The sequence below is a fragment of the Pseudacidovorax sp. 1753 genome, from assembly GCF_040544975.1.
Taxonomy (GTDB): domain Bacteria; phylum Pseudomonadota; class Gammaproteobacteria; order Burkholderiales; family Burkholderiaceae_C; genus Xenophilus.
This window is the reverse complement of the sequence record NZ_JBEPKY010000024.1, coordinates 1-99,936: the sequence shown is the minus strand read 5'-3', so window position 1 is coordinate 99,936 and position 99,936 is coordinate 1. Positions and strand designations below refer to the sequence as shown.

The following is a 99,936-nucleotide window of genomic DNA, read 5'->3' as shown; positions in this document are numbered from 1 at the left end:
TGACCTCAAGCGCTCGAACCGCCCGGTGCGGACCCGCATGCCGGGTGGTGTGGGAGGGGCTCCGTCGACAATGACGGACCCCTATCCCGATTTGGGCGCGGCCGCACAGTGCCCATGGGCGGGTTGAGGCCCGCATCCTCGCGCGGGCCGATCCCCGCGATGCCACCGGCGCCGGTCTGATGGCCCCGCGACAGCAGCGATTGCTGGCGGCACCCACAATGAGCGCCCCGTCGCCCGCTGCCATCCGCTGCGGCGCTTTCATCCCTCTTCCGGAGACGTCCATGCCCGAGATCCTCCCCGCCACCGCCATGCAACTGCGCTCGCTCGTCCAGGCCGACGGCACGCTGCGGATCAGCCTGGAAGAGGTGCCCGTACCGCAACCTGGCGCCGACGAGGTGCTGATCCGCGTGCAGGCGACGCCCATCAATCCCTCCGACATCGGCCTGTTGCTCGGCCCTGCGGACCTTTCGACCGTGCAGGTCTCGGGCAGCGCGGAGCGCCCCGTGGTGATTGCGCGCATCCCGGAGCGCGCCATGCCCGCCGTGGCCGCCCGCGTGGGCCAGAGCCTGCCGGTGGGCAACGAAGGCGCCGGCCTGGTGGTGGCCGCAGGTTCCTCGCCGGCCGCGCAGGCGCTGCTGGGCCGCACCGTGGCCCTGATCGGCGGCGCCATGTATGCGCAGTACCGCACCATGCCTGCGGCCCAGTGCCTGCTGCTGCCCGAGGATGCAACGGCGGCGGATGGCGCCTCCTGCTTCGTCAACCCGCTCACCTCGCTGGGCATGGTCGAGACCATGAAGCGCGAGGGCCACACGGCACTGGTGCACACGGCGGCCGCCAGCAACCTGGGCCAGATGCTCAACCGCATCTGCCTGAAGGACGGCATCGGCCTGGTGAACATCGTGCGCAAGCCCGAGCAGGCGGCGCTGCTTCACGGCCAGGGGGCCGTGCATGTGTGCGACAGCAGCGCGCCGGACTTCATGGCCCAGCTCACCGAGGCGCTGGTAGCCACCGGCGCGACCATCGGCTTCGACGCCACCGGCGGCGGCACGCTGGCCGGCCAGATCCTGCAGTGCATGGAGGCGTCCATTGCGCGCCGAACGCCCAGCGAATACAGCCGCTACGGCTCGTCGGTGCACAAGCAGGTCTATCTGTACGGTGGCCTGGACACGCGGCCCACCGAGATCCACCGCAGCTTCGGCATGGCCTGGGGCGTGGGCGGCTGGCTGCTCTTTCCCTTCCTGCAGAAGATTGGCGAGCCGGCGGCGCAGGCGCTGCGTGCGCGCGTCGCGGCCGAGCTCAAGACGACCTTTGCGAGCCACTACGCGCGGACCGTGTCGCTGGCGGGCGCACTGAGTGCCGATGCCATCGCCTTCTACGGCGCGCGCAACACGGGCGCGAAGGTGCTGATCGATCCGTCGCGCTGAACTGAAAAGCACCCCCATGCCGCTTCGCGGCTCCGCCTCTCTCGCGCCTTCGGCTTGGAGGGGGCGCACCCCGCGTCCTGGCGAAGCCAGTTCCGCGGGTGCACTGGCATGGCCTGCTCCGCGGCCGCATGATTCGAATCGGTGCGCCTGTGGAGCCCCTTGGCAGCTGTCAGAGCGGCTCCAGTCCGACCTTCTTCATCATGGCCTGCGTCGAGCGCATCTCGCGCTTGAAGCCATCGACATAGGCGCTGCCTTCCTGGATGTCCACCTGGCCGCCTTGCTCCTGCAGCTGGGCGATCACGCGCTGCTGCTTGAGCGCCTGCACGAAGGCGGCCTGGATGCGCTCGACCACCGCATCGGGCGTGCCGGCCGGCACCGAGATACCACCCCACGAGATCAGCTCGACGCCGGGCACGCCGGCCTCTGCCAGCGTCGGCACCTGCGGCAGCACGGCGTTGCGGCGCGGACCGGTCACCGCCAGCGCACGCAGTCGACCCGCCTGGATCTGCGGATAGGCCACGGCCAGGATGGGCGCGCCGAACACCACCTGGTTGCCGAGCACCGCGGTGCACAGCTCCGACGCGCCCTTGTAGGGCACGTGCAGCGCGTTGCCCTTGACGGAGTCTAGGAACATCTCCACGCCGAGGTGCGACGGCGTGCCCACGCCGCCCGAGGCGTACTCCACCTTGCCGGGCCGGGCGCGGATCTGCCGGACGAGGTCGTCCACGCTGCGGATGTCCGAGTCGGCGTTCACGATCAGCACCACGTCGGCGCTGGTCAGCCGCATGATGTGGCGGAAGTCCTTGAGCGCGTCGAAGCCCGGGCTCTTGTACATGAACATGTTGGCCGCCATGGGCGCGGCCGAGTAGATCCAGGTGTAGCCATCGGCCGGCGCGCGGGCCACCAGCTTGGCCCCGATGTTGCCGCCCGCGCCACCGCGGTTCTCGATGACCACGCTCTGGCCCAGCATCGGGCCGACTGCCTCGGCCAGGATGCGTGCGGTGTTGTCCGGGCCCGTGCCGGCCAGGTAGGGCAGCACCCATTTGATGGGCCGGCTGGGGTAGGGCTCGGCGGCACGGGCGAGGGGTGCAGCCAGGGGCGCGAGGGCGGCGGCGAGGCCAGCCCCCACCAGGCGGCGGCGGTTGATGTCGGTCATCTTGCTTGTCTCCTTTTTGATTCTTGAGAGGGCGGGCGTCCACGGCGCCGGCCAGTGCCGGGCGTCAGCCGGCGTTGTCGGGCGCGAGCAGCTCCTTGGCGATGGTGTTCTTCTGAATCTCGCTGGTGCCGGTGAGCACGCGATACATGCGCAGCATGCGGAACAGGAACTCCACGCGCCGACCCTGCACGATGCCTTCGCCGCCATGCACCTGCACCGCTTTGTCGGCCACACGGAAGGCGGTCTCCGAGCAGAAGAGCTTGGCCATCGAGGCCTCGGCCCGCGCATCGCCGCCGGCATCGAGCTGACGGGCGGTGGCGATCATCAGCGCGCGCGCCGCGGCCAGTTCGGTGGCGGCCTCCGCCAGCATGTGCTGGATGGCCTGGAACTGCGCGATGGCACGGCCGAACTGTCGGCGCTGCAGCGCGTAGTCGCGCGCATCGCGCAGCGCCACCTGGGCCAGGCCCACCATCGCCGGGCAATGCAGCAGTCGGTTGACCGTGATGCGACCCAGCGCCAGCGCCAGGCCGCGGCCGGGCTCGCCGATGCGCTGGCCGGCCGGCACGCGGCAGCCCTCGAGCACGATGTCGCCGGTGCTGCTCTGGCCGGCCATCGTCTTGTAGTTGGACTCCACCCGCACGCCCGGCGCACGCAGGTCGACGAAGAAGGCCGTCACCTCGCGCTGCTCGCTGCCTTCAGGTGCGGTCGAGGCCATCAGCACGGCCGCATCGGCGAAGGGCGAACCCGAGATGAAGCGCTTGCGGCCGGTGAGGACGTAGTCGTCGCCATCCCGAACCGCGCGGGTCTGCACCGCGCCGGCGTCGGAGCCGGCTTCGGCCTCGGTGAGGGCGAAGCAGATTGCCAGCTCGGCCTGTGCCACGGGCAGGATGAACTGGGCCATCTGCTGCGGCGTGGCATGGCGCACCAGTGCGCCCACGCGCGGCGGGCCGCTCAGCTCGCCCAGCACGTGCGGCGCGAAGGGCGAGCCGGTGGCGTAGATGGCCTCCTTGACCAGCACGTGGTCCAGCACCGACAGGCCCAGGCCGCCCAGCTGCTCCGGCAGCGTGAGGCCGTAGAAGCCCAGCGTGTGCGAGCGGCGCCAGACCTGGCGCAGCAGGGCGCGGTCGGGGCTGTGCTCATGGTCGAGCTGGTGTTCGCACGCCAGGTCGGCCAACTCACCATTCATGAAGTGCTGAATGCGTGAGATCAGTTCGGCGGCGCGCTCGCTGCCTTCGAAGGGGCCGCGGAAGAGAGGGGCGGAGGTCGTTGCGTTCGTCATGGCATCGCCCTCGTTCAATTGACCATCCGCGACTGGCCCTGCCAGTACGGCGCCTGCACCGCGCGGCGCATCACCTTGCCGTTGGGGTTGCGCGGCAGCGCCGCCACGAACTCGATGTGCCGCGGCCGCTTGAAGCCGGCCAGTTGCGCGCTGCAGAAGGCGTCGATCAGCGCCGCGTCCGCTTGGCGGCCGGGCTTGAGCACCACATGCGCCGCCACCGCCTCACCCCATTTGTCGTCGGGGATGGCAAAGACGCAGGCGTCCTGCACCGCCTCGTGCTGGTACAGCACGGCCTCGACCTCGGAGGGATAGACGTTGAAGCCGCCGCTGATGACCATGTCCTTCTTGCGGTCGACGATGTAGACGAAGCCGTCCTCGTCCATGCGGGCCAAGTCGCCGGTGTGGTAGCGGCCGTTCTTGAGCACCTCGGCCGTCAGCTCGGCCGCGCGCCAGTAGCCGGCGAACACGTCGTCGCCACCGACCACGATCTCGCCGATCTCGCCCATGGCCACGGGTTCGCCCGCGTCGTCCAGGATCTGCACGTCGCACTCCAGGAAGGGCCGGCCGCAGGAGGCCAGGCGCTCGGGGCGGGCGGCGCGGGCATGCAGGTGGTCCTCGGTGCTGAGGGCGCAGACGCCGGAGGTGGTCTCGCCCGCGCCGTAGCCCTGCGACAGCACGGGGCCGAACACGTCCATCGCGCGCAGGATGCGTGCCGGCGCCATCGGCGCCGCGCCATAGCCCAGCCGCTGCAGGTCGGGCAACGGCCGGTACTGGCCCTCCAGCTCGGCCAGCAGCATGTTGATCATGGTCGGCACCATGAACGTGTGGGTGATGCGCTCGGCCTTCATGTCGGCGAGAAAGCGCGCGGGCTCGAAGCCGTTGAAGATGCGGATCGTCACACCGCTGCACAGCGCGGGCACGATCTGCATGCCCGAGGCATGGGTGATCGGGCCGACCAGCCCGAGCGAATGGCCGCTGCGCATGCCTTCGCTGCGGATGAGGAACTTGCGCAGCTGTGCCAGCCGGTTGCCGAAGGTCTGCATGGCGGCCTTGAGCACGCCCGAGCTGCCGGAGGTGTAGTGCAGCACGGCCAGTTCGTCGGCGTGCACCGGCACCGCCTCGAAGCGGTCGCTGGCGCGGGCCAGCAGGCCTTCGTAGCCTTCGTCGCCGGGCGCGTCCAGCAGCACCAGCCGCGGCGTGCCGCGCAGGTGGGGGCGGATGGCCTCGGCCCGTTCGCTGGTGGTGACGATCAGCGTGGCCTCGCTGTTGGCCGCGACCTCGCCAACCTCGGCCGGCGACAGGCGTGCGTTGAATGGCGCCTTGACCAGAGCGGCCTTGTAGCAGGCCAGCTCCAGCTCGACGATCTCGGGGCAGTTGGGCAGGTAGATGCCGACGCGGTCGCCGCGCACCAGGCCCAGGCCCAGGCCGAGCAAGGCGTTGGCGAGGCGGCATGCGCGCTGCTCCAGCTCGGCATAGGTCAGGCTGCGATCGGCGCTGCGGACCGCGACCTGCCGCGCATGGGCGCGGGCGCTGCGGGCGACGAGGGTGGCCACGTTCGTCACCGGACGGACGACGGGCGTGGAAGGGCTGGCGTTGTTGATGGCTGTCTCCTGGAATCTCGACCGGCTGCCGCGCGGACTGCGTGCGCGTCCCGCGGCGGTGTCGGTCACTGTTCCAGAAGGCCGGTCATCGCGGAAATACCGTTTGCTGATGCCGGGGCATCAATGCAAGTGATGGCCTCCCGCCGCAGGCAGGCGGGCGCGCGTCGCCGTTCAGGGCCGGTCGCGATGCAGCCACTCGGCTTCCCAGGCGCCTTGGTCGATCAGCCGGCGCGACTGGCTGAGCAGGGCCTCCATCACCGCCTGGGTGGCGGCATCCCGCACCCGTCCGGCAGGCAGGGCGAGGCTGTAGGTCCGCACCAGTTCGGGCTGCACTACGCGGGCGACGACCCAGTCGGCGCGGGCCGGCGGCGCATCGTGCAGCGCGCAGGCCGGCGTGAAGGTGAAGCCTGCGCCATGCAGGTAGAGCGAGCGGATCACGCGTGCGGAGTCGTGCTCGTGGACGATGTGCAGCGCGGTGCCCCGCGCGGCCGCGGCTTCTTCCACGCTGCGGCGGATCGAGAAGCGGCGCGACTGCAGCACCAGCGGCAGGCGGGCGGCATGGTCGAAGTCCAGCGTGGGGCGGCCGGGCGGCGTGGCCGCCTCGCGCCGGCCCTTGGGTGTGGACGGCTGCAGCAGAGCCCGAACGCCGCCATCGGCGTCCTGTCCGCAGACGAACATGGCCTCGCGCGCCAGCGGCCGGCATTCCAGCCCGTCGACGGCCGGCGTGTCCACCAGGACGCCCAGGTCGGCGCGCCGGTCCAGCATGGCCTTCTTCACCATCAGGCTCAGGTCGTCCAGCACGAAGACGCGCACCCGCGGCGCCGTCTCGCGCAGGGCCATCAGCACCGGGCCCATCAGCAGCGAGGCGAGCAGGAAGGGCAGGGCGATCGTCACCGAGCCCTCCGGCCCCTGGGGCAGTTGCCGGATGCGGTCGCGCATGGCGTCGGCGTCCGACAGCAGGCGCCGGGCGTCCTCGTAGAGCTGCAGGCCGGCGGAGGTGGGCGTGACACCGGCATGCGAGCGCTCCAGCAGTTGCGTGTCGAGCTCCGCCTCCAGCTTCTTGATCTGCGCCGTCAGGGCGGGCTGTGCGATGTAGAGCGAGGCGGCTGCGCGGGAGAGGCTGCCCGCTTCGAGCACGGCGATGAAGTAGCGGAGGCTGCGCAGGTCCATGGGTGGCGCGCAGCATAGCCGCGCACTCGGCGCGGTGTCAGTCCCAGGCGGGCGCCAGGTTCTCCGGGTTGGCCAGGCGCTCGTTGCGGTCCAGCGCGGCGATCGCGGCCATGTCCTCCGACGTGAGCTTCAGGTCCTTGGCCTTCAGGTTGGACGCCAGGTTCTCGCGTTGGGTGGACGACGGAATGACCGAGAAGCCCTGCGTCAACGCCCAGGCCAGCGCCACCTGGGCAGGCGTTGCGCCGTGCCGCTGGGCGATCTCGGCCAGCGCCGGCTCCTTCAGGACCTTGCCATAGGCGAGCGTCATGTACGAGGTGAGGTGCACGCCCTGCATGCGCGCGTAGTTCACCAGCTTGTGGTTTTGCAGGTAGGGGCTGATCTCCACCTGGTTGGTGGCGATGGCGCCCTTGCCGGCCAGTTCGATGGCCTGCTGCACAAGCGCGATGGTGAAGTTGGAGACGCCGAACTGCGCCGTCAGGCCCTGGTTCTGCGCCTCGGCCAGCGCTTCCAGCGTCTCGCGCAGCGGCACGGCGCGGCCGGGCGACGGCCAGTGGATCAGCGTCAGGTCGACCTGCTCGGTCCGCAGCTTCTGCAGGCTGTCCTTGAGGCTGGGGATCAGCACGTCGGCCCCCAGCTTGTCGACCCAGACCTTGGTGGTCAGGAAGAGCTGCGAACGGGGCACGCCCGATTCGGCGATGGCCTGGCCGATCTCGGCCTCGTTGCCGTAGATCTGAGCCGTGTCGATGGCCCGGTATCCCACGTCCAGCGCGTTGCGCACGGAATCGATGACGGTCTGGCCCTTGAGGCGGAAGGTGCCCAGACCAAAGGCGGGAATGGAGGCGGGGATGCTCATGATGGGATGTCCTCGTGACGGGTGTGAAGGGTTGGATCAAGCCTAGCCGGCGCTGCAATTCGCTGCTGGCGGCCGACGACGGCGCCGCGCGTCAGCAGGCGACGCAGTCGTCGCCGGTCTTGCGGGCGTTTGAGCGGCCTTGTGCGTCGCGGCGGTCCAGGCGGCCGGCCCAGGTGGTGAGCGCCCAGGCGCCCAGCACCACCAGCGCGCCGATCCAGGCGGTGTGCACCAGGCCCATCCGCTCGACGACCAGGCCGCCCAACCCCGCGCCACCGGCGATGCCCAGGTTGAAGGCCGCGATGTTCAGGCCCGAGGCCACGTCCGCGCCCTTGGGGCTGAAGCGCTGCGCCTGCTGCACCACGTAGACCTGCAGGCCCGGCACGTTGCCGAAGGCCACCGCACCCCAGGCCAGCACCGTGGCGACCATCAGCAGCGGATGCGGTGCGGTCAGGCTCAGCACGCCCAGCACCGCGGCCAGGCCCAGGAAGATGCGCTGCAGCGCCGGCACCGGACCCAGGCGGTCGGCCAGCCGGCCGCCCCAGAGGTTGCCCACGGCCACCGAGAGGCCGTAGGCCAGCATCACGCCGCTCACGGCGTTGGCCGAGAAGCCCGTCACCTGCTGCAGCAGTGGCGCCAGGAAGGTGAAGGCGATGAATGAGCCGCCATAGCCCACCGCCGTCATCGCATAGACCAGCAGCAGCCGCGGCTGGGCCAGCACGGCCAGTTGCTCGCGCAGGGCGGCCGGCGGGCTGTGCGGCACGTCGCGTGGCACGAAGACCGCGCTGCCCAGCGCCGCGACCACGCCCAGCCCGGCGACGGCCAGGAAGGTGGCGCGCCAGCCCAGGTGCTGGCCGATCAGCGTGCCCAGCGGCACGCCCGTCACCAGCGCCACGGTGAGGCCGGTGAACATGAGGGCGATGGCGCTGGCCGCCTTTTCCTTCGGCACCACGCTGGCCGCGATGATCGAGCCGATGGAGAAGAAGACGCCGTGCGCCAGGCCGGTGAGCACCCGCGCCACGATCAGCGACTCGTAGCCCGGCGCACGCCAGGCCACCAGGTTGCCGAGCGTGAACAGCACCATCAGTCCCAGCAGCAGCGCCTTGCGCGGAAGCCGGCCGGTCAGCGCGGTGAGCAGCGGCGCGCCGACGGCGACGCCCAGGGCATAGAGGCTCACCAGCAGGCCGGCCGAGGGCAGCGACACCCCCAGGTCGGCGGCAATGGTGGGGATGAGGCCGACGATCACGAACTCGGTCGTGCCGATGGCGAAGGCGCTGAGCGTCAGCGCGAACAGGGCAATGGGCATGGAAGGCACCTCGCGGCCGGGGCCGAACAAGCAGTCGAACAGGTCGAACACGTTGGAAGGCCGCCAGTCTCCTGCGATCCGCTCTTGCGAAAAACCCGTCTATAAACCAAACACTTTTGATCTGGAATCAAGAATGAAGACGACGCTGGACGAGATGCACACCCTGGCCGCCGTGGTCGACACCGGCGCCCTGTCGCGGGCGGCCGATCAGCTGGGCATGACCGTCTCGGCCGTCAGCCGCACGCTGGCGCGGCTGGAGCAGAAGCTCGGCACCACGCTGATGCGCCGCACCACCCGCCGGCTGGAACTGACGGAGGAAGGCGCCGCCTTCCTGGCGCGCGCACGCGCCATCCTGGCCAGCGTCGATGCCGCCGAAGAGGACATGGCCGCACGCCGCGAGCGCCCCGCCGGCCGGCTGCGGGTGGACGCCGCCTCGCCCTTCATGCTGCATGTGGTGGTGCCGCTGGTCGCGGGCTACCGGGCGCGCTACCCGGAGGTCACGCTGGAATTGCACAGCCACGACGGTTTGATCGACCTGCTCGAACACCGCGTGGACGTGGCCATCCGCATCGGCCGCCTGCGCGACTCCACGCTGCATGCGCGGCCGCTGGGCAGCAGCGCGCTGCGGCTGCTGGCGTCGCCGGACTATCTGGCCGCGGCCGGCACGCCGCGCCGCGTGGCCGAGCTCGCGCGACACACGCTGCTGGGCTTCACGACGCCCAGCAGCCTCAACGAATGGCCGGTGGCCGATGCCGAAGGCCATCCGCTGCGCATCGAGCCCGCCCTCGCGGCCTCCAGCGGTGAGACGCTGCGGCAATTGGCGCTGGAGGGGGCGGGCATCGCCTGCCTGGCCGACTTCCTGACCGCGCGCGACATCGCCGAAGGCCGGCTGGTGCCAGTGCTTCCGCGGCTCACGCGCGACGTACGGCAGGCCGTGCAGGCGGTGTACTACCGCAACACGCCGCTCACGGCGCGGATCGCGTCCTTCATCGACCACTTGGCTGCCCACTGGCCGGATGCGCCGGTGGCTGCGGGAAGGGCATCGAGGCAACGCTGAAGGCAACGGCGCTTGTGCATGCCGGCCCGGGGGCACGCGGGCATACCCCAAGGTGCGGCTCCTCGGCGCACAAATACATTACGCTCGAAATGCAAAATGTGAATGCAGGCCAGCCGCAGTGGCCGCCCTCCGCGGCGTTTGTGCGACTGTCCCATCCGAAGGCGCTCCCATGACCGCATCCTCACGCCCCGGCCGCCGCTCCCATGCCGAGCGCAGCGCGCAGACGCGCCAGCACCTCATCAGCACAGCCATCGACCTGATCGGGCAGCAGGGCTTCGGGCAGATGTCCATCCACGCGCTGGCCCGCAGCGCGGGGCTCACCTCTGGCGCGGTGCAGCACCACTTCGAATCCAAGGCCGTGCTGATGATGCAGGTGCTCGACGAGCTGCTGCGCAGCCACATCGACGCCGGCGAGTTCTGGCCGCCCGCCGCGCTGGGCGCGCAGGAGCGCGCCGCGCGCTTCCTGCAGACGCTCCATACCTTGGTCTATGCCCAGCCGCGCTTCCTGGTGGCCTGGAACATCTACCTGGGCTCGCGCGGCCAGCCCGAGGTGCTGGACCACATTGCCCGGCAGCGCGATGCGCTCGATGCGCAGCTGTCGCAGGGCTTCTTCGCCACCTTTCCGGAGTTGGCGGCGCAGCCTGACCGCGAGGCGCTGCTGGGCCTCGTGTTCTCGACGCTGCGCGGGCTGGGCCTGCTGCAGCTCTTCGAGGGCCACGGCCGCACGCAGCCTTCTGCCTCCGCCTCGGCCCAGCTCGCGTTGCTGGCGGAACTGATCGCGGCGCGGTGCGCGGCACCGGCCGTCGAGCCACCTTCGCGCAGGGCCAAGCCCGCCCGCCGTCGCGCGCCCCCCGGTTGATCCCTCGACGCCGTACGCCCGCTGCTTTCCCCGATCCCTCACAAGACCTCAGGAGACACCATGACGATTTCCCTTCGCCGGCGGCTTGCCGCCCTGGCGGGCCTCGGCTCGCTCTTCGTTGCCGCAGCGGCCAGCGCGCAGACGCCCGCCTACCCGACCAAGCCCATCCAACTGATCGCCCAGCAGCCGCCGGGCAGCGGGTCCGATGCCATGACGCGGGTCTGGGCCGACTGCGCGGCGCAGGCGCTGGGCCAGCCCGTCGTGGTGCAGAACCGGCCGGGCGCCAACGGCATCCTGGCCGTCAGCGCGCTCAAGGGCCAGGCGGCCGACGGGTACACGTTGATGAGCATCGGCATGTCGCAGATGAGCATCACGCCCTACACCTATCGCCAGCATCCCTACGACCCGGCGACCGACTTCGACGGCGTGGCCGTGCTGGGCACCTCGCCCCTGGTGCTGACGGTGCCCGCCGGCGAGGGCGTGGCGCGGCTGGCGGATCTGCAGAAGCTGGCGGCGTCCACGCCCGGCGGGCTGAACTTCGGCTCGCCCGGCAAGGGCAGCCCCGCGCACCTGCTCACCACGGCCCTGCTCGACAAGCTGGGCGTGGCCGGCACCCATGTGCCCTTCGTGGGCGAGGGCGCAGGCATGGCGGCGCTGATGGGCCATCAGATCCAGGCCATGACGCTGGTCGGTGGCACCGCGGCTCCCCAGGTTAAGGCCGGCAAGCTGGTGGCGCTGGCGGTCTTCGACAACCAGCGCTCCGCGCTGATGCCGGACGTCCCCACCATCGCCGAGCTGCTGCCCGCCGCTGCCGACCTGGCTCGGCCCTCGTGGATCGCCATCGTGGCCAAGGCCGGCACGCCGCCGCAACTGCTGGCGCGGCTCAATGCGGTCAGCGAGGGCTGCCGCAGCAATGCCCAGTACCTCCAGCGACTGGAGACGATGAGCGTGACGCTCACGGCCTCCAAGCCGGCCGATGTGCGCGCCTGGGCTGCGCGCGACGCCGCGGTGTGGCGGCCGCTCATCGACAAGCTGGGCCTGGCCACCGAATGAGCGAAGGACCGCGTCGCAAGACTGGCACGAGGCCCGAGCGCCCTGCGCAATGGCGAGCGTGACTGAAGCGCGCGGCGCGCCCGAAGTGCAGCTCTCGCACGGCGGTCGCCTTCGTGGCCGGCGGGAGGCCGGGCTTCGCGTCTTCAAGGGCATCCGCTACGCGCTGCCGCCCTTCGGCACGCGTCGCTTCGCGCCACCCGTTGCCGCTGCGCCGTGGCAGGGCGTGCGCGAGGCGCTCGACTTCGGCCCCGCCTTTCCCCACTGGCCGCGCCATGCCGCGCCCGACGCCGATCCGGTGGGCGGCGAGGATGCACTGTCGCTCAACGTCTGGGCGCCCGACGCGCCGGCCGACGCGCGCCTGCCCGTCATGGTCTGGGTGCACGGTGGCGGCTTCGTGCGCGGCAGCGCGTCCGAGCCGCTGTACGACGGCGCGGCCTTCGCGCGGCAGGGCGTGGTGTTCGTCTCCATCCAGTACCGGCTGGGCGTCGACGGCTTCGCGCACCTGCCGGATGCGCCGCCCAACCGGGGCCTGCTCGACCAGCTGACGGCCCTGCGCTGGGTGCAGGACCACATCGGCGCCTGGGGCGGCGATGCCGGGCGGGTCACCGTCTTCGGCCAATCGGCGGGGGCGGGGGCCATTGCCTGCCTGATGGGCCTGCCCGAGGCCCGCGGGCTGTTCCAGCGCGTCATCCTGCAAAGTCCCAGCATGGCCTGCCAGACGGTGGAAGAGGCCCAGGCCGCCCTTGCAGCCATTTGCGAGCTGGCCGGCGTGGCGTCCGATCGGGCGGCCCTGGCCCCGGCGCCGCTGGCCCCGCTGCTGCGCGCAGTGCAGCGGCTGACGCAGGATGCCGGCCTGCGCCGCACGATGGGGCTGGCGAGTCGCCATCTCTTTCCGCTGCGGCCGGTGCTCGACGGTCGGATGCTGGTGGCGCCGCCCCTGCAGGCCTTGCAGACGGCGTGGCAGCAACCCTCGCCCTTGCAACTGCTGGTGGGCCACAACGCCGACGAGATGCGGCTGTACCACGTGCCCGGCGGCGGCCTGGCGCGCATCACCGAGGCCGATGTGGAGGACTTCGCCCGCAGCGCCGGCGTGGCGCTTCCCGTGGCGCAGGCAAGCACCTCCGGCGAGCGCCTGTGCGCCCTGCAGTCCGACTACCACTACGCCGCGCCCGCGGCGGCGCTCGCACACCTGGCGGCCACGCGCGCAGCCTCGGCCCATCGCTACCGCTTCGTCTGGCCGTCGCCCGGCTTCGACGGGCACCTGGGCGCGGCGCACGGCGTCGAGTTGCCCTTCGTGTTCGGCAACGTCGACAACGCGGCGGCGCGCGAGCTGGCGGGCACCTCGCCCCCGCGTGCGTTGTCGCAGCAGATGCAGCAGGCCTGGGTGCGCTTTGCGAAGACCGGCGATCCGGGCTGGGCCGCGCACAGGCCGGAGCTGCCTTGCGTGAAGCTCTTCGGCGCGCGCGAGGCCGTGGCGGCGCCCTGAGCGACGGCGTTCGAGCGACGGCGTCGGCAAGCTTCCGGCACTTTCGTCGAGGCCAGCCGTCAGCCAGGGCGCCGCACAATGCGCCGCCGCGTCTTGCGGGCGTGGCGCTTCGCGATCCCCGGAGACAACGCCATGCAGGACTACTACGCCGCCCGCGCCGCGGAATACGACCGCATCTACGCCAAGCCCGAACGGCAGGCCGACCTTCGGGAGATGGAAGCCTGGCTGCCCGGCGTGCTCGCCGGCCGCCACGTTCTGGAGGTGGCCTGCGGCACGGGCTACTGGACGCAGTTCTACGCAGCGGCGACGGCCGGGGTGGTGGCGCTCGATGGCGCGGTGGAGACGCTGCGCATCGCCGAGCGCCGGTTGCCCGATGCCCCTGTGCGCTGGTTGCAGGGCGACGCCTATGCGCTGCCGGTGGCGGCGCACGCCTTCGATGCTGCCTTCGCCGGCTTCTGGTGGTCGCACATTCCGCTGGACCGCATCGACGCCTTCCTGCAGGGGCTGCACCGCGTGCTGAAGCCCGGCGCGCAGGTGGTGTTCATCGACAACCTTTTCGTTCCCGGCAGCAGCACGCCCATCGCCGAGCAGGACTGTGGCGGCAACACCTGGCAGCTGCGGCGACTGGCCGATGGCTCCGTGCATCGCGTGCTCAAGAACTTTCCCAGCCGCGACGCGTTGCTGTCGGCCGTAGCGCCCTACGCACGCATCAGTGAATACCGCGTGTGGCAGCACTTCTGGGCGCTGTCCTATTCGCTGCGCGCGTGACGCCCGGGCGGCCTGCCTGACCTTTGGTCAGCTTGCTGTCAGACACGAGTGAAAAGGCGATGAATTCACGAAAAAGGCGTCGAAATTAAGGGTTAATACCATGTAATTTGGGAGACTTTTTGGCGTTGCAGACTCGCGTTCAGCCCAGGCCTCCTGGGCGCTTCCAACCGCTTCCGTCAAGAGAAGCAAAACGCTTCATCTGGAGTTCAACGCATGAAAAAGAGTCTCGCGGCACTGGCCGCCATGGTGGTGTGTGGCGCCGCGTCCGCGCAGTCGACGGTCACCCTGTTCGGTGTGCTCGACGCCGCCGTCAGCCATACCAGCAACAAGGGCGAGCTGGTCCTGACCAACCCCACGCTGGCCACGCTGGTCAACCCTTCGCTCGCCCTGCTGCCGCAGTCGGTCGAGGCCAGCCGCACCGAGCTGCGCAATTCGGGCCTGAGCTCCAGCCGCCTGGGCTTCCGGGGCGTCGAGGACCTGGGCAACGGCCTGAGCGCCAGCTTCTGGCTCGAAGGTGCCCTCAACAACGACGACGGCACCGGCGCTGCCAGTGGCGCGCTGAACTTCCAGCGCCGCTCCACCGTGAGCCTGGCCGGCAGCTTCGGTGAAGTGCGCCTGGGTCGCGACAACTCGCCGGCCAAGGTCAACGACGACACCTTCGATCCCTTCGGCGCCACCGGCGTCGGCGGCTCGCTGATCGCCTCGGCCTACAGCCACGGCCGCGTCAGCAATGCGTTGCAGTACTACCTGCCTGCCGGCCTGGCTGGCGTGTATGGCAACGTGATGTATGGCATGTCCGAGCGCGCCAGCATCTCTCCCCTGGGCCTGAACCAGCGCGACTCCGACGAAGGCCGCTACGCCGGCGCCCGCGTCGGCTACGCCAACGGCCCGCTGGACGTGGCCCTGGCCTATGGCCAGCTCGACAACGTGGACGGCGCCAACAAGGGCAAGGACACGATCAGCGCGCTGACCGACCGCCGCTTCAAGGACAAGATCTTCAGCCTCGGCGCCACCTGGGACTTCGGCGTCGCCAAGCTCTTTGGCGAGTATTCGCGCCGCGAGCTGGACCGCGAACTGCTGGCCCGCGACTACGTGGCCGGCGTGCTGACCGTGCGCCCCACGGTGAAGACGCAGGGCTACCTTCTGGGCGTGAGCGTGCCCGTGGGCGCCGGCATCATCCGCGCGTCGTATGCCAACGTGCGCTACGACAACGACAGCGTGGCGCTGTTCCAGCCCGAAAAGCGCGAAGCCAACAAGTTCGCCCTGGGTTACCAGCACAACCTGTCCAAGCGCACCGCCCTGTACGCCACCGTCTCGCGCGTGACGAACAAGAACGGCGCCAACGTCACGGTCGGCGGCCCCGCCTTCGTGGCGCCCACCATCCCGGCCGGCCTGACCGGCGTGGGCTACCAGGCCAAGAGCTCGACCGGCTACGAGTTCGGCGTGCGTCACTCCTTCTGAGCCTGACGCAAGCCGCCCCGGGTGCCGCGGTCTGCTGGCGCATTCGACCGCGACGCCCGGGGGGCGGGCCGCAGGGCCTGCCACCATCCTTCACGGCGGCCTGCCTGCCGATGAGGGGTGTCTCCCGCCGGGCATGGGCTGTTGTCCACGCCCGCGCCGCAAGACTCCAAGGACCTCCTGCAGGTTCACTTCAGCCCGCCTGCGTGCGGGCCTTTTTCATCGCCGGGGCGCCACGGTGAAGCCTACGGTGATCTCGCCATCGGCCCACTGCGCGAACACCTGCCCGCCATGCATGGCCGCCACCGCGCGCACGATGGACAGGCCCAGCCCGTGGTTCTCGCCGCTGTTGGGCCGGGAGCTGTCGCCGCGGTAGAAGCGGTCGAACAGCCGTGCGAGCGCCTCGGGCGCCAGGGGCGCGCTGGGGTTGCTCACGCTGACGCGCGCGCCACCGGCCAGCGGCTCGATGCGTACGCCGATCACGTCGCCGCCCGAAGAGTGCTGGATGGCGTTGTGCAGCAGGTTGCTCAGCGCGCGGCGGAAGAGGGCGGTCTCGATGGGTGCGATGGCGTCGCCCTGCACGTCCACGCGCAGGCCGGCCTCGTCCAGCAGCACGTCGAAGAACTCCACCGTTTTGGCCACTTCCAGCGCCAGCGGCGCGTCGACCAGGCGCCGGGCGCGCTCGCCCTGTTCGGCGCGGGCCAGGAAGAGCATGTCGGCCACGATGGAGCGCAGCCGCTCCAGCTCCTCCAGGTTGGACTGCAGCACCTCGCGCAGCGCGGCGGCGTCGCGCTCGCGTGCCAGCGTCACCTGCGTCTGGCCGATCAGGTTGGCCAGCGGCGTGCGCAACTCGTGGGCCACGTCGGCGTTGAAGGTCTCCAGCTGGCGGTAGGCGCCGTCCAGCCGGTCCAGCGCGGCGTTGAAGGACTGGCCCATGTCCGTCAGCTCGATGGGCAGGGCGGGCAACTGCAGCCGCTGGCCGCGGTTGTCCGGGCCGATGCCCTGGGCCTCGGCCGACAGGCGCTGCAGCGGGCGCAGGCCGACACGAGCGACCCAATAGCCCATCAGTGCAGCCACGCCCGCGCCGGTCAGCGCCAGCAGGGCCATGGCGGCCTCGAAGGTGTGCAGGGTCTGGCGCGGCGCGGCACCGCTCACGCCGGCGATGAGCTGAACCTCGGGCCGCACGTCGTTGGCCGGCAGCCGTGCCGACATCAGCGCCATGGGCCGGCCGTTGGGGCCGAGGGGCAGCTCGACCACCCCGTCCTCCTCGTGCAGCGCATCCGCCATGGCCTGGGCGCCGTCGGCCCAGCGGAAGCCGGGCGCCTCGCTCCACATCCAGTAGCGCACCTCGCCGTTGCGGCTTTCGAGCGCGGAGATCTTCTCGCGGACACGCAGGCCCAGTTGCGACGAGCGGCCATGCTCCAGCATGTAGCGCACATCCTCCAGGCGGCTCTGCACCTCTTCGCGCTCGTGGCGCCGCAGCTCGTGCCGCAACACCTGCAACAGCGCCACACCCAGCAGCGCGAAGATGAACACCGCCACGGCGGTGAACATCAGCGCCAGACGCAGGGCGATGGAGCCGCGGCGCATGCCCTCAGTCGTCGTCGCCGCCGGCAGTGCCCGGCGCGCGCTCTTCCAGCACATAGCCCATGCCGCGCACCGTGTGCAGCAGCGCTTGGGCGAAGGGCAGGTCGATCTTGCCGCGCAGGCGCTTGATGGCCACCTCGACCACATTGGTGTTGCTGTCGAAGTTCATGTCCCACACCTGCTCGGCGATGGCGGTCTTGGACAGGATGTCGCCCTGGCGCCGGGCCAGCAGGGTAAGCAGCGCGAATTCCTTGGCCGTGAGGTCGATGCGCTGGCCGGCGCGCAGGGCGCGGCGGCTGATCAGGTCGATCTGCAGATCGCCCACGCGCAGCAGCGTGGGCTCCTGCGCGCGGCCGCGGCGCGTGAGGGCCTGCAGCCGGGCCTGCAGCTCGATGAAGGAGAAGGGCTTGACCAGGTAGTCGTCCGCGCCGCCCTGCAGGCCCCGCACCCGGTCTTCCACGCCGTCGCGGGCGGTGAGCATGATGACGGGCGTGCCCTTGACGGCACGCAGCGAGCGCAGCACCTCGAAGCCGTCCAGGCCCGGGAGCATGGCGTCGAGCACGATCACGTCGAAGTCGTGGTGCAGCGCCAGGTGCTGGCCGTCGATGCCGTCGTAGGCGACGTCCACCGTGCAGCCCTGCTCGGTCAGGCCCTGGCTGAGGTAGTCGGCCGTCTTGCGCTCGTCCTCGACGATCAGCACCCGCATCATGGCTGGGCGGCCTCCAGCCGCGGCGTGGCGGCGCGTGCGGCCCGCGTGGCCTTGCGGCGCATGTACCAGTGGTGGGCGCGGTCGAGGTAGAGGTAGACCACCGGCGTGGTGAAGAGCGTGAGCACCTGCGACAGCAGCAGCCCGCCCACCATGGCATAGCCCAGCGGCCGGCGCAGCTCGGAGCCGGCGCCGTGGCCCAGCATCAGCGGCAGGCCCGAGAGCAGGGCGCACATGGTGGTCATCATGATGGGGCGGAAGCGCAGCACGCAGGCCTCGAAGATGGCGTCGCGCGGGCTCATGCCGCGGTCGCGCTCGGCATGCAGGGCGAAGTCCACCATCATGATGCCGTTCTTCTTGACGATGCCGATGAGCAGGATGATGCCGATGAGTGCGATCACGCTCAGATCGTAGCCGCCCGCCATCAGGATCAGCAGCGCCCCCACGCCGGCCGAGGGCAGGGTGGAGAGGATGGTGAGCGGGTGGATGTAGCTCTCGTACAGCAGGCCCAGCACGATGTACACCGCGATCAGCGCCGCCAGGATCAGGTAGGGCTGCGTGCGCAGCGATGCGCTGAAGGCCTGCGCCGTGCCCTGGAAGCTGCCGGTGAGCGTGGGCGGCACGCCCATCTCGGCCTGCGCCTGCTGGATCTGCTCGACCGCCTGGCCGAGCGCGAAGCCGGGCTTGAGGTTGAAGGAGATGGTCGCCGCCGGGAACTGGCCCTGGTGGTTCACGGCCAGGTAGCTGGTGCGGGTGGTGTCCAGCTTCACGAAGGTGGACAGCGGGATCTGCTGGCCGTTGATGGGCGAGGTGATGAACAGCCGGTCGAACAGGCTTGGATCCTGCTGCAGTGCAGGCGTCACTTCCAGCACCACGTTGTAGCTGTTGAGCTGGGTGAAGTACTGCGCCACCTGGCGCTGGCCGATGGCGTCGTACAGGGTGGCGTCGATCAGTGCCGGCGTGATGCCATAGCTGGAGGCGCGCTGGCGGTCGATGGTCAGGCTTGCCATGGGCGCGGCGTTCTGCTGGTCGGAGCTCACGTCGGTCAGGGCGGGCAGCTGCTGCAGCCGCTGGGTGATGCGCTGCGTCCAGGTGTCGAGCTCGCCCAGGTCGGTGTCGGTGAGCGTGTACTGGTACTGCGTGCGCGCCAGCCGGCCGCCGACGTTGATGTCCTGCCCGGCCTGCATGTAGAGCGTGATGCCGGGCACGCGCGCCAGCTTGGGCCGAAGGCGGCCGATGATCTCATCGGCGGTCTCGGTGCGGCCGTCTTCCTTGGGCTTGAGGCCGATGAAGAAGTTGCCCGAGTTGAAGGTGCTGGCGCCGGCCTGCAGGCCGAAGGCGGTGACGTCCGGGTCCTGCCGCACGATGTCGGCCAGGGCCAGCATGCGCCCGTGCATGGCCTCGGACGAGGAATCCTGCCCTGCCACCGCGGTGCCGAAGATGTAGCCCGTGTCCTGCTGCGGGAAGAAGCCCTTGGGAATCACGATGAACAGCGCCACGGTGGCGGCCACCGTCGCGATGAAGCTCAGCAGCGTGATGAAGGGATGGCGCAGCACCACTTCCAGCGCACGGCGGTAGCCGCCGATCATGGCCTCGAAGCCGCGCTCGAACAGGTCGAAGAGCTTGCCGTGCCTGGGTGCCGCGTGGGCGCCGTCGCCATGCGGGTTCTTCAGGAACTTGGCGCACAGCATGGGCGTCAGCGTGAGCGAGACCACCACCGACACCGCGATGGTCAGCGTCACCGTCACCGCGAATTCGCGGAAGAGGCGCCCCACGATGCCGCCCATCAGCAGCAGCGGGATGAACACCGCCACCAGCGAGACCGAGATCGACACGATGGTGAAGCCGATCTCCTGCGCGCCCTGCAGCGCCGCCTGCATCGGCGGCATGCCGTCCTCGATGTGGCGGTAGATGTTCTCCAGCATCACGATGGCGTCGTCCACCACGAAGCCCACCGCGATGGTCAGCGCCATGAGCGAGAGGTTGTCCAGCGAATAGCCCAGCACGTACATGACGGCCGCCGTGCCCAGCAGGGCCAGCGGCACGGTCACGCTGGGGATCAGCGTGACGGTCATGCTGCGCAGGAAGACGAAGATCACCGCCACCACCAGCGCCACCGACAGCACGAGGGTGAACTCCACGTCCTTGACCGAGGCGCGGATGGTCTGGGTGCGGTCGATGATGGTGCTGACCGTCACGCTGGGCGGGATCGAGGCCTTGAGCTTGGGCAGCGCCGCGAAGATGCGGTCCACCGTGTCGATCACGTTGGCGCCCGGCATCTTGGTGATGGCCAGCGAGATGGCCTGGCCCGGCTCGATGTGGCTGCCCTCGGGCTCGGCCTTGCCGGGGAAGGCCCAGGCGGCGATCTTGGCGTTCTCGGGCCCGTCCACGGCCACACCCACGTCACGTACGCGGATGGGCGCGCCATTGCGGTAGGCCAGCACCATGTCGTTCCACGGCGCGGCCTTGAGCAGCTGGTCGTTGGTGTAGACGTTCATGGCCTGCGAAGCGCCGTCCAGCGTGCCGGTGGGCGCACTCACGGTGGTGTTGGCGATCACGCCGCGGATGTCCTCCAGGCTCAGGCCCAGGCCGCGGATCTTGGCCGGGTCGACCTGGATGCGCACGGCCGGCTTCTGCTGGCCGAACACGTTGACCAGGCCCACGCCCTCGATGCGCGAGATCTGCTGCGCCAGGATGTTCTCGGCGTAGTCGTCCACCTGCGTCATCGGCAGCACCTGCGACTGCACCGCCAGGATCAGCACCGGCGCGTCGGCCGGGTTGATCTTGCGGAAGCTCGGCGGGCTGGGCAGGTTCTTGGGCAACTGCCCGGTCGCCGAGTTGATGGCGGTCTGCACGTCCAGCGCGGCGCCGTCGATGTTGCGGTCCAGGTCGAACTGCAGCGTGATCTGCGTCAGGCCCAGCGAGCTGGTCGAGGTCATCTGCGACAGGCCGGGGATCAGCGAGAACTGCCGCTCCAGCGGCTGTGCCACGTTCGAGGCCATGGTCTCCGGACTGGCGCCCGGCAGGCGGCCGGTGACCTGCAGCGTCGGGAAGTCCACCTGCGGCAGTGGTGCCACGGGCAGCATCGGCCAGGCCACCAGGCCGATGAGCAGCAGCGCCACGGCCAGCAGCGAGGTGCCGATGGGCCGGCGGATGAAGGCGGCGGAAATGCTCACGAGGCGGCTCCCTGGCCGCCCTTGGCGGTTTCTGCGGCCTTGGCGCCGGCCGGCTTGTCGGCGCCCTTGGCGTCGCCGCCTTCCTTGGCTTCGCGCACGGCGGTGCCAGGGGCCAGGCGGAACTGGCCGTCGGTCACCACGCGGTCACCCGCATTCAGGCCCTTGGTCACGACGGTCGTGTCGCCCTCGCTGCTGCCCACCTCGATGGCCTGCACGCGGGCCTTGCCCTCGGCATCGACCACGTAGGTGAACAGGCCGTTGGGCCCGCGCTGCACGGCGGCGACCGGCACGGTCAGCGCATTGCGCTGCTGGCCCAGCACGAGGCGCGCATCCACCGACTGGCCGGGCCACAGCTTGTGGTCGGGGTTGGCGAAGCGGCCCTTCATGGCGATGGTGCCGGTGGTGACGTCGATCTGGTTGTTCAGCAGCGTGAGCTCGCCGGTGGCCAGCACCTCATGGGTAGCGCGGTCGATGGCCTGCACCTGCAGCGGCGCCGGTCCGTGCAGGGCCGTGTTGATGGCCTGGAAGGCGCTTTCGGGCAGGGTGAACTGCACGGCGATGGGATCGATCTGGTTGATGACCAGCAGACCGGCCGCGTCGGTGGCGTGGACGATGTTGCCGGGGTCCACCAGCCGGGCGCCGATGCGGCCCGACAGCGGCGCGGCGAGCGTGGCGTAGCTCAGCTGCACCTGCGCGGCCGAGACGGCGGCGGTGTCGCTCTGCACGGTAGCGGTGAGCTGGCGCACCAGGGCGGCCTGGGTGTCCAGCTGCTGGCGGGTGGCGGCGTCCTGCTGCTGCAGCTCCGTATAGCGCTGCAGGTCGGCGCGGGCATTGGTCAGCTGCGCGTTGTCGCGCGCCAGCGTGCCCTGGGCCTGGGCCAGGGCCGCCTGCAGGGCGCGGGCATCGAGCCGCGCCAGCACCTGGCCGGCCTTCACGTCCTGGCCTTCCTTGAAGTTGACGGCCTCCAACTGGCCGTCCACCCGGGTGCGGACGGTGACCGAGGCCATGGGCAGCACGCTGCCCATGCCGGTCATGGCCAGGGGCACGTCCCTGCGCTGGACCGTGGCCAGGCGCACCGGCACGGCGGGTGGGGCCTTGGCGGGCTCGGCGGCGTGCGCGTCACGGTGCAGGCCGGGATGCCAGGCGGCGATCAGCAGGGCGACGGTGGCGACCGCCGCGCCGACCGTGCGGCCGCGGCGGGAGACGAGGGGGGTGCGATGGGGCAGGGACATGGCGTTCGACGGAAAGACGGGTCAGCGCGTGGCGGGGCTGGCGGAGGCAGCGATTTCGGCGGAGGGGGCGGACGCCGCCGTGGGCGTCGCGGCAGGCGTGCCGGCAGGCGCGGCGTCGGCGGCGTCGCTGGCGTGGGGGATGGCGGGCAACTGGCCCCTGCCCCAACCGCCGCCCAGCGCCTTGACCAGCGCGACGCTGGCGGCGTACTGCCGGCCTTCGAGCTGCAGCGCGCTGCGCTCGGCCGTCAGCGCCAGCGCCTGGGTGGTGACGACGGTGGTGTAGTTGGCGGTGCCGGCGCGGTACTGGCTCAGCACCACACGCAGGGAGTCGCGGGCGGCCGTCACGGCGCGGTTCTGGGCCTCGCGCTCGCGGGCCAGCTCGCGCAGGGCGGCCAGGTTGTCCTCCACGTCCTGGAAGGCGGCCAGCACCGTCTGCCGGTAGCCGGCGGCGGCACCGTCGAAGGCGGCGCGCGCCTGGGCCACCTTGGCGCTGCGGGCGCCGCCGTCGTAGATCGACGCGGCCAGCGCGAAGCCCAGCGCCCACACCTTGTCGGGCGTGCGGGCCCAGGCCGTGAGGCCGGCGCCCGAGAAGCCCCCGCTGGCGCTGAGCGTGAAGTCGGGGTAGTAGGCAGCCGTCGCCACGCCGATCTGCGCATTGGCGGCCGCCACGCGGCGCTCGGCGCCCGCGATGTCGGGGCGGCGCTCCAGCAGCTGCGAGGGCAGGCCGGGCGGCGTCACCGGCAGGGCGAGAGGGGAGGCCGCCTCCTCGGTCAGCGGCGGCAGCGAGAACTCGCCGGGTGTCCTGCCCAGCAGCACCGCCAGGGCGTGCTCCAGCTGGCGGCGGGTCAGGTCGATGTCGATGGCCTGGGCCTCGGCCGAGGCCAGGTTGCTTTCGGCCAGCGCCACGTCCGAGCGCAATGCGGTGCCGGCGCGGTACTGCGCCTGCGCCAGCCGCAGCGAATCGCGGTAGCCCGCCACGGTGCGCACGTAGAGCGCCTTCTGGCGGTCGTCCAGGCGCAGTTGGATGTAGTCGTTGACCACGGCCGCCTGCAGCGTGAGCCGGGCCGCGGCCAGGTCGGCGGCGCTGGCCTGGGCGCTGTCGGCCGCCGCTTCGGCGCCGCGGCGCACCTTGCCGAAGAAGTCCGGCTCCCAGGCCGCCTGCAGCGACCAGGCATGGGTGTCGCCCAGCACCGAGGTGCCGCTGCTCTTGCTGCGCCCGCGCCCGCCCGAGGCGCTGGCGCCCACGGTCGGGAAGAAGCCGGCTGAGGCGCCGTCGACCAGCGCCTGCGCCTGGCGGTAGGTGGCCGAGGCCTGGGCCAGCGTGGGGCTGGCCGTCATGGCCTGGGCGACCAGCGCGTCCAGTTGCGGATCGCCGAACTGGCTCCACCATGGCGAGTCGGCATCGGCCGCCTTCGGCGCCGCGGGGCGCCAGGGGCCGTCTTCCTTGAAGGCGCCCTGGCTGGCGCCACTGGGCACGGGCGGCGGCTGGTAGTCGGGACCGACGGCGCAGCCCGCCATCAGCAGGGCGGCGCACAGGGCGGTCAGCGGGAGCTTGGGCGAGCGCCGCCGTGCAAGGGCAGGGCGCTCGCGGCGCGGGAAGCGGTCGTGGGCGAGGGAAGGCATGGGCAGCATGGCAGACACGGCCGCCACTGTGGGCGCCGGGGGCCGACGCCTCGCTGACGGCAAGATGACAAAGCTGTCAGGTGGCGCGGCCGGAGCCGACGCACCCCCGGTGTAGACTGCGCGGTTTTTCGATCCGGCAACCCCCATGGCGCTCACCACCGTGCGCACGGGCCTGACCGGTGCGGCGCTTGTGCGACTGCTGGCCGGCCTTGCCGGTCCGCGGGCGCAGGTCCGGGATTCCAGAGACGCCTTCGCCGACCGCCTGAGCCACTGGCTCGGCTGGACGGACGCCATCTCGCTGTCAGCGGCCCTCGAACGGCCGTTGCCGGCCCCGAGCGCTGCCGGCGCCCCTTCCACCACCGACGATCCCTGGCCGCAGGAGCAGGCCGAGGTCGAGCGCGTGCGCGCCGTGCTGGCTCACGGCCATGCCAAGGAGGCCGCCGCCGCCGGCCGCTCCACCTTCGAGCAGGGCATCGGCTTTTCGCCCTACCGGCAGCGCTATCTGGCACGCCAGCAGGCGATGGAGATGGCGATCGGCCTGCTGCGCGAGCGCCTGCGCGCCGTGGTGGCGGCCCGCTCGCCCGAGCTGGCGCGGCTGGCCGCCGTGGATGCCGTCATGGCCCAGACCCTGGGCCCGCATGAGGACCGGCTCATGGCCGGCGTGGCGCCGATGCTCGAAAAGCACTTCCGCCGCCTCGCCGAGGCGCATGGGCCCAAGGACGAAAGCTGGCAGGAACCCTTCCGCCAGGACCTGCACACCGTGCTGATGGCCGAGCTGGAGCTGCGCCTGCAGCCCGCGCTGGCCCTGCTCGAAGCCCTCCGGCCGCCGGGCGCCGCTGCGCCCGCCGTGGCCACACCAGGAAACAAGGACGCATGAAGAGACTGTTTGCCAAGGCCCTGCTCTGGGCCGTATTCGCGGCCGGACTGGCCGCCGTGCTGTGGGTCGGCGCCGGCTACCTGGGCCGCCAGCCGCTCGCGCTGGCGGTGATGGTGCTGATCGGGGTGTTCTATCTGGTGGGTGGCGTGGAGCTGCTGCGCTTCGACCGCGCGACCCGCGCACTGGCCCGCGCGCTCGACAGTCTCGGCGGCGCCCCGGCCGATGCCCGCCATGCCTGGCTGGTCCCGGTCGAGCCGGCGCTGCAGGGCGCTGTGCGCCAGCGCATCGAAGGCGGCCGCGTCGCCTTGCCCGGCCCTGCGCTCGCGCCCTACATCACCGGCCTGCTGGTGCTGCTGGGCATGCTGGGCACCTTCATGGGCATGGTCGTCACGCTGGACGGCACCGGCGCCGCACTCACCGGCGCCACCGAGCTGCAGGGCATCCGCGACGCGCTGTCGGCCCCGGTGCGCGGCCTGGGCCTGGCCTTCGGCACCTCGGTGGCCGGCGTGGCCGCCTCGGCGGCGCTGGGCCTGATGTCCGCCCTGGCCCGCCGCGAGCGGGTGCAGGTGGGCCAGCAACTGGACGCCGCCATCGCCGGCCCGCTGCGCGCCTTCTCGGCCACGCACCACCGCGAGGCCTCGCTCAAGCTGATGGAGCAGCAGGCCGGCCTGCTGCCCACGCTGGTCGAGCGGCTGCAGGCCAGCATGGAGGCGCTGGAGCGCCAGCAGCAGGCCCTGAACGAGCGGCTCACCGCCGACCAGGCCCGCTTCCACACGCAGGCCGAATCGGCCTATGCGGCGCTGGCCGCCTCGGTCGAGCGCAGCCTGAAGGAGAGCGTGGCCGAGGGTGCGCGGCTGAGCGGCGCCGCCATCCAGTCCGCCATCGAGGCCACGCTGGCCGGCCTGGCCCAGGAAAGCGGCCGCCTGCAGACCGCCATGGCCGAGCAGGTGCGCCGCCAGCTCGACGGCGTGGCCGAGCGCTTCGGCCAGGCCACCACCGAGGTCGCCGGCCTGTGGCGCAGCGCCCTGGCCGAACAGCAGGCCGCGCAGGCCACGGGCAGCCGCGCCTTCGACGAGGCGCTGGCCCGGTTCACCGGCCATGCCCAGCAGCGCGAGGCGGCCCTGGACGAGGCGCTGACCCGCTTCACCCAGCACACGCAGCAGCACAGTCTGGCGCTGGCCGATGACCTGGCGGCCCACCTGGACCGCCAGTCCGAAACCCTCGGCCAGCGATGGGCCGAGACCTTGTCGCAGCAGGCCGTCGGTGCCGAGCAGATGGCCGTGCGCCACGAGGCCGCCCTGCAGCGCGCCGCCGAAGGCTTCGTCGGCCAGGCCGCCGCCCTGCGCGAAGGCGTCGCAGCCGCCCACACCGAGCTGCAGACCCGCCTTGCCGCCCACGACGACACCCGCCTGGCCGCCTGGACCGGTGCGCTGCGCAGCCTGGCCGAGGAACTGCGCCAGCAGTGGCAGCAGGCCGGGGCCCAGGCCACCGGCGAATGGCAGTCCGTCGGCGAGACCCTGTCGCGCAGCGTGCGCGACATCACCGCCGGTGCCGAAGCCCAGGCCCAGCGCCTGCTGGCCGATCTGGACCGCCGCGCCGCCGCCGACGAAAGCCGTCTGGCCGACTGGCGCGCCGCGCTCGAGACCACCGCCACCGCCCTGCGCGAGGAATGGCGTGCTGCCGGCGCCGAATCCGCCGGCCAGTGGCAGCAGTTGGGCGACGCCCTGCGCCACACCGCCGCCGAGGTGGGGGGCCATGCCGAGGCGCAGGCCCGCCGCACCCTGGCCGAGATGGAACGCCGCGCCGCGCTGGACGACGGCCGCCTCCAGCAATGGACGGCCGCCCTGGAGACCATGGCGGCCAACCTGCGCGAGCAGTGGCAGCAGACCGGCAGTGCCGCCGCCGACCAGTGGCTGCAGGCCGGCCGCGCCGCCTCCGCCGAACTGGAGCGTGCCAGCGGCCAGATCGCCGGTCAGCTCGAACGCGCCAGCACCGGCGCCGCCGAGGCCCTGGCCCTGGCCAGCAGCCAGGCCGCCGGCCAGTTGCAGCAGGCCACCGGACAGGTGGCCGAAGGCCTGCAGCGCGCCACCGGCGAGGCCGTGGGCCAATGGCAGCAGGTGGGCGAGCAGCTGCGCCAGGCCGCCATCGACATCGGCAGCACCGCCCAGGCCCAGGCCGAGCGCACCTTGGCGCAGATCGAGCAGCGCGCCGCGCAGGAGGCCGAGCGTCAGGCGGCCTGGACCGGCGCCCTCGAAACCACCGTCGCCACCCTGCGCACGCAGTGGGAGGCGGCCGGCGAGCACGCCACCGGCCAGTTGCGCGAAGCCGGCGCCGCCCTGGCCCGCACCGCCACCGACATGAGCACGCAGATGGAGGCGCAGGCCCGGCGCACCCTGGCCGAGATCGGCCAACTGGTGCAGGCCGCCGCCGAAGCACCCCGCGCCGCGGCCGAGGTCATGGGCGAGCTGCGCGAGCGCATCAGCGACAGCATGGCCCGCGACCAGGCCACGCTGGAGGAACGCGAGCGCCTGATGCAGACCCTGGGCACGCTGCTGGAGGCGCTCAACCGCCAGGCCACCGAGCAGCGCGGCGCCATCGATGCGCTGGTGGACACCACCGCCGGCCTGATGGAGCGCGCCAGCGGCCAGTTCGGCGAGACCCTGCAGGCGCAGGTCGAGCGCTTCGGCCAGGCGCTGGACGCCCAGGCCGCGCGCCTGGACGAGGCCGGCACGCAGCTGGGCGCCAGCGCGGTCGAAGTGGCCAGCCTGGGCGAGGCCTTCGGCGGCGCCGTGCAGCTCTTCGGCCAGGCCAACGGCGAGCTGCTGACGCAGCTCAAGGGCATCGAGACGGCGCTGACCAAGTCCCTGGCCCGCAGCGACGAGCAGCTGGACTACTACGTGGCCCAGGCCCGCGAGGTGATCGAGCTGAGCATCGGCGCGCAGAAGCAGATCATCGACGATCTGCAGCACCTGGCCGCCCAGCGCGGGGTGGAGGCCGCCGCGTGACCGGCGCCGCGCGAGAGTCGCGTTGGAACTCCTTCCCCCTCTGGGGGAAGGCAGGGATGGGGGCCAGCATGACGCAGGCGCTGATCGAGGCGCCGCAGGCCCCCACCCCAGCCCTCCCCCAGGGGGGGAGGGAGCAAGGCGCATCCGGCGCCCCAGCCCTCCCCAAGGGGGGGAGGGAGCAAGGCGCATCCGGCGGAGCAGTTCCATGGCAGCCTTGAACGACGACCTCGTCGACGGCGGCGCCGAGCCGGCGGTGCCGGTCTGGGCCGTCTTCGGCGACCTGATGGCCGGCGTGCTGGGCGCCTTCGCGCTCATCCTCGTCGCGGCGCTGGGCATGCAGATGGAGCTGGCCGATCGCCTCAAGGCCGAGGTGCAGCAGCGCGAGCAGGCCGCCCGCCGGCTGCAGACGCTGGAACAGGCCCTGGCGGGCCCGCTGGCCGCCGGCCGCGTGACGCTAGCGGATGGGCGCATCGGCATCAGCGGCAGCGTGCTCTTCGCCTTCGCATCGGACGAGCTGCAGCCCGAAGGCCGCCAGCTGCTCAAGACCCTGGCCGGGCCGCTGGGCCGCTACCTGCGCGAGCGCGGCGAGATCCTGATGGTCAGCGGCTTCACCGATGACCGGCAGGTGCGCGGCGACAGCCGCCGCTTCGCCGACAACTGGGAGCTCTCGGCCCAGCGCGCGCTGACCGTGACACGCGCGTTGATCGAGGAGGGCATTCCCGCCGATGCCGTGTTCGCCGCCGCCTTCGGCGCGCAGCAGGCGGTCGCCTCCAATGCCGACGCCGATGGCCGCGCCCGCAACCGCCGCGTCGAGATGGCGCCGATGCCCCGCCCGGCCCGCACCGAGGCCGGCAAGGCCGCGGTCAAGCCCTGATGACTGCGGTGAACGCACTGCAGGCGCGCCTCGCCGCCTGGCGCGATGCCGGGGCGGACCGGGCCGATCCCGCCGCATTCCTCGCGATGGAAGCGCTGGCGCGGCGCACCGTCGGGCAGCCGCAGCGGATCCAGCACCTGCTCATGCCCCGGTTGGAGGCAGCCCTCGATCGCTATGCCGCCGGCCTGGCTGCGCGGCCGGGTCAGGCCAGCGAAGCGCCGGCGACGGCGACGCGCGGCGCCCTCGGCCAGCTGGCCGATGCCCTGGCGCAGCGTGGCCGCAGCGCCCCCGAGGATGGGCCACCGCTGCTGGCGACGGCCGAGGGGCAATCCCGGCCGCCGGAGCTCAAGGCGCTGCGGCGCTTCCGCGGCACCTGGTCGCGCCTGTCGGCCCAGCAGCGGCTGCGCGAGGCCACCGCGCAGGTGCCGGCGCAGGCGGGGCCGCTCAACTCGCACCACCTGGTCCACCGGGCGCTGGCGCTGATGCAGCAGCTGTCGCCGGGCTACCTGGAGCATTTCGTCGGCCACGTGGATGCGTTGCTGTCCATCGAGCAGCTGCAGTCGCCGCCTCCGCCGCCGCCCGTCAAGGGCGAGTTGCGCGCCGCGACGCCGCGCCGCAAGTCGGCGCGGGGCCGTTGAATGTGCTGCGGCCCGGCCGGCGGCCCTGCGGCCTGCCGGCAGCACAGGGGCATTCGGCAAGGCTGCATTCACAGTTCGCGACAATGCTTCGGGCCATCGCGGCGATGGCCGTCCCCCGCGCCGGTCGCCCGGCCTGACTGAAGCACAGCGCAGATGAATTCCCCCCTTCCTGTCGACGGCGGCGCCATGGGCGCGGCGGTGCGGGCCCACGACTGGGCCGCGACGCCGCTCGGGCCCGCGGAGCAATGGCCGGGCGCGCTGCGCAACGCGCTGGGGCTCATGCTCAATTCGCCCGAGAGCATGTACCTGGTCTGGGGCGATGCGCTGACCTTCTTCTTCAACGACGCCTACCGGCCGATCCTGGGGCCGCGGCTGGATGGCGCGCTGGGCCAGTCGCTGCCCGTGCTGTGGTCCGACGCCTGGGAGGCCGTGCGTGGCCCGCTGGAGCAGGCGCTGGCCGGCCAGGCCAGCCGCTTCGTCGATGTGCCGATCACCATGGCGCGCTATGGCCGCGAGGAGCAGACCTGGTGGTCGTACTCGTACTCGCCCATCTACGACGGCGACTTGGTGCGCGGCGTGTTCTGCTTCACCACCGAGACCACGGCCCGTGTGCTGGCCCAGCAGCAACTGGCGGCCGAGGCCGAGCAGCAGCGACGCATCCTCGACGAGCTGCCCGGCTTCGTCTGGACGGCCGACCGGGCCGGGCTGGTGCGCTACGTCAGCCCGCGCTGGACGGCCTTCAGCGGCCAGCCGCGCGAGCGCTTCCTGGACGAAGGCTGGGGCGACTTCGTGCATCCGGACGACCTGCCGGCGCTGGCCGGCGCCTGGCAGCGCGCGGTGAAGGCCCGCATGCCCTACGAGGCGGAGTTCCGCATGCGCAGCCCCCGCGAGGGCTACCGCTGGTGGCTGTCACGCGCGCACCCCGTGGCGGGAGAGGCCGACAGCGCCATGGCCTGGGTGGGCATCTGCACCGAGATGGACGCCATCATCGACGCGCGCGAGATGCTGAGCCGCTCCCGCGACGCCCTGCAGGACGCCGTGAGCGAACGCACCCGCGAGCTGGAGGCCGCCGAGGAGGCGCTGCACCAGGCCCGCAAGATGGAAGCCATCGGCCAGCTCACCGGCGGCCTGGCCCACGACTTCAACAACATGCTGGCGGCCGTCTCCGGCGCGCTGGAGCTGATGGACATTCGGCTGCGGCAGAACCAGCCCGAGCACCTGGCCCGCTACATCCGCACGGCGCAGGACGCCACGCGCCGCGCAGCCGCGCTCACGCACCGGCTGCTGGCCTTCTCGCGCCGGCAGACGCTGGCGCCGCGGCCCACGCAGGTGGACGAGCTGGCGGCCGGCATGGTCGAGCTCATCCAGCGCACTGTGGGCCCGCAGGTGCACATCGTCACGCATGCCGAGCCGGCCCCCTGGCCGGCGCTGGTCGATCCGTCTCAACTGGAGAACGCGCTGCTCAACCTGTGCATCAATGCCCGCGACGCCATGCCCGACGGCGGGCAGGTGCTGATCGAGACGCTCAATGTCCACATGGCCGGCGCCGCCGCCCGCGCCCACGACCTGCCCGAGGGCGACTACCTGCTGTTGCGCGTGACCGACAACGGCGTGGGCATGCCGGCGAACGTGCTGGGCAAGGCCTTCGATCCCTTCTTCACCACCAAGCCGCTGGGACAGGGCACGGGGCTGGGGCTGTCGATGATCTACGGCTTCGCGCGCCAGTCTGGCGGGCAGGTGCGCATCGCATCCGAGGTGGGGCAGGGCACGGTGGTGTCGATCCACCTGCCCCGCGCGCTCGAGGGCGCGGTACCCGCGGCATCGAACGGCATGCAGGCCGAGCCCGACATGGCGGCGCAGGCCGACTGGCCCGTGCTGGTGGTGGAGGACGAGGAGGCCGTGCGCCAGATCGTCGCCGAGACGCTGCGCGACCTGGGCTGCCGGGTGCTGGAGGCCGCCGACTCGTTGGCCGGCATGGCGATGCTGCGCGATTCGCCCGAGGTGCGCCTGCTGATCACCGACGTGGGCCTGCCGGGTGGCATGAACGGGCGGCAACTGGCCGACGCGGCGCGCAGCCTGCGACCGGCGTTGCCGGTGCTCTTCATCACTGGCTATGCGGAAAACGCGCTGCTCAGGGACGGCCAGCTGGAGCCGGGCATGGCGGTGCTGACCAAGCCCTTTTCGGTGCACCAGCTCACCAGCGAGCTGCGGCGCCTGCAGCAGGCCTGGCCCATCACACCGGCAGCGGACCCCGCGGCATGAGGAAGTCGCGCGAGAGCTGACCCGGCCGCGTCACGCCGAGCATGGCGAGGTTGCGGTCCACTTCGGCCGACAGCAGCTGAATGGCATGGGCCACCCCCGCTTCGCCCGCCACGGCGGCCGCGAAGTTGAAGGGCCGGCCCACCCACACGAAGCGCGCGCCCAGGGCCAGGGCCTTGAGCACGTCGCTGCCGCGGCGGATGCCGCCATCCATCATCACCGCCATGTCGCCCGCCACTTCCATCACGGCCGGCAGCGTGCGCAGGGCCGAGACGGCGCCGTCGAGCTGCCGCCCGCCGTGGTTGGAGAGCACGATGCCGTCGGCCCCGTGCTGGCGTGCCAGCGCAGCGTCCTGGGGCGACACCAGCCCCTTGACCACCAGCGGTCCGCGCCAGCGGCGGCGGATGCGGGCGATGTGCGACCAGTCGAAATGGTCGCGCTTGGAGAAGTCGCGCTCCACGTTGCGGGAGATGACCGGCGCGCCGCGCTCGGCAAAGGAATTCTCGAAGTGCGGCATGCCGTCGGCCAGCGTGCGCAGCAGCGTGCCCAGCGTCCAGCATGGGTGGGTGAACCCGTCCCAGGCCAGGCGCAGGCTGGGGCGTAGCGGGGTGGAGAAGCCGGCGCGGATGTTGTTCTCGCGGTTGCCGGCCACGGGCACGTCGGCGGTGATCACCAGCGTCTCGAAGCCGGCGCGCTCCACGCGGTCGAGCAGGGCGTCGATGCGCTCGGGCTGGCCCGGCAGGTAGGCCTGGAACCAGCTGCCGGGGCCGGCTGCGATGACCTTTTCCATGGGCGTGAGCGAGCTGCCGCTCAGTACGTAGGGGATGCCGGCGCGTGCGGCGGCGCTCGCCATGAGCTCGTCGCCGCGGTAGGCCGAGAGCGCGGCGATGCCCATCGGCGCGATGCCGAAGGGCGCGGCGTAGCGGCGGCCGAAGAGCTCCGTGCCCAGGTCGCGCTGCGACACGTTGGCCAGCACGCGCGGCACGAAGCCCCATTCGGCGAAGGCGCGGCGGTTGTCGTCCAGGCTGCTGTTGGTCTCGGCGGCGCCGGCCACGTAGCCATAGATGGCGCGCGGCAGGCGGCGCGCGGCCAGGCGCTGGAAGTCGTCGAGGGCCAGCACCTCGGCCAGCGGGCCGCGCGCGGCGCCGCCGCTGAAGGCGCGCCAGGGGTCATGGGCGGGGGCGGGCGGTGGGGCGGGGCCGGCGTCGGCGGCGGGTGTCGAGGGCTGGGTCATGGGCAGAGAGTGAAGCTGTCGGCCTGCGCCGGATCGGCGGGCGGGCGATGAGGTGGGACTTTAGGCAGTCCTGCGCGTGAGTGAAAGCGAATAATCCGGCGCAGTCCATTCCACTGAAATCGAACAAGTGACGCTCAAGCAACTGGAAGCCTTCTACTGGGCCGCGACCTGCGCCAGCTTTGCGCTGGCGGCCGAGCGGCTGCACCTGAGCGTGTCATCGCTCTCCAAGCGGCTGGCCGAATTGGAGTCGGCCCTGGGCGCGCCGCTGTTCGACCGCGCGGGCCATCGCGCCCGGCTCACCGAGGCCGGCCAGCGCCTGCTGCCGCTGGCGGCCGACCTGCTGCAGCGTGCCGAGCAGGCCCGGATGGCCGTGGGGCCCGGCGCGGCGCTGGGCGGTACCGCGCACCTGGGCACGGGCGAACTCGCGTCCATGACCTGGCTGGCGCGCGCCGTGGCCTGGCTGCGCGCGCGGCATCCGGCGCTGGAGCTGCGCATCGAGGTGGACATCGGCGCGCACCTGGCGCGGCGTGTCGAGCAGGCCGAGCTGGACGCCGCCGTGATCTTGGGCGCCGCCTCGCGGCCGACCTTGAGCGCCGTGCCCCTCGGGCAGGCGGCCTTCGTGTGGTGCGCCTCGGCCGCGCTGGCGGCAGGCATCGAGCGGCTGGATGCCGAGTCCTGGTCGCGCCACACGCTGGTCGCGCTGCCGCGCGGCTCGGGCGTCACGCAGTTGCAGGACGGCTGGATGGCCCGCGCCGGTGCCCGTCCGCGCGCGGTGCTGAGTTGCAGCCAATGGGGCGCGGTCGCCAGCCTGCTGGCGGCGGGGCAGGGCATCGGCATGCTGCCGCGCGGGCTGGCCGACGGACTGGTGCAGCGCGGCGTGCTCTGCCGCCTGGCCGCCACGGAGCCGCTGGCGACGCTGGACTACGGCTTCCACTTCCGCCACGACGATCCGCGGCCCCTGGTGGCGGCGCTGCGGGAGGCCTGCCTGGAGACGGCGGACTTCGACGTGCCCGGGCCCTTCTTCTGAGAATCTCAGGGGCAGAACAGCTCGGCCAGCAGGTCGATCATGCGGCCGGCCCTGGGATCGTCGATGCGGTAGTACACCGTCTGGCCCTCGCGCCGGCTGGCGACCAGGCCGTCCTCGCGCAGGCGGGCCAGGTGCTGCGACAGCGCCGACTGGCCGAGGCCCACCTCCGCCTGCAGCGCGCCCACCGACAGCTCGCCGTGCTTGCCCAGCAGGCACAGCACCAGCAGACGGGATTCGTTGCCCAGCGCACGCAGGAAGGCGGCGGCCTGCTGGGCGCCTTCCTGGAGCAGGGCGTGCTCGGGGTTGATGTGGGTCATGGATGGTGCAAACGCGCTGGCCGGCGTTGGTTGAATATTAGGTCTTCCTAATATGATGGCCTTGTGCTTGGTCGAGTGTCGCGGCTTCGTGGCCGGCCCTGCCGAGCAGGAATCCGCCATGACCGACTACCGACAGATCACCCACGACATCTCCGCGCAACTCGTGCCCTTGCGGCAGACCGTGCCCGGCGTGATGAAGGGCTTCGCCGACATGGGCAAGGCCGCCATGGCCGAGGGCGCGCTCAGTGCCAAGACCAAGGAGCTGATCGCGCTGGCCGCGGGCGTCGCGGCCCACTGCGAGGGCTGCATCGGCTTCCACACCAAGGCGCTGGCCCGGCTGGGCGCGACCGAGGCCGAGGTGCACGAGGCGCTGGGCGTGGCCATCTACATGGGCGGCGGGCCGTCCGCGGTGTACGCCGCCAGTGCCGTGGAAGCCTTCCGCCAGTTCTCTGCGGCGTCCGCCTGAGTGGCGGCGCCCTTGTCCATCTCACTCATCGAGGAGCACTCATGACCCCCAATGTCGGAACCCTGGACCGCGTGCTGCGGATCGTGGCAGGCCTCGTGCTCATCGGCCTGGCACTGGCCGGTGTGATCGGTGCCTGGGGCTGGATCGGCCTGGTGCCGCTGGCCACGGGGCTGCTGCGCTTCTGCCCGGCCTACACGCTGCTCGGCCTGCGCACCTGTCCGGCCAATTCGTCGCGCTGAGGGCGGCCGGCGCGCGCTCGGCGCGCTGACGCCGGCGCGTCCGGCCCGGCCGGGGTCGCTTCCTAGAATGGTTCGTTGCCCTCATCCAGGAGACGTTCCATGACAGAAGACAGCATCGAGTTCAACTCGCGCGACGGCATCCGCATCCAGGCCTGGCGCTGGTCGCCCGAGGGCGCGCCGCGCGGCATCGTCCAGGTCCAGCATGGGCTGGGCGAGCACGGCGGGCGCTACCGCCGCTTCGGCGAGGCGCTGGCCACCGCGGGCTACCTGGTCTATGCGCCCGATGGCCGCGGATCGGGCCGCACGGCGCAGGGCCGATATGGCCATTGGGGCCGCGACGGCTGGCCGGGCTGGGTGGACGACCTGCTGCAACTCAACCACCGCATCCGCCAGGACCATCCCGGCCTGCCGCTGGCGCTCATCGGCCACAGCATGGGCTCCTTCGCCACGCAGCAGTTCCTGCTCGACCATTCGCGGGACGTGGAGGCGGCGGTCCTGCTGGGCTCGACCGAAGTCTCCGGCATCGTGGCCATGATGACCGCGCCGGGGCCCGTGGACCTGAGTTCGCTGAACCAGGGCTTCGAGCACCGCACCGGCTTCGAATGGCTGAGCCGCGATGCGGCCGAGGTGGACCGCTACTGCGCCGACCCGGCCTGTGGCTTCGTTCCGGAGCCCTTCACCGGCATCGAGACGCTGGCCCGCGCCGCGGACCCGGCGGTGCTGGCCGGTATCCGGTCCGATCTGCCGATCCTGATCCTCTCGGGCGATGCCGATCCCATCGCGGGCGGCGGGGCGGCCCTTGAAGTGGTGGCGCAGCGCTACCGCGATGCGGGTGTCAAGGATGTGGAACTGACGCTGTATCCGCAGGCCCGGCACGAGTTGCTGAACGAGACGAACCGCGATGAGGTGACGGCGCGGATCGTGGGCTTCCTGGATCGGACGATCGGGGGGTAGGGTGGGTTGAAGGCCCTGGAGCCCAGGTTTCTTCAGGTCTTGGGCCTTTTTGGCGTTTGGGGCCTTGCTTGTCGCTGGGGTGCGCGCCGTCGCCGGGCCCAGGGCGCGCGGGCTCATACGGGGTCGGTCGGCCCTGTGGGCCGACTCCGCTGCGGTGCTCGGATGAACGGGCCGCGGCAGAACTCGCTACGCGCTTCGCGCTGCGCTCAAACAACTGCCGCGAGTCAGTTCACGAAGCAGGCCTGTCCTCCGGCAGGCCTGCAGCCCGTCCACCCTGCGCTCCTCGCCGACCCCGAAATCGCCCGCGCGCCCTGGGCCCGGCGCCGACGCGTGGAGGCGGACGTTGGGCGTCCAAGGGGCCGGAGTTGTGCGGAATGCAACCACGGTGGCGCACTGCCCCCATCCCTGCCTTCCCCCAGCGGGGGAAGGAGTCCAGCCAGGAACGCAAGTGAGCCTGCTTCGGTGCAGGGTGAAGGCACAGGCACAGGCACAGGCACAGGCACAGGCACAGGCACAGGGTGCAGGTCCAGGTCGAAGTGCGGGGTGCGGGGTGCAGGTGCGGGACGTAGTGCCGGCCGATCACCCCCAGTGCAGGCCCTGGTGCCGGTGAGGGCGTGGCGGCGCGCCTGTGGGGTGCCGAGGAGCGCAGGGCGGACGGGCTGCGGGCCTGCCGGAGGACAGGCCCGCTTCGTGAACTGACTCGCGGCAGTTGTCTGAGCGCAGCGCGAAGCGCGTAGCGAGTTCTGCCGCGGCCCGTCTGTCCGAGCACCGGAGGGGAGTCGGCGCGCAGCGCTGACCGCCCCACTTGAAGCGCCGCCACGCCCTCACCGGCGCCAGGGCCGGACCATCGCGCACACACTTCGAAGCCCAAAGCCCAAAGCCCAAAGCCAACAAACACCGCGCACAACAGCGCCGAGATCGCCCGTCACGGGTGCCGACAGTGGCCGCTCCGTATCAACCCAGTCCTAGGCCGATTCGTCCTGCAGCTCGCTCACCGGCACGCAGCTGCAGAACAGGTTGCGGTCGCCGTAAACGTTGTCCACGCGCCCGACCGGCGGCCAGTACTTGGCCTGCTTGAGCGTGGCCAGCGGGAAGGCCGCCACCTCGCGGGAGTAGGGATGCGCCCAGTCGGTCGCCACCAGCGTGGCTGCCGTGTGCGGCGCGTTCTTCAGCGGGTTGTCCTCGCGCGGCCATACGCCTTCCTCGATGCGACGGATCTCACCGCGGATGGCGATCATGGCCTCGATGAAGCGGTCCAGCTCGGCCAGCGGCTCGCTCTCGGTGGGCTCCACCATCAGCGTGTTGGCCACCGGGAAGCTCAGCGTCGGCGCATGGAAGCCGTAGTCGATCAGGCGCTTGGCCACGTCCTCGGCCATCACGCCGCTGCTCTCCTTCAGGCCGCGCAGGTCCAGGATGCATTCGTGGGCCACATGGCCGTTGGCGCTGGCGTAGAGCGTGGGGTAGTGGTCGGCGAGGCGTGCGCTGATGTAGTTGGCGTTGAGGATGGCCGTTTCGGTGGCCTGCTTCAGCCCCTCGGCGCCCATCATGCGGATGTACATCCAGCTGATCGGCAGCACGGCGGCGTTGCCGAAGGGCGCGGCGGACACCGCCCCCACCGTCGCCGGCTTGCCGCCCGTCGCATGGCCGGGGAGGAAGGGCACCAGGTCCTCCACCACGCACACCGGACCCACGCCGGGGCCGCCGCCACCGTGGGGAATGCAGAAGGTCTTGTGCAGGTTCAGGTGGCTCACGTCCCCGCCGAAGTCGCCGGGCGCCGCCACGCCCACCAGCGCGTTCATGTTGGCGCCGTCCACGTACACGCGGCCGCCGTGGGCATGCACGATCTCGCACAGCTCCTTCACTCGCGTCTCGAACACGCCATGCGTGCTGGGGTAGGTGATCATGATGCAGGCCAGCTTGTCGCCGTGCTTCTCGCAGGCGCGCTTCAGGTCGTCGATGTCGACGTTGCCGTTGGCGTCGCAGGCCGTCACCACCACCTGCATGCCCGCCATCTGCGCGCTGGCCGGGTTGGTGCCGTGCGCGGAGGAGGGGATCAGGCAGATGTTGCGGTGGCTGTCGCCGCGGCTCTCGTGCCAGGCCTTGATGGCCAGCAGGCCGGCGTACTCGCCCTGGCTGCCGGCATTGGGCTGCAGGCTGATGCCGGCATAGCCCGTCGCCTGGCACAGCCAGTCGCGCAGTTGCGCGTCGAGTTCGGCATAGCCGGCCAGTTGCCCGGCGGGCGCAAAGGGATGCACATCGGCGAACTCGGGCCAGGTGATCGGGATCATCTCGCTCGTCGCGTTCAGCTTCATGGTGCAGCTGCCCAGCGGGATCATGCTGCGGTCCAGCGCGAGGTCCTTGTCGGAGAGGCTGCGGATGTAGCGCAGCATGGCCGTCTCGCTGAGGTGCGTGTTGAAGACCGGGTGCGTCAGGAAGGCACTGGTGCGCCGCAGGCTGGCGGGAATCAGCGAGGGCAGCTCGGCTTCGAAGTCCTCCACGCGCGGCAGCGCCTGGCCGTCGGCGGCGAAGGCCTGCCAGATCAGCGCCAGGTCGGCGCGGGTCGTGGTTTCGTCCAGGGCGATGCAGAGGTATTCGCCGAAGTACACGCGCAGGTTGAGGCCCAGCGACAGGGCCTTCGCCAGGATCGCCTGGGTCTGGTCCTTGGTGTGCAGCGACAACGTGTCGAAGCTGGGCACCTCGCGCAGCGGCGCGCCCAGTTGCTTCAGACCCGCGGCCAGGATGGCGGTATAGGCGGCCACGCGGCGTGCAATGCGCGTCAGCCCGGCGGGGCCGTGGTAGACGGCATACATGCTGGCCACGACGGCCGGCAGCACCTGCGCCGTGCAGATGTTGGAGGTGGCCTTCTCGCGGCGGATGTGCTGCTCGCGCGTCTGCAGGGCCAGGCGGTAGGCGGGCGCGCCGTGGCTGTCCACGCTCACGCCCACCAGCCGGCCGGGCAGCGAGCGCTTGAACTCGTCGCGGCAGGCCATGAAGGCCGCGTGCGGGCCGCCGGCGCCCATGGGCATGCCGAAGCGCTGGGTGCTGCCGACCACGATGTCGGCGCCCCATTCGCCGGGCGGCGCGATCAGCGTCAGGGCCAGCAGGTCGGTGGCGACGATCAGCGCGGCCTGCTTGCCGTGGATCAGCTCGGCGTCGGCGCGCAGGTCGTCGATGCGGCCGCTGGTGGCGGGGTACTGCGCCAGCACGGCGAAGTAGTCGCCGGCTAGCAGATCGTTCCATTGCTGCAGTGAGTTGGCCAGCACCACCTCGATGCCCAGCGGCGCAGCGCGGGTCTGGATCACCTCGATGGTCTGCGGATGCGCGTCGCCGGCAACGACGAAGCGGCTGCTCTTGCTCTTGACGCTGCGCTTGGCCAGGGTCATGGCCTCGGCGGCGGCGGTGGCCTCGTCCAGCATCGAGGCATTGGCGATGGCCATGCCGGTCAGGTCGGTGACCATGGTCTGGAAGTTGACCAGCGCCTCCATGCGGCCCTGGCTGATCTCGGCCTGGTAGGGCGTGTAGGCGGTGTACCAGGCGGGGTTCTCCAGCACGTTGCGCAGGATGACGCCCGGAGTGTGCGTGCCGTGGTAGCCCTGGCCGATGAAGCTCTTCACGCGCTGGTTCTTCGATGCGATGGCCTTCAACTCGGCCAGCGCCACGGCCTCGGTCACCGCCGGCGGCAGCTGCATCGGCTGGCTCCGGCGGATCGAGGGCGGCACGATGCTCTCGATGAGCTGCGCGCGCGAGCTTTCTCCCACGGTGGCCAGCATGCGCGCCTCGGCTTCGGCGTCGGGGCCGATATGGCGGGCGATGAATTCGGTGGGGTTCTCGAGGTCGCGCAGGGAGGGGGCGGAAGAGCTCATGGCAGCAGGCCGGCGGGGTGAAGGGAAGAAGAGAAAAAAGAGGGGCTCTCGCACAGCGGGAGCTCTGGGCCGTGGGAAATGGAAGCGCGGAGGGTGAAGGAGAGGCCGTGGCCCTCACCCCGACCCTCTCCCAGAGGGAGAGGGAGTGATGCCAGCGCGTCCACGCGAACGCGCCGGCGGGGGCCTCAGGCGCCTTCGGTGAACTTGGCGTAGCCCGGCTCGTCCATCAGCTGGTCGAACTCGGCCATGTCCTTGTCCTGCAGCAGCACCTTGAAGAACCAGCCAGCCCCCATCGGGTCGCTGTTGGCCAGAGACGGGTCGGCACGCAGTGCCTCGTTCACCTCAACCACCTCGCCGGTGACCGGCATGTAGATGTCGGCGGCCGCCTTGACGGACTCGACCACGCCGGCCACTTCGCCGTGCTTGAAGGTCTTGCCCACCTCGGGCAGGTCGACGAAGACCACGTCACCGAGCGCTTCCTGCGCATGCACGGTGATGCCGACGGTGGCGGCTTCGTGGTCGGCGATCTCGATCCACTCGTGGTCCTTGGAGTAGTGAATGGTCATGCGGGGCTCCTGAAAGAAGAAGAGGGGGATTGAATGAAAAGGTCGAGCGACGAGTATCAGCGCAGGGCGGGGCGGCTGCGTGTACGCCCCGGGCGCAGGCGCGTCGGCATTTGTCTGACGGCACGGACGCGGTGCGGCATGTCGGAACGCAGGCGGAGAGGGGCGCGCGCAGCGGCTCAGCCGCGGTAATAGCGCGCCGGCACGAAGGGCATGGGAACGACCTCCATGGGCACCGGCTTGCCGCGCACCAGGGCGTCGATGCGGGTGCCGACAGCGGCGTGGGCCGCATCGACGTACGCCATGGCGATGGGCCGGTCGACCGTTGGCGCCAGCAGGCCGCTGGTCACCTCGCCGATGGCTGCGCCGCCGGGCACATGCAGGGCCGTGTGCTCGCGCACCGGCACGCGCTCCAGCGCCACCAGGCCGACGCGGCGGCGGGCGACCGGGGCGCTGCCGTCCAGCTGGGCCAGCACCTTGTCCGCGCCCGGGAAGCCGCCTGCGCGTTCGCCGCCCGTGCGGCGCACTTTCTGGATGGCCCAGGTGAGCGCGGCCTCGACGGGCGTGGTCGTGGTGTCGATGTCGTTGCCGTAGAGGCACAGGCCGGCCTCCAGCCGCAGCGAGTTGCGGGCTCCCAGGCCGATGGGCGCCACCTCGGGCTGGGCCAGCAGCAGGCGGGCCAGCCGCTCGGCATCGGCGGCGGCGACGGAGATCTCGAAGCCGTCCTCGCCGGTGTAGCCGCTGCGGGTGGCGAAGGCCGGGATGCCGCCGATGGCCATGGCGCCGCCGGTCATGAACACATGGCGCTCGCTGCCGGGCGCCAGTCGGGCCATCACGGCCGCGGCCTGCGGGCCCTGAAGCGCCAGCAGCGCGTGGTCGGGCAGGGGTTCAACGGTGCAGCGCTGGCCGATGCGGGCCTGGATGTGGGCGATGTCGGCCGCCTTGCAGGCGCCGTTGACGATCACGAAGAAGGAATCGTCGCCCTCGTTGAAGAACATCAGGTCGTCGAGGATGCCGCCCGCCTCGTCCAGCAGCAGGCCGTAGCGCTGCTTGCCGGGTGCCAGGCCGATGACGTCCACCGGCATCAGCGTCTCCAGCGCGGCGGCCGCCTCGGGGCCCGAGACGCGCAACTGCCCCATGTGCGAGATGTCGAACAGGCCGGCGGCGGTGCGCGTGTGGCGGTGCTCGGCGATCAGGCCTGCGGGGTACTGCACCGGCATCGAATAGCCGGCAAAGGGCACCATGCGGGCGCCCAGTTCGACATGCAGGCCGCGCAGCGGGGTGTCAAGAAGGGGTGTGGCAGGAGAGGGGGCAGCAGCGGACATGGGCATCTCACGGGGTGTACAGCGCCACGACGGCTGTCGTGGTCCACCCCGGCTGTCCGCTTTACCTGAGAGATTCACCCCGCGATGGGGGCTTGCTCCTTCGGTGGACGTGCGGCCTGGGCCGCGACGCCTCTCTCCAGCAGGGAAACGCCCCGAACCCGGGGCGTGCCGCCAGTCCTTTTGCCTGAGCGTTCGGAACTCGTCGAGTCCTGCGCCTTCGGCGGCCCCGTCGCGCGGGGCTCTCTCCTGACGAAGCGCGCAGTGTAAGGGACAAGGCGCGCGTCGCGGACGCTATTTGAAGCCGCTCAGCGCCCGTACACCAAGTCACGCAGGCCCAGCGACAGCGCCGGCACGTAGGTGATGACCATCAGGCAGGCCAGCACCACCAGGATGAACGGGATCAGCCGCGTCACGATCTTGTCGAGCGAGATGCGCGCCACGGTGCAGGCGGCGAACAGGTTGACGCCGAAGGGCGGGGTGATCATGCCCAGCGCCAGGTTCACCACCATGATCAGCCCGAAGTGGACCGGATCGATGCCGAAGTGCTGGGCCACCGGCGCCAGGATGGGCGCCAGCACGATGATCGCGGCGCTGGTCTCGATGAACATGCCGATCACGAACAGCGCCGCGTTGACGCCCAGCAGGAACATGGTGGGCGACTGCAGCACCGCCTCCAGCCAGTGGCCGATGGCCTCGGGCACGCCGGCGCGGGTGATCAGGAAGGCAAACAGCCCTGCGTTCGCGATGATGAACATGATCACCGCCGACGACAGCACCGACTTGCGCAGGATGGCGTAGAGGTCCGGCAAGCGGATCTCGCGGTAGATCACCATGCCGACGACCAGCGCGTAGAACACGGCCACGGCCGAGGCTTCGGTGGGCGTGAACACGCCGCCATAGATGCCGCCCAGGATGATCACCGGCATCAGCAGTGCCCAGCCGGCCTGCCACAGCGCGCGGCCGAAAGGCATGCGCCCCTCGCCGTCGTTCTTGCCCCAGCCCTTCCACTTGCAGTAGACCCACACGAAGAGCATCAGCGCACCGCTGATCAGCAGGCCCGGACCGAAGCCGGCGATGAACAGCTCGCCGATGGACACCTCGGCGCTCACGCCGTACAGGATCATGGGGATCGACGGCGGAATGATCACGCCCAGTTCGGCGCTCGTCGCCTGCAGCGCCGCCGCGTAGTTGGTCGGATAGCCATGCTTGATGAGCGCCGGGATCAGGATGGCGCCGATGGCGAAGGTGGTGGCCACCGACGAGCCGGACACTGCCGCGAAGATCATGCAGGTCAGCACGCAGGTCATGGGCAGGCCGCCCTGGACGCCGCCTACGATGCTCTTGGCGAACTCCACCAGCCGCCGCGAGATGCCACCGGTCTCCATCAGGTTGCCCGCCAGGATGAAGAACGGAATGGCGGCCAGCGGAAACTTGTTGATCGAGTTGAAGATCTCCTTGGCGGAGATCAGCATGTTGGCGCCGTTGACCTGGATGCCGACGATGGACGCCAGTCCGATGGACACCGCCACCGACACCGACAGCGCGAAGCACAGCACCATCGTGCCGACCATGAGGGGCGTCATTGCGCGGTCTCCAGTTCGAGGCGCTTGGGGTCGAGGTAGTTGCCCACGATGCCGAAGATCGAGAACGCGGCGCCGACGGGCAGCGCCAGGTAGGCCCACACCATCGACAGGCTTTCGAGCCCCGCCATCGACTGCACCCGGCCGCGCATCGCATAGTCGAAGCCCCACCACAGGATGACGCTGATCAGGGCCAGGGCCGCCAGGCTCACGGCCGCGTCGAGCAGGCGGCGCACGCGCGGCGGGCTCCAGCGATAGAGCACGTCCACGCTCACCATCGCCCCCTGGCGGAAGGCCATGGGAATGCCGAGGAACACCACCCAGATCAGGCTGATGCGGATCAGGATCTCGCTCCATTCGGCCGGTTGCTCCAGCACGAAGCGGGTGACGATCTGGAACATGCCGAGCGACGCTGCCACGACCAGCATCAGGCAGGCCAGCGCCATGGACAGCGCAGTGGTCCGGCGTTCGAAGGCCAGGAACTTGTCTTTCATCTCACAGGCGTTTCTTGGGAACGAAAAAGCCCGCCGGCAAGGCGGGCCGAGGGTGCAGGGCCGTTGCCGGCCACTTCAGGGCTGAAAGTTGCGGATGCGGTCCAGGTTGGCCTTGCCGAAGTCCTTCTCGAACTGGGCCTGGGCCGGTGCCAGCGCCGCCACGAACCTCGCCTTGTCGAGGTTGTCGATCACCGTCATGCCCTTGGCACGCAGGTCGGCCACGCCCCGGGCGTCGTCCTCGTCCACGCGGGCGCGGTTGGCCTTGGCGGCCTCCTTGGCGGCGTCCAGGAAGGCCTGCTGGTCGGCCGGCGTGAGCTTGTCGAACACGCCCTTGTTCATCACGAAGATGCAGGGCGAGTACACATGGCCCGTGAGCGACAGGTGCTTCTGCACCTGGTCGAACTTGGCCGAGATGATCACGGGCAGCGGATTCTCCTGACCGTCCACGGTGCCCTGCTGCAGGGCGGTGAAGACCTCGGGAAAGGCCATCGGCGTGGTGATGATGCCGAAGGTCTTGTACGCGGCGATGTGGACCGGGTTCTCCATGGTGCGCATCTTCAGGCCCTTGAGGTCCTCCGGCGCCTTCACGTCGCGCTTGCTGTTGGTCATGTGCCGGAAGCCGTTCTCGGCCCAGGCCAGCGCCTTGAAGCCTTTGGCATCGAACTTCTTGAGCAGGTCCTGTCCGATGGGGCCGTCGAGCACGGCGCGGGCATGGGCCTTGTCGCGGAACAGGAAGGGCACGTCCAGGATCTTGGTCTCGGGCACGAAGTTGGGCACCGGGCCGGTGGAGGAGAAGGCCAGCTCCTGCGTGCCCAGTTGCACGGCCTCGATGGATTCGCGTTCGCCGCCCAGGGCGCCGTTGTAGAAGGTCTGGACCTTGTAGCGCCCGTTGGTGCGCTTCTCGACTTCCTTGGCGAAGGTGTCGATGGCCACGCCCTGGTGTGAGTTCTGCGCCACCGAGATGCTGATCTTCATGGTGGTCTGCGCCAGCGCGGCGCAGGCCATGCCGAGGCCCAGTGCAAGGCCGGCGGCCAGGCGGGTGAGTTTCATGGGGGAGTCTCCTGATTCGCTGCAGCAAGGCGGCTGGATTGCCCAGCGCCTGAAGGGATCCTGACTATGCCCCGCAGCCCCCGCCCAGCGAGTCGGGACTTTCACGGACGGAGCGTCCGCGGACACCGCGTCGCCCGGTCGTGCAGGCGACAGGCCGCTCCCGGGGGCTGACCGAGGGCTGACGCCATCCGCACGCCGGGCGCGCCGCGCGCCCATACTGTCCGACGCGCCCGCAGCAGCAAGCGCGCGGCCGCGCATCCGAAGGCAAGAGGAGACAACGCATGGAAGACATCGCACGGCGCACCGTGTCCAAGCTGAGCTGGCGGCTGCTGCCGCTGCTCATGGTCAGCTACTTCATCGCCTACCTGGACCGGGTCAACCTGGGCTTCGCGGGCGCCTCGATGTCCAAGGATCTGGGCTTCACCAGCACCGTGTTCGGCAATGCCGCCGGCATCTTCTTCGTTGCCTACTTCCTGCTCGAGGTGCCGAGCAACCTGGCACTGGAGCGCTTCGGCGCGCGCCGCTGGATCGCCCGCATCATGCTCAGCTGGGGCGTGCTGTCGGCCATCCAGGCCGGCGTGGGCGGCGCCACCAGCTTCAACCTCGTGCGCTTCCTGCTGGGCGCGGCCGAGGCGGGCTTCTTCCCCGGCGTCATCTTCTACCTGACGCTCTGGTTCCCGGCGGCGTACCGGGCGCGCATCGTGGGCTGGTTCATGTTCGCGGTGCCCATCTCCACCGTCATCGGCTCGCCCATCTCGGGCTACATCCTGAACATGGAAGGCGCGATGGGCCTGCACGGCTGGCAGTGGCTGTTCATCCTGGAGGCGCTGCCGGCGCTGGTGCTGGCCGGCGTGGTGCTGGCCTACCTGCCCGACGGCCCGGCGGACGCCAAGTGGCTCACGAGCGAGGAGCGCCAGTGGCTCACGACCACGCTGGCCGCCGAGCGCCGCAACCGCGAGGCGCTGCATGCCATCTCCTGGACGCAGTCGCTGCGCAACTGGCGCGTCATCGCCATGGGCTTCATCTACATGGGCATCACGGTGCCGCTGTACGGCCTGGGCTTCTTCCTGCCGCAGATCATCAAGGGCTTCGGCGGCCTGGGCAATGTGGAGGTGGGCTTCGTCAACGCCTTCCCCTACCTGGTGGGCGCCATCGCCATGCTGTTCTGGTCGCGCGCCTCGGACGCGCGGCGCGAGCGCAAGGCCTTCCTGCTGATTCCGTTGGCCTGCATCTTCGTCGGGCTGGTGGCCGCGGCCAACATCGCGGCGCCGGTGCCCAAGATGGCGGCGGTGACGCTGGCCGCTTTCGGCATCTTCAGCGCGCTGCCGGTGTTCTGGACCTTTCCCACTGCCATCCTCAGCGGCGTGGCCGCGGCGGCGGGCATCGCCTGGATCAATGCCATCGGCAACCTGGGCGGCTACATCGGCCCGACGATCTTCGGCATGCTGCGCGACCGCATGGGCAACGACGTGTTCGCGGTCATGTTCCTGGCGCTGCTGTCGGTGCTGGCCTTCGTGCTGGTGCTGCTGGTCGGCCACGACGCGCGGGCCGAGCAGGCGCAGCAGGTGCCGGCGCGCGCCTGAGCTTCGCAGGCGCAGGCAGTGGCGGTCTGCCGCGCGGGCCGTGAACCCGCCAAAAAGAAGAAGGGCGCCGATGGCGCCCTTGCTGCTTACATGCCCGTGTAGTTCGGGCCGCCGCCGCCCTCGGGCGTGACCCACACGATGTTCTGCGTCGGATCCTTGATGTCGCAGGTCTTGCAGTGCACGCAGTTCTGCGCGTTGATCTGCAGCCGCTCCTTGCCGCCGCCCGTTGCCTCGTCCGGCACGAACTCGTACACGCCCGCCGGGCAGTAGCGGCTCTCGGGGCCGGCGTACTGGGGCAGGTTGATGCGCGTGGGCACCGTCGGATCCTTCAGCGTCAGGTGCGCCGGCTGGTTCTCTTCGTGGTTGGTATTGCTGATGAACACCGAGCTCAGGCGGTCGAAGGTGAGCTTGCCGTCGGGCTTGGGGTACGCGATCTTCTTGCACTCGGCCGCCGGCTTCAGACGGGCATGGTCGGCCTCGGTGCGGTGGATGGTCCAGGGGATGTGACCGCGCAGCACGAACTGCTCGATGCCGGTCATCACCGTGCCCACCGTCAGGCCCTTCTTGAACCACTGCTTGAAGTTGCGGGCCTTGTAGAGCTCGGTGTGCAGCCAGCTCTTCTCGAAGGCCTCGGGGTAGGACGACAGTTCGTCGAACTGGCGGCCGGCCTGCACGGCGTCGAAGGCCGCGTCGGCAGCCAGCATGCCGGTCTTGATGGCGGCATGGCTGCCCTTGATGCGGCTGGCGTTGAGGTAGCCGGCCTCGCAGCCGATCAGCGCGCCGCCCGGGAACACCGTCTTGGGCAGCGACAGCAGGCCGCCGGCCGTGATGGCGCGCGCGCCGTACGAGATGCGCTTGGCGGGCTTCAGGCCCTGGTCCTGGCCTTCGAGGTACCAGCGGATGTTGGGATGCGTCTTGAAGCGCTGGAACTCCTCGAAGGGGCTCAGGTGCGGGTTCTGGTAGTCCAGGCCCACCACGTAGCCGATGATCAGCTGGTTGTTCTCAGCGTGGTAGACGAAGGAGCCGCCATAGGTGTCGTTGGGCAGCGGCCAACCGGCCGTGTGGATCGCCAGGCCGGGCTCGTGGCGGGCGGGGTCGATCTCCCACAATTCCTTGATGCCGATGCCGTAGCTCTGCGGATCGCGACCGTCGTCGAGCTTGAAGCGGTTGATCAGCTGCCGGCCCAGGTGGCCGCGCGCGCCTTCGGCAAACAGCGTGTACTTGGCATGCAGCTCCATGCCGAGCTGGAAGTTCTCGGTCGGCTCGCCGTCCTTGCCGATGCCCAGATTGCCGGTGGCCACGCCCTTGACCGAGCCGTCCTCGTTGTAGAGCACCTCGGCGGCAGGGAAGCCCGGGAAGATCTCCACGCCCAGCTCCTCGGCCTGCGTCGCGAGCCAGCGCACCACGTTGCCCAGGCTGACGATGTAGTTGCCCTCGTTGTGGAAGTTGGGCGGCAGCATGAAGTTGGGCACGCGCGTCGCACCCGTCTCGCTCATCAGCAGGAAGGTGTCGGCCGTGACCGGCTGGTTCAGCGGTGCGCCCTTGGCCTGCCAGTCGGGGATCAGCTCGGTGAGTGCCCGCGGGTCCATGATGGCGCCCGACAGGATGTGCGCGCCGGGCTCCGAGCCCTTCTCCAGCACCACGACCGAGATCTCCTTTTCGTTGAGCGCCGCAAGCTGCTTCAGGCGGATGGCGGCCGAGAGGCCGGCGGGGCCGCCGCCGACGACGACGACGTCGTACTCCATGGCTTCGCGCGGGCCGAACTGGGCGAGGATCTCTTCTTGTGTCATCGGGTGGGATCGGAGAATGGGTTCGAGGGGGCGCGGCCATGGGGCTGGCACGCCTGTGAAGCACTGCGCATTCTAGAGGTCAGGCCCTGGTCACATAGGCGACGCCAGCCCGGGGAGATACCGCTCCTGATGGGCCCGCGGACGGGCCTACGATGCCATGCCATGCGCATCGAGATTCCCGAACAGAAGAAGTTGGTCTACGAGATGGCAATCCCCATCCGCTGGGGCGACATGGACGCCATGGGCCATCTCAATAACGGCAGCTATTTCCGCTACATGGAGACGGCACGCATCGACTGGATGCGCGCCATCGGCTTCCAGCCCGACCCGAAGGGCGAGGGCATGGTGATCGTCAATGCCTTCTGCAACTTCTACCGCCAGATCGAGTATCCCGGCGACGTGCTGCTGCGCATGTACGTGAGCGATCCGGCGCGCACCACCTTCGAGAGCTGGGCCACCATGGCCCGCGCCGAGGCGCCCGAGGTGATCTGCGCCGCGGGTGGCGCCACGACCATCTGGGTGGACTTTCCGGCGCAGAAGGCCAAGCCCCTGCCGGACTGGCTGCGCGCCCTGGTCGGCGGCTGAGTTCAGCCGGGCATCGACAGCCGCGCCTCGAAGCCGCTGGCGCGGCCGGGGGGCGGCGACAGGAGCTGCAGCTCGGCCCCCTGGTGCTCGGCGATCGTGGTGACGATGGACAGGCCCAGGCCGTAGCCGGTGCGGTCGTCGGTCTGCCGGACGTGGCGCTCGCGCAGGGCCTGCAGCTTGTCGGGTGCCACGCCCGGGCCGCTGTCGCGCACCAGCACCGTGCGGGGTGCGACCACCTCCAGTTCGACCGCGCCCTCGGGGGCGTAGCGCAGCGCGTTCTCGATCAGGTTGCGCAGGGCGATGGCCAGGGCATCCACGTCACCCTGGACGGGGGACATCGTCTCCTCGGGCACATGCAGGGTGAGCCGTTCGGCGGCGCGGGCGTCCTGCCAGAACTCCTCGGCCACCGCGCCGGCGAGCTTGACCAGGTCGACCGGCCGCCGCGCCAGCGCAGCCCCCGATTCGGCGCGCGAGAGCTGCAGCAGCTTCTCGGCCCGGTGGCTCAGCTGCCGCAGCGAATCGAGCGCAGCCTGTACGTCCTGGCGCGAGAGGCCGTGGTCCAGCGCGGTCTGCAGGCGCAGGCGGGCCGCCGCCAACGGCGTGCGCAGCTCGTGCGCCGCATTGGCGGCCAGCGCGCGCTCCACGTTCAGCGCCTGGGCCAGCCGCTCCAGCAGGTGGTTGACGTCGTCGCACACCGAACGCAGCTCGTGCGGCAGGCCCGCCAGCTCGATGGGCCGCAGGTCGGTGCTGCTGCGGCTGGCGATCTCGTCCGCCAGCGTCTGCAACGGCCGCAGTTCGCGTCGGGCGATGCGCCAGAGCACCAGCCCCAGCAGTGGCAGGGCGGTGATCAGCGGGACCATCAGGCCAAACAGCGTGCGGTCCACCGCCTCGCGCCGTTCGGAGATCGGGTCGGCCACCTGCAGGAAGAGGTCGCGCGTGGGATGCCGGACGGTGTAGATGCGCCAGTCCGGCGTGTCGGCAAAGCCCGGCGCGAGCGGCACGTCGAAGTAGTCGGGCCGTGCGTTGGACGAATGCAGCAGCAGTCGCGTGCCGCCGTCGACCATCTGGTAGACCACTTCGTCCTGGATGAACAGCGGCGCGGGCGCCACCAGCGGCTGCTCGGGCTTCTTGCCGCCGGAGAGGCTGTCGTACTGCTCCACGGCGATGTCGAACATGCGGTGCGACACCTCGACCAGTTCGTTGTCGAAGTTGAAGCTGATCTCGCGGTCCACATACCAGACGACGGCCAGCACGCACAGAAGCCAGATGGCGCCGACGGAGAGGATCAGCGTGCGCGTGAGGCGGGCCGCGAGGGAAGCCCGCTCCGGCCTCGCGTCGGCGTCGGACTGGCCGTCGGTACGCGCGCCCTTCTGGACCGCGGCCCCGCCGGAGGCGACGGGCCGTCCGGCCTCGTCGATGGGACGGGCGCTCACGGGCCCGGCTCCGGACTGGCGTCGGGGGCATCGTCCCCAGGAGCCAGCCGGTAGCCGAGGCCACGCAAGGTCTGGATGTGCGACCGGCCCAGCTTGCGGCGCAGCCGGCTGACGAAGACCTCCAGGGTGTTGCTGTCGGTGTCGTCGTCGAAGCCGTACAGCGCATCGAGCAGGGTCTCGCGGCTGTGGATGCGGTCGGGGCGGCTGGCCATCACGCGCAGCAGTGCCCATTCCTTCTGCGTGAGCGTGACCGGCGCGCCGTGCACGCGGACCTGGTCGTTGCCCAGGTCGATCTCGAGCGAACCCAGGCGGACGGTGGCCGACTCGACGCTGCTGCGCCGGCGCTCCACGGCGCGCAGCCGGGCCAGCAGCTCGGCGGGGTCGTAGGGCTTGATCAGGTAGTCGTCCGCGCCGGCATCCAGGCCCCGGATGCGGTCGCTGACCTGGTCGCGGGCCGTCAGCACGATGACGATGGGCCGCTCGGGCAGGGTGCGCAGGCCGGGCATGAGCATCAACCCGTCGCCGTCGCCCAGGTGCAGGTCGAGCAGCACCGCGGCATAGCGCGCGCTGGCCAGCGCCGCGCGCGCGCCCGCCAAGCTGGGCACCGCATCGACGATGAAGGCCTTCGCACGCAGGTAACTGCAGACGGCGTCGGCGAGGTTGAGGTCGTCTTCGACGAGAAGGATGCGCATGGGGCGGAGTCTAGTGCGGGGCACCGTCCGGGGCCGGCGCCAGCCGCCGAGGTGGGCCGCTTCAGGCTGCATTCACGGCCCGGGCTTAGGCTGCGCGCCGCCCATGGATGCGTCTTCCCGTTCCGTTTCCCCCCTCTGGCCGACACTGGCCGTCACCGCGGCCCTCGTCGGCTGGGACCTGGGGGGCGGCGACCTGTGGCTGGCCAGCCTGCCGGGCACGCCCTTCGGTTTTCCGCTGCGCAGCAACTGGGCACTGGCCAGCCTGATGCACGAAGGGGGCAAGGCGCTCAGCTGGGTTCTGGTGCTGGGGATGCTGGCTGCCGTGTGGCTGCCAATGGGCCCCTGGCGCCGGCTGTCGCGCCCCGAGCGCTGGCAGCTGCTGCTGTCGGTGCTGGCGGCGGTTGGCGCCGTCACCCTGCTCAAGAAGTTCAGCCTGACCAGTTGCCCGTGGGACCTGCGTGTCTTCGGTGGCGTGGCCGAGCATGTCTCGCACTGGCGCTGGGGCGTGGCCGATGGCGGGCCGGGGCACTGCTTTCCGGCGGGCCATGCCTCGGCGGCCTTCGGCTTCGTCGGCGGCTGGTTCGTGTGGCGGCGGCATTCGGCGGCATTCGCCCGGGGATGGCTCATGGCGGTCGTCGTGGCCGGGCTGGTGCTGGGCGTCGGCCAGCAGCTGCGCGGCGCGCACTTTCTGAGCCACACGCTGTGGAGCGGCTGGGCATGCTGGATGGCCGGTTGGGCGGTGGACATGGCCATGACGGGCCGGCGCCGGCGCGCAACTGACGCCAAACTGAACGCAGCCTGAAGAAGAGGTTCAGGGTGACTTCAGTGCCGACACCTACGCTGTCGGCATGCCGTTGATCTCTCCCGCGCCGCGTCTGGGCGCGTATTCCGCGCCCGACTTTGCGGGTCCCCGCGGCTGGCTGTTGCGCGCACGCTCGCCGCGCACGATCGTCCTGGTGCTCACCGCCTACCTGCTGCTGGCCGCGAACTGGCCGCTGTGGATGGAACTCGCCGAACTCGGCCGCGCCCCCAGCCTCTACATGCCCAACATCGTCGGCATGGCCTGGCTGCTGGGCGGCGGTCTGGTGGCGCTGCTGTCGCTCACGGCCTGGTCGCGCTTCATGAAGCCGCTATGGATGCTGCTGGTGGTCGTGGCTGCGGTGGTGCAGCACTACATGGCCACCTACCGGATGGTGATGGACCCGTCCATGGCGCTCAACGTGCTGCAGACCGATCCGGGCGAGGCGCGCGATCTGCTCAGCCTGACGATGGCGCTGCGTGTGCTGGTCGTGGCGGTGCCCGCGATCTGGTGGCTGTGGTGCGTGCCGGTGATCCCGCAGCGGCCGCTGCGTGCGCTTTGGCGCAATGCGGTGCTGTTTGCGGCCGCGGTCGCCGTCACCGTGGGCGGCGGCATGGTCATGTCGCGTCAAATCGCGCCGCTCATGCGCAACCAGCCCCATCTGCGCTACATGATGAATCCGCTGGCCAGCGTGTATTCCTTCGGCATGGCGGCCACGCGCCCCTTGCTGCATCGCAGCCGCAAGCTGGTGCCGATTTCCGGTGGTGCGGCGCTGGGCGCCAGCTATGCGGGGCAGAGCCGGCCGCGCCTGCTGCTGCTGGTGGTCGGCGAGACGGCCCGGGCCGACCACTTCGGCCTCAACGGCTATGCGCGCGACACCACCCCTGCGCTCAAGGCCCGCAACGTGGTGAGCTTCCACGACATGCGTTCCTGCGGCACCAACACCGCCGCGTCGGTGCCCTGCATGTTCTCGCACCTGGGCAAGCAGGACTACGAAGGCCGCAAGCAGGACTACGAGAACCTGCTCGACGTGGTGCAGGCCGCCGGGCTGGCCGTGCTCTGGATCGACAACCAGTCGGGCTGCAAGGGCGTGTGCGAGCGCGTGCCCCATGTCGAGGCCAACGACGCCAAGGAGATTGCGGCCAACCCCACGCTGTGCAGCGGCGACGAATGCCTGGACGACGTGATGCTCAAGGGCCTGGACGCGCGCATCGCCGCCTTGCCGCCCGAGCGCGTGGCGCGCGGCGTGGTGCTGGTGATGCACCAGATCGGCAGCCATGGCCCGGCCTACTTCCGCCGCTCACCGCCGGACGGCAAGCCTTTCCAGCCCGAATGCCGCACCGTGACGCTGTCCGACTGCGCGCACAGCGAGCTGATCAACGCCTACGACAACTCGATCGCACACACGGATCGGTTCCTGGGTGACGCCATCGACTGGCTCAAGGCCCGCCGCAACCGCTTCGACACGGGCATGCTCTACCTCAGCGACCATGGCGAATCGCTGGGCGAGTACGGCCTTTTCCTACACGGTGTGCCCTATGCCTTTGCGCCGGACGTGCAGAAGCACGTGCCCTTCGTGGCCTGGCTCGATGGCGGGCTCGGCGGGCGCACCGGCGTGCGAGACGCCTGCCTGCGCAAGTCGGTGGACATGCCGTTGACGCACGACAACCTGTACCACACCGTCATGGGGCTGGTAGACGTCAAGAGCCCCACCTACAAGCCGACGCTGGATGCCTTCGAAGGGTGCCGGCAGGCGGCCGGCTGATCCCTCCGTGGCAGCCGGTCCGGGCGTTCCGACCCGAACCTTCTTCACTCCCGATGCGCGCGAACAGCGGAAGCCGGCATGGCCTGGGCCGCGGACAGCGCCTCGTGACACAGCAGCAGGAGTTCGAAGGCCCGCCGTGCCGCAGCCGCGGCTGCATCCAGCCGGGCGTCGCTGTGCAGTGCGGTCCGGAGCTCGGCAATGAAGAGTTTCCACCTCGGACCCGTGTCGGCCCCGCTCCCACGCAGATAGTTCAGCGCCAGCGGCGCCATCGCAGGTCCCAGCCGCTTGCGCAGCACCTGGCCACCCAGCCGGGAGCCTTCCAGCACATACGCCAGTCCCCAGTCTGAACCTTCGGCCTGGAACAGGGGTTCCCGCGCAGCCGCCAGATCGATGCGTGGCGCACGCTGGCCCAGCAGGTCCTGGGCCTCGGCCAGCTCTGCATCCAGGGCGCCTCGCTCCTCCTCCAGGCGCGGCAAATCGGCGCCGGACCGCTGAAGCAGGTCGACCCAGCCGCGCAGCAATGCAAGGTGCCGGAGGTAGTCGACCGGACCGGCGCCCTCGCGTGCGATGGGCAGCCCCGTATCGAGCCGGGCATGCAGTGACGAGGTCGCTTCGCGCAGGCGCTGCAGGGGATCGGTGGCCGCAGCCGTGGGGGAATGGGCCGAGGCGGCGGAGGGCGCAGAGATCATGGAGGACGCGAGCGGGTGTGGCCAGCCATCATAGGCAGGCGGCCTCCGTCATCCTTGCTGCGGGGGCTTGTCGGCCGGCTTCTCGCGCGGCACCCGGCCCATCAGGAAGAACTCCGGATTCGGCTGCATGCCGCTGAAGCTGGCCAGCCGGTTCGACAGGCCGAAGAAGGCGGTGATGGCGGCGATGTCCCAGATGTCCTCGTCGTCGAAGCCGTGGGCATGCAGGGCGGCGAAGTCGGCCTCGTCGACCTCGTGCGACCGCTCGCACACCTTCATCGCAAAGGCCAGCATGGCGCGCTGGCGCTCGGAGATGTCGGCCTTGCGCCAGTTGACGGCCACCTGGTCGGCCACGAGCGGCTTCTTCTCGTAGATGCGAAGCAGCGCACCGTGCGCCACCACGCAGTAGAGGCACTGGTTGGCCGCGCTGGTGGTGGTGACGATCATCTCGCGGTCGCCTTTGCTGAGTGCGCTGGTGCGGCCCACGCTCTCGGGCTCCATCAGCGCATCGTGGTAGGCGAAGAAGGCGCGCCACTCGGCGGGGCGGCGGGCCAGCGCCAGGAAGACGTTGGGCACGAAGCCCGCCTTTTCCTGCACGGCCAGGATGCGGGCGCGGATGTCCTCGGGGATCTGGTCGAGTTCGGCAAGCGGGTAGCGTTGGCTCATGGCGGATGTCTCCTGTCTCGTTGGAGCTGTGTGGTCCAGCGTTCGATCATAGGCAGCGGAGACTGGGGCCGCGGTCGCGCGGATTGCGCCCGGGCGCAGGGCCTGCGGCGTTGGCTATGGCTGCGATGAGGACGTTCGAATTCACAGCGCAGGACCTGCTGCCTAGCATTGACGTCCATGAACACCGCCATCACCGCTCCCCGTCGCCTCCTCGGTCTCGTCATCAACGCCGGCGGCCTCGCCGTCGGCATCGCGCATGGCCTGAGCCTGCTGCGCTGACGCGCCAGGCGAAGCCCGGCGTCAGTCGATGCGCGGCGGGCGGTCGTCGTCGAGCACCGCGTCGTCGCTTTCGTCCTTGAGCTGAACGCCGGTCAGGCCACGTCGCAGCGCCTCGCGCACCAGCCAGCCGAGCTTGAAGGCGGCCGCCTCGTAGCCCAGGCCCTCCGGACGTACGTTCGAGATGCAGTTGCGCTGCGCGTCATGTCGCCCGCGTTGTGGTTCGTGGGTGAGGTAGATGCCCAGGCTGTCCGGGCTGGAGAGGCCAGGCCGCTCGCCGATCAGGATCGCGCCGAGGCGCGCGCCCAGGGCCTCGCCCACCTCGTCGGCCAGTGCGACGCGCGCCTGCGTCGCCACGACGACGGGCGCGATGCGCAGGTCGGTCGGCAACTGCGCGCGAAGGGCGGCCAGCAGCGGCCGCGCATGGCGCTCGATGGCCAACGACGACAGGCCGTCGCCCACCATCAGGCAGAGATCGCAGCCTCGTTCCGGACGCCCGCGCAGGGCCTCGGCGTCGGCCGGGTCCAGGCTGCGGCCCAGGTCGGGCCGGCGCAGGTAGGTGGCCCGGTCGGGCGCCTGGCTGCGGGCACGCAGGACGGACCAGCCGTCTTCTTCGAGCGACCGGGCGAGCGCGTCGGCGTCCAGCGCCGCATGGATGGCATCGCGCGCCATGGCATGCGCCCAGCCGAAGCGCAGCGTCTCGTCGGTGGGCATGCCGCTGCCGGCGCGGCCGAGGGCCAGCCGGGCGGGCGTGGCGGCGCGCCAGGCCTGCCAGGGGTCGGGCGTCACGGGCGGGGCAGATCGGTCTTCTGCTGGAGTAACCCGGGTAGAGGCTTGGGTCGGTTCGTTCGATGCGGTGCTCATGCGGCGGCTCCCAGAAGGCGCAGCCGCTGCATGCCCTGCTGCAGCATCGGTGCAGGCCCTGGCACCAAGCGGCCATCGGCACCGGTGATGCCCATGTGCTGAAGCCAAGCCTCGAACTCGGGTGCGCGCTTCAAGCCCAGGGTGTCGCGCAGGAACAGAGCGTCGTGGAAGGACGTGCTCTGGTAGTTGAGCATCACGTCGTCCGCCCCCGGCACGCCGATCAGGAAGGTGAGGCCGGCCGTGGCCAGCAGCACCAGCAGCGTGTCCATGTCGTCCTGGTCGGCCTCCGCATGGTTGGTGTAGCAGACGTCGCAGCCGATGGGCAGGCCCAGCAGCTTGCCGCAGAAGTGGTCTTCCAGGCCGGCGCGGATGATCTGCTTGCCGTCGAACAGGTACTCTGGCCCGATGAAGCCCACGACGGTGTTGACCAGCAGCGGTCGGTAGCGGCGCGCCAGCGCATAGGCCCGCGCCTCGCAGGTCTGCTGGTCGACCCCATGGTGCGCGTTGGCCGAGAGCGCGCTGCCCTGGCCGGTCTCGAAGTACATGACGTTGTCGCCCAGCGTGCCGCGGCCCAATGCGCGGGCGGCCTCGCAGGCCTCGTCCAGCAGTTCGGGCGTGACGCCGAAGGAGAGGTTGGCCTTCTCGGTGCCGGCGATGGACTGGAAGACCAGGTCCACCGGCGCGGCCCGTTCCATGAGCTTCATCGTGTTGGTCACATGGGTGAGCACGCAGCTCTGGGTGGGAATGGCAAAGCGCTCGATGACCTCGGCCAGCATGTGCTGCAGCCGCTCGAGCACCGGCAGACTGTCGGAGACAGGGTTGACGCCGATCACCGCATCGCCTGCGCCGTAGAGCAGTCCGTCCAGCGTGGAGGCGGCGATGCCGCGCAGGTCATCGGTCGGATGGTTGGGCTGCAGCCGGACGGCCAGATGGCCGGGAAGACCGAGGGTGTTGCGGAAGCGGCTGGTGACCCGGCACTTGCGCGCGACGGCGATCAGGTCCTGGTTGCGCATCAGCTTGGAGACGGCGGCCACCATCTCCGGCGTCAGCCCCGGCGCCAGCGCGGTCAGCGCCGCGGCGTCCGCCGCATCGGACAGCAGCCAGTTGCGGAAATCGCCCACGGTGCGATGCGCGACCGGTGCGAAGGCGGCGGCGTCATGGCCGTCGAGGATCAACCGCGTGATGTTGTCCTCTTCGTAGGGCACCAATGCCTCGCTGAGGAACTGCCTGAGCGGCGTGTCGGCCAGCACATGCCGTGCCGCCATGCGTTGCTGCGCGGTCGCGGCGCCGACCCCGGCCAGGTAGTCGCCCGAGCGCGCCGGGCTGGCGCAGGCCATCACTTGGCGGAGATCGTCGAAGTCGAAGACCTGATGCTGGATCGTCGTGCGGTAGCGCATGGGCGGTGTCGGTGGGCGAGGGGCCGGCCGTGGCGGGAGACCGACGCATGATCGCGCCTGCCGCCCGGCTGCCGGGTAGGACAAGCGATGCAGGTTCCGGGCCCGCGCTCGGCCTGACCTGCTGCGGCGGGGGCGCAGAGAGCGTCAGGGGCGCGGCTTATGATCCGCCGCTTTTCCACCTCGGGAGAGCCCATGACCATCGTTTCGCGTGCCCTCGGCGCCGCTGCCGCCACCCTTCTCTTCGCCTGTGGCGCTGTCCACGCCCAGAGCGCCGCCGTCACCACGCCCAGCGGCCTGGTCTACCAGAGCGTCAAGGAGGGCACCGGCCCCAGCCCCTCGGCGACCGACACAGTGCGGGTGCACTACCGCGGCACCTTCCCGGACAGCGGCAAGGAATTCGACAGCTCCTATGCCCGCAACCAGCCGGCCGAGTTCCCGCTCAACCGCGTAATTCCGTGCTGGACCGAGGGCCTGCAGAAGATGAAGGTGGGCGGCAAGGCCAAGCTGGTGTGCCCGCCGGCCATCGCCTACGGCAGCCGCGGCGCGGGTGGGGTGATCCCACCCAATGCCACGCTGAACTTCGAGGTCGAATTGCTGGGTATCCAGGGCCGCTGAGCCCCGGCGGCCCGCCGCCGTTCAGGTTCAGCGGCGGCCTGCGCGGCCCACCGCAAGCCGCAGCAGCGCCAGCAGGATCAACGCCGCGGCGCCCAATGCCGCGGCCGCCATGATCCAGAACGCCAGCGGCGAATGTTGCGCCGGCCTGGGCCCGAGGCCGTGGTAGGCCAGCCAGTAGCCGCCGCCCAGCCCCACGCCCCACAGCAGGGCGCAGTACACGAGCAGCGGCGCGACCGTGATGCGGAAGCAGCGCAGCACGAAGATGCACAGCGTCTGGGTCGCGTCGGCCAGGTGGTAGGCGGCGCAGGCCGCGAGCAGGCCCGCCGCCAGATGGGCCACGGCCGCCTCGCGCGTGTAGAACTGGACGATGGTGCCGCGCAAAGCCAGCAGCGAGCCGGCCACCATCAACGCGGCCAGCACCGCCATGCCCAGACCCTGCCAGCAGGCGCGCCGCGCCTGGTCCGGCCGGCCGGCGCCCATCCAGTAGCCGACCCGGGCGCTGGTGGCCAGGCCCAGCGACAGCGGAACCATGTAGGCCACCGCGGTGAGGTTCGATGCGATCTGGTGTGCCGCCGTGGCCGTGCTGCCCAGGCGGGCGATGAACAGGGCCATGAAGGTGAAGGAGCTCACCTCCACCATCACCGACAGCCCCGCCGGCACCCCCAGCCGGGCAAAGGCGCCCAGTTGCGGCCAGTCCGGCCGCTCGGGCCGGCGCCAGAGGCGATAGGGTTGGTATTCGGGGCGGTGGCGCAGCATCAGCACCGCAACGGCCAGCATCAGCCAGTTGACGGTCAGCGTGCCGAGTGCGCAGCCCATCAGGCCGAGTGCGGGCACGCCCAGGCCGCCGAAGGTCAGCCAGATCGACAGCGGCACCTTGACCGCCAGCGCGCCGACCTGCAGCCAGGTGACGAAACTCGGCCGGCCGATGGACTGGTTCAGGGTGGCGTAGATGCGAAACAGCAGCGCCGCCGGCAGGGCCGCGGCCAGCACGGCCAGGTACTGGCCGACCGCGCCCCGCATGGCGGGCGGCACCTCGGTCCAGGCCAGCAGCGGGCCGGGCGACAGCAGCAGCGTCGCGCCGACCGCCGTGGTGGCCGCGCACAGGTACAGCGCCTGCCGCACCGAGCGGCCCATGGCCTCGCGCCGGCCGGCCCCGTGCAGCTCGGCCCAGACCGGCAGCAGCGCCTGCAGTGTGCCGGTCAGCGCCACGAACACGCTGATGAAGATGGCCGCACCGATGGACAGCGCCGCCAGCGCATCCTGGTCGAAGCGGCCGGCGACCACGGTGTCGGTGACGCCGAAGGCCATGGTCGCCATCTGGCCGACCAGCACCGTGCCGGCGTGGCGGGCGATGAGGCGCCGCTCGCTCACTGCGGTGCCTGTCGGCGGAACAGCAGCAGGTCGTCGCTGGGGCTGGTGGGCCGGCGGAAGGTGCCTTCGAAATGCCAGTCGGCCATGCGGACCCGGTTGGGCAGGCTGAACAGGTAGTCCGGATGCACCAGCAGCCAGGTGCACCGGCTGCCGTCGGCCAGCGGTTGCAGCGCCATGCGGCCGTGGTAGCGCAGCGCGGCGATCTGGGCGCGGTTGAGGCCGAGTTCGTCCACGCAGCCGGGCTGCGCGCCCATGCGTTGCGAGAGGGCGCGCACCTGGGGCTCGTAGCTGCGGGCGTAGTCGAGCAGCGGCAGCCACAGGGTCATCAGCAGCAGCCAGCACAGCGCGGCGCCGCCGGCGGGCAGGGCCATCGTCTTCCAGAGCGCGGCGCGGTGTCGCCCGGTGCGCCAGCGCACCAGCCAGGCCCAGGCGATGGTGGCGGCCAGCGCCAGACCGAAGCCGATCCAGGAGAAATCGGGCACGAAGCCCGGCGCCAGCCGGTACACATTGGCGGCGGGTTTGGCCGGCACGCCGGTGTGCAGCGAGATCCAGTACACCCAGATGAACAGCGCCACGCCGCTGAAGAAGAGCAGGGTGAACCAGTCGATCAGCGCCGAGACGCTGCGCCGGAAGGTGGGCAGCGCGAAGGCCGCCAGCGTGGCGAAGGCGGGCAGACCGATCAGCAGGGAGCGTTCGCCGAAGTCCGTGAAGATGGTCGAGAACGAGGCCGCCAGCATGAAGCCCAGGGGCAGCGCCACGTGCCGGGCCGTCAGTTGCCGGCGCCAGCGCCACAGCGTCCAGATCGCCAACGGCCAGGCCGGCCAGGTGAACCAGAGGAAGAGCTTGAGCAGGCCGCGCGCCTCGGCGATGAGGCGCTCGTTGGGGTCGCTGCCGGGCAGGGAGAGGTTCCAGTGGAACTGGCCCAGGGCAGCCGCCACGGCTGCCCCGATCAGTGCCAGGGCGGCCAGGCCGAAGACGCCGGTGCGGTCGTACACCGGACTGGCGTCGCCGTCGGGCTCGCGCTGGCCGAGCAGCCATTCGCGGCAGGCCAGCACCGCGCAGCCACCGCTCAGGATCAGGCCCATGGAGGGCGCACCGCTGAGCGACAGCCCCAGCGTGCCGATGCCGAAGGCGGTGAGGGGCGCTGCGCGCCGATAGGGCAGCGCCGCGGCGCCATAGAACAGCAGCGAGGCAAAGAAGAGCTGTGCCAGCGCCGGCGTGGTTTCATGGCCCAGTTGGGCCAGACCCAGGCTGGCGATCAGTGCGAGCAGCCCGCCATCGGCCACCGCGCGCGCATAGTCCGTCGGCCGGGCCTCCCCGCCGAAGGCAAAGGCCACCGGCTGGGCCCGCGGCGTCCGTGCCAGGTAGTACACGGCATACCAGGTGGCGGTGAAGGTGCACCACAGCATCAGCGCGAACACGATGCGCACCGCCAGGTCGGGCGGCAGCCACGAGGGTGAGAGCTGGATCGCCCAGGCCCCGATCCAGTAGGGCAGCAGGGCCGGAATCTCCGGCCGCAGGCCCAGCAGCAGCGGGTCGAGCCAGCGTGCCAGGCCGCCGCCCTCGGCCAGCGCCGCCATGTAGCCGAAGGAGGCGACATCCGCACTCTTCCACGGCCCCCGGCCCAGCAGGCCGGGCATCAGGTAGGCGGCACACAGCAGCAACAGCGCCGCCCGGGGCAGGCGGCGCACGGCGTTCTGGGCAACGATGGCGGGATTGGGGGGGCTCAATGCGCGGGGCTCACGGTCTGGCGGGCGGGCGTGCGGCCCGGATCATCGGGCGGCGCATGGGGGAAAAAACAAAGGGCAGCACGGAGATCCGGGCTGCCCTCGGTGCACCGCACGGGGCGGTGCTGTGTGCAAAGACGGCTTACTTGGAGGACAGCGCGGTCTTGCCGAACTTGTTGCGGAACTTCTCGACGCGGCCGCCCATGTTGTCCACCGACTTCTGGGTGCCGGTGTAGAAGGGGTGCGACTCGCTGGAGGTGTCCAGCTTGTACAGGGGGTATTCCTTGCCTTCGAAGGTCTCGGTCTCGCGCGTGTTCACGCAGGAGCGGGTGACGAACTTGAAGCCGTTGGACAGGTCCAGGAACAGGACTTCGCGGTAGTCGGGATGGATGCCTTCTTTGGCCATGGTGATTCCTTGAGCGTCGATGCGGGAGCCACTGTGCACAACCATCGTGCCAGCACTTGCCGCGAAAAGCCCTCGATTCTAGCGCGGCAGTTCACAGAGCGCCAGTGCAGGGCGCGCTCGGCCGCTCAGGCTTCCACCACGCCGCACCAGTCGACGATGAACTGCGCCATGGCGGCCGTCACGCGCTGCATGCTTTCGAGGGAGACAGCCTCGTCGATGCCGTGGATGTGGCGGGCCACGGGCCCGTAGTTGGTCACTGGGATGTCGCTCATCAGCCGGAAGTGCCGGCCGTCGGTGGTGGCCGTGCAGGCGAGGCGCGCAGGCGGCTGACCGACGATCTTCTCGTGGGCGTCGGCCAGCGTGCGCATGGCGGGCGCCTCCAGGTCGTAGACGCAGCCGGGCGAGCGGTGGCCGCGTGCGTCGATCTCGACCACCAGGGCCGGGTTGAGCGCCTGAGCCTTGGCACGGATGCGCGCGCCGACCTGGGCCTCAACGTCCGCCGGGTCCATGCCGGGGTAGTAGCCGATCCGCAGACCCAGCGTGCAGGTGCAGGGCACGGAAGAATTCCATTCCCCGCCGTCGATCCGGCCCAGGTTGAAGTTGACCGGATGGGCCACGTCGGCGAAGGCGGGGTGGCGGTTCTCGGGACGGTTCCACTCGGCTTCCAGCTCCTTCAGGTCGGCCATGATCGCCATCGCCGCCTCGATGGGGTTGAGCCCCTGGCCCATGTAGGCGACGTGGGCCGGCCGGCCGGTGAGGGTGACGAACAGCCAGCTCACACCGACCTGGGCGCTCATCAGCGTCTCGCCGAAAGGTTCGGGAATGATGACGGCGTCGAAGTCGATCAGCTTCGCCTTGGCCCGGGCGGTCTGCAGCGCATGCAGGGTCGCGAGCGTGCCGTTGCCGGTGTTCTCTTCGTCCAGCACGGCGTTGAAGCCGACAGTGCCGGCCGGGGTGAATCCCAGCGTGCGCAGCAACTGGAGCGCCGCCAGCGCGCAGACGATGCCGCCCTTCATGTCGCCGGCGCCGCGGCCATACAGCCAGCCGTCCTCCACGCGCGGCACGTAGGGGCCGGTGGTCCACAGCGATTCCGGGCCGGTCGGCACCACGTCCAGGTGGCCGTTGAAGAGCACCGAGCGGCCTTTGGAACCCGTGGGTGGCAGATGGCGGGCGAGCAGGTTGTGGCGGCCGCCGTCCGGATCGCAAGGGCAGGAGAACAGTGCCAGGCCCTCGATCTGCCGGCTGTCGAGCACGATGCGCTCGCAGTCCAGGCCCATGTCCTGCATCAGGCGTTCCAGGAAGTCGGCAGCCGGTTGCTCGGCGCCGGAAGGGCTGGGCGCAGCAACAAAGGCGCTGAGCGTGTCGATCATCCAGGGCGTCAGGGCCTGGGCCGCGTCGCGCAGCTGGTCGGGGGTCGGGATGGCAGCCATGGGCGGTTCCTGGTTCAGAGTCGGGCCAGCACGTCGTCCAGCGTCTGCACCAGCAGGTCGGCATGGGCACGCTCGAAGACCAGGGGCGGCCGCAGCTTGAGGATGTGGGCCGCTTCGCCCGTGGCGCTGAGCAGCACGCCGGCCTGCCGCAGGCCGTTGACGACGCGCGCCGCCTCGGCCGTGGCCGGCGTGCGGCGGGCGCGGTCGGTGACCAGTTCGACGCCGATGAACAGGCCCGCGCCGCGCACCTGGCCGATCAGCGCATGTTTCTCGGCCAGTTGTCGCAGGCCGGTCATCAGATGGTCGCCGACCGCCTGCGCGTTGGCCTGCAGCCCACCGTCCTGGAGCACATCGAGCACGGCACTTGCCGCTGCCATCGACACCGGATTGCCGCCGAAGGTGTTGAAGTAGCGGCACTGCCGGCCGAAGGCCGCCATCACCTCGGGCTGAACGGCCAGGCCCGCGACCGGATGCCCATTGCCCATCGGCTTGCCCATCGTGACGATGTCCGGGACCACGCCGTGCCGCTCGAAGCCCCAGAAGGCCTCGCCGGTGCGTCCGAAGCCGGGCTGCACCTCGTCGGCGATGAACACGCCGCCGGCCTCGCGGATCGCGGCCACGGCTTCCTGCAGGAAGCCGCGCGGGCCGGTGAAGATGCCATCGCTGGAGAAGACCGTGTCCACCAGCAGCGCCGCCGGCCGGATTCCGTCGGCCTGCAGTTCGGCGATGGCGCGCCGCACGCCGTCGGCGAAATGGCCGCCCAGCGTTTCGGCGTCCAGGTCGTCGCCATCGGGCGGGGGCACGGTGCGCACCGCCCGGCCCAACTGCACATAGCGGCCCAGCGAGGGCGAGGCCTCGGCCAGGCTGGCGGTGACGCCGTGGTACGCGAAGCTCGTGATGATCACGCCCTCGCCGCCGGTGTGGGTGCGGGCGATGCGCAGGGCAAGGTCGTTGGCCTCGCTGCCGGTGCAGGTGAAGACGGCATGGCCCAGTTCGGCGGGCATCGTCGCCAGCAGGCGCTCGGCATAGTCGAGCACCCCCTCGTGCAGGTAGCGCGTGTGGGTGTTGAGCGTGGCGGCCTGCCGCGCGATGGCCTCGACCACCTGCGGATGCGCATGGCCCACGCAGACGACGTTGTTGTAGGCGTCAAGGTAGCGGCGGCCCTCGGCGTCGAACAGCCACACGCCTTCGCCGCGCACCGGGTGCAGCGGCTCGCCGTAGAACAGTCGGTAGCTGGGGCCGAGCAGTCGGGCGCGGCGTTCGATCAGGTCGGCAGTGGTTGTCGGCATGGGCAGGCGCCTCGGGGTGTGTCAGGGGCAGGCGTGGCGCAGCGCGTCGTCGAGTGCAGTGGCAGGCAGGGCAGCCAGCGCCGCCAGCCGCGCCCAGGAGGCGCCGTTGTTGCGCAGCAGGTACGCCGCATTGGCCGGCTCGCGCGCCGCCCGCCAGCCGCTGATGGCGACCACCATGGCCAGGCGCGTGGCGACCAGGAGCGGCAGCAGCGTCCGCTCTTGCGTCGAAAGCGGCGTGACCGCGTGGTACGCCCCGGCGAAGGCCGCGATGCTCTCGGCGGGCGCCTGCGCATCGAGCTGGTAGGAGGCCGCGACCGCCAGGTCCACGATGCGCGGCGCGGCGACCATGTCGCCGAAGTCCAGGATGCCGACCAGGCGCCCGGGTGCCTGCGGGTCCACCAGCAGGTTGGAGGGGTTGAAGTCGTTGTGGATGGGCTGGCGCGGCAGTGTGCGCAGCACCGGCAGCGCGTCGGCGGCAAAGCGGTCCAGCGCCGCCTGGGCGAACGCGCGGCGGGCGGGGTCGTCCACATGCGCCAGCAGGCTGCGGGTGCCGAGGGCGCGTTGAAGGTCCCAGGGCAGGGGCAGTTCGCCCGCGGGATGGGACAGGCCGGCGAGGGCGGCATCCAGCCGGGCGAGCAGCGCGCCCGCGTGGGCGGCCCGGCCCGGGGCGGGCGGGGCCTTGGGCAGGGGCAGGCCTTGCAGGTAGCTGAAGAGGCGGACGACGCGGGGGGCGTCGCCCAACGTGGTGTCCACCGCAGAGAACGCGCCGCTGCGCATGGGCAGGAGGCGCTGCACCGGCAGATCGGGCGCCGTCGTTGCAAGGTGCAGCAACGCCTTCGTCTGGAAGTCGGCGACGACGGCGCTTTCGACCGGGTGCGACACCTTGAGCATGCAGGGCGCGCCGCCATCCGCAGGCTGGAACAGGAAGTTGGCATCGCGCTCGCCGCCCAGCGGCGTCAGCGTTCCGCTCAGTCCGTAGTGACGCTGGAGCAGGCGCGTGGCCTCGTTCAGATCGACCGGCGCGGGAGGCGCGCACAGAACGGCGGCTTCGGGCAACTGCTCGAAAGCGTCGTCTTCGCTTCCAGTCCGTTCGGGCTGAGCCTGCCGAAGCCGGGTCACATCGGCCGGCGCGCCGTTTCGCCCTTCGACAGGTTCAGGGCGAACGGATCGAGCGCCGTCGGGCGCGCCGGGCGCAGGGCGGACGGGTTGGGAGGTCGGTGGCGCTTGCAGACTCATGCCGCCGCCTCGAAGCCGCCCAGTGCGCTGCGCAGGTTGGGCCCCAGGTCGGGCGACAGGTAGCCGCCTTCCTGCACCAGCACGGTGGGCACGCCCAGCCGGGCGATCTCGCCGGTGATGCGGGCAAAGCCCTCGGTGCTGACGGCCAGCGCCCGGTAGGGATCGTGCTCGTGGGCGTCCAGCCCCAGCGCCACCACGACGGCGCCCGGCGCATAGGCGCGCACCGTGTCGAGGGCATGCCGCAGGGCGACGAGGTAGGCCTCGGTGTCGGTGCCGCGGGCCAGTGGCACATTCAGGTTGAAGCCCAGCCCATCGCCCTCGCCATGCTCGTGCGCATGGCCGGTGAAGAAGGGCGTGCAGAAATGCGGGTCGCCATGCAGCGAGACGGTGAGCACGTCGCGCCGCCGCCAGAAGATGCCCTGGGTGCCGTTGCCGTGGTGCACGTCCACATCGACGATGGCCACGCGGTCGAAGCGCTGGCGCAGGTGCTGCGCGGCGATGGCGGCGTTGTTGAGGTAGGTGAAGCCGTTCGCCCGGTCGGCATAGGCATGGTGGCCGGGCGGGCGGCACAGCGCATAGGCCGCGCGCTCGCCGTCCAGTACCAGTTGGGCCGCATGCGTGGCCGTGTGGGCGGACCACACCGCCGCCTCCCAGGTGTGCTGGCCCACCGAGCAGGCCATGTCGCCCAGGTGGTAGCCCGCCTGGCCGACCAGGCTGTCGGGGTAGGTGAAGGGCTGGCCCGGGAAGGGATGCACGTTGGGGATCACCTCGAAGGAGGGATCGTCCAGCTGCTGCCAGCGCGCCCAGGCCGTCTCCAGGAATCGTAGGTACTGCGGCGTGTGGATGGCAGCGCGCGGGCCCGGGCCATGGTCCTCGGGCGCGATGACCTCATGGCCCTGTTCGCGCGCGGCCTGCAGCAGCAAATGAGCGCGCTCGGGCTGCTCGTTGCTGCGCTTGAATTTGCCGCGCACGATGAACTGCTGCGGATCGTGGCCGACGTGGCGGTCGCTGTAGATGACTTTCATGGGCGGTGGACGTCGGTGCGGTGAGGGTCGAGGGAAAAGCGCGTTCGTTCAGCGCGTGGCCAGCCGCAGCCGCGAGACATGCTCGCGTGCGTCCTCCAGGTGGAAGCGCAGCGCCTGTTCCACGGCCGGCGCGTCGCGGCGGCGCAGGGCGTTGGCGATGGGTTCGTGCGTCTGGGCCAGCGAGGCCGGGTCGCCATAGCTGTCCTCGGTCAGCGCCAGGAACATGCGCACCTCGTTGACCATGTTGGAGAAGAGCTGCTGCAGGTAGTCGTTGCCCGACAGGGCGCAGAGCGCGGCATGGAAGTCCAGGTCCAGCGCCACGCGCTCGGCCTGGCTCAGTGTGGCGGCGCGGGCGACCATGTCGTCCACGCGGCCCGCCATGGCATCGAGCTGCGCGTCGCTGGCGTGGCGGCAGGCCAGCGTGGCGCCCATCACCTCCAGCGTGATGCGCACGGCATAGAGGTCGTCGATCTGCTTGGTGCTGACCGTGCGCACGGTGAAGCCATGGCGAGGGCGCGAGACCAGCAGGCCCAGGCTTTCGAGCCGGCGCGCGGCCTCGCGCACGGGCGCGCGGCTCACGCCCATCTGGCGGGCCAGTTCGGCCTCGACCACGCGGTCGCCGGGGCCGATGCGGCCTTCGAGAATGGCCCGCTGCAGCTCGGCCTGGATCAGCCCGACCAGGTCGGGCGCCTGGATCGAGGCGAAGGCGGGGGCGGATGTGGGCAGGGCGGCGTTCAAGCGGTCTCCGGATGTCGTTGTCGTGGCGTTGCGGCGGATCGTGCCAGATACACCCCGGCCACCGCGATGCAGGCCATGCCCGCCATCGCCAGGCCATCGGGCGGGCGATGGAACCAGAAGGCGCTGATCAGCACCGCCAGCAGCAACTGCACATAGTTGAGCGGCGCCAGCGTCGAGGCCTGGGTGCGCCGGAAGGCCGCCAGCAGCAGCAACTGCGCGCCGCCGCTGGCCAGGCCGCCCGCCAGCAGCACCAGGGCCTGCGGCCAGGGCGGCACCTCGACGTCTTCCGAAAGTGCCGTCAGCACCAGCGTGACGGCCAGGCAGACGAAGGCCGCATGCGCGAACTGCACCGGTGCCGGCACTACCCCCGACAGTCGGCGCGTGAAGATCTGGAACAGCGCATAGCCGGTGGCCGACACGGCCATCAGCAGCGTGCCGGCCAGCGGGAGGTCATGTCCCGGCCGGACGATCAGCAGCATGCCCGCAAAGCCGCCCGCCACGGCCAGCCACTGGGCACGGTGCACCCGCTCGCCCAGCAGGCTGGGCGCCAGCGCCACCATCAGCAGCGGCGCCGTGAAGTAGATGGCGGTGGCCTCGGCCAGTGGCATGGTCACCAGCGCCGTCATGAAGCAGGTGGCCACCAGGGCCAGCATGCTGCTTCGCGCCAGCAGCAGGCCCTGGTGCGGCTGGCGCCAGAAGCGCAACTGGCCGTGGCGCAGCAGCAGCCCCAGGCCCACGGTGCTGATGCAGACGTAGCGCGACAGGTTGACGACCACCGGCGCATGGCTGGCGACCATCTGCTTGGCGAAGGCGTCGTAGAAGGCGAAGAGCAGCAGCGCGCCCAGGAAGAGCAGCACACCCGCCCCCGGCCCGTGGCGCCAGTCGGGCAGCGGCGCGGCCGTGGCGGGCAGGGCGCTCATCGGCAAGACCTTTGCACCGCTTGCGGCTGGGCCTGACGGGCGATCACGGATTCAGCCCGGCCAGCAGCGCCGCCAGCCCCGGGCCGAGCGCTTCGACCATGTAGCCGCCTTCCTGCACGATCACCGTCGGCAGGGCCAGCGCGCGCAGGCGCTCGCCGATGGCGCGGTAGGCGTCGAAGTCCAGGCGCAGCACGCTGATCGGGTCGTCGCGGTAGGTGTCGAAGCCCATGGGCAGCACCAGCGCCTGGGGGGCGAAGCGCTCGATGGCGGCCATCGCCCGGTCCAGCGCCGCGATGAATTCGGCATCGCCGCTGCCATGGGCCAGCGGCAGGTTGAGGTTGAAGCCCTCGCCGGCTCCGGCGCCGCGCTCGTGCGCATAGCCGGTGTAGAAGGGAAAGTAGCCCGCCGGGTCGGCATGGGTGGAGACGGTCAGCACCTCGGCGCTGGCATAGAAGATGTTCTGCGTGCCGTCGCCGTGGTGCGCGTCCACGTCCAGCACGGCCACCTTGCCGAAGCTCTGGCGCAGCGCCTCGGCCGCCACGGCGCTGTTGTTGACGTAGCAGAAGCCGCTGGCGCGGTCGTGGTGCGCATGGTGGCCCGAGGGCCGGCACAGCGCGTAGGCCAGCCTTTCGCCACCCACAACGGCCATCGCCGCCGCATGCGCGGTGTGGGCCGAACGCAGGATGGAGCGCCAGCTGTGCGGCCCCAGCGGCGAGGCGAGGTCGCCGACGTAGTAGCCGGTTTGTGCCAGCAGCGAGGGGCTGGGGCAGGGCGGACGTCGCTCGCCGGGCGCCACGCCGTAGTAGGGCGACAGGTTGGGCAGCACCTCGATGCCGGGCTCCAGGCCCGGGCGGCCGAGCTTCTGCCAGCCTTCGTAGGCGGCGGACAGGTAGTCCAGGTAGTGCGGCGCATGCACGGCCTCCAGCGGCGCACGGCCGGCCTCGGGCGGCGAATACACGGGGATGCCCTGCGCCAGTAGCGTGGCCTGCAGCGCCTCGGCGCGCGCGGGCAGGTCGGCCGGCTTGTGGATGCGGCCGATGCGCATGTACTGCTGCGGCTGGTGCAGCAACTGGTCGGGGCAGAAGAAGGCCTGCATCGTGGTGTCCCGCTCAGAGCGTCTTCTCGAAGCGGTCGAGCGCGCGACCCAGGCGGGCGAACAGCTCGTCCATCTCGGCCGGCGTGATGATGAGCGGCGGGCACAGGGCCACGGTGTCACCCATGGCGCGCACGATCAGGCCTTCTTCCTGGGCGTACTGGGCCACCTGGTAGCCGGCCTTCAGCGCCGGGTCGAAGGGCGTGCGCGCGGCGCGGTCGGCCATCAGCTCCAGCGCGCCAATCAGACCCACGGCGCGCATGTTGCCGACGATGCGGCGCTCGGCCTGCACGGCCAGGCCTTCGGCGAAGCGCGGCGCGAGCTCGCGGGTGCGGGCCAGGATGCCTTCGTCTTCGTAGACCTTGAGCGTCTCCAGCGCCACGGCCGCGGCCACGGGATGGCCCGAGTAGGTGTAGCCATGGCCGAAGGTGCCGATGCGGCCGCTGTTGGTGGCCATGGCCTCGTGGATCTGCTGCGACACCATCACCGCCGAGATCGGCACATAGGCCGAGGACAGCGACTTGGCACAGGTGAGGATGTCCGGCCGCATGCCGAAGGTGGTGGAGCCGAACATCTCGCCCGTGCGGCCGAAGCCGCAGATCACCTCGTCGGCCACCAGCAGCACGTCGTACTTGCGCAGCACGGCCTGGATCTTCTCGAAGTAGGTGGGCGGCGGCACGATCACGCCGCCGGCGCCCATCACCGGCTCGGCGAAGAAGGCGGCGACGGTGTCGGGGCCTTCGTTCAGGATCAGCTGCTCAAGCTCATTGGCGCGGCGGGTGGCGAAGTCCTCGGCCGATTCGCCGAGCCGCGCGTCGCGGTAGTGGTGCGGGCTGCCGGTGCGCAGGATGCGGGCGATGGGCAGGTCGAAGTCCGAATGGTTGGCCGCCAGGCCGCCCAGGCTGGCCGAGGCCACCGTCACGCCGTGGTAGGCGCGGTCGCGGGCGATGATCTTCTTCTTGGCCGGCTTGCCGATGGCGTTGAAGTAGTACCAGATCATCTTCACCGCCGAGTCGTTGGCCTCGGAGCCCGAGTTGGCGAAGAACACGCGCGCCATCGGCACCGGTGCCAGCGCCAGCAGCCGCTCTGCCAGCTGCGCCGCGGCTGGATTGCTGCGGTGGTTGAAGGTGTGGTAGTAGGGCAGGGTCTTCAGCGCATCGATGCCGGCCTGCACCAGCCGCGGATGGCTGAAGCCCAGCGAGGCGCACCACAGGCCGGACATGCCTTCGATGTAGCGGCGGCCGGACTCGTCCTCCACATGGATGCCGTCGCCGCGCGTGATGAGCAGCGGCTCCACCTGGCCGTGGGTGGCGAGGTTGGTGTACGAATGCAGATGGGCCGCGACATCGGCGGCGGCGTTGGGGGTGCGTGCGTTCATGGTCGGTCTCTTCTCGGTTCAGTAGCCGCGTTGGAGGTCCACTGCAACGTCGGCGGCTTGCCCGGCGCGGATGCGCTCCAGGTTCAGGCGGGTCTGCCGGGCGATGACGGCGGGCTGGGTGCGGGTGGCGATGTGGGGCGTGACGAGGATGCGCGGGTCGCGCCAGAAGGGGTGCTCCGGCGGCAACGGTTCCTGCACGAAGGCGTCCAGCGTGGCGGCGCCGAGGTGGCCGGCGTCCAGCGCCGGGATCAGGTCGGCCTCGACCAGGTGGGCGCCGCGGCCCACGTTGATCAGGTGCGCGCCGCGCGGCAGCTGCGCGAAGAGTTCGCGGTTCAGGATGCCCGTGGTCTCGTCGGTGAGCGGCAGCAGGCACACCAGCGTGTCGCAGCCGGCCAGGAACTCGGCCTGCTGCGCCTGTCCGTGGAAGCAGTCCAGGCCCTCCGGTACCTCGCGCGGACTGCGGCTCCAGCCACGCACGTTGTAGCCCAGGGCCATCAGGGCACGGGCGCAGACCAGGCCCAGCGTGCCCAGGCCGGCGATGCCGACACGGTGCGCGCGCGGCGGCTGGATGGGCGCTTCTTCCCAGCGGCCGGCGGCGGCGCTGGCCAGGTAGCGGCCCATGTGGCGCTGGCCGTGGATCACGGCCCAGGTCACATAGGCGGCCATGCCCGAGGCCATGTCGGTATCGACGATGCGGCACACCGGAACGTCGGGCAGGGCGGCATCGGCCGTGAGGTGGTCGATGCCGGCGCCCACGGACTGGATGAGCGCAAGATTGGGCATGCGTGCCATCAGGCCGGCGGGCGGGCACCAGCAGACGGCGGCGTCAATGGCGTCCAGCGGGCCCAGGTCGGCCATGGTCCGCAGTTCGGCATCGGGGAACTCGGCGCGGAAGGCCGGCAGCAAGTAGCCGAGGTCGAGGTTGGCGCTCAGGAAGGCGAGGGTGGTCAACGCGAAGTGTCCTTTTCAGCCGTGAGGCGCGGCACCGCCTCGATCAGCATGCGGGTGTAGGGATGCTGCGGATCGGTCAGCACCTGCGCGGCCGGGCCGTATTCGACGACGGCGCCGCGCTGCATGACGGCGATGTGGTCGCACATCTCGCCGGCCACCCGCAGGTCGTGGGTGATGAAGACCATCGCCAGCTTGAAGCGCTCGCGCACCTCGGCGAAGAGCTGCAGCACCTGCGCCTGCACCGACACGTCCAGCGCCGACACGGGCTCATCAGCCACCAGCAGTTCGGGCTCCATGGCCAGGGCGCGTGCGATGCCGATGCGCTGGCGCTGGCCGCCGCTGAACTCGTGCGGATAGCGCTCCGCCGCCTCGGGGCCCAGGCCCACCAGCCGCAACAGTTCCAGCGCGCGGGCCATGGCTTCGGCCTTGGGGACACCCTGGGCAATCGGGCCTGCCGCCAGCGTGGGGCCGATGCGGTGGCGCGGGTTGAGCGAGGCATACGGGTCCTGGAAGACCATCTGCACCTTGCCCTGCGTCTGCCGGCGCATGGCCGCGCCGGAGAGCAGACTCTTGCCCTTGAACAGGATGCGCCCGCTGTCGAAGGGTTCCAGCCCCACGATGCAGCGCCCGACGGTCGACTTGCCCGAGCCCGATTCGCCCACCAGCCCCAGCGTCTCGCCGCGGCGCAGCTGGAAGCCGATGCCCTTGGCGGCCTCGACCCGGCGACCCTTGCTGAAGAAACCGCCGCCGCTCACATACGTCTTGCGCAGGTCCTGCACCTGCAGCACGTAGTCCTCCTGCGTGCCGGTGGCCGGCTCGCGCAGGCGGCCCTGCGGGATGGCGGCGATGAGCTTGCGGGTGTAGTCGTGCTTCGGGTGCATCAGCACCTCGTGCGCCGGGCCGGATTCGACGGCCACTCCGGTCTGCATCACGACCACGTGGTCGGCGATCTCGGAGACCACGCCGAAGTCGTGCGTGATGAAGAGCAGCGCCGTGCCCTTGCGCTGCTGCAGTTCGCGCATCAGCGTGAGGATCTGCGCCTGCGTGGTCACGTCCAGCGCCGTGGTCGGCTCGTCGGCGATCAGCAGGCGCGGCTCCAGCAGCAGCGCGCAGGCGATCATCACCCGCTGACGCTGGCCGCCCGAAAGCCGGAAGGGATAGCTGTCGGCCAGCAGTTCGGGGTCGGGCAGGCCCACGTCTGCCAGCGCGGCGACGATGCGGCGGCGTTTCTCGGCCGCCGGCAGTGTCATGTGCGAATCGAAGACTTCGGCCAGTTGGTCGCCGATGCGCATCACCGGGTTGAGCGCGGTCATGGGCTCCTGGAACACCATGCCGATGCGCCGGCCGCGCAACTCGCGCATCTGGGCCTCGGTCAGCGTGAGCAGGTCGGTGCCCTCGAAGAGGATGCGACCGGCCACCGGCGCCACATGCGGCCGCGGCAGCAGGCCCATGATGGCGTTGGCGATCATGGACTTGCCCGAGCCCGATTCGCCCACCACGCACAGGGTGCGGCCGGGCAGCAACTCGAAGCTGGCGCCCTTCACGGCGAGGGCACGGTCGCCGCCGGCGGGCAGGCAGATGTCCAGGCCTTCGACGCGCAGCACCGGCTCTTCGGGTTCCATCTCGGGCAGCGGCTTGAGCAGGGCGTTCATCGGGTGCGGCCTCCCAGCCGGGTGTTGAGTCCGTCGTTCAGGCCTTCGCCCACCAGGTTCAGCGCCAGCACGGTCAGCACGATGGCCACGCCGGGAAAGACCGCCATCCACCAGGCCTGGCGCAGCACGGTGCGCGCAGTGCCCACCATGTAGCCCCAGCTCATCTGATTGGGGTCGCCCAGGCCCATGAAGCTCAGGCTGCTCTCCAGCAGGATGGCCGAGGCGATCATCAGCGAGGCCATCACCACGATGGGCGAGGTGGCGTTGGGCAGGATCTGCGTGAGGATGATCCGCGGCGTCGATTGGCCCGCCAGCTGTGCCGCCGCCACGAAGTCGCGCTGGCGCAGCGTGAGAAATTCGCCGCGCACCAGCCGCGCCACCGGCGGCCAGGACACCAGTGCGATGGCCGTGACGATGGAGCCCACCGAGGGCTGGAAGATCGCCACCAGCACCAGTGCGAGTGCAAAGCTCGGCACGGCCTGGAACAGCTCGGTGAAGCGCATCAGCGCCGCATCGATCCAGCCGCCGAAATAGCCGGCCACGGCGCCCAGGCCCACGCCGATCAGCAGCGACACCACGGTGGAGACCACGCCGATCAGCAGCGAGATGCGCGCGCCGCGCACCACGCCCGAGAAGATGTCGCGGCCCATGGTGTCGGTGCCCATCAGGAAGCCGGCCTCCTGCCCGGGCCGCAGGAAGGGCGACTGCACCATGTCCCAGGGGTCGTTGGTGGCCAGCAGCGGGCCGAAGGCCACCATCAGCGCCAGCAATGCCAGCACCACCAGGCCGAAGACCGCGCCCTTGTTGCGGCAGAAGCGCCGCCAGAAACCGGAGTTGTTCATTGCCGTGGGCTCCTCGTCGGCATCACAGCCGGATGCGCGGGTCGACCAGGGTGTAGACCAGGTCGGTGATCAGGTTGAACAGGATGGCCATGGCGGCCGTCACCAGGAAGCAGCCCAGCAGCAGGTTGTAGTCGCGCTGCAGCAGGGCATCGAACATCAGGCGGCCGATGCCGGGCCAGGCGAAGACGGTCTCGGTGAGCACCGCGCCGCCGATCATGCTGCCGGCCTGGATGCCCGCCAGCGTGACCACCGGCAGCAACGCGTTGCGCAGGATGTGCGCGCGCTGGATGCGGCCGGGCTTCACGCCCTTGGCGCGGGCCGTCTTCACGAAATCCATCTGCGCCACTTCAAGCATGGAGGCGCGTGTCATGCGGGCATACACGGCCATGAAGAACAGCGCCAGCGTCAGCGAGGGCAGCACCAGGTGCTGTGCGATGTCCCAGGCCAGAGCCACACCCGACAGGCCGGAGCCCACCGTCATGAAGCCGAAGCCGGGCAGCCAGTTCATCTGCACCGTGAAGAGCAGCACCGCCATCATGGCCAGCCAGTACAGCGGCGTGGCGTAGAACACGAGCGCCACCACCGTGATGGCACTGTCGAGCCAGGAGCCCGCCTTGCGCGCCGCCAGTGCGCCCAGCACCACGCCGAAGATCAGCGACAGCACGAAGGCGCTGCCGGTGAGCAGCAGCGTGGCAGGCAGCCGGTCGGCGATGAGCCTGGCCACCGGCTGCTGCTGCCGGTACGAAAAGCCCAGGTCCAGCCGGACGACATGGCCAAGGTAGGTGGCCAACTGCGTGCTTAAAGGCTGGTCCAGCCCGAACTCGCGGCGCAGTTGGTCGACGAACTGCTGGTCGGAGGCGCCGGCCTCGCCGGCCATCACCGAGACCGGATCACCGGGCGCCGCACGCACCAGCATGAAGTTGACGGTGGCGATCAGCACCAGGGCCACAAGGCCCTGCGCCACCCGGGTGAGCATGAACTGCAGGCGTTTCATGGGTGCGTGCGCGGCGTGATCAGGCGATGGAGGCGCGGCCCAGGCTGTCGTTCAGGCCGATGCCGGAGCTCACCGGGTTCTTGACCTTGCTGCGGTAGAGCGTTGGGAAGTTGATTTCGTGCAGCCAGGCCACGGGCGCTTCCTCCAGCAGCAGCTTCTGCACCTCGAGGTAGAGGGCCTTGCGCTTCTCTGGGTCGGCCGCGACGGCGCCGGCGGCGAAGAGCTCGTCCACCTTGGGGTTGGAGTAACCCTCGACGTTGTTGAAGGGCGAGCCCTTGGCGATGTTGCTGGTGGTGTAGTTGCGCGCGACGCCCAGCGCCGGGTCGCCGTACTGGTAGACGTAGGTGAAGGCCAGGTCGTAATCCCACTCGTTGAGGCGCTGGTTCCAGCCGGCCACATCGGTGGGCGTCATCTCGATCTTGATGCCGGCCTGGCCCAGGTGCTGGCGCACCATCTCGGCCTGGCGCTGCCAGGTCTCGCCGTAGGGCAGCGGCAGCAGGCGCAGGGTCTCGCCCTTGTAGCCGGCCTCATCCAGCAGCTTCCTGGCCTTGGCGATGTCGCGCGGGTACTTTGGCACGTCGTCGCTGTAGAACTTGATGTGGCTGTTGAAGGGGCCCGTGGCCGCCTTCGCATAGCCCTGCCAGGCCACCTTGGCGATGGCGTCGCGGTCGATGGCATGCATCACCGCCTGGCGGAACTTGACCTTGTCCATCGGCGCCTTGCGGTTGTTGATCCACAGCCAGGAATGGGGCGCGAAGAACTCCCAGCCCTTGGTCGTGACCTCCACGCCCGGCAGCTTGGCCAGGCGGGCCACGTCGAAGTACTCCACCGAGCCGCCGGGGGCGATGTCGATCTTTCCGGACTCGAAGGCCGCGGCGCGCGAGGCCGCATCGGGAATGACGTGGAAGTACACGTTCTCCACCTTGGGCACGCCCGGCTGGTGGTACTGCTCGTTGGCCACCAACTGGATGTAGGAGCCCTTGACCCATTCCTTGAACTTGAGCGGACCGGTGCCGATGGGCGTGGCGTTGGCCGGGTTGGTCAGGAAGTCGGTGCCGTCGTAGATGTGCTTCGGGATCATCGGCATGGTGCCGGTCTCGAAGATGCCCATGAAGGGGCCGAAGGGCTGCTTGAGGGTGAACTCCACGGTCAACGGGTCCAGCGCCTTGATGCTCTCGATCTGCTGCAGGCTGGCGCGGAAGCGTGCGTGCGTCTTGCGCAGGAAGACGTCGGCGGAGAACACCACGTCGGCCGAGGTGAAGGGCTCGCCGTCGTGCCACTTCACGTTGGGCTTGAGCTTGAAGGTGTAGACCGTGCCTTCCTTGTTGGCGGTCCACGAGGTGGCCAGCAGGGGCTGCGGATTGAGCTTCTCGTCGTAGCGCAGCAGGCCTTCGTAGATGTTGCCGGCGATCATCTGCGTGGGGCCGTTCTGCACGATGCCCAGCATCAGGCCCGGCGGCTCGGGCTGCACCAGCACGTTGATGGTGCCGCTCTTCTTTTCCTGCGCCAGCAGGTGCAGCGGCACGCCCGCGATGGAGACGCCCAGGCCGGTGGCGCCCAGTTGGATGAGTCGACGACGTTGCATGTCAGGCTTCCTTTCAGTCAGCGCAAGTTGGCGTTAGTGGGGATGGGGTCAGTCGCGGAAGGAGGCGGCGGCCGTGGGCTGCTCCAGCCGCTGCAGCAGGGCGCGCCATTCGCGCGCATCGGGATCGGCGGCGCCGGGCAGGCGGTTGCTGTCGCCGCTTTCGTACTGGCGGGCGGTGAGTTCGCAGACTTCCGCAGGCACGGGGTGGATCGGCTGGCCGCTGGCCTGGATGGCCAGTTGCACGCGGCAGGCGCGCTCCAGGTTGTGCATGAGGATGAAGGCCTCGGCCACCGTGCGGCCCAGCGTCACCAGGCCGTGGTTGCGCAGGATCAGCACGCGGGCCGTGGGGCCCAGGTCGGCGATCAGGCGCTCGCGCTCGCCGTGGTCCAGCGCGATGCCTTCGAAGTCGTGGTAGACGACCCGGTTGTGGAACTGCAGCGCCCACTGGTTGCAGGGCTGCAGCCCGCAGGCGAGCGATGAGACGGCCACGCCGGCCACCGTGTGCGTGTGGAGCACGCACATGGCGTCATGCCGCGCCATGTGCACCGCGCTGTGGATCGTGAAGCCGGCGGGGTTCACGTCGTAGGGCGAGGGCTCCAAGATCCGGCCCTCGGTGTCGATCTTCACCAGCGACGACGCCGTGATGTCCCGGAACAGCATGCCGAACGGGTTGATGAGGAACTGGTCCTCGGCACCCGGTACGCGCGCGGAGATGTGCGTGTAGATGCTGTCCTCCATGCCGTAGTGAGCGACCAGCCGATAGGCGGCGGCCAGGTCCTCGCGCACCTGGCGCTCGGCATCGGAGAAGGTCTTGGGGGTCAGGTCCTGCATCAGCATCACAACGCTCCGTCAATTACTGTCATCTGTCGACAGATGACATTACGCATGATGCGTGCCAGATTGCAGATCCTTGATTTCCCTCAGGGCGGGCGTGAAAAGCCGGCTCCAAAGGTCGTTGGAACGGGTGGCGTGGTGCGCGGGCGCACCGTCAGGAAGCACGCGCACCAATGAAAAACGCCGCGCAGGGCGCGGCGTTTCGGAGGGAGGCGGAGGCCCGGCGGATCAGCCGCCGCGGCGCATCATGTCGAAGAACTCGACGTTGGTCTTGGTGGCCTTCATGCTTTTGAGCACCATCTCCATCGACTCGATCTCGTCCATGTTGTACATGAACTGGCGCAGGATGCGGGTCTTCTGCAGCACCTCGGGCGCCAGCAGCAGCTCTTCGCGGCGGGTGCCCGAGCGGTTGAGCTGGATGGAAGGGAACACGCGCTTCTCGTACAGCCGGCGGTCGAGGTGGATCTCGCAGTTGCCGGTGCCCTTGAACTCTTCGAAGATCACTTCGTCCATGCGGCTGCCGGTGTCGACCAGCGCGGTGCCGATGATGGTGAGCGAGCCGCCTTCCTCGACATTGCGGGCCGCGCCCAGGAAGCGTTTGGGGCGCTGCAGTGCGTTGGCGTCCACACCGCCGGTCAGCACCTTGCCGGAGGAGGGCACGACGTTGTTGTAGGCGCGGGCCAGACGGGTGATGGAATCCAGCAGGATCACCACGTCCTTCTTGAGTTCGACCAGGCGCTTGGCGCGCTCGATCACCATCTCGGCCACGTGCACGTGGCGGGCGGCGGGCTCGTCGAAGGTGGAGGCGATCACCTCGGCCTTGACCGAGCGCTGCATCTCGGTCACTTCTTCCGGCCGCTCGTCGACGAGCAGCACCATCATGTGGATCTCGGGGTAGTTGGCGGCGATGGCGTGCGCGATGTGCTGCATCATCACCGTCTTGCCGCTCTTGGGCGGTGCCACCAGCAGCGCGCGCTGGCCCTTGCCGATGGGGGCGATGATGTCGATCACGCGGCCCGTGATGTTCTCTTCGCTTTTGAAGTTGTCGCGCTCCAGCTTCATCTGCTCCTTGGGGAACAGCGGCGTGAGGTTCTCGAACATCACCTTGTGCTTGTTCGCCTCGGGCGCGCCGTCGTTCACCTTGTCCAGCTTGGTCAGCGCGAAATAGCGCTCGCCGTCCTTGGGAATGCGCACCTCGCCCTCGATCATGTCGCCGGTGTGCAGGTTGAAGCGGCGCACCTGACTGGGGCTGATGTAGATGTCGTCGGTGCTGGCCGTGAAGCTGGTGTCGGGGCTGCGCAGGAAGCCGAAGCCGTCCGGCAGGATCTCCAGCACGCCGTCCGCAAATACCTGCTCGCCGGCCTTCGCCCGCTTCTTGATGATGGCGAACATCAGCTCCTGCTTGCGCATGCGGCCGACGTTTTCGATCTCGAGCGCTTCGGCCTGCTTCAGGAGTTCGGAGACGTGCAGTGCCTTGAGTTCGTTCAGGTGCATGGAATGGCCCCGCGGGCGGAGATGCTTGGTGACGGTGGGAGAGGAGGGGGGCTTGCGTCAGGGCGAGAGAGATGCCCCGGAAGCCTTGGACTCGAACCGTGCCCTTGTGTTGGGGCCGGCGAATGGCAGGAATTATGACAGGAAAAAACAAAGGCCGGCGCAAGGATGCGTCGGCCTTTTCATTTGGGGCAGAAGGCGATCAGGCGAGCTGCTGATCGATGAAGGCGGTGAGCTGTGCCTTGCTCATGGCGCCGACCTTGGTGGCGGCGAGCTGGCCGTTCTTGAACAGCATCAGCGTGGGGATGCCGCGGATGCCGAACTTGGCGGGGATCTCGCGGTTCTCGTCCACGTTCATCTTGGCGATCTGCAGCTTGCCGTCGTAGGTGTTGGACACCTCGTCCAGGATGGGCGCAATCATCTTGCAGGGGCCGCACCATTCGGCCCAGTAGTCGACCAGCACGGGCTTGTCGGACTGCAGGACGTCGGCTTCGAAGGAGGAGTCGGAGATGTGCTTGATGAGTTCGCTGGCCATGATGTCTGCCTTGCTACTTACACGATGAAGAGGATGCTCGCAGGGAGCGGCGAAAGATTGATTTCATTGTGACAGAAAGCCCTGTGCGGCGCGGCAGCCCGCGGCTATGCCGCCGATAGCCGAAACCCTGCGGACGCGACAATACCGCCAATGACCAAGCTATCGAATGTGGCCGTGATCGGCGGTGGCCCGGCCGGCCTGATGGCGGCCGAACGCCTCGTCGCCGCGGGCTGCACCGTCGACCTGTACGACGCCATGCCCTCCGTGGGCCGCAAGTTCCTGCTCGCCGGCCGCGGCGGCCTCAACCTCACCCATTCCGAGCCCTTCGACGCCTTCGCTTCGCGCTATGGCGAGCGCCGCGCGCAGGTCGAGCCCCTGCTGCGACGCTTCGATGCCGATGCGCTGCGTGCCTGGGTGCACGCACTGGGCATCGAGACCTTCGTCGGCACCTCGGGCCGCGTCTTCCCACGCGAGATGAAGGCCGCGCCGCTGCTGCGCGCCTGGCTGCACCGGCTGCGTGCGAGCGGCGTGCGCCTGCACATGCGGCATCGCTGGACGGGCTGGCAGGACGACGGTGCGCTGCGCTTCGACACGCCGCAGGGTGGGACGACGGTGCGTGCGGATGCACTCATCCTGGCCTGCGGCGGCGCCAGCTGGCCGCGGCTGGGCTCGGACGGAGCGTGGTTCGGTCCGCTGGCCGCGCGTGGCGTCACCGCCGCGCCGCTGCGGCCGGCGAACTGCGGCTTCGACGTGGCCTGGACATCCTTCTTCGCCGAGCGCTTCGCGGGCCAGCCGCTCAAGTCGGTGGTGCTCGACGTGCGGGACCGCGACGGCCGCCACTTCCGCCGCAAGGGCGAATTCGTCGTGACGTCCACGGGCGTGGAGGGCAGCCTGGTCTATGCCGCCTCGGCTCTGCTGCGAGACGAGATCGCGGCCGCCGGCCAGGCGGCCGCCACGCTGGACCTTCTGCCCGACTGGACGCCCGAGCGCGTGCTGGCCGCAGTGGCCCATCCGCGTGGCAGCCGCTCCATGGGCAGCCATCTCAAGAGCCGGCTCAACCTCGATGGCGTGCGTTCCGCGCTGCTGCACGAGGTGCTGGACAAGGCGGCCATGCAGGACGCCGCACGCGTGGCCGCGACGCTCAAGGCCTTGCCGCTGACCCTGCTGCGGCCCCGCCCTGTCGACGAGGCGATCAGCACTGCTGGCGGCGTGCGTTTCGACGACCTGGACGAAGGGCTGATGCTGCGCGGGCTGCCCGGCGTCTTCTGCGCCGGCGAGATGCTGGACTGGGAAGCGCCCACCGGCGGCTACCTGCTCAACGCCTGCATGGCCAGCGGCCTCGTGGCGGCGGAAGGCGCCTCGGCCTGGTTGCGGCGCCAGGCCTGACCTGGCCGCTCCACGGCTGTCTCAGATCAGCTGGTTGCGGATGGCGTAGGCCGTCAGCGCCGCATCGTTGTTCAGGTGCAGCTTCTCGCGCACCCGCATGCGGTAGACGTTGACGGTCTTCGGGCTGAGCATGAACTCTCGCGCGATGTCCGCCATGGTCTTGCCCGAGGCGATGCGCACCAGCGTCTCCAATTCGCGGTTCGACAGCAGCTGGTGGGCAGGCGCCTCGGCGTCGGGGCGGGCCACCGTGTCGGCCAGCAACTGGGTGGCCTCGGGGCTCAGGTACTTCTGGCCCTGGCCCACCATGCGCACGGCCGTGACCAGCAGCCGCGGGTCGGACGCCTTCGACAGGAAGCCGTAGGCGCCGGCACGCAGGCATCGCACGGCGTACTGCTGTTCCGGCTCGCCCGAATACACCAGCACCTTGACCGTCGAGCCGGCCTCCACCAGGTCGGCCAGCACATCCAGCCCGCTGCGGCCGGGCAGGGCCAGGGCCAGCAGCAGCACGTCGCACTGGGTGGTGCGCAGCATCCGCTTGAGTTCCTCGGCACTGGCCGCCTCGCCGCTGAGCCGCACGTCCACCGCTTCCGCCAGGAATTCGCGGATGCCGCGGCGCACGACGCCGAAGGGGTCGCAGGTGATGACATGGATCATGAGCGCCCCCGGGAGGTGGGCGACAGCAGGCGCGCGCGGCGCCGGCAGCAGCAGGTCATGGCGGTGGTCGAACGGCGGGAAATGCCGTTTAGATGTTAATTTTGGTTAACCGCCGATGATATTCAGAAGCCGAGGCGCCGGATGTGGCAAGAGTGAGTCCGGTGCCGCCGAGCAGCCGGCGGGAGCGCTGGCCACCACGGTGCCACGCGTCGCCTTCGCCCACCATGGCGAGCCTCCGAGCCTCCGAGCCCCTGAGCCCCCGAGCGTCTGCGCAGCCCGCAGCCCGCAGCCCGCAGCCCGCCGTGCGTGGGCTGCGGCTCCAAGGCGCGGGCCGCCCTCAGCCTCTGGGCCGCGCAAGCAGGCGCCGCCGGGCCTGCTCGATGTTGTGGCGCAAGGCGTACAACTCCTCGGCATAGGACAGGGGCACCGTCACCTTGTTGGCCACGCGGTCGAGTTCGTCCAGCTCGTCGAGCAGCGCGTCCCGTGCGCCGGGGTCGGCCTCCATGCGTGCCTCGATGTCCCGCAGCCGTGCGTACCAGCGGAACACCCGCCGCCGCACGCGGAAGGTGTAGAGCGGCGGCACCACCCGCGACAGCGGCAGCAGCAGCACGATCAGGCCGCCGATCACCAGCCACATGCGCTCCAGCAGGTTGCTGGCCCAGAAGGGCAGCCAGCGTTGCCAGACGGGCGGTGTGCCATTGATGGCGCGATCGCCCTCGGTGCTGACCGGCAGTTCGCTGGCCCGGGTGTTGGGAAACTCCCGTGCCCGGTTGAACCAGCCGGCATGGCCATGCAGGGTCTGCGCCGCCTGCGCGAAGAGTTGACGCAGCGCCGGATGGGTGTCCTCGCGGGTGAGCAGCGAGGTGGTCGTTGCCACCAGCGACACGTCCCTGGACGGTACGTCCGAGGCCAGGTCGACCACCCCGCGCGGCAGCGTCACCGCGGTAAGGAAGGGAAAGATGCGGGTGTAGGCCTCGGCCTGGCCCAGGTCGAGCAAGGCGATGCCGGGCGTGCGCAGCAGCTGCTGCACGCGCGGAGATTCGGGTGCGGAGGCCAGCACGATGGCGTCCAGTCGGCCTGCGATCAGGGCGGCGGCGGCATCGTCGGGTGCCTGCGCGCTGATGCGCATGCGGGCGGTGTCGATGCGATTGGCCGACAGCATCCGGGTCACCAGTTCCGGCACGCCGCTGCCGGCCCGGTCGGTGCCCAGGCGCAGCGGACGCAGGCCGGCCAGCGAGGGCAGCTCGGCCTGGACCTGCCCAGGGGGCCGCCCGGCATCGGCCCGGTGCACGGCCGCGGGCCGGTAGAAGACCCACAGCGGTTCGTAGAAGAGGGCACCCAGCGACAGGATGCCGGCCTCCGGGTCGGCGACCGGATCGGCGACGCCGCCGCGCACGAAGCCGAGGTCGGCCCGGCCTTCGCGCAGCAGGCGCAGGTTCTCCAGGGAGCCCTCGGTGCCGATCAGCTGCACGGTGATGCCGTTGGACCGGAGGGCCGCCGCATAGCGCTCGCCGAAGGTCGCGTAGGCGCTGCCCTGCGGCCCGGTCGCCAGCCGCACGATGCGCGGCGGCTGCGGATCCAGGTAGATGTAGGCCGCGACCAGCACGCCCACGGCGATCAGCGCGAGCGGCCCGGCCGAGAGCAGCAGGTCGCGCAGGCCCAGCAGGGCCAGCATCAGGCTGCGCGAAAGGCGTTTCATCGCGTGCGTCCGTCCTGCCGCTGCGGCCAGTCGCGCGCGGCCGGGATCGACAGCTCGGCCGTGGCGATGGCCCCGGCCGCGAGCACGGCGCGCACCGTGGCCTGCGCCGCCACCTCGGCCGCCATGGTCGAGAGCACCGTCATGCCGGGGGCCTCGTCCTCCAGCGCCACGCGGCCGGTCGCCAGGGCGAACAGGGTGTCGCCGTCGCTCATGGTGTGCACCGGGTTGATGGCGCGGGCCAGGCCGTCGTGGGCGACTGCCGCCAGCCGCTGGGCCTGCACCTTGGTCAGCACGGCGTCGGTGGCGATCACGCCGATGGTGGTGTTGGTGCCGGCCAGCAAGGGCTTGGGCAGCTCGCCGCGCAGCAGGCTGCGGCGGGTGTCGCGCAGGGCGCGGCCATCGTCCGTGCGCGATCCGGCCAGCAGTTCGCCGGTGTCCGGATCCAACACGTCGCCCAGTGCATTGCAGGCGATCAGGGCGCCGACCGTCACGCCGCCCACCTTGACCGAAGCGGTGCCGATGCCGCCCTTCATCGCGTGCTGGGCGCCGAAGAGCTTGCCCACCAGCGCGCCTGCACCGGCGCCCACGTTGCCTTCGGCGGGCGCGGCGGTGGAGGCGGCCTCGCAGGCCGCGTAGCCGCTGGCCGCGTCAGGACGGATGCGGGCGTCGCCCACCGGCAGGTCGAAGAGCACCGCGCCGGGCACGATGGGCAGGCGGCCGAAGCGCACGTCCAGGCCCACGCCGCGCTCCTCCAGCCAGCGCACCACGCCGTCGGCTGCCGCCAGCCCCCAGGCGCTGCCGCCGGCCAGCAGGATGGCGTGCACCTGCTGGACGAAGTTGCCGGGAGAAAGCAGGTCCGTCTCACGGGTGCCGGGGGCGGCGCCGCGCACGTCCACGCCCGCCACGGCGCCCTCGCGCGCCAGGATGACGGTACTGCCGGTGGGGCGACGGCTGTCGGTGTGGTGGCCGACCTCGATGCCGGCGACGTCGGTGATGGCGCCCGAATAGGGCAGGTCGGGAAGGGCAGGGGCTGACATAGGGCGCCGATTATGGGCGGCGCCCCATGGGCGACAGGCCGCCCTCTACGATGCGCGGATGCAATCGACGATGGAAGGGCGCACGGGGCGCCACGTGGTGGTGATCGGTGCCGGGGCGGTGGGTTGTGCGAGCGCCATCGAGGCGCTGCGCCGGGGCTGGCGCGTGACGCTGCTGGAGCCCGGCGAGCCCGGCGGCGAGCAGGCGACGAGTTATGGCAATGCGGGCTGGCTGTCCTCGCATTCGGTGATCCCGCCAGCGCTGCCGGGGGCCTGGCGCAAGGTTCCGGCCTGGCTGCTCGACCCGCTGGGTCCGCTGGCCTTGCGCTGGCGCCATGTGCCCCGCGCCTTGCCCTGGCTGCTGCGCTACCTGGCGTCGGGCTGGACCGAGGAACGCGTGCAGCGCACGGCCGATGCGCTGCGGCTGATGCTCGCGGATTCGCCCGTGCTCCACGCACGGCTGGCGGCCGATGCCGGCGTGCCCGGGTTGATCGAGCATCGGGGCCTGCTGCATGTGTACCGCTCACGGGCCGAGTTCGAATCCGAGGCCCTCGCGTGGCGCGTGCGGGCACGCACCGGCGTGCAGTGGACCGAGTGGGACGCCGCCCGCCTGGCCGCCGAGGAGCCGGACCTGGACCGACGCTACACCCTGGGCATCCACGTGGCCGAGGCCGGGCACTGCCGGCATCCCGGCGCCTACGTCGCGGCCCTGGCGCGCCATGCGCAGGCCACGGGCGCCCGCCTTCTCAAGGCGCCGGCGACGGGGCTGCAGATCGAAGGCGGCCGCCTGCGGGCAGTGCGGACGGCCGCGGGCGACATCGCCTGCGACGCCGCCGTCATCAGCGCGGGCGCGCGTTCCGCGGCGCTGGCCCGGGCGGCCGGCTCGCCGGTGCCGCTGGAGTCGGAGCGGGGCTACCACGTGATGCTGGAAGGCGCGCTGCCGGTGGGCCCGCGCACGCCCATGATGGCCGCGGACGGCAAGCTGATCGTGCATGCCATGGTGCCGGGCCTGCGTGCCGCGGGCCAGGTGGAGATCGCCGGGCTGGCCGCCGGGCCCGACTGGCGCCGGGCGGAGATCCTGCGCCGGCATCTCGTCTCGATGTTCCCGGCCCTGGGCGAGGGCGCGGCGGGCGAGGCGCTTGTCGTGCGGCAATGGCTGGGGCACCGCCCCAGCCTGCCCGACGGGCTGCCCTGCATCGGCCATGCGCGCGCCACGCCGGATGTGGTGCTGGCCTTCGGCCACGGCCATGTGGGCCTGGGCGGATCGGCCAGGACCGGCCAGTGGGTGGCCGAGCTGCTGGGGCGGGCGGAGCGTCCGGCGGCGCTCGCGCCCTTCGATCCGGCGCGTTTCGGCGGCTGATCGCTGCCGCGCGGAAGGGCCGAAGATCAGTTGCTGATCACGCCCAGGTGAAAGAAGCCGGCGGTGGCGGTGTTGCCCCGCGCGCCGATCACCATCTCGAGTTGCGCGGAGCGGGCGACGAAGTAGTAGCGGCCGTCTCCCGTGGAGCTTCCCATCATGCCCTTGGGCCCGACCGAGCCCAGGGTGTTCAGCGTCAGCGCGGTCTGGACGACGCCGGCGGCCGATGCGGATCTCAGGGTGTAGGTGCTCAGGTCGGCCGTGGACTGATCCTGCGTGCCGAGGATGGACCAGCCGAAGGCGTTGTTGAACGACGCCCAGCCACCAGGCTGCTCCGGCAGGCCGACGCTGAATTGCGCCGAGCTCGGATCGGTGGCGCTGGGGCCCGCCACGAGCAGCATCTTCTCGCTGCCAACCCGTGCGACCGACACGCGGCCTTCGTAAACCCCGCTGCTGTTCGTGACACGCCACAGACCGGGCGTCGTCGGATCCGGCGCCAGGGTGGCGGTGACCAGCGACCCCGCCGGGCAGTCGTCCACACGGGTGATGGCCACCTCGTTGCAGCGCACAAAGAGCGTCCCCGAGCCGGCGAACTGGACCTGACTGATGGACGAGTCCTTGGTGGTGCCGCTGTAGTTGACCCGGAAGCGGTTGAAGTTGCCGTCCAGATCCGCCGCCGTCGTGAGGAGCGCACGCGTGGCGACGAAGGGGAAGGGCGCGTAAGCGGCGGGGCTCGCACCCGGCACCAGGAAGGGGAAGCTGCCCACCAGCGTATCGGGCAGCACCTGCAGCCCGGAAATGCGCTGCGCCGTGGTCTCGCGGTTCGAAAGCAGCCCATAGACGGCGCTGCCGCTGGCCGGCTTCACGAGGGTGCCCACATTGCTTGCGCCCGATGTATCGACGAATTCGAGGCTGCCCAGGTCGAAGTCCGCCTTGAGTTGCTGGCGGCTGCCGTTGGACACGTAGGCCATGTACTCGCCATTGCGGCTGTCGCCCGCCCGCACCTTGAGGCGCACCGTGGTCGTCTGGCCCGAGGTGGCGGTGGCCACCAGCGGATAGTCCTCGGTGGCGCCCAGGTTGGCGTTGGCCAGGCGCGCCTGCCATTGCTGGTCACTGCTGCTGGTGCCCACGGCGGTCACCTTGCCGCTGGGCGAGCTGCCGCTCCAGCTCACGGTCTGGTTGGACTTCACCGTGATCACCTGGCCGGGCTTCACCACATAGGCGTCCCCCTCGGCAGCGACGGTCGTCCCGTCGGCCACGACGGCCAGTTGCGGTGCCTGCGGGGCGGCGGCCGGCGGCAGGAAGAAGCCTCCGCCACCGCCGCCGCCTCCACCCCCACAGGCCGCCAGTGCGAGCACGCAGCCCAGCCCGATGGCCCATTTCAGGCCGGCATTTCTCCTTGGATTCCCATTGCGCATGTGAGCGCCCCTCTTTCTTTTCTTGCCTGAGGCAAATTGTCAACAAAGTGTGTCCGCCAGAGGCGGCGGGCGCAGTGTAGGGAGGGTCTCCGGCTCGGGCGTTGCGGCTGTTGTGCCGCAGCTTCATCCATTTGGAGGATAGGCAGGCTCCACGCGCGCGACGCCATCGTCTGATCGGCTTGACGACCGCAGACCGCTGCATTAATCTCCGTTCATTCCATATATGAACATGCGTTTCTCTAAAGAAACAAACGGATTCGCCCGATGAACATGACGCCCGACCCCGAGAGCCTGCGCAGCCTGATGGCCGAGATTCCGCCCACCCTGCTGGCCGGCCGGCGCGTGCTGGTGACGGGCGGTGCGCGTGGGCTGGGCCTGGCCTTTGCCAAGTGCATTGCACAGGCCGGTGGGCGCGTGGTCATCGCGGACATCCTGGCCGAGCTGGCCGCCAGCGAAGCGGCCGCGCTGCGCGGGCAGGGCCACGAGGTGCATGCGCTGGCGCTGGACCTGACCGATCCCGCCTCCGTCACGGCCTGCGCCGACGAGGCTGTGCGACTGCTCGGCGGACTGGACGGCCTGGTCAACAACGGCGCCATCACCAATTCCGGTGGCCGCGATCCGCACGCGCTGGAGATCGAGATGTGGGACCGCGTGATGGACGTCAACGTCCGCGGCACCTGGCTCATGAGCCGCGCCTGCCACGGCGCGCTGGCGGCCAGCGGCCGTGGCGCCATCGTCAACCTGGCCTCCGACACCGCCCTCTGGGGCGCCCAGAACCTGCTGGCCTATGTGGCCAGCAAGGGCGCCGTGGCGGCCATGACCCGCTCGCTGGCGCGTGAATGGGGCGGTGCCAACATCACGGTCAATGCCATCGCGCCCGGCCTCACGCTGGTCGAGGCCACCGAATACGTGCCCAAGGCGCGCCACGACAAGTACCTCGAAGGCCGCGCCCTGCCGCGCGAGCAGCAGGCGGCCGATGTGTGCGGCGCGGTGCTGTTCGCGCTGTCGCCGCTGTCGCGCTTCGTCACCGGCCAGTTGCTGCCCGTCAACGGCGGCTTCGTGCTCAATTGATTTCCGCCTTCCGTCCCGAAACCGTTTGTAGGAGAGCCCCATGACCGATCTGTCCGTCCAGCAGCAACTCGATCCTTCCAAGCCCAGCTGGGAGCGCCCCGAAGGCGCCAGCCTGGAGCAGTGGATGAACACGCGCATCGCGCGCTATTCCACCCGGCAGTACGACTGGGACGCGCTGAAGTTCCAGGCCGACTTCGACCCCAAGTACCGCCGCGCCCAGATGCGCTACGTGGGCACCGGTGGCACCGGTGTCGCCTCGGACAACAACACCGTGCCGGCCGAGCACTTCACCTTCTCGACCATGGTGATCCCGGCCGGCCACGAAGGCCCGTCGCACCTGCACATCGACGTGGAAGAGGTCTTCTTCCTGATCCGCGGCAAGCTCAAGGTGGTGCTGACCACGCCCGAGGGCGAGCGCTACGAGACCGTCATGACCGACCGCGACCTGATCTCGGTGCCGCCCGGCGTGTACCGCGAGGAGATCAACATCGGCGACGAGGACGCGCTGATGTGCGTGATGCTGGGTGCCAAGAAGCCCATCACGCCGACCTACCCGGCCGACCATCCGCTGACCAAGGTCAAGCGCGGCTGATCGCCCGTCGCCCCTGCCATTGGCCGACCCGAGCTTGCCCATGACCGCTGCTGCCGCCCCCGCTCCGCTGCCCGAAGCCGAAGTCGAGGCCCTCGACCGCCGCTTCCCCGTCCGTGAGGTGGCCCTGGCCCAGGGCGGCGTCGTGGCCGTGCGCGAGGCGGGGCAGGGCGCAGGTGGCCTGCCGTTGGTGTGCCTGCACGGCATCGGCTCGGGCTCGGCCTCCTGGCTGGGCGTGGCCGATGCGGTGGGTGGCGGCGCGCGGCTGATCGCCTGGGACGCGCCCGGCTATGGCACCTCCACGCCCGTGGCACGGCCGGCGCCGCGCGCCACCGACTACGCCGCGCGTCTGGCGGGACTGCTGGATGCGCTGGGCATCGCGCGCTGCGTGCTCGTCGGCCATTCGCTCGGCGCGCTGATGGCGGGCGGCGCCGTGCATGCCGGCGCACCATTGGCCGGCCGCATCGCGCGGCTGGTGCTGATGAGCCCGGCCCGTGGCTATGGCGCGGCCGGCCGCGAGGCGCAGGCGCAGAAGGTGCGCAGCGAGCGCCTGGCTACGCTCGACCAACTGGGCATCGTCGGCATGGCCATGCAGCGCAGCGCGCGGCTCGTCTCGGACAACGCCAGCGAGCGTGCCCGCCAATGGGTGCGCTGGAACATGGGCCGGCTCAACGATGCCGGCTACCGCCAGGCCGTCGAACTGCTGACCGGCGACGACCTGCTGGCCTACCTGCCGCCGGCCATGCCCGTGCAGGTGCTCTGCGGCAGCGAGGACGTGGTCACCACGCCCCTGGCCTGCGGCGAGGTGGCCCGGGCCTGTGGCGTCGAACTCGCCCTGCTGCCCGGTGCCGGCCATGCCTGCTACGTGGAGCAGCCGGCGCCCGTCGCGCAGTTGCTGATGGCCGCCGCCCAAGAACAAGACGCGTGAGGAGAGACACACCATGAGCCAGACCGACACCCCTGACGCCCCCAGCGACGACAGCGGCGACCGCTACAACGTTCCCGCGCTGGAGCGCGGCCTGCGCCTGCTGTGCGAGTTCAGCCGCGACACGCCCACGCTCTCCGCCCCGGAGTTGGCCCGCCGCTTCAACCTGCCGCGTTCCACCGTCTTCCGCCTTCTATCCACGCTGGAGAACATGGGCTTCATCGAGAAGACCGAGAGTGGCCGCGACTACCGCCTGGGCCTGGCCGTGCTGCGCCTGGGCTTCGAATACCTGGCGTCGCTGGAGCTGACCGAGCTGGGCCTGCCGGTGCTCACCCGCCTGTCGGAGGACATCGGGCATGCCTGCAACATGGTGGTGCGCGATGGCCGTTCCATCGTCTACGTGGCCAAGACCGCGTCGCCCACGCCCTTCCGCAGCGCGGTCACGGTGGGCACCCGCCTGCCCGCCCATGCCACGGTGCTGGGCCATGTGCTGCTGGCCGACCTGAGCCTGCCGCAACTGCGCGCGCTCTATCCCGAGGACAAGCTCGAGGTCTTCTCGGACAACACGCCGCGCACCGTCAACGCCCTGTTCGACATGGTCCAGACCGTGCGCGACCATGGCTACGTGCTGGGCGAGGGCTTCTTCGAAAGCAACATCTCCACCATCGCTGCGCCGGTGCGCGACCGTGCGGGCCACACCATCGCTGCGCTGGGCGCGACCTTCACCACTGCGCACATCGACGAAGGCCCGGTGGACCAGCTGGTGCAGCGCGTTTGCTCCGCGGCCGATGAGATTTCTGGCCTGCTCGACGGCGCCCACCCGGGCATGACGCGCAAGGTCATCCCCTTGCGCCGCTGAACACGCTTTCTTCCGCCATGAATCCCACGTCTTCCTTCTTCGCCGCGGACGCCCTGGCCGGCCGCACAGCCGTCGTGACCGGTGGCTCCTCAGGCATCGGCTTGGCCACCGTTCAGGTGCTGCTGTCGGCCGGAGCCTCGGTCGCGCTGTGCGGCCGCAATGTGCAGCGGCTGGACAGCGCCGTCGCCGGCCTGCGCGAGCAGTTCCCCAACGCCAAGCTCTTCGCCCGCACCTGCGACGTGCTCGACGCCGACTCGGTCAAGTCCTTCGCCGCCGAGAGCCAGGCCGCGCTGGGCCCGGCCGCCATGCTGATCAACAACGCGGGGCAGGGCCGGGTCTCCACCTTCGCCGACACCGACGACCAGGCCTGGATGGACGAGCTCAAGCTCAAGTTCTTCTCGATCATCCATCCCACCCGCGCCTTCCTGCCGCAGCTGGTGGCCGAGCGCCAGCGCCTGGGCGATGCGGCCATCGCCTGCGCCAACTCATTGCTGGCCCGCCAGCCCGAGCCGCACATGGTGGCCACCTCGGCCGCGCGCGCGGGCATCCTGAATCTCGTGCGCTCGCTGGCCACCGAGTTCGCGCCGCAGGGCGTGCGCGTCAACGGCATCCTGATCGGCCTGGTCGAGTCCGGCCAATGGCGCCGCCGCTTTGAGGCGCGCGAGGACAAGTCGCAGGACTGGGCCACGTGGAGCGCCGAGCTGGCCATCAAGAAGCACATCCCGCTGCGCCGCCTGGGCCTGCCGGTGGAAGCGGCGCGCGCGCTGGCCTTCCTCGTCTCGCCCTTCTCGTCGTACACGAGCGGCAGCCACATCGACGTCTCGGGCGGCCATTCCAGAGCAGCCTGAAACAGCCCCGTCTTCGATTCCGGAATACCCATGACCTCCACCCCCAAAGTCACCGTCGGCACGGTCGTCGCCGCCTTCCTCGAACAGTGCGGGGTCAAGGCCGCCTTCGGCGTGATCTCGATCCACAACATGCCGATCCTGGACGCCTTCGCGCTGCGCGGCCAGACGCGCTTCGTCATGGCCCGCGGCGAGGCCGGTGCCGGCAACATGGCCGATGCCTATGCCCGCTCCACCTCCAGCCTGGGCGTGTGCATCACCAGCACTGGCCCGGCCGCGGGCAACATCGCCGGCAGCCTGGTCGAGGCCCGCAACGCCGGCACACCGCTGCTGCACATCACCGGTCAGATCGAGACCCAGTACCTGGACCAGAACCTGGCCTACATCCACGAGGCACCCGATCAGCTGGCCATGCTGACAGCGGTCTCCAAAGCCGCCTTCCGCGTGCGCAATGCCGAGACCTGCCTGTCCACGCTCAAGGCCGCGGTGCAGGCCGCGCAGACCGCGCCCACCGGCCCGGTGAGCGTGGAGATTCCGATCGACATCCAGCAGTCGCTGATCGAGATGCCGGCCGACCTGTCGCCGCTGCCCATCACCGTGCCGGTGCCGAGCGAGGCCGCCATCGACGCGCTTGCCGAGCAATTGGCCGCCAAACGCCGTCCGCTGCTGTGGCTGGGCGGCGGCGCCCGCCATGCCGGCGCGGCCGTAGCGCGCCTCAAGGCGCTGGGCTTCGGCATCGTCAGCACCGTGCAGGGCCGCGGCATCGTGGCGGAGGACGACCCCGCCTCGCTGGGCGCCTACAACATCCAGAAGCCGGTCGAGGCCTTCTACCAGCGCTGCGATGCCATGCTGGTGGTGGGCTCGCGCCTGCGCAGCAACGAGACGCTGAAGTACGAACTCAAGCTGCCGCGCCCCCTGCTGCGCATCGACGCCGATGCCGCCCAGCAGGGCCGCTGCTATGCCGACGACGGCTTCGTCTGGGGCGATTCCGCGCTGGTGCTCAATGGCCTGGCCGACCGGCTGGAAGCCCGCGGCTGGAAGGCGGACCCGGAACTGCTGGTTGACCTGCGCAAGACCCACGACGAGGTGGTCGCCACGCTGCACGACGGCCTGGGACCCTACACCGCGCTGGTGCAGCAACTGCAGAAGCAGGCCGGCCGCCGGTTCAACTGGGTGCGCGACGTCACGGTTTCCAACAGCACCTGGGGCAACCGCGAGCTGCGCTTCTTCGAGGCCAATGCCGGCGTGCACGCCACGGGCGGTGGCATCGGCATGGGCATGCCCATGGCCATCGGCGCCGCGGTAGGCGCGGCCGTGACGGCCTCTGGCCGCAAGACGCTGGCCCTGGCCGGCGACGGCGGCTTCATCCTCAACCTGGGCGAGCTGGCCACGCTGGTGCAGGAAGAGTGCGATGCGCTCATCGTCCTGATGAACGACCAGCGCTACGGCGTGATCCAGAACATCCAGGACGCCTCCTACGGCGGCCGTCGCTGCTATGTCGAGCTGCACACGCCCGACTATGCGCAGCTGTGCGCCTCGATCCGGCTACCGCATGCCCGCGTGACGGATCTGGCCGAGCTGCCCGGCGTGCTCGACAGCGCGTGGTCGCGCAAGGGCCCCTTCCTGCTCGAGATCGACATGCGCGCCATCGGCGGCTTCAAGACCAACTTCGCTGGCCCGCCGGTGAACAAGATGGACCAGGTGCCCGCGGCACCTGCGGCTTGAAATGGCCCACCCCCAGTCTCCGCGGACTTCGTTCCGCTCCGCCTACCCCCTCAGGGGGGCACATCCAGCGGCCCGGCAAAGCCGGTTCCGCGGATGTCCTCGCATGGCCTGCTCCGCGGCCTTTTGCGCAGCGGCTCAGCATGGAGCGTCGCCCTCCGTCCGCGACGTCTTGAATGGAGCCGCTCGATGAAGTTCGCCCTGATCGGCTGTGGTGCCATCGGCACCGCGCTGCTGGAACTGGTGAAGATTGACGCCGGGCTGGCTGCGGCTGCCATCGTGGTGCCCGCGGGCAGTGAGGCCGCCGCGCAGGACGTGGCCGCACGCCTCGCCCCCGGCGCGCAGGTGCTGCAGGCCGTGCCGGCCGATGGCATCGATCTGGTGGTCGAAGCGGCCGGCCATGCCGCCATCGAGCAGCATGTGCTGGCGGCGCTCAAGCGCGGCATTCCCGCCATCGTGGCTTCGGTCGGTGCGCTGTCGGCGCCCGGCTTGCCGGAGCAACTGGAGGCCGCAGCCCGAGAAGGCGGCACGCAGGTGCAGCTGATCGCCGGTGCCATCGGCGCCATCGATGCCCTGGCCGCCGCCCGCATCGGTGGGCTGGAGACGGTGCGCTACACCGGCCGCAAGCCGCCCCGCGCCTGGAAGGGCACGCCGGCGGAAGAGGGCCGCGACCTCGACGCCCTGGCGGCCGAGGCGGTGATCTTCGAGGGCAGCGCCCGCGATGCCGCGCGCCTGTTCCCCAAGAACGCCAACGTGGCGGCCACCGTGTCGCTGGCCGGTCTGGGCCTGGACCGCACCACGGTGCGCCTGATCGCCGACCCGGCCGTGACCGAGAACGTGCACCAGGTGGAGGCCGATGGCGCCTTCGGCCGCTTCGAGCTGACCATGCGCAACCAGCCGCTGGCTGCCAATCCCAAGACCTCGGCGCTGACCGTGTACAGCGCGGTGCGCGCGCTGCGCGGTCGTGTGGCGCCCCTGGTCATCTGACGACGAAACACGAGAGAGAAGCCCCCGATGCCCAACCTGGAACTGCTCCCCATCAACGTGGCCGGCGAATGGCGCCTGGGCGGCGGCGATGAGTACCGGAGCCTGTACCCGGCGACTGGCGAGCCCATCGCCCGCCTGCGCGCCGCCAGCCTGGCCGATGTGGAAGAGGCCATCGCCCGTGCCGACGTGGCCTTCCGCACCAGCGGCTGGGCCCAGATGCTGCCGCACCTGCGCGCCGCCGTGCTGCACCGCGTGGCCGCCCTCATCCGCGAGCGCGCCGAAGACCTGGCGCAGAAGCAGCGCCTGGACAACGGCAAGCCCATCAGCGAGATCCGTGCGCTGGTCGCCAGCGCCGCCGGCACCTTCCAGTTCTTCGCCGCCGCGCTGGAGACGCTGGAGGACACCATCACGCCCTCGCGCGGGCCGTTCGTGACGATGAGCGTGCACGAGCCCATGGGCGTCGTGGCCGCCATCACGCCCTGGAACTCGCCCATCGCCAGCGAGGCGCAGAAGCTCGCGCCCGCCCTGGCCGCCGGCAATGCCGTGGTGGTCAAGCCTGCCGAGGTGACGCCGTTGATGGCGCTGGAGTTGGCCAGGATCTGCGAAGAGGCTGGTGTGCCCCGCGGCATCGTCAGCGTGCTGCCGGGCAAGGGCTCGGTGATCGGCGACGCCATCACCAAGCATCCGCTGGTCAAACGCGTGTCCTTCACCGGCGGCACCGCCACCGGCAAGCACATCGCCCACATCGCGGCCGACAAGATGATGCCGGTGTCGCTGGAGCTGGGTGGCAAGTCGCCCACCATGGTGCTGGAGGACGCGGACCTGGACCATGCCGTGGCCGGCGTGCTCTACGGCATCTTCAGCAGCTCGGGCGAGTCGTGCATCGCGGGCTCGCGCCTGTTCGTGGCGCGCGGCATCTACGACGAGTTCGTGACCCGCGTGGCCGAGGCCGCCAAGAACCTGCGTGTGGGCGATCCGGCGGACGAACGCACACAGATGGGCCCGCTGATCACCGCGAAGCACCGCGAGGGCATCGAGCGCTACGTGGACCTGGGCGTGAGCGAAGGCGGCCGCATCCGCACCGGCGGCGTGCGCCCGCAGGGCGCGGCCTTCGACAAGGGCTACTTCTACACGCCCACCATCCTCGAAGGCCTCACCAACAACGCCCGCATCACGCAGGAAGAGATCTTCGGCCCGGTGCTGGTCGCCATGCCCTTCGACAACGAAGAGGAACTGATCGCCCAGGCCAACGACAGCGTCTATGCGCTGGCGGCGGGCGTGTGGAGCCGCGATTTCAAGCGCGCCTGGCGCCTGGGCCGCGCGGTGCAGGCGGGCACCGTCTGGGTCAACACCTACAAGCAGTTCTCCGTCTCCACGCCCTTCGGCGGCTGGCGCGACTCGGGCCTGGGCCGCGAGAAGGGCCGCGAAGGCATCTTCCAGTACATGGAGCAGAAGAGCATGTACTGGGGCACGAACGAAGCCCCGATCCCATGGTCGAAGTGACCCTGAACCCCAAGGAAATCAAGCAATGAGCGTTCTCGGCATCGATCAGATCACCTACGGCACGGACGACCTCGCCACCAGCCGCCGCTTCTTCCTGGACTGGGGCCTGACCCTGGCCCACGAGGCCGCGGACGAGCTGGTGTTCGAAAGCCTCAACGGCTGCCGCATCGTGGTGGCGTCCATGGACAAGGCGGGCCTGCCGCCCGCCATCGAAGACGGCCCCACGCTGCGCGAGGTGGTCTGGGGCGTGGAAAGCGCCGCCGACCTCGACCGCTATGCCGACGCCATCCGCGGCGACGCAGGCTTCGTCGACGGCGAGGTGGCCGGTGGCCGCCGCATCGGCTGCACCGATCCCAACGGGCTGGCCGTGCGCCTGCAGGTCAGCCGCAAGAAGGCCATCGACATCGATTGCGCCCGCGTGAACACCTGGACCGACAAGGCCCGCGTCAACCAGCCCAGCCCGATCTACGACCGGGCCACGCCCATCGAGGTGGGCCACGTGGTGTTCTTCGTGGCCGACGTGAAGGCCTGCGAGGCCTTCTATGCCAGCCGCTTCGGCTTCGTCGCCTCCGACCGCTATCCGGGCCGTGGCGCCTTCCTGCGCTGCGCCGACATCGGTGGCCACCATGACCTGTTCCTGCTGCAGCTACCCACGGGCAAGCGCGGCATCAACCATGTGGCCTTCACCGTGCGCGACATCCACGAGGTGTTCGGCGGCGGGCTGCATTTCTCCCGCTGCGGCTGGGAAACGCAACTCGGCCCGGGCCGGCATCCGATCTCCTCGGCCTATTTCTGGTACTTCAAGAACCCGGCCGGCGGCCTGATCGAGTACTACGCCGACGAGGACCAGCTGACGGCCGAATGGGCCGCCCGCGACTTCGAGCCCGGCCCGACGGTGTTCGCCGAATGGGCCGTGGACGGTGGCCTGGACGGCCACACGCGGCGGCAGAAGGGCGTGGACGCCTCGGGCAAGTTTTTGACAGAAAAGAAGTGATCGTCATGCAACGCAAGTCCTTCCTGGTCGCCACGCTGTGCGGCCTGATCGCCACCGGCGCGGCCTGGGCCCAGACGCCCGCCGAGGTGCACAAGCAGCTCGCCAGCGAGCGCTTCAACATCGTCTCGCCCTTCCCGGCGGGAGGCCCGGTGGATGCGCTGGCACGCTTCCTGGCCGACGGCCTCAGCAAGCGCTACGGCCAGCCGGCCGTGGTGGAGAACGCCGTGGGCGCGGCCGGCAACATCGGCATCGACAAGATCAAGCGCGCCAAGGGCGACGGCCACAACCTGCTGGTGGTGCCCGCGGGCAACCTGACGATCAACCCGACGCTGATGCCGAACTTCCCGTTCAACATCGAGAAGGACTTCGTGCCCGTCACCATGCTGGCCAAGGCGCCCAACGTGGTGGTGGCCTCGCCGGCCTCGGGCATCAAGACGGCCAAGGACCTGATCGCCCAGGCCAAGGCCAAGCCGGGCGCGCTCTCGTACGCCTCGCCGGGCATCGGCAGTGGCTTGCACCTGGCGGGTGAGCTGTTCAAGCAGCAGGCCGGCATCGACATGCTGCACGTCGCCTACAAGGGCACGCCGCCGGCGCTCAACGACACCGTGGCGGGCATCGTGCCGCTGATGTTCACCAACCTGCCGGCCGCGCTGCCCTTCATCACCAGCGGCAAGCTGACCGCCATCGGCATCACCGAAGCCCAGCGCACGCCGGTGGCGCCGGAGATCCCGACGCTGGCGGAGCAGGGCATCCAGGGCGTGAACGTCACCTCCTGGTACGGCCTGCTGGCACCGGCCGGCACGCCGCCGGCAGTGGCCGAACAGCTGGCCAGGGACGCCGCCGAGATCCTGGCGCAGCCCGAGATCCAGGAGAAGCTGAAGGCCCAGGGCATGACCCAGGCCACCATGACGCCCGCCGCCTTCGCCAAGGCCATGAAGGACGAGACGGCCGTGTGGGCCGGCGTCATCAAGAGCCGCGGCATCAAGGCCGAGTGAGCCGGCGCACCGCCTTCGACCAACAACGCATTCCCGCCCCCCCGATGGAGCACACCATGACCGACCGCTACCTCGAGCCCCACCAGGCGCGCAAGCGCAACCCCACCACCTACGAAGACCTGCTGGGCGATGCCATCGAGCGCGCCTTTGGCGCCGGCGTGCACGACCTGCCCGGCCTGGTGCAGGCGCTCAACGACAGCGGCCTGGCCAGCCCCAGCGGCAAGCCCTGGACCGAAGAGGTCTACCGCCAGGAAATCGCCATCCTGTCGGAACAGCCCTGAACCCTACGACGCCCGCGAGGAACACCCCATGACCACCATCGCCATCCACGCCGATCCGGTCGACCAGCTGCTCGAAGTCGGTCTCAAGGACCTCTGGTACCCGATCTGCCCATCCTCCTTCATCAAGGAAAAGCCCGTTTCGCTGCGCCGCCTGGGCCGCAAGCTGGCCTTCTGGCGCGACTTCGACGGCGTGCTGCACGCCCTGGAAGACCGCTGCCCGCACCGCGGCGCGCCGCTGTCGCAGGGCGTGGTGCTGGGCGACCGGCTGTCCTGCCCCTACCACGGCGTCGAGGTGCGCTGCGACGGCGTGACCACCCGCGTGCCGGGCAGCCCCGGCTGCAAACTCGAAGGCACGCGCGCCACGCGGCACTTCCATGTCAAGGAAGCGGCGGGCGCCGTCTTCCTCTACAACAGCAGCGAGCCGGTGGACGAGCCTCCGCCTCTGGTGCTGCCCGAGGAACTGACCAACGACGAGCAGTACGGCCACTTCCTCTGCTACACGGAGTGGAAGGGCGACTATCGCTACGTGCTCGACAACGTCATGGACCCGATGCACGGCACCTTCCTGCACAAGCAGTCGCACTCGATGGCCGAGGGCGATTCGAAGGCCAAGTTCGGCATCCGTGCCACCGACACCGGCTTCGTCTTCGAGAAGGAAGGCCAGCGCAACGTCAACTTCGACTGGACGGAGTGGGGCGACACCGGCATCCACTGGATGCGTCTGGAGATCCCGTACCCGAAGACCGGCGGCCCCGGCGGCAACTTCATCATCGTGGGCAGCTATACGCCCATCTCCACCGGCCTGGCGGCGGTCTTTCACTGGCGCGTGCGCAAGCTGCCCAAGGGCTGGGAGCGCGACACCTGGCGCTTCCTGTACCGCAACCGGCTGGAGCAGCGCCACTGGCGCGTGCTGGAGCAGGACCGCGTGATGCTGGAGGACATGGAACCCGACGCCAACCAGCACGAAAACCTGTATCAGCACGACCTGGGCATCGTGCGGCTGCGGCGCCACCTGCGCAACCTGGCGCAGCAGCAGATCGAGGCGAAGCAGACGGTGCAGGCCTGAAGAGCCCTCGAGGCCGGGGGGCGGAGTGGCAGCGGGCGGCACGCGGCTTGCTCGCTGCCTATGATCCGGGCGCTGCGTGCGCGCCGCCACCCTGCCGCCCCCAAAAGAAAGGGCGCGCTTCCTCCTACAACACACAGACAAGTCCAGAGAGATCTCCGCCATGTCCGCCCCCACGCTCAAAGCCCTGGTCCACACGATGCGCCACGAGGCCGATGGAATCGTCAGCGTCGAATTCCGTCCGGCCACGGCCGGCGTGAGCTTTCCCGCCTTCGCCGCGGGCTCGCACATCGACCTGCACCTCGCCAACGGCCTGGTGCGCAGCTACTCGCTGTGCAACCCCTGCAGCGACAGCGGTCGCTACGTGGTGGGCGTGCTCAACGACCGCAACAGCCGCGGCGGCTCGAAGTTCGTGCATCAGCAGTTGCGCGTTGGGCAGGTGATCGATATCTCGGCCCCGCGCAACAACTTCGAGCTGCACGAGGATGCACCGAAGAGCGTGCTGGTGGCCGGCGGCATCGGCGTGACGCCGATCTTCTGCATGCTCCAGCGCCTAGTCGCCCTGGGCCGGCCGGTGGAACTGGTCTACTGCGCCCGCACCCGCAAGGAGGCCGCCTTCGTCGAGCCCATCACCGCCCTGGCCGCCAAGGCCAAGGTGCCGGTGACTTGGCACTTCGACGACGAGCAGGGCGGTCCGCCCAAGCTGGCCCAGTTGCTGGAAGGCCGCGGCGCCGACAGCCACTTCTACTGCTGCGGTCCCACGCCCATGCTCGACGCCTTCGAGAAGGCCTGCGAGCAGCTGGGCTACGACAACGCCCACATCGAGCGCTTTGCCGCCGTGGTGGTCGAGTCGCCCGTGGAGACGCACGGCTTCGAGGTGGTCTGCGAGAAGAGCGGCAAGACCGTGCCGGTGCCTGGCGGCAAGTCCATCCTAGACGCGCTGATCGATGCCGGGCTGAACCCCGACCACAGCTGCAAGGAAGGCGTGTGCGGCGCCTGCGAGACGCCCGTGCTCGACTTCGACGGCGAGCTGGACCACCAGGACGGCATCCTCACCAAGATCGAGCGGCAGTCGGGCAAGACCATGATGATCTGCGTCTCGCGCTGCACGGGGAAGCGGCTGGTGCTGGACGTCTAGGTCGGGTCGAGATTCGCGCCACCCGCTGGGGTGGAGGTCCTGCTTACTGCTTGCCTGCTTGCCGCTTGCCGTGGGCGATATTTGCGCCGTGGTCGCATGCGGGTCTGGGACCGTTGTCTCCGCGAAGACGCCCGGCGGGAGCGGCCCCCAGGGCGCGGCCGATGTGCGTGCCCCTCGCTGAACGCTCGGGGTCCCCTGCGGTGCTCGCCTGG

At 70.5% G+C, this 99,936-nt stretch carries 85 protein-coding genes and 2 riboswitches; of the genes, 36 read left to right on the top strand and 49 right to left on the bottom strand.

Annotated elements, in window-relative coordinates; genetic code table 11:
- Positions 1 to 281 precede the first annotated feature (281 nt).
- Positions 282 to 1,424: a zinc-binding dehydrogenase gene (locus tag ABIC63_RS25025; RefSeq protein WP_354321784.1), complete on the top strand. Its 1,143-nt coding sequence runs from the start codon at positions 282 to 284 to the stop codon at positions 1,422 to 1,424.
- 169 nt (positions 1,425 to 1,593) lie between these two features.
- Here the strand turns inward: ABIC63_RS25025 and ABIC63_RS25020 are convergent, their stop codons facing one another.
- The 6 genes from ABIC63_RS25020 to ABIC63_RS24995 form a co-directional block, all read right to left on the bottom strand.
- On the bottom strand, positions 1,594 to 2,580 hold the full coding sequence (locus ABIC63_RS25020) for a tripartite tricarboxylate transporter substrate binding protein (RefSeq protein WP_354321783.1): 987 nt from the start codon (positions 2,578 to 2,580) through the stop codon (positions 1,594 to 1,596).
- 64 nt (positions 2,581 to 2,644) lie between these two features.
- Positions 2,645 to 3,859, bottom strand: coding sequence for an acyl-CoA dehydrogenase family protein (locus tag ABIC63_RS25015; protein WP_354321782.1), 1,215 nt, complete (start codon positions 3,857 to 3,859; stop codon positions 2,645 to 2,647).
- A 14-nt stretch (positions 3,860 to 3,873) separates the two neighbouring features.
- Entirely contained in the window at positions 3,874 to 5,421 is a 1,548-nt protein-coding gene (locus ABIC63_RS25010; RefSeq protein ID WP_354321785.1) for an AMP-binding protein, read from the bottom strand.
- A 210-nt stretch (positions 5,422 to 5,631) separates the two neighbouring features.
- On the bottom strand, positions 5,632 to 6,630 hold the full coding sequence (locus ABIC63_RS25005; RefSeq protein ID WP_354321781.1) for a LysR family transcriptional regulator: 999 nt from the start codon (positions 6,628 to 6,630) through the stop codon (positions 5,632 to 5,634).
- Positions 6,631 to 6,667: 37 nt separating this feature from the next.
- Positions 6,668 to 7,483: a 2,5-didehydrogluconate reductase DkgB gene (gene dkgB / locus ABIC63_RS25000; RefSeq protein ID WP_354321780.1), complete on the bottom strand. Its 816-nt coding sequence runs from the start codon at positions 7,481 to 7,483 to the stop codon at positions 6,668 to 6,670.
- Between the two features lie 91 nt (positions 7,484 to 7,574).
- Positions 7,575 to 8,786: an MFS transporter gene (locus ABIC63_RS24995; RefSeq protein WP_354321779.1), complete on the bottom strand. Its 1,212-nt coding sequence runs from the start codon at positions 8,784 to 8,786 to the stop codon at positions 7,575 to 7,577.
- Between the two features lie 133 nt (positions 8,787 to 8,919).
- On the opposite strand from ABIC63_RS24995, the gene ABIC63_RS24990 reads away from it, so the two are divergent.
- The 6 genes from ABIC63_RS24990 (at position 8,920) to ABIC63_RS24965 (ending at position 15,470) form a co-directional block, all read left to right on the top strand.
- Entirely contained in the window at positions 8,920 to 9,843 is a 924-nt protein-coding gene (locus ABIC63_RS24990) for a LysR substrate-binding domain-containing protein (RefSeq protein ID WP_354321778.1), read from the top strand.
- Positions 9,844 to 10,012: 169 nt separating this feature from the next.
- A complete protein-coding gene (locus ABIC63_RS24985) occupies positions 10,013 to 10,702 on the top strand; it encodes a TetR/AcrR family transcriptional regulator (RefSeq protein WP_354321777.1) in 690 nt (229 codons plus the stop codon).
- 60 nt (positions 10,703 to 10,762) lie between these two features.
- Positions 10,763 to 11,755 carry a Bug family tripartite tricarboxylate transporter substrate binding protein gene (locus ABIC63_RS24980; protein WP_354321776.1) on the top strand — a complete coding sequence of 331 codons (993 nt, stop codon included), beginning with the start codon at positions 10,763 to 10,765 and terminating at the stop codon, positions 11,753 to 11,755.
- Between the two features lie 58 nt (positions 11,756 to 11,813).
- Positions 11,814 to 13,241, top strand: a complete 1,428-nt coding sequence (locus ABIC63_RS24975) for a carboxylesterase/lipase family protein (RefSeq protein WP_354321775.1) — start codon at positions 11,814 to 11,816, stop codon at positions 13,239 to 13,241.
- Positions 13,242 to 13,373: 132 nt separating this feature from the next.
- Positions 13,374 to 14,009 (top strand): class I SAM-dependent methyltransferase, encoded by a 636-nt coding sequence (locus ABIC63_RS24970; RefSeq protein ID WP_294373779.1) that lies wholly within the window; start codon positions 13,374 to 13,376, stop codon positions 14,007 to 14,009.
- A 213-nt stretch (positions 14,010 to 14,222) separates the two neighbouring features.
- Positions 14,223 to 15,470 carry a porin gene (locus tag ABIC63_RS24965; protein WP_294373776.1) on the top strand — a complete coding sequence of 416 codons (1,248 nt, stop codon included), beginning with the start codon at positions 14,223 to 14,225 and terminating at the stop codon, positions 15,468 to 15,470.
- A 216-nt stretch (positions 15,471 to 15,686) separates the two neighbouring features.
- Here the strand turns inward: ABIC63_RS24965 and ABIC63_RS24960 are convergent, their stop codons facing one another.
- The 5 genes from ABIC63_RS24960 to ABIC63_RS24940 are packed head-to-tail and all read right to left on the bottom strand — an operon-like array spanning position 15,687 to position 23,800.
- Entirely contained in the window at positions 15,687 to 17,057 is a 1,371-nt protein-coding gene (locus tag ABIC63_RS24960) for a heavy metal sensor histidine kinase (protein ID WP_114804361.1), read from the bottom strand.
- Positions 17,058 to 17,061: 4 nt separating this feature from the next.
- Entirely contained in the window at positions 17,062 to 17,760 is a 699-nt protein-coding gene (locus ABIC63_RS24955; protein ID WP_114804383.1) for a heavy metal response regulator transcription factor, read from the bottom strand.
- Positions 17,760 to 20,936, bottom strand: a complete 3,177-nt coding sequence (locus ABIC63_RS24950) for an efflux RND transporter permease subunit (protein ID WP_354321773.1) — start codon at positions 20,934 to 20,936, stop codon at positions 17,760 to 17,762. The genes ABIC63_RS24955 and ABIC63_RS24950 overlap by 1 nt, the downstream gene beginning before the upstream one ends.
- Complete coding sequence (locus ABIC63_RS24945; RefSeq protein ID WP_354321772.1) at positions 20,933 to 22,168, bottom strand: efflux RND transporter periplasmic adaptor subunit; 1,236 nt, start codon at positions 22,166 to 22,168, stop codon at positions 20,933 to 20,935. The genes ABIC63_RS24950 and ABIC63_RS24945 overlap by 4 nt, the downstream gene beginning before the upstream one ends.
- Before the next feature lie 21 nt (positions 22,169 to 22,189).
- Entirely contained in the window at positions 22,190 to 23,800 is a 1,611-nt protein-coding gene (locus ABIC63_RS24940) for an efflux transporter outer membrane subunit (protein ID WP_502935911.1), read from the bottom strand.
- A 136-nt stretch (positions 23,801 to 23,936) separates the two neighbouring features.
- Here ABIC63_RS24940 and ABIC63_RS24935 point away from each other — a divergent pair, with 136 nt between their 5' ends.
- The 5 genes from ABIC63_RS24935 (at position 23,937) to ABIC63_RS24915 (ending at position 31,447) form a co-directional block, all read left to right on the top strand.
- Complete coding sequence (locus ABIC63_RS24935; RefSeq protein ID WP_354321770.1) at positions 23,937 to 24,668, top strand: DUF3348 family protein; 732 nt, start codon at positions 23,937 to 23,939, stop codon at positions 24,666 to 24,668.
- Positions 24,665 to 27,673, top strand: a complete 3,009-nt coding sequence (locus ABIC63_RS24930) for a DUF802 domain-containing protein (protein ID WP_354321769.1) — start codon at positions 24,665 to 24,667, stop codon at positions 27,671 to 27,673. The genes ABIC63_RS24935 and ABIC63_RS24930 overlap by 4 nt, the downstream gene beginning before the upstream one ends.
- A 205-nt stretch (positions 27,674 to 27,878) precedes the next feature.
- Positions 27,879 to 28,547, top strand: coding sequence for an OmpA family protein (locus ABIC63_RS24925; RefSeq protein WP_354321768.1), 669 nt, complete (start codon positions 27,879 to 27,881; stop codon positions 28,545 to 28,547).
- Positions 28,548 to 28,555: 8 nt separating this feature from the next.
- The gene (locus ABIC63_RS24920; RefSeq protein ID WP_354321767.1) at positions 28,556 to 29,185 is read left to right on the top strand and encodes a DUF2894 domain-containing protein; all 630 of its coding nucleotides are present in this window, start codon (positions 28,556 to 28,558) and stop codon (positions 29,183 to 29,185) included.
- A 153-nt stretch (positions 29,186 to 29,338) separates the two neighbouring features.
- On the top strand, positions 29,339 to 31,447 hold the full coding sequence (locus ABIC63_RS24915) for an ATP-binding protein (protein WP_294373755.1): 2,109 nt from the start codon (positions 29,339 to 29,341) through the stop codon (positions 31,445 to 31,447).
- On the opposite strand, the gene ABIC63_RS24910 is transcribed toward ABIC63_RS24915, so the two are convergent.
- Complete coding sequence (locus ABIC63_RS24910) at positions 31,419 to 32,678, bottom strand: alpha-hydroxy acid oxidase (RefSeq protein ID WP_354321766.1); 1,260 nt, start codon at positions 32,676 to 32,678, stop codon at positions 31,419 to 31,421. The two genes, ABIC63_RS24915 and ABIC63_RS24910, sit on opposite strands and share 29 nt — an antisense overlap.
- A gap of 127 nt (positions 32,679 to 32,805) precedes the next feature.
- On the opposite strand from ABIC63_RS24910, the gene ABIC63_RS24905 reads away from it, so the two are divergent.
- Positions 32,806 to 33,705 (top strand): LysR family transcriptional regulator, encoded by a 900-nt coding sequence (locus ABIC63_RS24905; RefSeq protein ID WP_354321765.1) that lies wholly within the window; start codon positions 32,806 to 32,808, stop codon positions 33,703 to 33,705.
- Positions 33,706 to 33,710: 5 nt separating this feature from the next.
- On the opposite strand, the gene ABIC63_RS24900 is transcribed toward ABIC63_RS24905, so the two are convergent.
- Positions 33,711 to 34,022 carry an ArsR/SmtB family transcription factor gene (locus ABIC63_RS24900; RefSeq protein WP_294373749.1) on the bottom strand — a complete coding sequence of 104 codons (312 nt, stop codon included), beginning with the start codon at positions 34,020 to 34,022 and terminating at the stop codon, positions 33,711 to 33,713.
- Positions 34,023 to 34,140: 118 nt separating this feature from the next.
- Between ABIC63_RS24900 and ABIC63_RS24895 the strand changes: the two genes are divergently transcribed.
- From ABIC63_RS24895 to ABIC63_RS24885, 3 genes are all read left to right on the top strand, one after another.
- Positions 34,141 to 34,488, top strand: a complete 348-nt coding sequence (locus tag ABIC63_RS24895; RefSeq protein WP_354321764.1) for a carboxymuconolactone decarboxylase family protein — start codon at positions 34,141 to 34,143, stop codon at positions 34,486 to 34,488.
- A 41-nt stretch (positions 34,489 to 34,529) separates the two neighbouring features.
- Complete coding sequence (locus ABIC63_RS24890; protein ID WP_017760462.1) at positions 34,530 to 34,727, top strand: YgaP family membrane protein; 198 nt, start codon at positions 34,530 to 34,532, stop codon at positions 34,725 to 34,727.
- A 99-nt stretch (positions 34,728 to 34,826) separates the two neighbouring features.
- Entirely contained in the window at positions 34,827 to 35,681 is an 855-nt protein-coding gene (locus ABIC63_RS24885; RefSeq protein ID WP_294373736.1) for an alpha/beta hydrolase, read from the top strand.
- Between the two features lie 965 nt (positions 35,682 to 36,646).
- Here the strand turns inward: ABIC63_RS24885 and gcvP are convergent.
- The 6 genes from gcvP to ABIC63_RS24855 all read right to left on the bottom strand — a co-directional run bounded on the left by gcvP (position 36,647) and on the right by ABIC63_RS24855 (position 44,556).
- Positions 36,647 to 39,544 (bottom strand): aminomethyl-transferring glycine dehydrogenase, encoded by a 2,898-nt coding sequence (gcvP, locus tag ABIC63_RS24880; protein ID WP_354321763.1) that lies wholly within the window; start codon positions 39,542 to 39,544, stop codon positions 36,647 to 36,649.
- A 185-nt stretch (positions 39,545 to 39,729) separates the two neighbouring features.
- Positions 39,730 to 40,110: a glycine cleavage system protein GcvH gene (gcvH, locus tag ABIC63_RS24875; protein ID WP_354321762.1), complete on the bottom strand. Its 381-nt coding sequence runs from the start codon at positions 40,108 to 40,110 to the stop codon at positions 39,730 to 39,732.
- A 176-nt stretch (positions 40,111 to 40,286) separates the two neighbouring features.
- The gene (gcvT, locus tag ABIC63_RS24870; protein ID WP_354321761.1) at positions 40,287 to 41,432 is read right to left on the bottom strand and encodes a glycine cleavage system aminomethyltransferase GcvT; all 1,146 of its coding nucleotides are present in this window, start codon (positions 41,430 to 41,432) and stop codon (positions 40,287 to 40,289) included.
- A 42-nt stretch (positions 41,433 to 41,474) separates the two neighbouring features.
- A riboswitch (glycine riboswitch) is annotated at positions 41,475 to 41,582 on the bottom strand.
- A 12-nt stretch (positions 41,583 to 41,594) separates the two neighbouring features.
- A riboswitch (glycine riboswitch) is annotated at positions 41,595 to 41,691 on the bottom strand.
- Between the two features lie 46 nt (positions 41,692 to 41,737).
- A complete protein-coding gene (locus tag ABIC63_RS24865) occupies positions 41,738 to 43,015 on the bottom strand; it encodes a TRAP transporter large permease (RefSeq protein WP_354321760.1) in 1,278 nt (425 codons plus the stop codon).
- A complete protein-coding gene (locus ABIC63_RS24860) occupies positions 43,012 to 43,506 on the bottom strand; it encodes a TRAP transporter small permease (protein WP_354321759.1) in 495 nt (164 codons plus the stop codon). The genes ABIC63_RS24865 and ABIC63_RS24860 overlap by 4 nt, the downstream gene beginning before the upstream one ends.
- A 75-nt stretch (positions 43,507 to 43,581) precedes the next feature.
- Positions 43,582 to 44,556: a TRAP transporter substrate-binding protein gene (locus tag ABIC63_RS24855; RefSeq protein WP_354321758.1), complete on the bottom strand. Its 975-nt coding sequence runs from the start codon at positions 44,554 to 44,556 to the stop codon at positions 43,582 to 43,584.
- A 281-nt stretch (positions 44,557 to 44,837) separates the two neighbouring features.
- Between ABIC63_RS24855 and ABIC63_RS24850 the strand changes: the two genes are divergently transcribed.
- A complete protein-coding gene (locus ABIC63_RS24850; RefSeq protein ID WP_354321757.1) occupies positions 44,838 to 46,139 on the top strand; it encodes an MFS transporter in 1,302 nt (433 codons plus the stop codon).
- Positions 46,140 to 46,225: 86 nt separating this feature from the next.
- On the opposite strand, the gene ABIC63_RS24845 is transcribed toward ABIC63_RS24850, so the two are convergent.
- The gene (locus tag ABIC63_RS24845; protein WP_354321756.1) at positions 46,226 to 47,929 is read right to left on the bottom strand and encodes an electron transfer flavoprotein-ubiquinone oxidoreductase; all 1,704 of its coding nucleotides are present in this window, start codon (positions 47,927 to 47,929) and stop codon (positions 46,226 to 46,228) included.
- A 162-nt stretch (positions 47,930 to 48,091) separates the two neighbouring features.
- Between ABIC63_RS24845 and ABIC63_RS24840 the strand changes: the two genes are divergently transcribed.
- Positions 48,092 to 48,514, top strand: a complete 423-nt coding sequence (locus ABIC63_RS24840) for an acyl-CoA thioesterase (RefSeq protein ID WP_294378211.1) — start codon at positions 48,092 to 48,094, stop codon at positions 48,512 to 48,514.
- Between the two features lie 2 nt (positions 48,515 to 48,516).
- Here the strand turns inward: ABIC63_RS24840 and ABIC63_RS24835 are convergent, their stop codons facing one another.
- Complete coding sequence (locus ABIC63_RS24835; protein WP_294378343.1) at positions 48,517 to 49,803, bottom strand: ATP-binding protein; 1,287 nt, start codon at positions 49,801 to 49,803, stop codon at positions 48,517 to 48,519.
- Positions 49,804 to 49,943: 140 nt separating this feature from the next.
- Entirely contained in the window at positions 49,944 to 50,639 is a 696-nt protein-coding gene (locus ABIC63_RS24830; protein ID WP_354321755.1) for a winged helix-turn-helix domain-containing protein, read from the bottom strand.
- Between the two features lie 103 nt (positions 50,640 to 50,742).
- Between ABIC63_RS24830 and ABIC63_RS24825 the strand changes: the two genes are divergently transcribed.
- Complete coding sequence (locus ABIC63_RS24825; protein ID WP_354321754.1) at positions 50,743 to 51,441, top strand: phosphatase PAP2 family protein; 699 nt, start codon at positions 50,743 to 50,745, stop codon at positions 51,439 to 51,441.
- Positions 51,442 to 51,487: 46 nt separating this feature from the next.
- Positions 51,488 to 53,203 carry a phosphoethanolamine transferase gene (locus tag ABIC63_RS24820; protein ID WP_354321753.1) on the top strand — a complete coding sequence of 572 codons (1,716 nt, stop codon included), beginning with the start codon at positions 51,488 to 51,490 and terminating at the stop codon, positions 53,201 to 53,203.
- A gap of 44 nt (positions 53,204 to 53,247) precedes the next feature.
- Here the strand turns inward: ABIC63_RS24820 and ABIC63_RS24815 are convergent, their stop codons facing one another.
- The 4 genes from ABIC63_RS24815 to ABIC63_RS24800 all read right to left on the bottom strand — a co-directional run bounded on the left by ABIC63_RS24815 (position 53,248) and on the right by ABIC63_RS24800 (position 57,092).
- Entirely contained in the window at positions 53,248 to 53,892 is a 645-nt protein-coding gene (locus tag ABIC63_RS24815; protein WP_354321752.1) for a biliverdin-producing heme oxygenase, read from the bottom strand.
- Between the two features lie 48 nt (positions 53,893 to 53,940).
- On the bottom strand, positions 53,941 to 54,555 hold the full coding sequence (locus tag ABIC63_RS24810; protein ID WP_354321751.1) for a peroxidase-related enzyme: 615 nt from the start codon (positions 54,553 to 54,555) through the stop codon (positions 53,941 to 53,943).
- 300 nt (positions 54,556 to 54,855) lie between these two features.
- Positions 54,856 to 55,620: an ethanolamine ammonia-lyase subunit EutC gene (gene eutC, locus ABIC63_RS24805; protein WP_476349788.1), complete on the bottom strand. Its 765-nt coding sequence runs from the start codon at positions 55,618 to 55,620 to the stop codon at positions 54,856 to 54,858.
- Positions 55,621 to 55,691: 71 nt separating this feature from the next.
- On the bottom strand, positions 55,692 to 57,092 hold the full coding sequence (locus ABIC63_RS24800) for an ethanolamine ammonia-lyase subunit EutB (protein ID WP_354321750.1): 1,401 nt from the start codon (positions 57,090 to 57,092) through the stop codon (positions 55,692 to 55,694).
- Between the two features lie 192 nt (positions 57,093 to 57,284).
- On the opposite strand from ABIC63_RS24800, the gene ABIC63_RS24795 reads away from it, so the two are divergent.
- Positions 57,285 to 57,707: an FKBP-type peptidyl-prolyl cis-trans isomerase gene (locus tag ABIC63_RS24795; protein WP_294378233.1), complete on the top strand. Its 423-nt coding sequence runs from the start codon at positions 57,285 to 57,287 to the stop codon at positions 57,705 to 57,707.
- Between the two features lie 27 nt (positions 57,708 to 57,734).
- Here ABIC63_RS24795 and ABIC63_RS24790 read toward each other — a convergent pair whose 3' ends face one another.
- From ABIC63_RS24790 to trxA, 19 genes are all read right to left on the bottom strand, one after another.
- The gene (locus ABIC63_RS24790) at positions 57,735 to 59,078 is read right to left on the bottom strand and encodes an MATE family efflux transporter (RefSeq protein WP_294378234.1); all 1,344 of its coding nucleotides are present in this window, start codon (positions 59,076 to 59,078) and stop codon (positions 57,735 to 57,737) included.
- Positions 59,075 to 60,808 carry a hypothetical protein gene (locus ABIC63_RS24785; RefSeq protein ID WP_354321749.1) on the bottom strand — a complete coding sequence of 578 codons (1,734 nt, stop codon included), beginning with the start codon at positions 60,806 to 60,808 and terminating at the stop codon, positions 59,075 to 59,077. The genes ABIC63_RS24790 and ABIC63_RS24785 overlap by 4 nt, the downstream gene beginning before the upstream one ends.
- A 139-nt stretch (positions 60,809 to 60,947) precedes the next feature.
- On the bottom strand, positions 60,948 to 61,211 hold the full coding sequence (locus tag ABIC63_RS24780; protein ID WP_076504690.1) for a type B 50S ribosomal protein L31: 264 nt from the start codon (positions 61,209 to 61,211) through the stop codon (positions 60,948 to 60,950).
- A 125-nt stretch (positions 61,212 to 61,336) separates the two neighbouring features.
- Positions 61,337 to 62,641 (bottom strand): ArgE/DapE family deacylase, encoded by a 1,305-nt coding sequence (locus ABIC63_RS24775; protein WP_354321748.1) that lies wholly within the window; start codon positions 62,639 to 62,641, stop codon positions 61,337 to 61,339.
- A 14-nt stretch (positions 62,642 to 62,655) separates the two neighbouring features.
- Positions 62,656 to 63,930 carry an aspartate aminotransferase family protein gene (locus tag ABIC63_RS24770; RefSeq protein WP_354321747.1) on the bottom strand — a complete coding sequence of 425 codons (1,275 nt, stop codon included), beginning with the start codon at positions 63,928 to 63,930 and terminating at the stop codon, positions 62,656 to 62,658.
- 21 nt (positions 63,931 to 63,951) lie between these two features.
- Positions 63,952 to 64,986 (bottom strand): phosphotransferase, encoded by a 1,035-nt coding sequence (locus ABIC63_RS24765; RefSeq protein WP_354321746.1) that lies wholly within the window; start codon positions 64,984 to 64,986, stop codon positions 63,952 to 63,954.
- 176 nt (positions 64,987 to 65,162) lie between these two features.
- A complete protein-coding gene (locus ABIC63_RS24760; protein WP_354321745.1) occupies positions 65,163 to 66,191 on the bottom strand; it encodes a histone deacetylase family protein in 1,029 nt (342 codons plus the stop codon).
- A gap of 48 nt (positions 66,192 to 66,239) precedes the next feature.
- Positions 66,240 to 66,929, bottom strand: coding sequence for a GntR family transcriptional regulator (locus tag ABIC63_RS24755; protein WP_294378263.1), 690 nt, complete (start codon positions 66,927 to 66,929; stop codon positions 66,240 to 66,242).
- A complete protein-coding gene (locus ABIC63_RS24750; RefSeq protein ID WP_354321744.1) occupies positions 66,926 to 67,849 on the bottom strand; it encodes a DMT family transporter in 924 nt (307 codons plus the stop codon). Before ABIC63_RS24750 ends, ABIC63_RS24755 begins: the two co-directional genes overlap by 4 nt.
- Before the next feature lie 43 nt (positions 67,850 to 67,892).
- Positions 67,893 to 68,945 (bottom strand): histone deacetylase family protein, encoded by a 1,053-nt coding sequence (locus ABIC63_RS24745; RefSeq protein ID WP_354321742.1) that lies wholly within the window; start codon positions 68,943 to 68,945, stop codon positions 67,893 to 67,895.
- Positions 68,946 to 68,958: 13 nt separating this feature from the next.
- Positions 68,959 to 70,320 (bottom strand): aspartate aminotransferase family protein, encoded by a 1,362-nt coding sequence (locus ABIC63_RS24740; RefSeq protein ID WP_354321741.1) that lies wholly within the window; start codon positions 70,318 to 70,320, stop codon positions 68,959 to 68,961.
- Between the two features lie 18 nt (positions 70,321 to 70,338).
- Positions 70,339 to 71,271 carry a 2-hydroxyacid dehydrogenase gene (locus ABIC63_RS24735; protein ID WP_354321740.1) on the bottom strand — a complete coding sequence of 311 codons (933 nt, stop codon included), beginning with the start codon at positions 71,269 to 71,271 and terminating at the stop codon, positions 70,339 to 70,341.
- Entirely contained in the window at positions 71,268 to 72,923 is a 1,656-nt protein-coding gene (locus tag ABIC63_RS24730; protein WP_354321739.1) for an ABC transporter ATP-binding protein, read from the bottom strand. Before ABIC63_RS24730 ends, ABIC63_RS24735 begins: the two co-directional genes overlap by 4 nt.
- Positions 72,920 to 73,765: an ABC transporter permease gene (locus tag ABIC63_RS24725; protein WP_295525748.1), complete on the bottom strand. Its 846-nt coding sequence runs from the start codon at positions 73,763 to 73,765 to the stop codon at positions 72,920 to 72,922. The genes ABIC63_RS24730 and ABIC63_RS24725 overlap by 4 nt, the downstream gene beginning before the upstream one ends.
- Before the next feature lie 22 nt (positions 73,766 to 73,787).
- Positions 73,788 to 74,759, bottom strand: a complete 972-nt coding sequence (locus tag ABIC63_RS24720) for an ABC transporter permease (protein WP_354321738.1) — start codon at positions 74,757 to 74,759, stop codon at positions 73,788 to 73,790.
- A gap of 19 nt (positions 74,760 to 74,778) precedes the next feature.
- A complete protein-coding gene (locus ABIC63_RS24715; RefSeq protein WP_354321737.1) occupies positions 74,779 to 76,344 on the bottom strand; it encodes an ABC transporter substrate-binding protein in 1,566 nt (521 codons plus the stop codon).
- Positions 76,345 to 76,392: 48 nt separating this feature from the next.
- Positions 76,393 to 77,181 (bottom strand): class II aldolase/adducin family protein, encoded by a 789-nt coding sequence (locus tag ABIC63_RS24710; RefSeq protein ID WP_354321736.1) that lies wholly within the window; start codon positions 77,179 to 77,181, stop codon positions 76,393 to 76,395.
- 225 nt (positions 77,182 to 77,406) lie between these two features.
- Complete coding sequence (rho, locus tag ABIC63_RS24705) at positions 77,407 to 78,672, bottom strand: transcription termination factor Rho (RefSeq protein WP_017757832.1); 1,266 nt, start codon at positions 78,670 to 78,672, stop codon at positions 77,407 to 77,409.
- A 199-nt stretch (positions 78,673 to 78,871) separates the two neighbouring features.
- The gene (gene trxA / locus ABIC63_RS24700; protein WP_017757831.1) at positions 78,872 to 79,204 is read right to left on the bottom strand and encodes a thioredoxin TrxA; all 333 of its coding nucleotides are present in this window, start codon (positions 79,202 to 79,204) and stop codon (positions 78,872 to 78,874) included.
- Between the two features lie 150 nt (positions 79,205 to 79,354).
- On the opposite strand from trxA, the gene ABIC63_RS24695 reads away from it, so the two are divergent.
- Positions 79,355 to 80,590 carry a TIGR03862 family flavoprotein gene (locus ABIC63_RS24695; protein WP_354321735.1) on the top strand — a complete coding sequence of 412 codons (1,236 nt, stop codon included), beginning with the start codon at positions 79,355 to 79,357 and terminating at the stop codon, positions 80,588 to 80,590.
- A 21-nt stretch (positions 80,591 to 80,611) separates the two neighbouring features.
- Here ABIC63_RS24695 and ABIC63_RS24690 read toward each other — a convergent pair whose 3' ends face one another.
- From ABIC63_RS24690 to ABIC63_RS24680, 3 genes are all read right to left on the bottom strand, one after another.
- On the bottom strand, positions 80,612 to 81,244 hold the full coding sequence (locus tag ABIC63_RS24690) for a response regulator (RefSeq protein WP_017757829.1): 633 nt from the start codon (positions 81,242 to 81,244) through the stop codon (positions 80,612 to 80,614).
- A gap of 337 nt (positions 81,245 to 81,581) precedes the next feature.
- Positions 81,582 to 82,943 carry a TAXI family TRAP transporter solute-binding subunit gene (locus tag ABIC63_RS24685; RefSeq protein ID WP_354321734.1) on the bottom strand — a complete coding sequence of 454 codons (1,362 nt, stop codon included), beginning with the start codon at positions 82,941 to 82,943 and terminating at the stop codon, positions 81,582 to 81,584.
- A complete protein-coding gene (locus ABIC63_RS24680; protein WP_354321733.1) occupies positions 82,940 to 83,980 on the bottom strand; it encodes a P1 family peptidase in 1,041 nt (346 codons plus the stop codon). The genes ABIC63_RS24685 and ABIC63_RS24680 overlap by 4 nt, the downstream gene beginning before the upstream one ends.
- 58 nt (positions 83,981 to 84,038) lie before the next feature.
- Between ABIC63_RS24680 and ABIC63_RS24675 the strand changes: the two genes are divergently transcribed.
- Positions 84,039 to 85,337, top strand: a complete 1,299-nt coding sequence (locus ABIC63_RS24675; protein WP_294378300.1) for an NAD(P)/FAD-dependent oxidoreductase — start codon at positions 84,039 to 84,041, stop codon at positions 85,335 to 85,337.
- Positions 85,338 to 85,363: 26 nt separating this feature from the next.
- On the opposite strand, the gene ABIC63_RS24670 is transcribed toward ABIC63_RS24675, so the two are convergent.
- Positions 85,364 to 86,752, bottom strand: a complete 1,389-nt coding sequence (locus ABIC63_RS24670; protein ID WP_294378305.1) for a hypothetical protein — start codon at positions 86,750 to 86,752, stop codon at positions 85,364 to 85,366.
- A 270-nt stretch (positions 86,753 to 87,022) separates the two neighbouring features.
- Here ABIC63_RS24670 and ABIC63_RS24665 point away from each other — a divergent pair, with 270 nt between their 5' ends.
- The 13 genes from ABIC63_RS24665 (at position 87,023) to ABIC63_RS24605 (ending at position 99,724) form a co-directional block, all read left to right on the top strand.
- A complete protein-coding gene (locus tag ABIC63_RS24665; RefSeq protein WP_304309654.1) occupies positions 87,023 to 87,823 on the top strand; it encodes an SDR family oxidoreductase in 801 nt (266 codons plus the stop codon).
- A gap of 40 nt (positions 87,824 to 87,863) precedes the next feature.
- Entirely contained in the window at positions 87,864 to 88,415 is a 552-nt protein-coding gene (locus ABIC63_RS24660) for a cupin domain-containing protein (protein ID WP_114804563.1), read from the top strand.
- A 40-nt stretch (positions 88,416 to 88,455) separates the two neighbouring features.
- Positions 88,456 to 89,340 (top strand): alpha/beta fold hydrolase, encoded by an 885-nt coding sequence (locus ABIC63_RS24655; protein WP_354321732.1) that lies wholly within the window; start codon positions 88,456 to 88,458, stop codon positions 89,338 to 89,340.
- Between the two features lie 13 nt (positions 89,341 to 89,353).
- Positions 89,354 to 90,196 (top strand): IclR family transcriptional regulator, encoded by an 843-nt coding sequence (locus tag ABIC63_RS24650; RefSeq protein ID WP_294378313.1) that lies wholly within the window; start codon positions 89,354 to 89,356, stop codon positions 90,194 to 90,196.
- A 17-nt stretch (positions 90,197 to 90,213) separates the two neighbouring features.
- On the top strand, positions 90,214 to 91,044 hold the full coding sequence (locus ABIC63_RS24645; protein WP_354321731.1) for an SDR family oxidoreductase: 831 nt from the start codon (positions 90,214 to 90,216) through the stop codon (positions 91,042 to 91,044).
- Positions 91,045 to 91,074: 30 nt separating this feature from the next.
- Complete coding sequence (locus ABIC63_RS24640; protein WP_354321730.1) at positions 91,075 to 92,766, top strand: thiamine pyrophosphate-binding protein; 1,692 nt, start codon at positions 91,075 to 91,077, stop codon at positions 92,764 to 92,766.
- 186 nt (positions 92,767 to 92,952) lie between these two features.
- On the top strand, positions 92,953 to 93,750 hold the full coding sequence (locus ABIC63_RS24635) for an aspartate dehydrogenase (RefSeq protein WP_354321728.1): 798 nt from the start codon (positions 92,953 to 92,955) through the stop codon (positions 93,748 to 93,750).
- 27 nt (positions 93,751 to 93,777) lie between these two features.
- Positions 93,778 to 95,253 carry an aldehyde dehydrogenase gene (locus ABIC63_RS24630; RefSeq protein ID WP_354321727.1) on the top strand — a complete coding sequence of 492 codons (1,476 nt, stop codon included), beginning with the start codon at positions 93,778 to 93,780 and terminating at the stop codon, positions 95,251 to 95,253.
- Positions 95,254 to 95,278: 25 nt separating this feature from the next.
- Positions 95,279 to 96,247 (top strand): VOC family protein, encoded by a 969-nt coding sequence (locus ABIC63_RS24625; protein WP_354321726.1) that lies wholly within the window; start codon positions 95,279 to 95,281, stop codon positions 96,245 to 96,247.
- A 5-nt stretch (positions 96,248 to 96,252) separates the two neighbouring features.
- Positions 96,253 to 97,242 (top strand): Bug family tripartite tricarboxylate transporter substrate binding protein, encoded by a 990-nt coding sequence (locus tag ABIC63_RS24620; RefSeq protein ID WP_354321725.1) that lies wholly within the window; start codon positions 96,253 to 96,255, stop codon positions 97,240 to 97,242.
- 56 nt (positions 97,243 to 97,298) lie between these two features.
- Entirely contained in the window at positions 97,299 to 97,523 is a 225-nt protein-coding gene (locus ABIC63_RS24615; protein WP_017757816.1) for a recombinase-like helix-turn-helix domain-containing protein, read from the top strand.
- A 28-nt stretch (positions 97,524 to 97,551) separates the two neighbouring features.
- Positions 97,552 to 98,589, top strand: a complete 1,038-nt coding sequence (locus ABIC63_RS24610) for a Rieske 2Fe-2S domain-containing protein (RefSeq protein WP_354321724.1) — start codon at positions 97,552 to 97,554, stop codon at positions 98,587 to 98,589.
- Between the two features lie 160 nt (positions 98,590 to 98,749).
- Positions 98,750 to 99,724 carry a PDR/VanB family oxidoreductase gene (locus ABIC63_RS24605; protein WP_354321723.1) on the top strand — a complete coding sequence of 325 codons (975 nt, stop codon included), beginning with the start codon at positions 98,750 to 98,752 and terminating at the stop codon, positions 99,722 to 99,724.
- Positions 99,725 to 99,936: the final 212 nt, after the last annotated feature.

What these genes read in the sequence shown, in the direction of transcription:
- ABIC63_RS24810 (WP_354321751.1), bottom strand. Translation starts at nt 54,555, where the DNA reads ATGAGCCAACGCTACCCGCTTGCCGAACTCGACCAGATCCCCGAGGAC.
- ABIC63_RS24615 (WP_017757816.1), top strand. Translation starts at nt 97,299, where the DNA reads ATGACCGACCGCTACCTCGAGCCCCACCAGGCGCGCAAGCGCAACCCC.
- ABIC63_RS24760 (WP_354321745.1), bottom strand. Translation starts at nt 66,191, where the DNA reads ATGAAAGTCATCTACAGCGACCGCCACGTCGGCCACGATCCGCAGCAG.
- ABIC63_RS24750 (WP_354321744.1), bottom strand. Translation starts at nt 67,849, where the DNA reads ATGAGCGCCCTGCCCGCCACGGCCGCGCCGCTGCCCGACTGGCGCCAC.
- ABIC63_RS24640 (WP_354321730.1), top strand. Translation starts at nt 91,075, where the DNA reads ATGACCTCCACCCCCAAAGTCACCGTCGGCACGGTCGTCGCCGCCTTC.
- ABIC63_RS24845 (WP_354321756.1), bottom strand. Translation starts at nt 47,929, where the DNA reads ATGACACAAGAAGAGATCCTCGCCCAGTTCGGCCCGCGCGAAGCCATG.
- ABIC63_RS25020 (WP_354321783.1), bottom strand. Translation starts at nt 2,580, where the DNA reads ATGACCGACATCAACCGCCGCCGCCTGGTGGGGGCTGGCCTCGCCGCC.
- ABIC63_RS24720 (WP_354321738.1), bottom strand. Translation starts at nt 74,759, where the DNA reads ATGAAACGCCTGCAGTTCATGCTCACCCGGGTGGCGCAGGGCCTTGTG.
- ABIC63_RS24650 (WP_294378313.1), top strand. Translation starts at nt 89,354, where the DNA reads ATGAGCCAGACCGACACCCCTGACGCCCCCAGCGACGACAGCGGCGAC.
- gcvP (WP_354321763.1), bottom strand. Translation starts at nt 39,544, where the DNA reads ATGAGCTCTTCCGCCCCCTCCCTGCGCGACCTCGAGAACCCCACCGAA.
- ABIC63_RS24925 (WP_354321768.1), top strand. Translation starts at nt 27,879, where the DNA reads ATGGCAGCCTTGAACGACGACCTCGTCGACGGCGGCGCCGAGCCGGCG.
- ABIC63_RS24675 (WP_294378300.1), top strand. Translation starts at nt 84,039, where the DNA reads ATGCAATCGACGATGGAAGGGCGCACGGGGCGCCACGTGGTGGTGATC.
- ABIC63_RS24865 (WP_354321760.1), bottom strand. Translation starts at nt 43,015, where the DNA reads ATGACGCCCCTCATGGTCGGCACGATGGTGCTGTGCTTCGCGCTGTCG.
- ABIC63_RS24860 (WP_354321759.1), bottom strand. Translation starts at nt 43,506, where the DNA reads ATGAAAGACAAGTTCCTGGCCTTCGAACGCCGGACCACTGCGCTGTCC.
- ABIC63_RS24695 (WP_354321735.1), top strand. Translation starts at nt 79,355, where the DNA reads ATGACCAAGCTATCGAATGTGGCCGTGATCGGCGGTGGCCCGGCCGGC.
- ABIC63_RS24885 (WP_294373736.1), top strand. Translation starts at nt 34,827, where the DNA reads ATGACAGAAGACAGCATCGAGTTCAACTCGCGCGACGGCATCCGCATC.
- ABIC63_RS24840 (WP_294378211.1), top strand. Translation starts at nt 48,092, where the DNA reads ATGCGCATCGAGATTCCCGAACAGAAGAAGTTGGTCTACGAGATGGCA.
- ABIC63_RS24630 (WP_354321727.1), top strand. Translation starts at nt 93,778, where the DNA reads ATGCCCAACCTGGAACTGCTCCCCATCAACGTGGCCGGCGAATGGCGC.
- ABIC63_RS24645 (WP_354321731.1), top strand. Translation starts at nt 90,214, where the DNA reads ATGAATCCCACGTCTTCCTTCTTCGCCGCGGACGCCCTGGCCGGCCGC.
- ABIC63_RS24610 (WP_354321724.1), top strand. Translation starts at nt 97,552, where the DNA reads ATGACCACCATCGCCATCCACGCCGATCCGGTCGACCAGCTGCTCGAA.
- ABIC63_RS24625 (WP_354321726.1), top strand. Translation starts at nt 95,279, where the DNA reads ATGAGCGTTCTCGGCATCGATCAGATCACCTACGGCACGGACGACCTC.
- ABIC63_RS24620 (WP_354321725.1), top strand. Translation starts at nt 96,253, where the DNA reads ATGCAACGCAAGTCCTTCCTGGTCGCCACGCTGTGCGGCCTGATCGCC.
- ABIC63_RS24685 (WP_354321734.1), bottom strand. Translation starts at nt 82,943, where the DNA reads ATGAAACGCCTTTCGCGCAGCCTGATGCTGGCCCTGCTGGGCCTGCGC.
- ABIC63_RS24960 (WP_114804361.1), bottom strand. Translation starts at nt 17,057, where the DNA reads ATGCGCCGCGGCTCCATCGCCCTGCGTCTGGCGCTGATGTTCACCGCC.
- ABIC63_RS24945 (WP_354321772.1), bottom strand. Translation starts at nt 22,168, where the DNA reads ATGTCCCTGCCCCATCGCACCCCCCTCGTCTCCCGCCGCGGCCGCACG.
- ABIC63_RS24890 (WP_017760462.1), top strand. Translation starts at nt 34,530, where the DNA reads ATGACCCCCAATGTCGGAACCCTGGACCGCGTGCTGCGGATCGTGGCA.
- ABIC63_RS24900 (WP_294373749.1), bottom strand. Translation starts at nt 34,022, where the DNA reads ATGACCCACATCAACCCCGAGCACGCCCTGCTCCAGGAAGGCGCCCAG.
- trxA (WP_017757831.1), bottom strand. Translation starts at nt 79,204, where the DNA reads ATGGCCAGCGAACTCATCAAGCACATCTCCGACTCCTCCTTCGAAGCC.
- ABIC63_RS24895 (WP_354321764.1), top strand. Translation starts at nt 34,141, where the DNA reads ATGACCGACTACCGACAGATCACCCACGACATCTCCGCGCAACTCGTG.
- ABIC63_RS24660 (WP_114804563.1), top strand. Translation starts at nt 87,864, where the DNA reads ATGACCGATCTGTCCGTCCAGCAGCAACTCGATCCTTCCAAGCCCAGC.
- ABIC63_RS24775 (WP_354321748.1), bottom strand. Translation starts at nt 62,641, where the DNA reads ATGGCTGCCATCCCGACCCCCGACCAGCTGCGCGACGCGGCCCAGGCC.
- ABIC63_RS24635 (WP_354321728.1), top strand. Translation starts at nt 92,953, where the DNA reads ATGAAGTTCGCCCTGATCGGCTGTGGTGCCATCGGCACCGCGCTGCTG.
- ABIC63_RS24910 (WP_354321766.1), bottom strand. Translation starts at nt 32,678, where the DNA reads ATGACCCAGCCCTCGACACCCGCCGCCGACGCCGGCCCCGCCCCACCG.
- ABIC63_RS24670 (WP_294378305.1), bottom strand. Translation starts at nt 86,752, where the DNA reads ATGCGCAATGGGAATCCAAGGAGAAATGCCGGCCTGAAATGGGCCATC.
- ABIC63_RS24930 (WP_354321769.1), top strand. Translation starts at nt 24,665, where the DNA reads ATGAAGAGACTGTTTGCCAAGGCCCTGCTCTGGGCCGTATTCGCGGCC.
- gcvT (WP_354321761.1), bottom strand. Translation starts at nt 41,432, where the DNA reads ATGTCCGCTGCTGCCCCCTCTCCTGCCACACCCCTTCTTGACACCCCG.
- ABIC63_RS24770 (WP_354321747.1), bottom strand. Translation starts at nt 63,930, where the DNA reads ATGCCGACAACCACTGCCGACCTGATCGAACGCCGCGCCCGACTGCTC.
- ABIC63_RS24935 (WP_354321770.1), top strand. Translation starts at nt 23,937, where the DNA reads ATGGCGCTCACCACCGTGCGCACGGGCCTGACCGGTGCGGCGCTTGTG.
- ABIC63_RS24780 (WP_076504690.1), bottom strand. Translation starts at nt 61,211, where the DNA reads ATGGCCAAAGAAGGCATCCATCCCGACTACCGCGAAGTCCTGTTCCTG.
- ABIC63_RS24955 (WP_114804383.1), bottom strand. Translation starts at nt 17,760, where the DNA reads ATGCGGGTGCTGATCGTCGAGGACGAGCGCAAGACGGCCGACTACCTC.
- ABIC63_RS24665 (WP_304309654.1), top strand. Translation starts at nt 87,023, where the DNA reads ATGACGCCCGACCCCGAGAGCCTGCGCAGCCTGATGGCCGAGATTCCG.
- ABIC63_RS24710 (WP_354321736.1), bottom strand. Translation starts at nt 77,181, where the DNA reads ATGCTGATGCAGGACCTGACCCCCAAGACCTTCTCCGATGCCGAGCGC.
- ABIC63_RS24605 (WP_354321723.1), top strand. Translation starts at nt 98,750, where the DNA reads ATGTCCGCCCCCACGCTCAAAGCCCTGGTCCACACGATGCGCCACGAG.
- ABIC63_RS24655 (WP_354321732.1), top strand. Translation starts at nt 88,456, where the DNA reads ATGACCGCTGCTGCCGCCCCCGCTCCGCTGCCCGAAGCCGAAGTCGAG.
- ABIC63_RS24850 (WP_354321757.1), top strand. Translation starts at nt 44,838, where the DNA reads ATGGAAGACATCGCACGGCGCACCGTGTCCAAGCTGAGCTGGCGGCTG.
- gcvH (WP_354321762.1), bottom strand. Translation starts at nt 40,110, where the DNA reads ATGACCATTCACTACTCCAAGGACCACGAGTGGATCGAGATCGCCGAC.
- ABIC63_RS24970 (WP_294373779.1), top strand. Translation starts at nt 13,374, where the DNA reads ATGCAGGACTACTACGCCGCCCGCGCCGCGGAATACGACCGCATCTAC.
- ABIC63_RS24795 (WP_294378233.1), top strand. Translation starts at nt 57,285, where the DNA reads ATGACCATCGTTTCGCGTGCCCTCGGCGCCGCTGCCGCCACCCTTCTC.
- ABIC63_RS24855 (WP_354321758.1), bottom strand. Translation starts at nt 44,556, where the DNA reads ATGAAACTCACCCGCCTGGCCGCCGGCCTTGCACTGGGCCTCGGCATG.
- dkgB (WP_354321780.1), bottom strand. Translation starts at nt 7,483, where the DNA reads ATGAGCATCCCCGCCTCCATTCCCGCCTTTGGTCTGGGCACCTTCCGC.
- ABIC63_RS24745 (WP_354321742.1), bottom strand. Translation starts at nt 68,945, where the DNA reads ATGCAGGCCTTCTTCTGCCCCGACCAGTTGCTGCACCAGCCGCAGCAG.
- ABIC63_RS25015 (WP_354321782.1), bottom strand. Translation starts at nt 3,859, where the DNA reads ATGACGAACGCAACGACCTCCGCCCCTCTCTTCCGCGGCCCCTTCGAA.
- ABIC63_RS24725 (WP_295525748.1), bottom strand. Translation starts at nt 73,765, where the DNA reads ATGAACAACTCCGGTTTCTGGCGGCGCTTCTGCCGCAACAAGGGCGCG.
- ABIC63_RS24990 (WP_354321778.1), top strand. Translation starts at nt 8,920, where the DNA reads ATGAAGACGACGCTGGACGAGATGCACACCCTGGCCGCCGTGGTCGAC.
- ABIC63_RS24740 (WP_354321741.1), bottom strand. Translation starts at nt 70,320, where the DNA reads ATGAACGCACGCACCCCCAACGCCGCCGCCGATGTCGCGGCCCATCTG.
- ABIC63_RS24965 (WP_294373776.1), top strand. Translation starts at nt 14,223, where the DNA reads ATGAAAAAGAGTCTCGCGGCACTGGCCGCCATGGTGGTGTGTGGCGCC.
- ABIC63_RS24825 (WP_354321754.1), top strand. Translation starts at nt 50,743, where the DNA reads ATGGATGCGTCTTCCCGTTCCGTTTCCCCCCTCTGGCCGACACTGGCC.
- ABIC63_RS24815 (WP_354321752.1), bottom strand. Translation starts at nt 53,892, where the DNA reads ATGATCTCTGCGCCCTCCGCCGCCTCGGCCCATTCCCCCACGGCTGCG.
- rho (WP_017757832.1), bottom strand. Translation starts at nt 78,672, where the DNA reads ATGCACCTGAACGAACTCAAGGCACTGCACGTCTCCGAACTCCTGAAG.
- ABIC63_RS24800 (WP_354321750.1), bottom strand. Translation starts at nt 57,092, where the DNA reads ATGCGCTACCGCACGACGATCCAGCATCAGGTCTTCGACTTCGACGAT.
- ABIC63_RS25005 (WP_354321781.1), bottom strand. Translation starts at nt 6,630, where the DNA reads ATGGACCTGCGCAGCCTCCGCTACTTCATCGCCGTGCTCGAAGCGGGC.
- ABIC63_RS25025 (WP_354321784.1), top strand. Translation starts at nt 282, where the DNA reads ATGCCCGAGATCCTCCCCGCCACCGCCATGCAACTGCGCTCGCTCGTC.
- ABIC63_RS24985 (WP_354321777.1), top strand. Translation starts at nt 10,013, where the DNA reads ATGACCGCATCCTCACGCCCCGGCCGCCGCTCCCATGCCGAGCGCAGC.
- ABIC63_RS24980 (WP_354321776.1), top strand. Translation starts at nt 10,763, where the DNA reads ATGACGATTTCCCTTCGCCGGCGGCTTGCCGCCCTGGCGGGCCTCGGC.
- ABIC63_RS24730 (WP_354321739.1), bottom strand. Translation starts at nt 72,923, where the DNA reads ATGAACGCCCTGCTCAAGCCGCTGCCCGAGATGGAACCCGAAGAGCCG.
- ABIC63_RS24830 (WP_354321755.1), bottom strand. Translation starts at nt 50,639, where the DNA reads ATGCGCATCCTTCTCGTCGAAGACGACCTCAACCTCGCCGACGCCGTC.
- ABIC63_RS24940 (WP_502935911.1), bottom strand. Translation starts at nt 23,800, where the DNA reads ATGCTGCCCATGCCTTCCCTCGCCCACGACCGCTTCCCGCGCCGCGAG.
- ABIC63_RS24680 (WP_354321733.1), bottom strand. Translation starts at nt 83,980, where the DNA reads ATGTCAGCCCCTGCCCTTCCCGACCTGCCCTATTCGGGCGCCATCACC.
- ABIC63_RS24715 (WP_354321737.1), bottom strand. Translation starts at nt 76,344, where the DNA reads ATGCAACGTCGTCGACTCATCCAACTGGGCGCCACCGGCCTGGGCGTC.
- ABIC63_RS24915 (WP_294373755.1), top strand. Translation starts at nt 29,339, where the DNA reads ATGAATTCCCCCCTTCCTGTCGACGGCGGCGCCATGGGCGCGGCGGTG.
- ABIC63_RS24820 (WP_354321753.1), top strand. Translation starts at nt 51,488, where the DNA reads ATGCCGTTGATCTCTCCCGCGCCGCGTCTGGGCGCGTATTCCGCGCCC.
- ABIC63_RS24995 (WP_354321779.1), bottom strand. Translation starts at nt 8,786, where the DNA reads ATGCCCATTGCCCTGTTCGCGCTGACGCTCAGCGCCTTCGCCATCGGC.
- ABIC63_RS24690 (WP_017757829.1), bottom strand. Translation starts at nt 81,244, where the DNA reads ATGATCCATGTCATCACCTGCGACCCCTTCGGCGTCGTGCGCCGCGGC.